This is a genomic window from Ruegeria sp. D7 (genome assembly GCF_056534355.1).
In genome coordinates, this window is the sequence record NZ_JBQFPG010000001.1 from 168950 (window position 1) to 280649 (window position 111700).

118 protein-coding genes, 1 tRNA gene, 1 other RNA gene and 1 pseudogene (2 of these 121 cut by a window edge) are annotated in these 111700 nt (G+C 55.7%); 77 read left to right on the plus strand and 44 right to left on the minus strand.

Going from position 1 to position 111700, the window contains the following annotated elements:
• On the plus strand, positions 1-210 hold the 3' portion of the coding sequence (locus ACRZ9U_RS00820; protein WP_170393183.1) for a cell division protein ZapA. The gene continues 183 nt to the left of window position 1, outside the view; 210 of the gene's 393 nt are visible here — the last part of the coding sequence; the start codon falls outside the window, past its left edge; its stop codon occupies positions 208-210.
• Positions 210-560: an MliC family protein gene (locus ACRZ9U_RS00825; RefSeq protein WP_170405544.1), complete on the plus strand. Its 351-nt coding sequence runs from the start codon at positions 210-212 to the stop codon at positions 558-560. The genes ACRZ9U_RS00820 and ACRZ9U_RS00825 overlap by 1 nt, the downstream gene beginning before the upstream one ends.
• Before the next feature lies 1 nt (position 561).
• On the opposite strand, the gene grxD is transcribed toward ACRZ9U_RS00825, so the two are convergent.
• From grxD to ACRZ9U_RS00855, 6 genes are all read right to left on the minus strand, one after another.
• The gene (grxD, locus tag ACRZ9U_RS00830) at positions 562-924 is read right to left on the minus strand and encodes a Grx4 family monothiol glutaredoxin (protein ID WP_170393181.1); all 363 of its coding nucleotides are present in this window, start codon (positions 922-924) and stop codon (positions 562-564) included.
• On the minus strand, positions 911-1201 hold the full coding sequence (locus tag ACRZ9U_RS00835) for a hypothetical protein (protein WP_170393180.1): 291 nt from the start codon (positions 1199-1201) through the stop codon (positions 911-913). Before ACRZ9U_RS00835 ends, grxD begins: the two co-directional genes overlap by 14 nt.
• A 43-nt stretch (positions 1202-1244) precedes the next feature.
• Positions 1245-1481, minus strand: a complete 237-nt coding sequence (locus ACRZ9U_RS00840) for a BolA/IbaG family iron-sulfur metabolism protein (protein WP_170393179.1) — start codon at positions 1479-1481, stop codon at positions 1245-1247.
• A 138-nt stretch (positions 1482-1619) separates the two neighbouring features.
• The gene (gene purL / locus ACRZ9U_RS00845; RefSeq protein WP_170405547.1) at positions 1620-3779 is read right to left on the minus strand and encodes a phosphoribosylformylglycinamidine synthase subunit PurL; all 2160 of its coding nucleotides are present in this window, start codon (positions 3777-3779) and stop codon (positions 1620-1622) included.
• Between the two features lie 189 nt (positions 3780-3968).
• Positions 3969-6215, minus strand: a complete 2247-nt coding sequence (locus tag ACRZ9U_RS00850) for a mechanosensitive ion channel family protein (RefSeq protein ID WP_170393177.1) — start codon at positions 6213-6215, stop codon at positions 3969-3971.
• 269 nt (positions 6216-6484) lie between these two features.
• The gene (locus ACRZ9U_RS00855) at positions 6485-7393 is read right to left on the minus strand and encodes a LysR family transcriptional regulator (RefSeq protein WP_170393176.1); all 909 of its coding nucleotides are present in this window, start codon (positions 7391-7393) and stop codon (positions 6485-6487) included.
• A 169-nt stretch (positions 7394-7562) separates the two neighbouring features.
• On the opposite strand from ACRZ9U_RS00855, the gene ACRZ9U_RS00860 reads away from it, so the two are divergent.
• The 10 genes from ACRZ9U_RS00860 to ACRZ9U_RS00905 all read left to right on the plus strand — a co-directional run bounded on the left by ACRZ9U_RS00860 (position 7563) and on the right by ACRZ9U_RS00905 (position 19003).
• Positions 7563-10982: an indolepyruvate ferredoxin oxidoreductase family protein gene (locus ACRZ9U_RS00860; RefSeq protein WP_170405550.1), complete on the plus strand. Its 3420-nt coding sequence runs from the start codon at positions 7563-7565 to the stop codon at positions 10980-10982.
• 78 nt (positions 10983-11060) lie between these two features.
• Positions 11061-11939: a lysophospholipid acyltransferase family protein gene (locus tag ACRZ9U_RS00865; RefSeq protein WP_170405553.1), complete on the plus strand. Its 879-nt coding sequence runs from the start codon at positions 11061-11063 to the stop codon at positions 11937-11939.
• Positions 11940-11947: 8 nt separating this feature from the next.
• The gene (gene murI, locus ACRZ9U_RS00870; protein WP_170405556.1) at positions 11948-12757 is read left to right on the plus strand and encodes a glutamate racemase; all 810 of its coding nucleotides are present in this window, start codon (positions 11948-11950) and stop codon (positions 12755-12757) included.
• A 94-nt stretch (positions 12758-12851) separates the two neighbouring features.
• Complete coding sequence (gene argC / locus ACRZ9U_RS00875) at positions 12852-13880, plus strand: N-acetyl-gamma-glutamyl-phosphate reductase (RefSeq protein WP_170405559.1); 1029 nt, start codon at positions 12852-12854, stop codon at positions 13878-13880.
• Between the two features lie 7 nt (positions 13881-13887).
• Positions 13888-14334, plus strand: a complete 447-nt coding sequence (gene ccmE / locus ACRZ9U_RS00880; RefSeq protein WP_170405562.1) for a cytochrome c maturation protein CcmE — start codon at positions 13888-13890, stop codon at positions 14332-14334.
• A gap of 147 nt (positions 14335-14481) precedes the next feature.
• Positions 14482-15093: a holin-associated N-acetylmuramidase gene (locus ACRZ9U_RS00885; protein WP_170405565.1), complete on the plus strand. Its 612-nt coding sequence runs from the start codon at positions 14482-14484 to the stop codon at positions 15091-15093.
• A complete protein-coding gene (locus tag ACRZ9U_RS00890; protein ID WP_170405568.1) occupies positions 15084-15662 on the plus strand; it encodes a holin family protein in 579 nt (192 codons plus the stop codon). The genes ACRZ9U_RS00885 and ACRZ9U_RS00890 overlap by 10 nt, the downstream gene beginning before the upstream one ends.
• Positions 15663-15736: 74 nt before the next feature.
• Positions 15737-17701, plus strand: coding sequence for a heme lyase CcmF/NrfE family subunit (locus ACRZ9U_RS00895; RefSeq protein WP_170406431.1), 1965 nt, complete (start codon positions 15737-15739; stop codon positions 17699-17701).
• The gene (locus ACRZ9U_RS00900) at positions 17698-18153 is read left to right on the plus strand and encodes a cytochrome c-type biogenesis protein (RefSeq protein WP_170405571.1); all 456 of its coding nucleotides are present in this window, start codon (positions 17698-17700) and stop codon (positions 18151-18153) included. Before ACRZ9U_RS00895 ends, ACRZ9U_RS00900 begins: the two co-directional genes overlap by 4 nt.
• 73 nt (positions 18154-18226) lie before the next feature.
• Positions 18227-19003 (plus strand): enoyl-CoA hydratase-related protein, encoded by a 777-nt coding sequence (locus ACRZ9U_RS00905; RefSeq protein WP_170393167.1) that lies wholly within the window; start codon positions 18227-18229, stop codon positions 19001-19003.
• An 8-nt stretch (positions 19004-19011) separates the two neighbouring features.
• On the opposite strand, the gene bmt is transcribed toward ACRZ9U_RS00905, so the two are convergent.
• Positions 19012-20025, minus strand: coding sequence for a betaine--homocysteine S-methyltransferase (gene bmt / locus ACRZ9U_RS00910; RefSeq protein ID WP_170405574.1), 1014 nt, complete (start codon positions 20023-20025; stop codon positions 19012-19014).
• Between the two features lie 121 nt (positions 20026-20146).
• The gene (locus ACRZ9U_RS00915; protein WP_170393165.1) at positions 20147-20467 is read right to left on the minus strand and encodes a DUF1476 domain-containing protein; all 321 of its coding nucleotides are present in this window, start codon (positions 20465-20467) and stop codon (positions 20147-20149) included.
• A gap of 187 nt (positions 20468-20654) precedes the next feature.
• On the opposite strand from ACRZ9U_RS00915, the gene purC reads away from it, so the two are divergent.
• The 6 genes from purC (at position 20655) to ACRZ9U_RS00945 (ending at position 28924) form a co-directional block, all read left to right on the plus strand.
• Positions 20655-21410, plus strand: a complete 756-nt coding sequence (purC, locus tag ACRZ9U_RS00920) for a phosphoribosylaminoimidazolesuccinocarboxamide synthase (RefSeq protein WP_170405577.1) — start codon at positions 20655-20657, stop codon at positions 21408-21410.
• A gap of 100 nt (positions 21411-21510) precedes the next feature.
• On the plus strand, positions 21511-21741 hold the full coding sequence (purS, locus tag ACRZ9U_RS00925; RefSeq protein WP_170405579.1) for a phosphoribosylformylglycinamidine synthase subunit PurS: 231 nt from the start codon (positions 21511-21513) through the stop codon (positions 21739-21741).
• A 26-nt stretch (positions 21742-21767) separates the two neighbouring features.
• Positions 21768-22436, plus strand: coding sequence for a phosphoribosylformylglycinamidine synthase subunit PurQ (purQ, locus tag ACRZ9U_RS00930; protein WP_170393163.1), 669 nt, complete (start codon positions 21768-21770; stop codon positions 22434-22436).
• Between the two features lie 36 nt (positions 22437-22472).
• Entirely contained in the window at positions 22473-24251 is a 1779-nt protein-coding gene (locus ACRZ9U_RS00935; RefSeq protein WP_480438519.1) for a sensor histidine kinase, read from the plus strand.
• An 11-nt stretch (positions 24252-24262) separates the two neighbouring features.
• Positions 24263-25597, plus strand: a complete 1335-nt coding sequence (locus ACRZ9U_RS00940) for a sigma-54-dependent transcriptional regulator (RefSeq protein WP_170393162.1) — start codon at positions 24263-24265, stop codon at positions 25595-25597.
• Positions 25598-26104: 507 nt separating this feature from the next.
• A complete protein-coding gene (locus ACRZ9U_RS00945) occupies positions 26105-28924 on the plus strand; it encodes an Rne/Rng family ribonuclease (protein WP_170405581.1) in 2820 nt (939 codons plus the stop codon).
• Positions 28925-28980: 56 nt separating this feature from the next.
• On the opposite strand, the gene ACRZ9U_RS00950 is transcribed toward ACRZ9U_RS00945, so the two are convergent.
• Positions 28981-29214 carry a sulfurtransferase TusA family protein gene (locus tag ACRZ9U_RS00950; protein WP_170393161.1) on the minus strand — a complete coding sequence of 78 codons (234 nt, stop codon included), beginning with the start codon at positions 29212-29214 and terminating at the stop codon, positions 28981-28983.
• A gap of 105 nt (positions 29215-29319) precedes the next feature.
• Between ACRZ9U_RS00950 and ACRZ9U_RS00955 the strand changes: the two genes are divergently transcribed.
• The 4 genes from ACRZ9U_RS00955 to ACRZ9U_RS00970 all read left to right on the plus strand — a co-directional run bounded on the left by ACRZ9U_RS00955 (position 29320) and on the right by ACRZ9U_RS00970 (position 33674).
• Positions 29320-30072, plus strand: coding sequence for a cytochrome c biogenesis CcdA family protein (locus ACRZ9U_RS00955; protein ID WP_170393160.1), 753 nt, complete (start codon positions 29320-29322; stop codon positions 30070-30072).
• An 87-nt stretch (positions 30073-30159) separates the two neighbouring features.
• Positions 30160-31374, plus strand: a complete 1215-nt coding sequence (locus tag ACRZ9U_RS00960; protein WP_170405583.1) for a hypothetical protein — start codon at positions 30160-30162, stop codon at positions 31372-31374.
• On the plus strand, positions 31371-32720 hold the full coding sequence (locus ACRZ9U_RS00965; RefSeq protein ID WP_170405585.1) for a cytochrome P450: 1350 nt from the start codon (positions 31371-31373) through the stop codon (positions 32718-32720). The genes ACRZ9U_RS00960 and ACRZ9U_RS00965 overlap by 4 nt, the downstream gene beginning before the upstream one ends.
• A gap of 72 nt (positions 32721-32792) precedes the next feature.
• The gene (locus tag ACRZ9U_RS00970) at positions 32793-33674 is read left to right on the plus strand and encodes a fructose bisphosphate aldolase (protein ID WP_170405587.1); all 882 of its coding nucleotides are present in this window, start codon (positions 32793-32795) and stop codon (positions 33672-33674) included.
• Between the two features lie 12 nt (positions 33675-33686).
• On the opposite strand, the gene ACRZ9U_RS00975 is transcribed toward ACRZ9U_RS00970, so the two are convergent.
• From ACRZ9U_RS00975 to fumC, 4 genes are read right to left on the minus strand one after another with little or no spacing between them, the layout of a single operon-like run.
• A complete protein-coding gene (locus ACRZ9U_RS00975) occupies positions 33687-34289 on the minus strand; it encodes a DNA-3-methyladenine glycosylase I (RefSeq protein ID WP_170405589.1) in 603 nt (200 codons plus the stop codon).
• Positions 34290-34348: 59 nt separating this feature from the next.
• Positions 34349-34570, minus strand: a complete 222-nt coding sequence (locus ACRZ9U_RS00980; RefSeq protein WP_170405591.1) for a ribbon-helix-helix domain-containing protein — start codon at positions 34568-34570, stop codon at positions 34349-34351.
• A complete protein-coding gene (locus ACRZ9U_RS00985; protein WP_170393154.1) occupies positions 34567-34743 on the minus strand; it encodes a DUF4169 family protein in 177 nt (58 codons plus the stop codon). Before ACRZ9U_RS00985 ends, ACRZ9U_RS00980 begins: the two co-directional genes overlap by 4 nt.
• The gene (fumC, locus tag ACRZ9U_RS00990; RefSeq protein ID WP_170405593.1) at positions 34743-36137 is read right to left on the minus strand and encodes a class II fumarate hydratase; all 1395 of its coding nucleotides are present in this window, start codon (positions 36135-36137) and stop codon (positions 34743-34745) included. The genes ACRZ9U_RS00985 and fumC overlap by 1 nt, the downstream gene beginning before the upstream one ends.
• A 207-nt stretch (positions 36138-36344) precedes the next feature.
• Between fumC and ACRZ9U_RS00995 the strand changes: the two genes are divergently transcribed.
• Positions 36345-36908, plus strand: coding sequence for a hypothetical protein (locus tag ACRZ9U_RS00995; RefSeq protein ID WP_170405595.1), 564 nt, complete (start codon positions 36345-36347; stop codon positions 36906-36908).
• A 27-nt stretch (positions 36909-36935) separates the two neighbouring features.
• Here ACRZ9U_RS00995 and ACRZ9U_RS01000 read toward each other — a convergent pair whose 3' ends face one another.
• The 9 genes from ACRZ9U_RS01000 to ACRZ9U_RS01040 form a co-directional block, all read right to left on the minus strand.
• On the minus strand, positions 36936-37403 hold the full coding sequence (locus ACRZ9U_RS01000; protein ID WP_170405597.1) for a ClpXP protease specificity-enhancing factor SspB: 468 nt from the start codon (positions 37401-37403) through the stop codon (positions 36936-36938).
• Between the two features lie 76 nt (positions 37404-37479).
• Entirely contained in the window at positions 37480-38730 is a 1251-nt protein-coding gene (gene chrA, locus ACRZ9U_RS01005; RefSeq protein WP_170405600.1) for a chromate efflux transporter, read from the minus strand.
• The gene (locus tag ACRZ9U_RS01010; RefSeq protein ID WP_170405601.1) at positions 38727-39542 is read right to left on the minus strand and encodes a sulfurtransferase/chromate resistance protein; all 816 of its coding nucleotides are present in this window, start codon (positions 39540-39542) and stop codon (positions 38727-38729) included. The genes chrA and ACRZ9U_RS01010 overlap by 4 nt, the downstream gene beginning before the upstream one ends.
• A 129-nt stretch (positions 39543-39671) precedes the next feature.
• Positions 39672-40103: an ester cyclase gene (locus ACRZ9U_RS01015; protein ID WP_170393148.1), complete on the minus strand. Its 432-nt coding sequence runs from the start codon at positions 40101-40103 to the stop codon at positions 39672-39674.
• Positions 40104-40202: 99 nt separating this feature from the next.
• Positions 40203-40549: a transfer-messenger RNA gene (ssrA, locus tag ACRZ9U_RS01020) on the minus strand.
• 36 nt (positions 40550-40585) lie between these two features.
• Complete coding sequence (locus ACRZ9U_RS01025) at positions 40586-40948, minus strand: DUF4345 family protein (RefSeq protein ID WP_170405603.1); 363 nt, start codon at positions 40946-40948, stop codon at positions 40586-40588.
• A 62-nt stretch (positions 40949-41010) separates the two neighbouring features.
• Entirely contained in the window at positions 41011-41661 is a 651-nt protein-coding gene (locus ACRZ9U_RS01030; RefSeq protein WP_170405605.1) for a hypothetical protein, read from the minus strand.
• Between the two features lie 13 nt (positions 41662-41674).
• Positions 41675-43075: a selenium-binding protein SBP56-related protein gene (locus tag ACRZ9U_RS01035; RefSeq protein WP_170393145.1), complete on the minus strand. Its 1401-nt coding sequence runs from the start codon at positions 43073-43075 to the stop codon at positions 41675-41677.
• A 116-nt stretch (positions 43076-43191) separates the two neighbouring features.
• The gene (locus tag ACRZ9U_RS01040; protein ID WP_170405607.1) at positions 43192-43923 is read right to left on the minus strand and encodes a FadR/GntR family transcriptional regulator; all 732 of its coding nucleotides are present in this window, start codon (positions 43921-43923) and stop codon (positions 43192-43194) included.
• Positions 43924-44012: 89 nt separating this feature from the next.
• Here ACRZ9U_RS01040 and ACRZ9U_RS01045 point away from each other — a divergent pair, with 89 nt between their 5' ends.
• The 18 genes from ACRZ9U_RS01045 (at position 44013) to ACRZ9U_RS01130 (ending at position 60124) form a co-directional block, all read left to right on the plus strand.
• Positions 44013-44804: a DUF2182 domain-containing protein gene (locus ACRZ9U_RS01045; RefSeq protein WP_170405611.1), complete on the plus strand. Its 792-nt coding sequence runs from the start codon at positions 44013-44015 to the stop codon at positions 44802-44804.
• Positions 44805-44808: 4 nt separating this feature from the next.
• Entirely contained in the window at positions 44809-45513 is a 705-nt protein-coding gene (locus ACRZ9U_RS01050) for a DUF1326 domain-containing protein (RefSeq protein ID WP_170393142.1), read from the plus strand.
• Positions 45513-46019, plus strand: a complete 507-nt coding sequence (locus ACRZ9U_RS01055) for a DinB family protein (protein WP_170393141.1) — start codon at positions 45513-45515, stop codon at positions 46017-46019. The genes ACRZ9U_RS01050 and ACRZ9U_RS01055 overlap by 1 nt, the downstream gene beginning before the upstream one ends.
• Position 46020: 1 nt before the next feature.
• Positions 46021-47115: a dimethylsulfoniopropionate demethylase gene (locus ACRZ9U_RS01060; protein ID WP_170405614.1), complete on the plus strand. Its 1095-nt coding sequence runs from the start codon at positions 46021-46023 to the stop codon at positions 47113-47115.
• Positions 47116-47165: 50 nt separating this feature from the next.
• Positions 47166-48161 carry an acryloyl-CoA reductase gene (gene acuI, locus ACRZ9U_RS01065; protein WP_170405618.1) on the plus strand — a complete coding sequence of 332 codons (996 nt, stop codon included), beginning with the start codon at positions 47166-47168 and terminating at the stop codon, positions 48159-48161.
• A gap of 184 nt (positions 48162-48345) precedes the next feature.
• Positions 48346-48909: a ribosome recycling factor gene (gene frr / locus ACRZ9U_RS01070; protein WP_170393138.1), complete on the plus strand. Its 564-nt coding sequence runs from the start codon at positions 48346-48348 to the stop codon at positions 48907-48909.
• Between the two features lie 9 nt (positions 48910-48918).
• Positions 48919-49650 (plus strand): isoprenyl transferase, encoded by a 732-nt coding sequence (locus tag ACRZ9U_RS01075; protein ID WP_170405621.1) that lies wholly within the window; start codon positions 48919-48921, stop codon positions 49648-49650.
• On the plus strand, positions 49647-50429 hold the full coding sequence (locus tag ACRZ9U_RS01080; RefSeq protein ID WP_170405624.1) for a phosphatidate cytidylyltransferase: 783 nt from the start codon (positions 49647-49649) through the stop codon (positions 50427-50429). The genes ACRZ9U_RS01075 and ACRZ9U_RS01080 overlap by 4 nt, the downstream gene beginning before the upstream one ends.
• On the plus strand, positions 50429-51601 hold the full coding sequence (gene dxr / locus ACRZ9U_RS01085) for a 1-deoxy-D-xylulose-5-phosphate reductoisomerase (protein WP_170405627.1): 1173 nt from the start codon (positions 50429-50431) through the stop codon (positions 51599-51601). Before ACRZ9U_RS01080 ends, dxr begins: the two co-directional genes overlap by 1 nt.
• A 5-nt stretch (positions 51602-51606) precedes the next feature.
• Positions 51607-52959, plus strand: coding sequence for an RIP metalloprotease RseP (rseP, locus tag ACRZ9U_RS01090; protein WP_170510023.1), 1353 nt, complete (start codon positions 51607-51609; stop codon positions 52957-52959).
• A gap of 91 nt (positions 52960-53050) precedes the next feature.
• Positions 53051-53179, plus strand: a complete 129-nt coding sequence (locus ACRZ9U_RS01095; RefSeq protein ID WP_255612105.1) for a hypothetical protein — start codon at positions 53051-53053, stop codon at positions 53177-53179.
• A 128-nt stretch (positions 53180-53307) separates the two neighbouring features.
• On the plus strand, positions 53308-55668 hold the full coding sequence (gene bamA, locus ACRZ9U_RS01100; protein WP_170393133.1) for an outer membrane protein assembly factor BamA: 2361 nt from the start codon (positions 53308-53310) through the stop codon (positions 55666-55668).
• A 6-nt stretch (positions 55669-55674) separates the two neighbouring features.
• The gene (locus ACRZ9U_RS01105) at positions 55675-56259 is read left to right on the plus strand and encodes an OmpH family outer membrane protein (protein WP_170405633.1); all 585 of its coding nucleotides are present in this window, start codon (positions 55675-55677) and stop codon (positions 56257-56259) included.
• Between the two features lie 72 nt (positions 56260-56331).
• Positions 56332-56805, plus strand: a complete 474-nt coding sequence (gene fabZ, locus ACRZ9U_RS01110) for a 3-hydroxyacyl-ACP dehydratase FabZ (RefSeq protein WP_170393131.1) — start codon at positions 56332-56334, stop codon at positions 56803-56805.
• Positions 56802-57587 (plus strand): acyl-ACP--UDP-N-acetylglucosamine O-acyltransferase, encoded by a 786-nt coding sequence (lpxA, locus tag ACRZ9U_RS01115; protein ID WP_170405636.1) that lies wholly within the window; start codon positions 56802-56804, stop codon positions 57585-57587. Before fabZ ends, lpxA begins: the two co-directional genes overlap by 4 nt.
• A 4-nt stretch (positions 57588-57591) precedes the next feature.
• Positions 57592-58386, plus strand: coding sequence for a UDP-2,3-diacylglucosamine diphosphatase LpxI domain-containing protein (locus ACRZ9U_RS01120; RefSeq protein WP_170405641.1), 795 nt, complete (start codon positions 57592-57594; stop codon positions 58384-58386).
• Positions 58386-59543 carry a lipid-A-disaccharide synthase gene (lpxB, locus tag ACRZ9U_RS01125; protein ID WP_170405643.1) on the plus strand — a complete coding sequence of 386 codons (1158 nt, stop codon included), beginning with the start codon at positions 58386-58388 and terminating at the stop codon, positions 59541-59543. Before ACRZ9U_RS01120 ends, lpxB begins: the two co-directional genes overlap by 1 nt.
• On the plus strand, positions 59543-60124 hold the full coding sequence (locus tag ACRZ9U_RS01130) for a cadmium resistance transporter (RefSeq protein WP_170405646.1): 582 nt from the start codon (positions 59543-59545) through the stop codon (positions 60122-60124). The genes lpxB and ACRZ9U_RS01130 overlap by 1 nt, the downstream gene beginning before the upstream one ends.
• Here ACRZ9U_RS01130 and mnmA read toward each other — a convergent pair.
• The gene (gene mnmA / locus ACRZ9U_RS01135; RefSeq protein ID WP_170405650.1) at positions 60121-61266 is read right to left on the minus strand and encodes a tRNA 2-thiouridine(34) synthase MnmA; all 1146 of its coding nucleotides are present in this window, start codon (positions 61264-61266) and stop codon (positions 60121-60123) included. The genes ACRZ9U_RS01130 and mnmA overlap by 4 nt on opposite strands.
• A gap of 130 nt (positions 61267-61396) precedes the next feature.
• Here mnmA and sciP point away from each other — a divergent pair, with 130 nt between their 5' ends.
• The 5 genes from sciP to ACRZ9U_RS01160 all read left to right on the plus strand — a co-directional run bounded on the left by sciP (position 61397) and on the right by ACRZ9U_RS01160 (position 67189).
• Positions 61397-61690, plus strand: a complete 294-nt coding sequence (sciP, locus tag ACRZ9U_RS01140) for a CtrA inhibitor SciP (RefSeq protein ID WP_170405653.1) — start codon at positions 61397-61399, stop codon at positions 61688-61690.
• 84 nt (positions 61691-61774) lie between these two features.
• The gene (ctrA, locus tag ACRZ9U_RS01145; protein WP_170393124.1) at positions 61775-62491 is read left to right on the plus strand and encodes a response regulator transcription factor CtrA; all 717 of its coding nucleotides are present in this window, start codon (positions 61775-61777) and stop codon (positions 62489-62491) included.
• Positions 62492-62616: 125 nt separating this feature from the next.
• Positions 62617-64869, plus strand: coding sequence for an NAD-dependent DNA ligase LigA (ligA, locus tag ACRZ9U_RS01150; RefSeq protein ID WP_170405656.1), 2253 nt, complete (start codon positions 62617-62619; stop codon positions 64867-64869).
• Positions 64866-66956, plus strand: a complete 2091-nt coding sequence (gene recG / locus ACRZ9U_RS01155; RefSeq protein ID WP_170405659.1) for an ATP-dependent DNA helicase RecG — start codon at positions 64866-64868, stop codon at positions 66954-66956. The genes ligA and recG overlap by 4 nt, the downstream gene beginning before the upstream one ends.
• Before the next feature lie 110 nt (positions 66957-67066).
• A complete protein-coding gene (locus ACRZ9U_RS01160; RefSeq protein WP_255612104.1) occupies positions 67067-67189 on the plus strand; it encodes a hypothetical protein in 123 nt (40 codons plus the stop codon).
• Positions 67190-67374: 185 nt separating this feature from the next.
• Here the strand turns inward: ACRZ9U_RS01160 and ACRZ9U_RS01165 are convergent, their stop codons facing one another.
• Entirely contained in the window at positions 67375-68013 is a 639-nt protein-coding gene (locus ACRZ9U_RS01165; protein WP_170393121.1) for a MarC family protein, read from the minus strand.
• 55 nt (positions 68014-68068) lie between these two features.
• The gene (locus tag ACRZ9U_RS01170) at positions 68069-68521 is read right to left on the minus strand and encodes an iron-sulfur cluster assembly scaffold protein (RefSeq protein ID WP_170405662.1); all 453 of its coding nucleotides are present in this window, start codon (positions 68519-68521) and stop codon (positions 68069-68071) included.
• Positions 68522-68569: 48 nt separating this feature from the next.
• On the opposite strand from ACRZ9U_RS01170, the gene hisI reads away from it, so the two are divergent.
• Complete coding sequence (hisI, locus tag ACRZ9U_RS01175; protein ID WP_170405665.1) at positions 68570-68959, plus strand: phosphoribosyl-AMP cyclohydrolase; 390 nt, start codon at positions 68570-68572, stop codon at positions 68957-68959.
• A gap of 23 nt (positions 68960-68982) precedes the next feature.
• Here hisI and gluQRS read toward each other — a convergent pair whose 3' ends face one another.
• From gluQRS to ACRZ9U_RS01195, 4 genes and pseudogenes are all read right to left on the minus strand, one after another.
• Positions 68983-69828: a tRNA glutamyl-Q(34) synthetase GluQRS gene (gene gluQRS, locus ACRZ9U_RS01180; protein ID WP_170405668.1), complete on the minus strand. Its 846-nt coding sequence runs from the start codon at positions 69826-69828 to the stop codon at positions 68983-68985.
• Complete coding sequence (locus ACRZ9U_RS01185; protein WP_170405671.1) at positions 69825-70439, minus strand: class I SAM-dependent methyltransferase; 615 nt, start codon at positions 70437-70439, stop codon at positions 69825-69827. Before ACRZ9U_RS01185 ends, gluQRS begins: the two co-directional genes overlap by 4 nt.
• A 38-nt stretch (positions 70440-70477) precedes the next feature.
• Positions 70478-71818, minus strand: coding sequence for a methylenetetrahydrofolate--tRNA-(uracil(54)-C(5))-methyltransferase (FADH(2)-oxidizing) TrmFO (gene trmFO, locus ACRZ9U_RS01190; protein ID WP_170405674.1), 1341 nt, complete (start codon positions 71816-71818; stop codon positions 70478-70480).
• Positions 71819-72069: 251 nt separating this feature from the next.
• A pseudogene (locus ACRZ9U_RS01195) lies at positions 72070-72864 on the minus strand (enoyl-CoA hydratase); the annotation flags it as partial.
• A gap of 49 nt (positions 72865-72913) precedes the next feature.
• Here ACRZ9U_RS01195 and ACRZ9U_RS01200 point away from each other — a divergent pair.
• Positions 72914-73357: a PaaI family thioesterase gene (locus ACRZ9U_RS01200; protein ID WP_170405681.1), complete on the plus strand. Its 444-nt coding sequence runs from the start codon at positions 72914-72916 to the stop codon at positions 73355-73357.
• A 58-nt stretch (positions 73358-73415) separates the two neighbouring features.
• Here ACRZ9U_RS01200 and ACRZ9U_RS01205 read toward each other — a convergent pair whose 3' ends face one another.
• Positions 73416-73643: a YjiS-like domain-containing protein gene (locus tag ACRZ9U_RS01205; protein WP_170393113.1), complete on the minus strand. Its 228-nt coding sequence runs from the start codon at positions 73641-73643 to the stop codon at positions 73416-73418.
• A gap of 99 nt (positions 73644-73742) precedes the next feature.
• On the opposite strand from ACRZ9U_RS01205, the gene ACRZ9U_RS01210 reads away from it, so the two are divergent.
• Positions 73743-75146 (plus strand): aminotransferase-like domain-containing protein, encoded by a 1404-nt coding sequence (locus ACRZ9U_RS01210; RefSeq protein WP_170405684.1) that lies wholly within the window; start codon positions 73743-73745, stop codon positions 75144-75146.
• A gap of 3 nt (positions 75147-75149) precedes the next feature.
• Here ACRZ9U_RS01210 and ACRZ9U_RS01215 read toward each other — a convergent pair whose 3' ends face one another.
• A complete protein-coding gene (locus ACRZ9U_RS01215) occupies positions 75150-75515 on the minus strand; it encodes a nuclear transport factor 2 family protein (protein WP_170405688.1) in 366 nt (121 codons plus the stop codon).
• A gap of 239 nt (positions 75516-75754) precedes the next feature.
• Between ACRZ9U_RS01215 and rplM the strand changes: the two genes are divergently transcribed.
• On the plus strand, positions 75755-76213 hold the full coding sequence (rplM, locus tag ACRZ9U_RS01220; protein ID WP_039536983.1) for a 50S ribosomal protein L13: 459 nt from the start codon (positions 75755-75757) through the stop codon (positions 76211-76213).
• Between the two features lie 6 nt (positions 76214-76219).
• A complete protein-coding gene (rpsI, locus tag ACRZ9U_RS01225) occupies positions 76220-76705 on the plus strand; it encodes a 30S ribosomal protein S9 (protein ID WP_039535473.1) in 486 nt (161 codons plus the stop codon).
• A gap of 60 nt (positions 76706-76765) precedes the next feature.
• Here rpsI and ACRZ9U_RS01230 read toward each other — a convergent pair whose 3' ends face one another.
• The 8 genes from ACRZ9U_RS01230 to ACRZ9U_RS01265 form a co-directional block, all read right to left on the minus strand.
• The gene (locus ACRZ9U_RS01230) at positions 76766-77926 is read right to left on the minus strand and encodes an ABC transporter substrate-binding protein (RefSeq protein ID WP_170393109.1); all 1161 of its coding nucleotides are present in this window, start codon (positions 77924-77926) and stop codon (positions 76766-76768) included.
• 30 nt (positions 77927-77956) lie between these two features.
• Positions 77957-79843, minus strand: coding sequence for an AMP-dependent synthetase/ligase (locus ACRZ9U_RS01235; protein WP_170405691.1), 1887 nt, complete (start codon positions 79841-79843; stop codon positions 77957-77959).
• 5 nt (positions 79844-79848) lie between these two features.
• Positions 79849-80622, minus strand: coding sequence for an ABC transporter ATP-binding protein (locus ACRZ9U_RS01240; RefSeq protein ID WP_170405694.1), 774 nt, complete (start codon positions 80620-80622; stop codon positions 79849-79851).
• Positions 80619-81383 (minus strand): ABC transporter ATP-binding protein, encoded by a 765-nt coding sequence (locus ACRZ9U_RS01245; protein WP_170405697.1) that lies wholly within the window; start codon positions 81381-81383, stop codon positions 80619-80621. The genes ACRZ9U_RS01240 and ACRZ9U_RS01245 overlap by 4 nt, the downstream gene beginning before the upstream one ends.
• Positions 81380-82477 (minus strand): branched-chain amino acid ABC transporter permease, encoded by a 1098-nt coding sequence (locus ACRZ9U_RS01250; RefSeq protein ID WP_170405701.1) that lies wholly within the window; start codon positions 82475-82477, stop codon positions 81380-81382. The genes ACRZ9U_RS01245 and ACRZ9U_RS01250 overlap by 4 nt, the downstream gene beginning before the upstream one ends.
• A gap of 4 nt (positions 82478-82481) precedes the next feature.
• Positions 82482-83357 carry a branched-chain amino acid ABC transporter permease gene (locus ACRZ9U_RS01255; protein WP_170393104.1) on the minus strand — a complete coding sequence of 292 codons (876 nt, stop codon included), beginning with the start codon at positions 83355-83357 and terminating at the stop codon, positions 82482-82484.
• Between the two features lie 42 nt (positions 83358-83399).
• Positions 83400-84428: an alcohol dehydrogenase catalytic domain-containing protein gene (locus ACRZ9U_RS01260; protein WP_480901228.1), complete on the minus strand. Its 1029-nt coding sequence runs from the start codon at positions 84426-84428 to the stop codon at positions 83400-83402.
• A 210-nt stretch (positions 84429-84638) separates the two neighbouring features.
• Positions 84639-85193: a hypothetical protein gene (locus tag ACRZ9U_RS01265; RefSeq protein ID WP_170393102.1), complete on the minus strand. Its 555-nt coding sequence runs from the start codon at positions 85191-85193 to the stop codon at positions 84639-84641.
• 182 nt (positions 85194-85375) lie between these two features.
• Between ACRZ9U_RS01265 and ACRZ9U_RS01270 the strand changes: the two genes are divergently transcribed.
• The 12 genes from ACRZ9U_RS01270 (at position 85376) to ACRZ9U_RS01325 (ending at position 96890) form a co-directional block, all read left to right on the plus strand.
• Positions 85376-85609, plus strand: a complete 234-nt coding sequence (locus tag ACRZ9U_RS01270; protein ID WP_170405706.1) for a hypothetical protein — start codon at positions 85376-85378, stop codon at positions 85607-85609.
• A 217-nt stretch (positions 85610-85826) separates the two neighbouring features.
• On the plus strand, positions 85827-86408 hold the full coding sequence (locus ACRZ9U_RS01275; protein ID WP_170405709.1) for a L,D-transpeptidase: 582 nt from the start codon (positions 85827-85829) through the stop codon (positions 86406-86408).
• A gap of 69 nt (positions 86409-86477) precedes the next feature.
• Positions 86478-86927 carry a c-type cytochrome gene (locus ACRZ9U_RS01280; protein WP_170405712.1) on the plus strand — a complete coding sequence of 150 codons (450 nt, stop codon included), beginning with the start codon at positions 86478-86480 and terminating at the stop codon, positions 86925-86927.
• Positions 86928-87323: 396 nt separating this feature from the next.
• Positions 87324-87911 carry a c-type cytochrome gene (locus ACRZ9U_RS01285; RefSeq protein ID WP_480901230.1) on the plus strand — a complete coding sequence of 196 codons (588 nt, stop codon included), beginning with the start codon at positions 87324-87326 and terminating at the stop codon, positions 87909-87911.
• A gap of 9 nt (positions 87912-87920) precedes the next feature.
• Positions 87921-88820, plus strand: a complete 900-nt coding sequence (locus tag ACRZ9U_RS01290; protein WP_170405718.1) for a c-type cytochrome — start codon at positions 87921-87923, stop codon at positions 88818-88820.
• A 147-nt stretch (positions 88821-88967) separates the two neighbouring features.
• Positions 88968-90230, plus strand: coding sequence for a multicopper oxidase family protein (locus tag ACRZ9U_RS01295; RefSeq protein WP_480885919.1), 1263 nt, complete (start codon positions 88968-88970; stop codon positions 90228-90230).
• Positions 90230-90703 carry a c-type cytochrome gene (locus ACRZ9U_RS01300; RefSeq protein ID WP_170406434.1) on the plus strand — a complete coding sequence of 158 codons (474 nt, stop codon included), beginning with the start codon at positions 90230-90232 and terminating at the stop codon, positions 90701-90703. The genes ACRZ9U_RS01295 and ACRZ9U_RS01300 overlap by 1 nt, the downstream gene beginning before the upstream one ends.
• 1 nt (position 90704) lies before the next feature.
• On the plus strand, positions 90705-91439 hold the full coding sequence (locus ACRZ9U_RS01305) for a DsbA family protein (protein ID WP_480901232.1): 735 nt from the start codon (positions 90705-90707) through the stop codon (positions 91437-91439).
• 319 nt (positions 91440-91758) lie between these two features.
• Entirely contained in the window at positions 91759-94269 is a 2511-nt protein-coding gene (locus ACRZ9U_RS01310; protein WP_170405724.1) for a heavy metal translocating P-type ATPase, read from the plus strand.
• 15 nt (positions 94270-94284) lie between these two features.
• Entirely contained in the window at positions 94285-94671 is a 387-nt protein-coding gene (cueR, locus tag ACRZ9U_RS01315; RefSeq protein ID WP_170405727.1) for a Cu(I)-responsive transcriptional regulator, read from the plus strand.
• Between the two features lie 825 nt (positions 94672-95496).
• The gene (locus ACRZ9U_RS01320; RefSeq protein WP_170405730.1) at positions 95497-95973 is read left to right on the plus strand and encodes a DUF411 domain-containing protein; all 477 of its coding nucleotides are present in this window, start codon (positions 95497-95499) and stop codon (positions 95971-95973) included.
• Positions 95974-96269: 296 nt separating this feature from the next.
• Entirely contained in the window at positions 96270-96890 is a 621-nt protein-coding gene (locus ACRZ9U_RS01325; RefSeq protein WP_170405733.1) for a class I SAM-dependent methyltransferase, read from the plus strand.
• A gap of 363 nt (positions 96891-97253) precedes the next feature.
• Here ACRZ9U_RS01325 and ACRZ9U_RS01330 read toward each other — a convergent pair.
• Positions 97254-97343, minus strand: a tRNA-Ser gene (locus ACRZ9U_RS01330).
• A gap of 123 nt (positions 97344-97466) precedes the next feature.
• Between ACRZ9U_RS01330 and ACRZ9U_RS01335 the strand changes: the two genes are divergently transcribed.
• The 9 genes from ACRZ9U_RS01335 (at position 97467) to ACRZ9U_RS01375 (ending at position 104952) form a co-directional block, all read left to right on the plus strand.
• The gene (locus tag ACRZ9U_RS01335; protein WP_170405736.1) at positions 97467-98309 is read left to right on the plus strand and encodes a DUF2059 domain-containing protein; all 843 of its coding nucleotides are present in this window, start codon (positions 97467-97469) and stop codon (positions 98307-98309) included.
• Positions 98310-98335: 26 nt separating this feature from the next.
• Positions 98336-99115, plus strand: a complete 780-nt coding sequence (locus ACRZ9U_RS01340) for a DUF2059 domain-containing protein (protein ID WP_480901233.1) — start codon at positions 98336-98338, stop codon at positions 99113-99115.
• 233 nt (positions 99116-99348) lie between these two features.
• Positions 99349-99966 carry a 50S ribosomal protein L21 gene (locus tag ACRZ9U_RS01345; protein ID WP_170405742.1) on the plus strand — a complete coding sequence of 206 codons (618 nt, stop codon included), beginning with the start codon at positions 99349-99351 and terminating at the stop codon, positions 99964-99966.
• 11 nt (positions 99967-99977) lie between these two features.
• Positions 99978-100247 (plus strand): 50S ribosomal protein L27, encoded by a 270-nt coding sequence (rpmA, locus tag ACRZ9U_RS01350; protein WP_010440093.1) that lies wholly within the window; start codon positions 99978-99980, stop codon positions 100245-100247.
• Positions 100248-100342: 95 nt separating this feature from the next.
• A complete protein-coding gene (locus ACRZ9U_RS01355; protein WP_170405745.1) occupies positions 100343-100951 on the plus strand; it encodes a LysE family translocator in 609 nt (202 codons plus the stop codon).
• Positions 100948-101484, plus strand: a complete 537-nt coding sequence (locus ACRZ9U_RS01360) for a GNAT family N-acetyltransferase (protein WP_170393085.1) — start codon at positions 100948-100950, stop codon at positions 101482-101484. The genes ACRZ9U_RS01355 and ACRZ9U_RS01360 overlap by 4 nt, the downstream gene beginning before the upstream one ends.
• Before the next feature lie 37 nt (positions 101485-101521).
• The gene (gene obgE / locus ACRZ9U_RS01365) at positions 101522-102556 is read left to right on the plus strand and encodes a GTPase ObgE (RefSeq protein WP_170405748.1); all 1035 of its coding nucleotides are present in this window, start codon (positions 101522-101524) and stop codon (positions 102554-102556) included.
• Positions 102544-103650, plus strand: a complete 1107-nt coding sequence (proB, locus tag ACRZ9U_RS01370; RefSeq protein ID WP_170393083.1) for a glutamate 5-kinase — start codon at positions 102544-102546, stop codon at positions 103648-103650. Before obgE ends, proB begins: the two co-directional genes overlap by 13 nt.
• 39 nt (positions 103651-103689) lie before the next feature.
• Positions 103690-104952, plus strand: a complete 1263-nt coding sequence (locus ACRZ9U_RS01375; protein ID WP_170405751.1) for a glutamate-5-semialdehyde dehydrogenase — start codon at positions 103690-103692, stop codon at positions 104950-104952.
• On the opposite strand, the gene ACRZ9U_RS01380 is transcribed toward ACRZ9U_RS01375, so the two are convergent.
• Positions 104949-105545 (minus strand): histidine phosphotransferase family protein, encoded by a 597-nt coding sequence (locus tag ACRZ9U_RS01380; RefSeq protein ID WP_170405755.1) that lies wholly within the window; start codon positions 105543-105545, stop codon positions 104949-104951. The genes ACRZ9U_RS01375 and ACRZ9U_RS01380 overlap by 4 nt on opposite strands.
• A gap of 42 nt (positions 105546-105587) precedes the next feature.
• Between ACRZ9U_RS01380 and ACRZ9U_RS01385 the strand changes: the two genes are divergently transcribed.
• The 5 genes from ACRZ9U_RS01385 to tsf all read left to right on the plus strand — a co-directional run bounded on the left by ACRZ9U_RS01385 (position 105588) and on the right by tsf (position 109393).
• Positions 105588-105770: a DUF3553 domain-containing protein gene (locus tag ACRZ9U_RS01385; protein WP_010440107.1), complete on the plus strand. Its 183-nt coding sequence runs from the start codon at positions 105588-105590 to the stop codon at positions 105768-105770.
• A gap of 105 nt (positions 105771-105875) precedes the next feature.
• Entirely contained in the window at positions 105876-106631 is a 756-nt protein-coding gene (olsB, locus tag ACRZ9U_RS01390) for an L-ornithine N(alpha)-acyltransferase (RefSeq protein WP_170405758.1), read from the plus strand.
• Entirely contained in the window at positions 106618-107472 is an 855-nt protein-coding gene (olsA, locus tag ACRZ9U_RS01395) for a lyso-ornithine lipid O-acyltransferase (protein ID WP_170406440.1), read from the plus strand. The genes olsB and olsA overlap by 14 nt, the downstream gene beginning before the upstream one ends.
• A gap of 168 nt (positions 107473-107640) precedes the next feature.
• Entirely contained in the window at positions 107641-108441 is an 801-nt protein-coding gene (gene rpsB / locus ACRZ9U_RS01400; protein WP_170405761.1) for a 30S ribosomal protein S2, read from the plus strand.
• Between the two features lie 76 nt (positions 108442-108517).
• Complete coding sequence (gene tsf, locus ACRZ9U_RS01405) at positions 108518-109393, plus strand: translation elongation factor Ts (RefSeq protein WP_480901234.1); 876 nt, start codon at positions 108518-108520, stop codon at positions 109391-109393.
• 363 nt (positions 109394-109756) lie between these two features.
• Here tsf and ACRZ9U_RS01410 read toward each other — a convergent pair whose 3' ends face one another.
• From ACRZ9U_RS01410 to ACRZ9U_RS01420, 3 genes are all read right to left on the minus strand, one after another.
• Entirely contained in the window at positions 109757-110509 is a 753-nt protein-coding gene (locus ACRZ9U_RS01410; RefSeq protein ID WP_170393076.1) for an autoinducer binding domain-containing protein, read from the minus strand.
• Positions 110506-110955: a type II 3-dehydroquinate dehydratase gene (gene aroQ / locus ACRZ9U_RS01415; RefSeq protein WP_170405767.1), complete on the minus strand. Its 450-nt coding sequence runs from the start codon at positions 110953-110955 to the stop codon at positions 110506-110508. Before aroQ ends, ACRZ9U_RS01410 begins: the two co-directional genes overlap by 4 nt.
• A 129-nt stretch (positions 110956-111084) precedes the next feature.
• A protein-coding gene (locus tag ACRZ9U_RS01420) for an NADPH:quinone oxidoreductase family protein (protein ID WP_480901235.1) crosses the window boundary here: on the minus strand, positions 111085-111700 show its 3' portion. Its footprint extends 386 nt past the window's final position; the window shows 616 of its 1002 coding nt (coding positions 387-1002); its start codon lies off the right edge, out of view — the gene reads right to left on this strand; its stop codon occupies positions 111085-111087.

Below are 111700 nucleotides of genomic sequence, written 5' to 3' on the forward strand. Positions count from 1 at the left end.
AAGGCAGCCGCGCATGAAGATCGCATGAAACTGGCCGAGGCCAAGCTGGTTGAATTGGAGACCGAATTGAAGCGGCTCCGCAGCCAACCGCAGCCGGAACCTGAACGGATCGAGGTCGCGGTAGTGCCGCCATCTGTCACGGATACGCTGGCTGAAATGGCGGCGCGCGCCGAAGCCCTGGCGGCAGTCATTGAAGAAAGGACGGCCTAATGCCGATCGCCCGAATGGCCTTTTGCGCGGCCGTCGTCTCGCTGACTGGCACGATGGCAAAGGCCGATATCGACATTCTGTCCGTGACGTTTACCTGTGAAAACAACACGCAAGTGCCGGTGTCCTACTTTAACGCCTCAAATGGCGATGGGGCGGCTGCGATGATGATCGATGATCAGTTGATCCCCATGAAACAGGTTCCAAGCGGCTCGGGCATCCGGTATGAATCCGTCGGAGGGGCAGGGACATACACCCTGCGCTCCAAGGGGTGGGATGCCACGATCAGCCATCAGGCCGAAGGCGACACAGCCCCGGAACTCGTATTGTTCAAGGACTGTAGCAGCCGATAGCTTACGCGTTTGCTTCGCGGATTTTGTCCGCAGCGTCTTTGTTGTAGCCCACACTGTTTTCATCGAACAGTGTGTCTAGCTCACCCGAAAGCGTCATTTCAGTGATAATGTCGCAACCGCCGACAAACTCGCCTTTGACATAAAGCTGAGGCACGGTTGGCCAGTCGGAGTAGTCCTTGATGCCCTGGCGCACAGCTTCGTCAGCCAGAACGTTCACATCGGTGTATTCGACACCCATGTAATTCAGAACACCGGCCACCCGGGATGAGAACCCGCACTGCGGCATCTCTTTGGTGCCTTTCATGTAAAGCACCACATCGTTGGCTTTGACGGTTTCGTCGATCTGGGTCTTAACGTCGCTCATCTTGCTTTTCCTTTTCATCCGCTTGCGCGGCGGTCGTTCGGTTATCGGGCAGTTCAGGTGCCCATCCTTCTTCTTCAAGCCGCCGGTGTTCTGCTTGTGCAAGCGTCACCGGATCAAGCCCGTATCGTTCAATTCCCCCAACCTTGCTAAGCGTATCGGGGTCAGGGCGCATATCCGACAGTTTTCGTTTTCTGTTGCGTTTGACATAGGCTTCGATGAGGGCGGCGACAACTATCAATGCACCAAGAAGAGATATCCAAAAGGGCCAGCCACTCATCTTTTCAAAGCCACTTAGGCGCTTTTTTGAAAGTAGTTCTGTGTCATTCAGGTACCTTCGTCGTCAACGCCAGCGCGTGCAATTCCCCATCAGATCCATCCATCTTGCCTTTCAGCGCAGCGTAAACCGCACGCTGTTGCTGAACGCGGTTTTTGCCGCGAAAGCTTTCGTCCACGACCATGGCGGACATGTGCACGCCATCGCTGCCACCAACCTGAATTTCCGCATTGGGAAAGCTTTCGCGCAGCAGGGTTTCAATCTCGTGGGCGCTCATCGGCATGTAGGTTCACTCCTGTAGGTCTTTCCCAAGATGTAGAGTGATGGGAGCGGGCGTGCAAGATGTCGAGCATTTTTCAGATACGCGAATCCCGCGCCTATGGAAGACGCGGGAATTCTGGAATTCGGAAGAGACGATTTATCAGGCGACCGCGGCGGCAAAGCTCTGACGGAAGGTCTCGGTCAGTTCTGCCAAAGGAGCTTCGGAATTGCCGATCTTCACGCTGTCACCGGTAAATCGACCAACCGAGACCAGCGGGACACCGGCCTGACCGGCAGCGATCATCAGCGCCTCGGCTTGATCGAAGTTGCACGCCACAAGATAACGGGCCTGGTCTTCGCCGAATAGGAACTCGGATGATGCATCATCCAGGCAAACGCCGACGCCTGCAGCTTCAGCAAGTTCAAACGCAGCCACGGCAAGGCCGCCATCGCTAAGATCAGTACATGCTTTGATCATCTCGCGATTGGCACGGATGAATTCCCCGTTGCGCGCCTCTGCAGCCAGATCAACATGCGGCGCGTCTCCGTCCTCGCGGTTGAATACCTCGGCCAGCAGGGCGGACTGACCCATATGGCCGTTGGTTTCGCCGATGACCAGCGCAACATGGCCATCCCGAACTTCGTTTCCGATTATCTCGTCGCTATGAGCAAGAAGACCAACCGCGCCGATGGTGGGGGTTGGCAGGATCGCCTGGCCGTCAGTCTCGTTATAAAGCGAGACGTTGCCCGACACGATGGGCATATCCAGCGCACCAACGGCGGCACCGATACCTTGGATCGCGCCGACGAACTGACCCATGATCTCGGGCTTTTCGGGGTTCCCGAAGTTCAGGTTGTCTGTGGCGGCAAGTGGTTTGGCCCCCACGGCGGTCAGGTTGCGATAGGCCTCGGCCACCGCTTGTTTGCCGCCTTCCACCGGGTTTGCACGGACATAGCGTGGGGTTACGTCGCTGGTAAAGGCTAGCACCTTGTCGGTGCCATGTACGCGGACCATGCCAGCGCCCAGACCCGGCGTGCGAGTTGAATCCGCCATGACCATGGTGTCGTATTGCTCATAGACCCATTGTTTGCCTGCGTAATTGGGTGAAGAGAGCAGGGCGCGCAGACCGTCGATCGGATCGATCTGTGGTACGTCTTCCAGTGGCGCGGACTCAGGGGTCGGTTCCCACGGGCGGTCGTATTCAGGCGCGGTCGAGGACAGTTTAGACAGGACCAGATCGGCTTTGATCTCACCATTGTGCATGATCAGGAAACGGTCTTCGGCAATGGTTTCGCCTACGATGGCAAAATCGAGGTCCCATTTTTCGAACACGGCGCGGGCCTCGGCCTCAAGCTCAGGTTTGAGGACCATCAGCATCCGTTCCTGAGATTCCGACAGCATCATTTCATAGGCTGTCATGTTCTCTTCGCGCTGCGGGACATTCTCGAGGTCCAAACGCACGCCCAGACCACCTTTGTCGCCCATCTCTACAGCCGAGCAGGTCAAGCCCGCTGCGCCCATGTCCTGGATCGAGATCACGGCACCGGTCTGCATCAGTTCCAGCGTTGCTTCCATCAGGCGCTTTTCGGTGAAGGGGTCGCCGACCTGAACGGTGGGGCGTTTTTCTTCGATGGTGTCATCGAATTCGGCCGATGCCATGGTTGCTCCGCCCACACCGTCACGACCGGTTTTTGCGCCCAGATAGACGACGGGCATCCCAACGCCCGAAGCGGCCGAGTAGAAAATCTTGTCACTGTCAGCCAGACCAGCGGCAAACGCGTTCACAAGGCAGTTGCCGTTATAGGCCGGGTGGAACCGAACTTCGCCACCCACGCAAGGCACACCGAAGCAGTTGCCGTAGCCGCCAATCCCCTCGACCACTCCGTTCACCAATTGGCGCGTCTTATGGTGGCCTGGCTCGCCAAAGGACAGTGCGTTCATCGAGGCGATGGGCCGTGCGCCCATGGTAAAAACATCCCGCAGGATGCCGCCCACGCCGGTCGCCGCGCCCTGATAAGGTTCGATATACGAAGGGTGGTTGTGGCTTTCCATCTTGAACACCACGGCCTGGCCGTCGCCGATATCGACGACACCCGCATTCTCGCCTGGGCCGCAGATGACCTGAGGGCCAGAGGTCGGAAGGGTGCGCAACCATTTCTTGGACGACTTATAAGAACAATGCTCGTTCCACATCGCTGAAAAGATGCCAAGCTCGGTAAAGGTCGGCTCACGCCCGATGATCTCAAGGATCATGTCGTATTCCTCGGGCTTGAGCCCATGTGCGGCAATCAGATCGGGTGTGATGGCGGGCTCTTGCATCTTCTGTCCTGTGTCCATGTGGGCCGAGATTGCGGGCCTTTTAGGGCAATGGGCCGCTTGAGGAAAGGGCCAAACCCGCACAGGGGACATCGGGCAATAAAAAACGGAACCGGCCATAAGACCGGTTCCGATTTCAGAGGCGTGCTGATTTGGTTCAGCGAGCGGCTGAAACGTGTCGAAGCCTAAGTGTCAGGCGGGGTTTTGCCCTTTGTTGACCGCATCTGCGGCGGCTGCGCCGGCGGCAGCTTTTTGTTCCTCAGTTATGTTCTCAGCCTCATCCAACCCCGGGATGGCGACGCGCACCTCGCGGCGGGCGAAATCGATACCATTTGCGTTGAATTCGGCCTTCACACGGTTAAAGATTTCCTTACGCAGTGTGAATTGCTTGCCGGGCTTGGCCATGAACTTGCCTCGGATGATCATACCGACATCGTCGAAGTCGAACACACCCTGAGATTTGAAGGGCTGCAGGAAGCCATCTTTGTGAACCTCGTCCTGCATCATCTCGGCACCGATCTTCTTGAAGATCTTCTTGACCTTGTTGGGGTCGGTGTCGAACGGCACAGTAAATTTCAACTTCATGATCACCCAGTCACGGCTGAAGTTGGTGAGCTTTTGAATCTCCCCGTAAGGTATAGTGTGCACCGGACCACGATGGTGGCGAAGCTGCATTGAGCGGATCGAAATTTTCTCGACCGTTCCCATGGTCCCGCCGACATCGACATATTCGCCGACGCGGAATGCGTCATCGATCAGGAAGAAGATGCCGCCAACGATATCGGCCACCAGTTTCTGCGCACCAAAGCCGATGGCCAGACCCAAAACACCAGCACCAGCCAGCAGCGGCGTGATGTTGATGCCCAAGGCGCTCAGGGCTAGTAGGCCGAAGATCACCGAGATGGTGACTTGTGCGGTAATCCGCAACAAGGGCAGGACGGTCGCCAGACGCGAACCACCTGCGCCGCCACCTTCTCCGCCGGCTTCTTCATCCAGCTCCTCGGCCGCTGTCTGTTCCTTGGCCAGACGACGGTTAATCCACAGCGAGACGATCTCGTTCAGGATGTAGCCGACAGCGATGATCAGCAGGAACTCGATGATTGCGCCGCCAACTTCGGCACCGATTCCTGCGGACGCAACATGGCGCAGATCTAGCTGCCAAACACGGGAAATCATGAAGACGACGAAGAGGCCAGCAATCACCCGACCGATGCGAATATAGCTGCGCTTGGCCGATCGATAGGCGCGTTCTGCTAATGGCCCTTCGCCCGACATTGGCGGCTGCAGGTGACGCACCAAACCACGTATCAATGTATCAAGTGCAGGTGCAATCAACAGCCAGAACATGGTTGTGAAATGCGCTCCACCGGACAGCACGCGGATCAGCGCCGGGTTGCGTTGTGCCACCAGGAATTCGACCAGCAGCCAAATCACGACAGAAACGCCGATTGCAAAATACGGGTAATACCGCGCGACTTCTTCGTCGAACTTGGTGTGGTCCGGGTCGGTACCCAGCATCATCTGTGACAAACCTTCGCGCGCTGTCCAGGCGATTATGCCAATATAGACGTGGATTGCTGCGTTCAGCCAGAAACCGATGCGCGTCTGATCGCCGGTAACCCCGTTCAGCGCATTGAACCTTAGTACGAACAAGGTAAAGCCGATCAGGATCAGCAGACCGATCAGGTTGCGATGCAGGTATTTTGCCCAGTGGTCGTCAATGTTTACCAATCGGAATTGTGGCTTTTGCGGCGCAAGAACAAAGCGCGAGACTGCTGCCCCCAGACGCGGCACCCAGATTAGGTAGAATACAAATGGGGCTGCATAGATGATCTGCTCGGGGCTCAGCAATCCTCGGCCAATCGCCCGAATGACGACGTAGAATACGATAAGCCCTGCAATTTCGCGGCAAAATCGGCGGAACAGGTAGTTCACAGCGCCTCTGAGATCAGCGTCACCCGAGGGCTCGGTTGCCTCATGCCAGCGGCGGGTCAGGAAAATGAATAGCTTCTCAGCAATGAAGCCGACTATCAGGACCGAGAGCACCAGCCCCATTAGCGTCAGAACACCAGCGCCCCCCAATTTGTCAGAGAAATTGCTAAATGCAGTGATTTGCGCACTGATGATATTGGGAACTGTGGTCAGAACATGTGTCCAGGATGCAACCATTTCTGCCCAGATCTCATTGAGCTCGGTCAGCGGGTCTTCCTGACCTTCCTTTTCCGCCGCTTGCTTTTCGGCAACAGCGTCAAGGCGTTCCAGAAGGATTGCCCGTACCTGGTCGTCAGACATGCGCGCAACCAGATCATCAACCTGTTCTGGCGTCAGATCTTCGGGAATTTCAACTGTAGCGGTTGTGCTTGTGTCTTGTGCATGAAGTGGCACGGCCAGGAACAAGACTGAAATCATCGCCAACAATAGGCGGAATGAGTGGAACATGAATTAGCCCTCGAACACGAAATTTAGGTGTTTTTTCGGGATCATAGGCCTACGAATTGGATTTTCCCAGTGCTTTCCACTGAATTGCATCAGCCTCGCGCAAAAAAAAGGCCGAGCACTAAGCTCGGCCGTAGTCCAACAGGGAGGTATGAAGATGATGAGCGTTTCAGCATCACCGCCTTCATGTGCTCATTTAGGGATCAGTTTATTAACGATCAAGGTCTATTAGCAGACCCCGGCGTCATGCCCGCTATGCTCTGAGTGCATGGCTATAGCTTGCCCAATTGCCTTAGCTGTTTGCGATGGGCGATTATCTCATCCTGCACAAAGTCCCGAAATGCCGCTATCCGTTTGGAATGACGCAATTCTTCGGGGTAGGCGAGGTAAACCGGGACATCAGCACTTTCGATGTCTGACATGACGGGGACCAGATCCGGGAAGTCCTCAGTCACATAATCAGGAAGTACTCCGATACCCAGATCATGCAGTACGCCCTGAAGAACGCCGAAATAGTTGTTTACGGTTAGCAACGAGCCGGGATTGTATGTCATAAGGTGACGAACCATCGACGCACTTGCCCCAACCTGAGGGGCTGCAGGCGTTTGGCAGATCAATCGGTGCTTGGAAATGTCTTCAAGCGTTTCAGGCGCCCCACCATGAGCATCCAAATAGCTGCGCGTTGCATAGAGCAGCATCTGCACAGTCATCAGACGTTTGCGCACGAGATCGGCCTGGCTGGGCTCTTTCATGCGGATGGCCACATCGGCTTCACGCATTGGCAGATCCAACACCCGCTCTTCAAGCATGAGGTCGATATTAAGGTCGGGATACTGTTCATAGAGCTTCGGTAGGCGCGGGGCGAGCCACAGCGTGCCGAACCCGAAGGTGGTGGTCACCCTCAGTACGCCAAAGACCTCATCTTCACTATCCCGGATACGCGCCGCAGCGGCATCCAGACGTTTCAGCATGGCCGTCGTGGCATCGAACAGCAATTCGCCTTGTTCTGTCAGAATCAGGCCGCGTGCATGACGGTGGAACAAGGTTGCATCGAGTGATTCTTCAAGCGCGCGGATCTGACGGCTCACCGCGGATTGAGATAAATTGAGCTTGTCTCCCGCGTGTGTGAGGCTGCCAGCGTCTGCAACCGCGTGAAATATTCTGAGCTTGTCCCAATCCATCGCCGCAACTTTCGTTATCCTCGCGCAGCCCTATATGAAACAGGTAACAAATTCCACAATGAAACCCGGAAATCGTTACGGAATAGAGTAAAATCACTATACAGGTCAGTAATTATGACCTAATATGCACGAGAATAAAGCACACTAATCCGACGAGGGGAGACGTCAGATGAGTCAGCCGAAAATTTCACTCAACGACCGGTTCGACCTGTCCAAAAGCCCGGTTCTTCTGAACGGCACGCAGGCACTGGTGCGTTTGATGCTGATGCAAAAAGTACGAGACACTGCGGCGGGATTGAACACAGCAGGTCTGGTCACTGGCTATCGGGGGTCTCCGCTTGGTGCTGTAGACCTTCAGATGTCTCGTGCAGAAAAGCAACTTGCCGAAAAGGATGTCACCTTTCAATTCGGATTGAACGAAGATCTGGCCGCAACCGCATTATGGGGCAGCCAACAGGCGGGGCTGCGTGGCGACGGAAAATTCGATGGTGTTTTTGGGCTCTGGTATGGCAAGGGGCCGGGCGTAGATCGATCCGGTGATGTGATGCGCCATGCCAATATGGCGGGCACGGCACAACATGGCGGTGTATTGATGGCCATGGGCGATGATCACACGGGTGAAAGCTCCACCGTTTTACATCAGTCGGAATGGTCACTGGTGGACATGTATATGCCCGTGGTCAGCCCGGCAGGTGTGCAAGAAATTCTGGACTATGGCATTTACGGATTCGCGCTCAGCCGGTTCGCCGGGGTTTGGGTCGGGCTGAAAACGATGAAAGACACGATCGAAGTGACTTCCGTCGTAGATGGCCGCCCTGACCGGATGCAGCTGGTCACCCCTCAATTCGATATGCCAGAGGGTGGGCTGAATATTCGGCTAGGTGATACACCGCATCTGCAGGAAGCGCGCGTAATCGACCACAAGCGCTTTGCGGCAGAGGTCTTTTCGCACGCCAACAAGTTGGACAAGCGGGTCTGGGGAAAACCGGGCGCCAAGATTGGGTTTGTGGCGGCGGGTAAGAACTGGCTTGATTTGACTCATGCCATGTCGCTGCTGAACATCAACGCGGATGAGGCCGAACGGCTAGGCATTACCACCTATAAGATCGGTCAGACTTTCCCTTTGGATATGAAGGGCTTCCACGATTGGGCTGAGGGGCTGGATCTGATCGTGATCGTCGAAGAAAAGCGCAAGCTGATCGAAGTTCAGGTTAAAGAAGCGATCTTTGACGACCGTCGTGGGCGCCGTGTTTATGGCTGGTACAAAGGCGGCGCGGGGACGCTGCACCGCGAAGAACTGTTCCCGACCCGAGGGGCGCTTGACCCGATCATGATTGCCGAGAAGCTGGGTGAGATCCTGATCGAAGAGGGGCGCGATACAGATGGCGTTCGTGCCGGACTGGAGGCGCTGTCCGAAGCGCGCCGGGCTGACAATGCGCAGGAAATCGCGGCGCGTTTACCATACTTCTGTTCAGGATGTCCGCATAACAGTTCAACCAAGCTGCCTGATGGCAGCCGAGCCTATGCCGGGATTGGCTGTCACTACATGGTGCAGTGGATGGATCGCGAAACCACCGGTTTCACCCAGATGGGCGGCGAAGGGGCAAACTGGATCGGCGAGGCTCCGTTTTCGACCACACAACATGTTTTCCAAAACCTCGGCGATGGCACCTATAACCATTCCGGCGTGCAGGCGATCCGGGCGGCACTGGCTGCGGGCACAAATATCACCTTTAAGATCCTCTATAACGACGCCGTTGCGATGACAGGAGGTCAGGAGAACGAAGGTGGGCTAAGTGCCGAACGCATCGTCGCCGAGGTCCGTGCGATGGGTGTCAGCAACGTCGCTGTCGTTTACGACGAAAAAGAAGATGTGAATTTTGGTGCGTTGCCTTCGGGTGTTGAGACGTTCGAGCGTTCAAAACTGATGCAGGTTCAGGAAAAATTCCGCGAAATCGAGGGTGTATCGGTCATTGTTTATGTCCAGACCTGCGCAGCTGAAAAGCGCAGGAGACGCAAGCGCGGCACGTTCCCCGACCCCGATAAGCGAGTGTTCATAAATACCGATATCTGTGAGGGTTGCGGAGATTGCGGCGTTCAGTCGAACTGCGTTTCCATCGTACCGAAAGAGACCGAACTTGGCCGCAAGCGCGCGATTGATCAGTCAAGCTGCAACAAGGATTTTTCCTGCTTGAACGGGTTCTGCCCGTCTTTTGTAACCGTTGAAGGGGCGAAAATCCGCAAAGAGGCGACGACCGACCTCGACTTGCCCGACCTACCGGACCCCGTTTTGCCACAGATCAACGGCACCCATAATGTCGTGATCACCGGCGTTGGTGGCACAGGCGTTGTCACCATCGGGGCGGTTCTGGCGCAAGCCGCACAAATCGACGGCAAGGGTGCCGGTATGATGGAAATGGCCGGCCTCGCACAGAAGGGTGGCGCCGTACATATCCATTGCCGTCTGGCCAACCGGCCCGAAGATATCAGCGCGATCCGTGTTGCCACTGGCGAGGCGCATGCGCTGATCGGCGGTGATCTGGTGGTATCGGCCGGGGCCAAGACGCTTGGCCTCACGCTAACCGGCCAGACCGGCGCTGTTGTGAACAGTCATGAGATTATCACCGGTGACTTCACGCGCGATACAGAATTCACAATCCCCAGCGATCAATTGCAGCTTGCGCTGCAGGCGCGGTTGAAAGACGGGGTGGCCCTTTTCGATGCCACCGATCTGGCGCGAGCCGTGATGGGCGACTCGATCTATTCCAATATGATGGTCTTTGGCGCAGCCTGGCAGCGTGGTCTGCTACCGATCAGTCACCAAGCGATAATGGGTGCTATTGAGTTGAATGGTGCGGCGGTCGAGCGCAACAAACGCGCCTTTGAAGTTGGTCGCTGGGCGGTGACCCACCCCGACGACGTGGCCAATATTTTGCGCCCCAACGTAGCAGAGTTACCAAAGACCCTCGATCAAGTGATCGATTTCCGCGCTGCGCACCTGATCGACTATCAGAACAAGCGGTTGGCGAAACGTTATCGCAAGCTGGTCGACAGCGTTGCAGATCAACACGTTCGTGAGGCTATTGCCAAAGGCTACCATAAGCTTTTGTCATATAAGGATGAATATGAAGTCGCCCGATTGCTGCTCGACAGTCGCCAGAAGGCGGAGGCCGAGTTTGATGGTGACTTTAAGATGACCTTCCATCTTGCGCCGCCAACCCTGGGAACGAAGGGCGACAATGGACGCCCGGCCAAGAAAGCGTTCGGAGAGTGGTTTCTTGGTCCGTTGAAGGTTCTAGCCAAGCTGAAAGGTTTGCGCGGCACTCCGCTGGATATCTTTGGCTACACGATAGAGCGCAAAATGGAGCGTGCTCTGATCCGCCAGTATGAAAAGGACATGAAAGAGGTTTTGCCCAGCCTGACACCCGAAACCAGTGATGCGATCGCGGCCCTTGCGGCTCTGCCATTGGACATTCGTGGTTTCGGTCCGGTTTTGGTCGCGAATGAAGCCAAGGCTGCGAAACGTCGCGAGGAATTGTTGGCTGTTATTCGCGATGGCGGGCCTCAGATGAAAGCTGCGGCAGAGTGAGGCTTTACAAGCTTGTCATCAAACCTATGCAAAATGGCTACCCGGCCTTATCTAAGCGGCAGCAAACCGGAGTAGCCAATGCCCTCGCGCCATCACGTCGCTCGTGACATCTCTTACGCCCATTCCGCAGAAACGCGGAGCGGGCGTATAGTGATTAAGCTGATGGAAAACACGACCGGTCGTCTGCGTCTTATCCGCCGCGCTGAGGGGTATGAGCAGGAGGTCGCACAGGGGCGTGATTTTTGGTCCGTAATGGTGGATCGATATGGGCTGACATTAGACGTGGTGGGCGGTGCGTTGTCGAACATCCCAAAAGATGGGCCATTGATCCTGATTGCGAACCATCCTTATGGCATTCTAGACGGGCTAATGATGGGAAACATCCTGTCTCAGACTCGGACAGACTTTCGCATTCTCGCCAATCATGTTTTTCGCAAAGCTGAAGACCTGAACAGCATCGTGCTGCCAATTTCGTTTGATGCCACAAAAGATGCGATGAAGCTGAATCTTGCGACCCGCAAAACCGCTCTGAACTACCTAAGCGATGGTGGTGCAATCGGGATCTTCCCGGGTGGCACAGTCAGCACTGCGGCCAAGCCATTTTCTCATCCGATGGATCCAGGGTGGCGCGGATTTACAGCGCGGATGGTTGCCAAATCCAATGCGACCGTTGTGCCGGTTTTCTTCGATGGTCACACCTCGCGTTTGTTCCAGATTGCCAGCCATCTGCACAACACTCTGCGGATGGGGTTGCTGATCAAAGAGTTCAAGAAACGTGTCGATACCCCCGTCCGCGTGGTTGTAGGAGACCCCATTGGGCGCGACATTCTGGACCCGCTGGGCAAGGATACGCGCAAGATGATGGATTTCCTGCGCAAAGCCACGTATGAGCTGTCTCCAGAGCCATTGAAGTCTTATGACTATGGCTATGAATTCGAGGAACGGCATCGCGCCTGAAGGGGCAAATGGCAGTAGGTATCTTTGATTCCGGATTGGGTGGTTTGACCGTCCTGAACGCCGCGCAGAAACGTCTGCCCGACGTTGATTTCCTTTATTTCGCGGACAGCGCGCATGCGCCTTATGGTGTGCGCGATGCCGAGGATATCTTTAACCTGACACGAAACGCTGTGCAGGACCTTTGGGATCGCGGTTGCAATCTGGTGATTCTGGCCTGCAATACCGCAAGCGCCGCCGCCCTGCGTCGGATGCAAGAAGCGGGCGTGCCAGAAGGAAAGCGTGTACTGGGCGTATTTGTGCCTTTGATTGAGGCGCTGACTGAACGGCAATGGGGCGACAACTCTCCACCGCGTGAGGTTCAGGTGCAGCATGTTGCGCTGTTTGCGACGCCCGCGACAGTGTCGAGCCGTGCGTTTCAGCGGGAGCTGGCGTTTCGGGCGATAGGGGTTGATGTCGAGGCGCAAGCCTGCGGCGGGGTTGTGGACGCCATCGAAGAGGGCGACATGATCTTGGCCGAGGCTTTGGTACGCAGCCATGTGGATGCGCTGAAGCGCAAGATGCCAGAACCGCAAGCAGCCATTCTGGGCTGTACGCATTACCCGTTGATGGCAGAGACGTTTCAGCAGGCGCTCGGACCGGATGTGAAAGTCTATAGCCAGGGTGATTTGGTTGCGGAAAGCCTTGCAGACTACTTGCAACGGCATCCGAATATGCTGGGTGAGGGCACCGATGGCTTCCTGACAACGGGTAAGCCGGGCGTTGTCACGGATCGCGCGACTCAGTTCCTCCGACGACAAATCACCTTTGAAGCCGCCTGACCTAGGTCAAGGACGGCGCTTTTCCGATTCCGTAATTCGTTGACCGTCACAGCGGCGGTCACCCCATGTGACACATGAATGAAAGAGGTCTGACATGACCCACAAAATCGCAATTCTTGGCGCTTCTGGTTACACCGGCGCGGAACTCGTGCGGCTGATCGCCGGGCATCCGAATATGGAAATCAAAGCTCTGGCCGCCGAGCGGAAGGCTGGACAGACAATGGCGCAGGTATTTCCGCATCTGCGCCATATGGATTTGCCGGTGCTTTGCAAGATTTCCGAGATCGACTTTAACCAAATCGACCTGTGTTTCTGCGCTTTGCCGCACAAGACCAGTCAGGAAGTCATTCGTGAACTGCCCAACACCTTGAAAATTGTTGACCTGTCGGCAGATTTCCGGCTTCGCGATGGCGACGAATACGAGAAGTGGTATGGTAATTCACATGCCGCGCTTGGGCATCAGGAAGAGGCGGTTTATGGTCTGACCGAGTTCTACCGTGACGAAATCCGCGGCGCTCGGCTGGTTGCCGGGACCGGATGCAATGCCGCGACGGGCCAGTATGTGCTGCGCCCGCTGATTTCGGCGGGTGTGATTGATCTGGATGACATCATTCTGGACCTGAAATGCGCGGTCTCGGGCGCAGGTCGGGCGCTGAAAGAGAATCTATTGCACGCAGAACTCAGTGAAGGGGCTAACGCATATGCCGTTGGCGGGACGCACCGGCATCTGGGCGAGTTTGATCAGGAGTTTTCGGAACTGGCTGGACGGACGGTGCATGTGCAGTTCACACCGCACCTGATCCCGGCCAACCGGGGTATTCTGGCCACAACCTATGTAAAGGGCGACCCGCAGAGCGTGTATGAGACACTTCAATCGGCCTATGAAGCCGAGCCCTTCATTGAGATGCTGCCATTTGGCGAGACGCCCTCGACCCACCATGTGCGGGGGTCGAACTTCTGCCATATCGGTGTCGTTGGAGATCGGATCGAACGCCGTGCAATCGTGGTGGCAGCATTGGATAACCTGACAAAAGGTAGCAGTGGGCAAGCCTTGCAGAACGCCAACCTGATGTTAGGTGAGGATGAAACCCTGGGTCTGATGATGGCCCCCTTGTTCCCGTGAGGACGGTATGAAAACGCTTAAGAAACGTCGTCGTGTTCAAGTGATTCTAGTGGCAGTTGCGGCCCTGATACTGGCGACGGGTCTGATCGGATATGCGATGCGTGATGGCATCAACTTTTTCCGCTCACCCAGTCAGGTGATTGCAGAACCGCCGAAACCGACCGAGGTGTTCCGTATAGGTGGATTGGTCGAAGAAGGTTCGATCATTCGCGGGCAGGGTGAGACTGTGCATTTCGTCGTGACCGACGGCGGTGAAAGCGTAAAGGTCGCTTTTACCGGTGTTCTGCCTGATCTGTTCTCGGAAAATCAGGGTATGGTGGGCACCGGAAGTTATGTGAACGGAGTCTTTGAAGCCACTGAAATCCTTGCGAAACACGATGAAACCTACATGCCAAAAGAGGTTGTGGACGCATTAAAAGAGCAAGGCGTTTATCAGGAATCAGGCGATAGCTGAATGCAGCATCGCTGAATGCCATCGGCGTCAAATTTCTAAACAGAAGAAGCGGGGCGTTGCGTGCGAGAGGTGGGCAGCGCCCTTTGTTTTGCAGTGGTGTTAACGAAATTGTCCGACCGTTTGCCAAAATTTGGCATAGGGGTGACGATGTTGACGGTACGACAGATTGCAAAAGGGATCGTGGCGCGGGAAGGTGGTTTTGTGGATGACCCCGATGATCCCGGCGGTGCCACGAAATACGGGGTGACGATCCATACCATGCGCCGATTGGGTCTCGATCTGGACCGAGATGGTTCGGTGACGCAACAAGACGTGCGCATGCTTAGCAAAGCGCAGGCCGTCGATATTTTTCTGGAACACTATTTTGAGAAACCACGCCTTCAGGTGCTGCCGAAAGCCGTACAGGCATCCGTGTTCGACATGTACGTCAATGCAGGAGCTCAAGCGGTGAAAATCCTGCAGAACCTGCTGCGGCAGATGGAGTATGACGTTACGGTTGACGGGGTCATCGGCCCTCAGACTGCAGAGGCAAGCCGCGAGGCGGCCAGTCCAAAGCCTCTGGTGTTTCGCGATGCCTATGGGGTCGCAAGACGAAACTATTATTTCCGTTTGGCAGACCGGCGGATGGCTCTTCGTAAATATGCCAGAACACGCGCGGGCGGCAAAGGCGGATGGATCAAGCGTGCCGAAGAGTTTTTATCGCCCAAGTATCATCTGAGCGAAGACGCGTTTCAGAAAAGGGTTTCAGGATGGGCTTGATCTCGGGTTTGTTGGCGCTCTTGTTTGGCGGAGGTCGCAATGTGGTTCGCGAAACTGCGGAAGTGTTTCGCGAAAATGTAGAAAGCGGTGCCGAGCGTTCTGTCGAACTGCGCGGTGCGGCGATGGCGCAATTCGGCACTGAATTCCAAGCTCCAAGCAAAACCAGGTTTGATCGGTTCATGGATGGGCTGAATCGCCTTCCGCGACCGGCGCTGGCTTTGGGAACATTGGGTTTGTTTCTGGCCGCCATGATCGATCCGTTGTGGTTCGCAGCACGAATGCAGGGAATTGCGCTGGTGCCAGAGCCACTGTGGTGGCTGTTAGGGGTGATCGTGTCGTTTTACTTTGGCGCGCGGCATCAGATCAAAGCGCAGGATTTTCAAAGGGAAATCAGCGCGACAATGCTGAGGGCGCCTGAGGTGATCGCCAATCTTGAAACGATCCGCGGGTTGCGCGATGACAGTCCGGGTGTCGCCGATACTGGCTCGGACGCATCGTTGGCCGAAGCAGTCAACCGGCCGGAATCGAATCCTGCATTGGAGGACTGGAAGCGGCTACGAAAGACCTGAGGCGCGACATTATGTGCGGTGATCCGAGGCGAATGTGAATGGCACTTGCACCGGTGCCGCAGTATAAGCAGGCCATGATTACAGAACTCGGCCATTTCGCACTTATCTTAGCCTTCCTCGTTGCCATCGTCCAAACTGTGGTGCCGTTGATCGGGGCTGCCAACCGTTGGAACGGGTGGATGGTTTTCGCTGAACCGGCCGCCATCACGCAGTTCATTTTGGCCGCCTTTTCCTTCGGTGCACTGGTCTGGGCGTTTACCACGTCTGACTTCTCGTTACGGATCGTGGTGGAGAATAGCCATTCGGCAAAACCGATGCTCTACAAGATTACCGGGACCTGGGGAAACCATGAAGGTTCGATGCTGTTATGGGTCCTGATTGTAGCGATATTCGGCGCGATGGCCGCCATATTCGGCGCTGGCTTGCCTCCGACCTTAAAGGCGCGGGTGCTGGCCGTTCAGGCCGCGATCGGAGTGGCTTTCTATGCCTTTATCCTCTTCACATCGAACCCGTTTGACCGACTGCCTGTTCCTCCGTTCGATGGACGGGACCTGAACCCGCTGCTGCAGGACCCCGGTTTGGCCTTCCATCCGCCATTCCTGTATCTGGGCTATGTCGGCCTCAGCATGGCGTTCAGTTTTGCCGTTGCTGCATTGATCGAGGGCCGGGTGGACGCGGCTTGGGGGCGTTGGGTTCGGCCTTGGACATTGGCGGCTTGGGTCTTCCTGACGATCGGTATCGCGCTTGGATCCTGGTGGGCCTACTACGAATTGGGCTGGGGCGGGTTCTGGTTCTGGGATCCTGTTGAGAACGCCAGCTTTATGCCTTGGCTACTGGCGGCCGCTCTATTGCATTCCTCCATCGTGGTGGAAAAACGCGAGGCGTTGAAAAGCTGGACGATCTTGCTTGCGATTATCGCGTTTGGGTTTTCTCTGATCGGGACCTTTATCGTGAGATCGGGGCTGCTGACTTCGGTCCATGCTTTTGCCAATGATCCTGAGCGTGGCGTATTTATCCTGTTCATCCTGATCATCTTTACCGGCGGTGCGTTGACCCTGTTTGCTGCACGCGCGCAGGCGATGGAGGCGAAGGGTGTCTTCGGAATGGTCAGCCGCGAAAGTGCATTGGTTCTGAACAACATCTTGTTGGCAGTTAGCTGCTTTGTCGTGTTTTTTGGCACAATGTGGCCAATGGTGGCCGAGATGGCGTTCGATAGAAAACTCTCGGTGGGCGCGCCGTTCTTCAATGCGGCATTTACCCCATTCATGGTCGCCCTCGGAATCGTTCTTCCCGTTGGCGCAATGCTGCCGTGGAAGCGGGGCAAGCTAAGCCGGGCGGCATGGTCTTTGCGCTATGCATTTGTGCTGGCGGTCACGATCGCGATACTGGTCTGGGTGATGCAGACCGGACGCAGCGCATTGGGACCCGTGGGCTTGTTCCTGGGGGCGTGGATCACCTTCGGCGCCATCGTCGATCTTTCGAGCCGCACTGGCCGCAAAGGCAGTTTTGGACGCCTGTTTCGACTGCCCGGCGCAGACTGGGGTAAGGCGGTGGCCCATAGTGGTTTGGGCGTCACCATGTTTGCCATCGCAGGCCTAACCGCTTGGGAAGTCGAGGATATTCGTGTCGCTCAACCGGGTCAGCCTTTTGATGTGGGGCAGTTTACGTTGACGTTGCAAGATGTGCGTCAGGTACAGGGGCCGAACTATTTCTCAACCATGGCGGATGTGCTTGTTGAGAAGGACGGGCGCTATATCGCGACTCTTAACCCGGAAAAGCGCGACTACCCTGTGGCACGGATGCCGACAACTGAGGCTGCAATCGACTACCGCTTTCTGCGCGATCTATATGTTGTGATCGGGGATCAACAAGCTGATGGCGGCTGGGTGATGCGAACCTATATCAAACCTCTGGCCAACTGGATTTGGGGCGGATGTATCCTCATGGCTCTGGGCGGTGTGCTCAGCCTGTCGGATCGCCGTTTCCGTGTTGCAGCCGGTGCACGGAAAACGCCTGCAAGCGGGGTTCCTGCCGAATGAAGCGCCTGCTTGTTATCCTTCTGCTGATTGCATCCCCCATCATGGCTATTCAGCCGGATGAAGTGCTTGACGACCCGGCTCTCGAGACACGAGCACGGGATATCAGTACCGGTCTGCGCTGCTTGGTGTGCCGGAACGAAAGCATTGACGAAAGCAATGCTGAACTTGCGCGTGATCTGCGTATCTTGGTGCGAGAACGTCTGGTTGCGGGGGATACTGATCAAGAAGTTGTGGACTTCATCGTTGATCGCTATGGCGAATATGTGCTGCTGAAACCTACCGCGACCGGCGCCAATCTGTTGTTATGGCTGTCGGCTCCTGTCATGCTGCTGATAGCGGCCGGCATGGGGTGGAACTTTTTGCGGAAGCGTGCGCAGCATCAGGAAGTAGCGCATTCAGAAGGCCTTAGTGAGGAAGAACAAGAGCGTCTGCGCCGAATTCTGGAAGACTGACGCGCGGTTCTTCTTTTCCTTTTTCCGCATTTGCGTCAGTGTTTTGCAGAACGCTGCGCAGCTGAGGTTTTGCATGGAATACGAAGCGGTCCTTCTGGACATTACTGATAATTTGGCGGTTTTGACATTGAACCGGCCGGATAAGATGAATGCGTTGACGACGCAGATGCGGGCCGAGATCACCTACGCAATGAAAGATGCCGCGCAACACGCTCGCGCGATCGTCTTGACCGGTGCTGGACCTGCCTTTTGTTCAGGTCAGGATTTGGGTGACGCGTCGAGCACAGGAAAGATCGACCTCGAACGCGCGCTTCGCGACGAATATGAACCGATGCTTGAGGCGGTCTATGATTGCCCCGTGCCAACAATAGCGGCTGTTAACGGGCCTGCGGCGGGGGCGGGGGCTAACCTGGCACTTTGTGCCGATGTGGTGATAGCAACCGAGAGTGCCTATTTCCTGCAAGCTTTCGCTCGGATCGGTCTGCTGCCCGATGCAGGCGGCACCTGGTTCATGCCGCGTCAGATGGGGTTTGCCAAAGCGATGGGTGCAGCGTTGTTTGCAGACAAGATCAGCGCGCGCCAGGCGGATGAATGGGGATTGATCTGGGAAGCGGTTGCAGATGATGAGTTCGACGCTCATTGGCGCAAGAGAGCTGCGTATTTGGCGAATGGCCCAACCTCTGGGTTTCGCGCGATCAAACAAGCGATCCGGGGAACTTACGATAGAACGTTACCTCAGCAACTTGCGGCCGAAGCCCACCTGCAGGGCGAATGCGGACGTACCCGAGACTTTGCCGAAGGCGTCGTAGCCTTTCTTGAAAAGCGCCCTGCGAAATTCGAAGGGCGCTGATCATTCAATCAGGCCCGGCGGCGGCGACGAGTGCGCCGTTCGGGAACGGCCTCGTCCCCAGTGCCATCTGAGGCTGAGGTAAACGGACCAAGCGCCGATACGATCTGATCCAGGGTCGGGCGCTCGCCGCGCGGACCGTTATCTAACGCCTCGCGCATTTTGCGCAAATGCGCAGGCATAGTGCCACAGCAACCGCCAATGATCGTTGCACCTGCATCGCGCGCCATGGCGGCGTACTGGCCCATCAGTTCAGGCGTTCCATCATAATGGATATGACCGTCCACATATTTCGGGATCCCTGCGTTGCCCTTGGAAATCAGTGGACGTTCGTTTCCTTGGGCAGCGAACCCAAGTACCGTCCGCAGTATATCCGAGGCACCAGTGCCGCAATTCGCCCCGAACGCAACCGGAGGATTGGGCAGAGTTTCCACGATCATTGCGAGATCAGAAGATGTAACACCCATCATTGTGCGGCCAGCCGTGTCAAAACTCATGGTGCCGCACCACGGCATATCTGCCAGAGCGAACGCTTCTGCTGCAGCCCGGAATTCTTCCGGCGCGCTTATGGTCTCAAGCCACAGAACATCTGCGCCTCCAGCCTTTAGCGCTTCAGCCTGTTCATGAAACATCTCGACGGCTTCGGCGTGCGAAAGGCTGCCGACAGGTTCCATGATCTCGCCGGTCGGGCCAACAGAGCCGGCCACGATGATCGGGCGACCTGCCTTGTCAGCGACTTCGCGACCCAGTTCAGCACCAATACGGTTCAGTTCGGCCACGCGGTTCTGGGCGTCGTGTAACTTCAAACGCGCGGCTGTTCCACCAAATGTGTTTGTCAAAAACAGATCACTTCCGGCATCGACCGAGCCCTGATACAGAGCACGAATCTTGTCAGGCGCATCGACGTTCCACAATTCCGGCGCATCGCCTGATTGCAGACCCATGTTGAACAGGTTCGTCCCGGTCGCGCCATCCGCCAGAATGACGTCTACGGTTTCCAGAAGGTTGCTGAGCGCGTTTGTCATTGGAGTATTCCAAAATTGGGGCCACAGCCCGTCAAAATATGAGACGCCCCGTGTCTCACGACCGGGGCGTCAAATCAAATTCATAAAACTCATGAAGATCATGAGTTTTGCAGCTCAGGCATCAGGACTCGGCTTCTGCCATCACCTGCTCTTTGGCTTCGACCAGAAGTTCGACCATCTTCTCGCGGATTTTAGCCTCATCCGCGAGATCACCGAGGTACCCTTTGACCGCCTCGACAACATCGTCTTCGCTGACATTTTGCAGGTCGGTGTGGACAAGTTCCTGCCCGTATTTACGCGCCTGTTCCACAGTCTCGCCTTTCAGCGCCGAGGCCCATACAGCCATAAATCGATTGCGGCGCATCCGGGCGATGAACTGCATCTTTTCGTCATGAGCGAATTTGTTTTCAAACGCGGCTTCACGTTCGTCGAATGTGGTCATTGGTTGGGGACCTCTTGGGTTACATGTTCTTTTCTGATGATATGACTATACGACGCCCTGTGCGCAAGGTATTTGCGTTGCGTCAAAGCCTCTCGGGGTTGCGAACTTGCGGGAAAGCGGGGCTTGCACTATGAGGGCGCCAACGTGAAGGGACTCATTCCCTTTCCCCAGACTGGAAAGGTCGCTCATGGCGCGTCGCAAGAAGATTTACGAAGGTAAAGCCAAGATCCTGTATGAAGGTCCCGAGCCGGGCACCATCGTGCAGTACTTCAAGGATGACGCCACAGCTTTCAACGCCGAGAAGAAAGACGTGATCGATGGAAAGGGCGTTCTGAACAACCGGTTGAGTGAATTCTTCATGACCGGTCTGGCCCAGATCGGAGTTCCGACGCACTTCATTCGCCGTCTGAACATGCGGGAGCAACTTGTGCGGAATTGTGAGATCATTCCACTGGAAGTGATCGTCCGCAACTATGCCGCCGGATCGATGTCCAAACGCCTCGGTATCGCCGAGGGTACTCAACTGCCGCGCCCGATTATTGAATACTGCTACAAGGACGATGCGCTGGGTGATCCGTTGGTGACCGAAGAGCACATTGCGGCATTCGGCTGGGCGAGCCAGCAGGATATGGACGATATCCTGAGCCTTGCACTGCGCGTTAATGATTTCATGAGCGGCGTGATGCTGGCGGTTGGTATTCGTCTGGTCGATTTCAAAATCGAGATCGGGCGCGTGTTCGAAGGCGATTTCCAACGACTGATCATTGCGGACGAAATCAGCCCCGATAGCTGCCGTCTATGGGATATCGAAACCGGTCAGAAGCTGGACAAGGATGTGTTCCGCCGTGATCTGGGTAGTCTGACTGATGCATATTCTGAGGTCGCCCGCCGTCTTGGTGTTCTGCCCAAGAGCAATGTCACAAAGCCAACGCTGATCAACTGATCCTGTCTCATATCGACAGGGTTGTCCGACAAGCCCAAGCGGGGTATCCCGCGCCCAACGAAACGGATCGATGCGCGGTCCATCAGTGGAGTTCTCGAAAATGAAAGCACGTGTGCATGTGATGCTCAAGAACGGGGTTCTGGACCCGCAGGGCGAGGCTGTGCGTCACGCATTGGGTGCGATGGGCTTTGATCAGGTCGAAGGTGTCCGTCAGGGCAAGGTGATCGATCTGGAACTGGCCGACGGCTCGACCGAAGCGGACGTAACAAAGATGTGCGAAAAGCTATTGGCCAATACGGTCATCGAACGCTTCGAGATCGAACTGCTCTAAGTTTTTCTGACCTAGGAGGGTCCGCCATGCGCGCAGCCGTCATTGTTTTCCCCGGTTCCAACTGCGATCGTGATCTTGCCGTTGCTTTCGAGCAGGCCGGTTTTTCCGTCGATATGGTCTGGCACAAGGATGCCGCGCTGCCCGAGGGTATAGATATCGTCGGTGTGCCGGGTGGGTTTTCTTATGGTGACTATCTGCGCTGCGGCGCGATTGCGGCCCAGTCGCCCATTTGCAAAGCGCTGGCCGCGCATACCGAGCGTGGTGGCTATGCCGTCGGCATCTGCAACGGTTTTCAGGTTCTGACCGAAACCGGAATTCTACCTGGCGCGCTGTTGCGCAATGCCGGTCTGAAATACATCTGCAAAACGATCGGACTCAAGGTCGAAACCAGCGATAGCGCCTTTACTGAAGGATACAATGCCGGGGATGTGATCGATATCCCGATTGCGCATCACGATGGCAATTATTTCGCAGACGATGAGACCTTGGCCGAGTTGAAGGATCAGGATCGCATTGCCTTCACATATGCCGAAAATCCCAATGGTTCGCGCGACGATATTGCAGGGATTTTATCGCACAACCGGCGCGTGTTAGGCATGATGCCCCACCCAGAACGAGCGGCGGATTCAGGCCACGGAGGCACTGACGGGACGGCGCTCTTCCGCGCATTGGCCGGGGTGCTGACGCCCGCGTGACTTGAGGTCATCAGTCGGGACGCGTAGCGTCAGTACATGAGCGCGGAAGATCAAGCAAACAGCAAAGGGTTTCTGAACCGGTTTCGCGGCGCGCCTATGGGCTGGCGGCTGCGTCTTGCCGTGTTTTTGTTGCTGCTTGCTACCGTCGCCACAGTGTGGATCACCAACAGTCTGCTAACAAGTCGCTTCACCGAATCGACCAGAAACCGCGCCGAACTGCGGTTAGCCTTGTATTCCGGCAACCTGCTGAGTGAGTTGCGGCGCAACGCCATCGTGCCGCAGTTGCTTGCCCGTGACCCCACCCTGATTTCGGCCCTGCAATCCAGCGATTACACGCTGTCGAGCCAGCGCCTGATCTCTTTCGTTGAAGAAATCGGGGCGGCCTCGCTGGTTTTGCTGGATGGGGATGGCCTGACACGTGCTGCAACCGACCGGAACCGGTTGCAGGAAAGCCACCGGAACTCGCCTTACTTCATCGATGCTATCCGGTCGAATGCCACAATATTCTCGGTCATTCCACGTGAATCCGGCGGTTACAGCTTTGTCTACTCGCGGCGAATCGAGGCGAATGCAGAAATCCTTGGCGTGATCGTAGTTGAAGTTGATTTGCAGAAATTTGAGCGCGCTTGGGCTGGTATTTCTGACGCGGTGATGGTCACAGACAGCACTGGTACGATCATCCTCTCGACCGAGCCTCAGTGGAGGGGTCTGGATGAAAGCGGCGCCATGTTGCGCCAACCCCCTCAGAACGCGATTCAGCGCGCAATCCGGGCCACAACCGATTGGAGCGCTTTGCCCCCCGATGCCTATCTTCAGGGCGAGGCTGTGATGCGTATGGAGACCCGCATTCCGTTCCGGGGCTGGCAAATGACCTCGTTCACCACCTATTCGTCGATCCGCGAGCGGGTGAACAGCGTTCTGGCGCTTGAGATCATGGCCTTTGCGATTCTTCTGGCGCTGACCTTCTATGCGCTCAGCCGCAGGGCGACGTTGCGCATGACCTTGTTCCAGCGCGAGTCGGCGGAGCTTCGCGCATTGAATGTAAGGCTGCAGCGGGAAATCGCTGAGCGTGAACGTGTTGAAAAGACGCTGGAAGTTGCCGAACAAACCCTTGCCCAGAGCTCAAAACTGGCAGCACTTGGAGAGATGTCTGCGGCAGTCAGTCACGAGTTAAATCAACCTCTGGCTGCGATGAAAACTTATCTGGCCGGCGCGCGTCTGCTTTTGCGTCGAAACCGGCCCGAAGAGGCGTTGGCCAGCTTTGGGCGGATCGACGGATTGATTGAGCGGATGGGGGCGATCACGCGCCAACTCAAATCCTATGCGCGCAAAGGTGCAGATGCGTTTTCGCCAGTAAATCTTGGCGAAGCGCTGGCCTCGTCCCTATCGATGATGGAGCCGCAGCTGCGTCAGCGGCATGTGAAGATAACCCAGATTTTGCCCGAAGAACCTGTTATAGTGATGGGTGATCGGATGCGGATCGAGCAGGTTATGGTCAATCTCTTGCGCAATGCGCTGGATGCGACCAAGTCTGTGGATGAGCCGGATGTCGAGATCATTCTCGCTGCAGGTGAAACTGCGGTACTGACCGTGCGGGACAATGGCCACGGGATCGAGGATATCGAAAACCTGTTCGAGCCGTTTTATACGACCAAACGCCCGGGGGACGGCGTTGGTCTGGGGCTTGCCATCTCGTCCGGGATCGTGAACGACCATGGCGGACGGCTGACCGCGCGCAACGGCCAACAGGGTGGCGCGGTGTTTGAGATGCAATTGCCCATATTGGGAAGCGACGGCCTTGAGGCCGCGGAATAGAGGAAGTGACTATGGCACAGGCCATGAAAATCGCCATCGTGGATGATGAACAGGACATGCGCCAGTCGATCAGCCAGTGGCTGGCTTTGTCGGGGTACGACACCGAAACCTTTTCAAGCGCCGAGGATGCGCTCAAGGTCTTGGGGCCAGAATATCCCGGGATCGTGATCTCTGACATCAAGATGCCTGGAATGGATGGCATTCAACTGCTGAAAAAGCTGATGGGGGCCGATAGCACGCTTCCGGTGATCATGATCACGGGACATGGCGACGTGCCAATGGCCGTAGAGGCGATGCGTGTCGGGGCGTTCGATTTCCTTGAAAAGCCGTTTAACCCCGATCGCATGTCCGAACTGGCCAAACGCGCCAGCAATGCACGACGCCTGACGCTGGACAATCGGGCCCTGCGGCGTGAGCTGTCTGGCGGTACGCAGATTATGAACAAGCTGATCGGTGCCAGCCCCGTCATGGAGCGGTTGCGTGAAGATATTCTGGATCTAGGGCAGGCGGATGGTCATGTCCTGATCGATGGGGAAACCGGAACCGGAAAGACTTTGGTGGCGCATGCATTGCACGCGGTTGGTAGCCGGGCGGGTAAGAAATTCGTCCTGGTTTCTTGCGCAGCACTTGAGGAAGAAGCGCTGTCGAAACGCCTGTTTGGCCCGATGCTCCCCGAAGACACGCAGTTGCCCGCCATCGAAGAGGCCCGCGGCGGTACGCTGGTTCTTGAGGATGTCGAAGCGCTGAGCGACACGCTGCAGGCCCGTCTGCTGAGCGTTATGAATGAGCAGGGCACCCCTGCGGAAACGCGGATCGTAGCGATTTCGAACCTGCAGGAAGCGGGCAAAACCTCAGAAGATGTATTGCGTCCCGATCTGTTCTATCGGTTGGCGGCGCTGCGCATCACCATGCCTCCGCTGCGACAGCGGGGTGAGGACATCCTGACGCTGTTCACCCGTCTGAGCGAACAGTTCGCAGAGGAATATGGCTGCGACGCGCCTCAGGTCAGTGCGCAGGAAGCGGCTCAGCTGCTTCAGGCCCCGTGGCCCGGGAATGTGAGGCAGTTGATCAACATTGCTGAGCGTGCGGTGCTGCAGTCGCGGCGCGGGTCGGGGACAATTGCTTCGCTGCTGATGTCGGATCACGAAGAGATGCAGCCAGTGATGACAACTGAAGGCAAGCCGCTGAAGGAATATGTTGAAGCCTTCGAGCGGATGCTGATCGACAATACGATGCGCCGTCACAAGGGATCGATCGCCTCGGTGATGGAAGAACTCTGCCTGCCACGCCGGACACTGAACGAAAAGATGGCGAAGTACGGGTTGCAGCGTTCGGATTACCTGTGAAAGCGGAGGAGGGGGCCAGCCCCCTCTTGAGCTTGCGGTTCAATTCAACCCCTGGATATTTCTGAACAGATGAAGGGACTCTTCGGCGCGTTCTTGGGTCGCGATGCAGTTTGCCCATTGTCTTTTCCACAGGACTGCTTTTATTGTGATCGAACGGGCCGGGTATTTTGTGCCTGCAAGCCCCGTGTTTTGAGTTTCGCTGCTGAGCTGATGGTGAGGATAGATCCCGCGCGGCGCGGCAGACCGATTATGCCCCAATGGGGCAGATGAACGCCTGAACCCGTCTATGCGGGTGAAAGGAATAAATGGGCGGGCCGCATATAGACGCGCCTGTCGGAGAAGAACCGCGATGACGCGCGCGCAACGATTGAGTATACGGGCAGGGGGCCAAAGCGCCAGACCCTGCCGCGCGCCGTCCGATATCGCCCGTACAAGACACCTCCCCAAAAGCGCCTGTCCGCCTGGACGGGTCAGGACAACGCGTTTGGCGCGGTGCACCAAGGACACATGGCTAAGAAAATGCTTATCGATGCCACCCACGCGGAGGAAACCCGCGTTGTGGTGGTCGACGGAAACAAGGTTGAGGAATTTGACTTTGAATCCGAAAACAAACGCCAGCTTGCTGGCAACATCTATCTTGCAAAAGTAACACGGGTTGAGCCGTCGCTACAGGCGGCATTTGTGGACTACGGCGGGAACCGGCACGGGTTTCTGGCCTTCTCCGAAATCCATCCCGACTATTACCAGATCCCCGTCGCTGACCGCGAGGCGCTGATGGAGGAAGAGCGCGCCTATGCCGAGGCGATGAAGGCGCGGGATGAGGCCGAGGAAACAAAGCCCAAGAAGCGCCGGTCGCGTTCGCGCTCGAAGGCCGCTGACGTCAAGACGGACGATCCGGTTGAGACGCTGGAGGTTTCCTCAGAGCCGACCGGAATGGAAACCATCGATCTGGATGACGGTGAAGAGACGGAGGTGCCCGAAGGGACGTCTCCGATGGAAATCGTTGCCGAGACGCCGGTGGAAGAGCCTGAGGATGCCGCCGAGCCTGTCGCTGAAGAAGCTCCGACCGAAGAAGCCAAGTCCGAAGATGTAGATCAGCAGGCGGAAGCGCCAGAAGAGACTGCTGAGGTAGCGGAAGACGCGCCTGTCGAAGCAACTGATACCGACCAAGAAGAACCTTCGGATGAGGTCGAAGCCAAGTCTGACGAAGAAGAGGCGGAAGCTTCTGGCGATGAGCCCGAGGCGGATGGCGAGACAGAAAGCAAAAGCGCTGACGCGGCTTCGAAAGACGATACCATCGAGTCGGTCGCAGACGAAGACGATAGCGAGGATATCCGTCCTCCGCGCAAGCCACGCCCGCGCCGCTACAAGATTCAGGAAGTTATCAAGGTGCGTCAGGTCCTGCTGGTGCAGGTGGTCAAGGAAGAGCGCGGCAACAAGGGTGCGGCACTTACCACGTATCTGTCTTTGGCGGGTCGGTACTGCGTACTGATGCCCAATACCGCACGGGGCGGCGGAATTAGCCGCAAGATCACCAATGCCGCTGACCGGAAGAAACTGAAAGACATTGCCGCTGAAATCGACGTGCCCACGGGCGCGGGTCTGATCGTGCGCACGGCCGGAGCCAAACGGACAAAATCAGAGATCAAGCGCGACTATGAATACCTGCAACGACTGTGGGAGCAGATCCGCGAGCTGACGTTGCAATCCATTGCGCCTGCGAAAATTTATGAAGAAGGCGACCTAATCAAACGCTCGATCCGCGACTTGTATAATCGCGACATCGATGAGGTTCTGGTTGAAGGCGAGGGCGGGTATCGCATCGCCAAAGACTTCATGAAGATGATCATGCCGTCGCACGCCAAGAACGTGAAGCGATACGAAGACGCGCTGCCGCTATTCGCGCGATATCAGGTGGAAAGCTATCTGGCCGGGATGTTCAACCCGACGGTTCAGCTGAAATCCGGTGGCTATATCGTGATCGGGGTGACCGAAGCGCTGGTGGCGATCGATGTGAACTCGGGTCGGGCGACCAAAGAAGGTTCGATCGAGGAAACCGCGTTGAAGACCAATCTGGAGGCCGCCGAAGAAGTGGCGCGCCAATTGCGTCTGCGCGATCTGGCCGGTCTGATCGTGATCGATTTCATCGATATGGACGAGCGCAAAAATAACTCGGCCGTTGAGAAACGATTGAAAGACAAGCTGAAAACGGATCGTGCCCGTATTCAGGTGGGCCGGATTTCGGGCTTTGGACTGCTCGAAATGAGCCGTCAGCGTCTGCGTCCTGGAATGCTTGAGGCGACGACCCAGCCATGCCCGTCTTGCCATGGTACCGGCCTGATCCGGTCGGACGACAATATGGCACTGTCAATCCTTCGCCAGATTGAAGAGGAAGGCACTCGCCGCCGTTCGCGTGAGGTATTGGTGCGTTGCCCGGTTAGCATCGCCAACTTCCTGATGAACCAGAAACGCGAACACATCGCGCAGATCGAAGCGCGGTATGGTTTGTCGGTTCGGATCGAAGGGGACGTTCATTTGGTCAGCCCCGACTTCTCGATGGAGAAGTTCAAGACCGCGAGCCGCGTTGTTCCTGAAGCAACTGCGCCGGTGGTATCGGTTGATGCGTCGCTGATGGATATGGTCGACGCCACGGATGAGGACGAAAACGAAGAAGAAACTGCGGTTCAGACCGAGGAAGAGACTAAGCCCAAGCGTAAACGGCGTCGGCGCCGGCGCAAGAAGAGTTCGGGCAATGGTGACGCGCCGGATGGCAATGCAGACGAGTCTGACGCAGACAGTGTAACCGACTCGAGCAACGAAGCTGAGAGCGTCGATACCAAGCAGACCGAGGCTGAGGAAGATGCTGAGAAAGCGGCCAAACCGAAAAAGCGCCGGGCACCGCGTCGACGCAAAAAGGATACTGAGGCCACAGTCGAAGCAAGCGAGACGCAGACCGAAGCGGATAATGCGAACTCCGATTCGCAGAAAGAGCCGGTCAATGCTGAGGCCGCCGAGGCTGAACAGCAAGAGCCAGCCGATGAGTCTGAAAGCATCGAACCAGCCGCTGAGCCCGATAGTGCTGATGCACCATCAGAACTTGAGATCGCCGAAGCAACGTCGGCTTCTGAAGTCGATGAAGAAGTGCCAGAGGAACCTGCTGAAGCGCCTGAACCGGTTGCCGAAGAAGCCGAAGAATCGACCGTGGCAGCAGAACCCGAAGTCATTGAAGCAGCCACCCCAGAGCCGGTCTTGGAGGCAGTGGCGGACGAACCCGAGCCCGCGCCGGCCAAGCCAAAGCGCCGAGGGTGGTGGTCATTGGGACAGTAAGAAAAAGGCGGGCCAACTGGCCCGCCTTTTTCATTAGGGTGCGTTCCAAAGAATCCTCAGGCCGATTTTTGGATCACATATATCTGATGACCATCCACTGTATCTTGCGAGACAAGTGTATGGCCAGATTCGGTACAGAAATGCGGTACGTCGATAATCGCGGCAGGATCATCGGCCAGCACGCGCAGCATACCCCCCGCAGGCAAGGATTTCAGGCGCTTCCGAGCCTTCAAAACAGGCAAGGGGCACAACAATCCCAACGCATCCAGTGTTTCAATCTCATTGGTCATGGGGCTGAGATATTTCTAACGAGCGATACTGTCCAGCGCGCAACCACGAGGATGTGACCGAATGGCCTCGTGACGAAACCCGCGCGATACCATATGTGCTGAGTCATGTTCGGAATTGAGATCATAGACGCGGGCCTTCTGCCTGCCATGTTTATCGCCATGCTGGGCGGGTTGATAAGTTTTCTGTCTCCCTGCGTGCTGCCGATTGTGCCACCGTACCTCGCGTATATGAGCGGTGTGACTATCAACGAGATGCAGGATGAAGCGCGCGCGCGGCGCAAGGCGACCCTGGCGGCACTGTTTTTTGTTCTGGGTTTGTCGACCGTGTTCCTGCTGCTAGGCTTTACAGCCTCGGTCTTTGGGGCGTTTGTTCTTCAGAATCAGGTGCTTTTCGCCAAACTCTCGGGCGCTGTCGTCATTGTCTTTGGCCTGCACTTTCTGAACGTGTTCCGTATTCCTTTGTTGGATCGTGAGGCACGCGTTGATACGGGTGACTCCAGCGGATCTGTGTTCGGGGCATATATTCTGGGACTGGCCTTCGCCTTCGGTTGGACGCCGTGTATCGGCCCACAATTAGGTGCAATCTTGTCGCTGGCCGCCTCCGAAGCATCAGTCACGCGTGGCACCGTATTGCTTGGCGTATATGCGGCAGGCCTGGGCATTCCATTCTTGCTGGCTGCGATGTTCCTGAACCGCTCGATGGCGGTTATGAACCGCATCAAACCGCATATGGGCACAATCGAGAAGGTGATGGGCGGGCTGCTGCTTTTTGTTGGCATCATGCTTGTCACCGGTTTGTTCACCGAATTCAGCTGGTGGCTGCTGGAAACATTTCCGGCTTTGGCAAACCTCGGTTAACCCTCTGGCTTTAAACGCGGATGGATAGACGCCAGGTCTTACCTTGGCGTCAACGCTGCGCTAATCTTTGGCGCAGAGGGCCGGGTAATGAGCAGTCAGCAATCCAATCCGCAGGTGCGCAAACGCCGGGTGTTTTACATTCCCGGCTACGACCCGATTCATCCGCGCCGATATCGAGAGCTCTACCGCAAAGAGGGGGGCGCCCAGGCTGAGATATCGGGATACCAGATCGATATTAGCGCTAGGACGGGCGAAGGTCCCTACGGCTGGCAGGTGACTTCTCAGCAGGACGGCAGTCCTGTTGATGCAGATGTTCAGGTTCTGGTCTGGTCGGATATCGTGCGTGACAGCATGGCTCAATCGATACCGGCAACCTATCTGCAACTGGCGAGAACCGCCTGGATATATATCTCGACCGGTACGCTTTGGCGGCTGATGCAGCTGCGCAAGGGGCCCGTAATTGCGGCGCTATACCCGGTGGCAATGCTGCTGCTGCAGCTATTTGCATCGTTGTTGATTGCTTGGGGTTTAGTCTCTGTATTGAAACCACTCGTTGAGTGGTGGTCTTTGGTACCTGCTGCCGGGGTAATCTATGCTCTGATGCAATGGTTCCGAAAGATCGATAATCGACTGTTCGCTTATTACCTTATGCATGACTATGCCCACTCGGCGAAGCTATACGGCGCGTATTCGCAAGATCTGCAATCGAGGCTGCGGGAGTTTTCTGACCTGATCACCGAGACGCTGGACACAGACACGGATGAGGTGCTGGTCGTAGGTCACAGCTCTGGCGCCCATCTTGGTGTGTCAGTGTTGGCAGATGTTTTACGACGACGGGGCGGTATACAGGATAAGCCAGTCTTATCCTTTCTGACCTTGGGGCAGGTGGTGCCAATGGTTTCGTTTCTTCCGCAGGCACACACGCTTCGCGCTGATCTTAAATATCTGTCCGAACGCGCGGATATGACTTGGATCGATGTCTCTGCACCAGGGGATGGCTGCGCGTTTGCGTTGTGCGATCCGGTCGCGGTCAGCGGCGTCGCTGGCCCCAAAAAATGCGGGCCGCTGGTTCTTTCTGCGGCCTTCACCCAAACACTGTCCCACGCGCGATGGCAGCAATTGCGTTGGCGCTTTTTTCGCCTGCACTTTCAATATCTTTGTGCGTTCGATCAACCTGGACTTTATGACTATTTCCGCATCACCGCAGGTCCTGAAACATTGAAACAGCGGTTTGAAAGGCGCGCCCCATCACGATCGCGCATTGAGCGGGCTGTTTCGAAATACATCGCGGTGGAAGCATGACGCCCCCAAAGCCCGAAGCACGACCAGATAAGGTCTCGCTGTGGCGGTATCTACGTCTGTTTCGGCAAGACTTGCTGTCTGCTCAGCCCCAGCGTCTATATCGAGCGTGGATGGCTGAATTCCGAACGCCGTTCTTTCGCTCGTATTTAGTCAACCAACCCGATCTGATCCGCGCAGTTCTGAAAGAGCGCCCGGATGCGTTTCCAAAATCAAATCGCATCAGCGAAGGCTTACGCCCCTTATTGGGCCGGTCCGTGTTCCTGACCAATGGCGAAGTCTGGAAACGGCAGCGCAGGATCATTGATCCCGCCTTTGAAGGCGGACGTTTGAAAGATACGTTTCCCGCAATGTTAAATGCGGCGCAGGCTTGTGCGGATCGGCTTTCTGGCAGGGTTGGGCAGAAGGTGGAATGTGAAGAAATCACAAGCCATGTCGCGGCGGATGTGATTTTCCGCACTCTGTTTTCGGTTCCTATCGAACATGAGGTTGCCGCGCAGGTCTTCGATAAATTCAGAATCTATCAGCGCGAACAGCCCTTGCTGAACCTGGCCGCCTTCTTGCCCGTTCCAAGCTGGATGCCCCGTTTTCATTCTCGCAAAACCCGCCAAACGGCCCGCGAGATCCGGGATCTGATCAGCCGATTGACGGATGAACGCGCCAAGGCGATAGCAAACGGGTCAGCCCCCGATGATCTGGCCACCAAGATCATGACGACAACAGACCCGGAAACCGGAGACCGGTTCGATGCGCAGGAAATGGTTGATCAGGTCGCCATCTTCTTTTTGGCGGGGCACGAGACCAGCGCATCGGCACTGGCCTGGACGCTCTATTTGATGGCACTGTATCCGGACTGGCAGGATAAACTGGCTGAAGAAGCGCAGGCCCTGGACACGCCTGATTTTTCCACCATGTCCCAATTGAAACTCAGCCGCGATGTATTTCGCGAAGCTCTACGTCTGTATCCACCAGTTCCGATGATGGTGCGCGAGGCGACATGCCCAAAACGCTTCCGTGATCGGGATGTTCCGCAGGGCTCTCAGATCGTTGTGAGCCCCTGGCATTTGCATCGACATGAGCGGCTTTGGGACAGGCCGGACGATTTCGATCCCACACGATGGACGACGGAGAACGGAAAGAAATGCCAGCGCGAGGCCTATATTCCGTTTTCGGCTGGCCCCCGTGTCTGCACGGGTGCGGGGTTTGCGATGGTCGAAGGGCCTTTGATCTTGTCAATGCTGTTGCGCCGTTATCGATTCGAAACAATTCACGGCGAAACGCCGGTACCGGTCGCGCATTTGACCGTCAGATCGAAAGACGGAATTTGGTTGCGCTTGGTTGAGCGCTAACAAACTACCATCGCTCTTCGGCATGCTGTATGCGGATTGAAAATGCGGAATCATATTGAACGGGATTGAGTTATGTCGAAAGCAGAACAGCGCGCGCAGATGTCCGAAGGCGCAGGATTTATCGCAGCACTGGACCAAAGCGGCGGTTCAACCCCCAAAGCGCTGGCTTTGTATGGCGTTGAAGCATCGGATTACGGATCAGACGAAGAGATGTTCGGCGAGATTCAGAAGATGCGCGCGCGGATCATACTGGCTGACGATTTCACCAAGGATAAAGTGATTGGCGCGATCCTGTTCGAACGGACCTTGGGCGAAGAAATCGACGGCAAGAAGGTCGCGGATTATCTGTGGTCCGAAAAAGGCATCGTGCCGTTTCTGAAAATCGACAAAGGACTTGAGGATCAGGCCAACGGTGTTCAGATGATGAAGCCAATTCCGGGGCTGGCTGAAACGCTGTCCAAGGCGGATGGGGTTTTTGGCACCAAGGAACGTTCAGTTATCCACGAAGCCAATGCTCAGGGCATTGCCGACGTTGTCGCGCAGCAGTTCCAGGTCGCACGCGTGGTCACTGATGCGGGAATGGTCCCAATTGTCGAGCCTGAGGTAAACATCCACTCGGAAACCAAGGCCGAGGCTGAGGACATTCTGAAATCAGAAATTCTGAAGAATCTGGATCAATTGGTCGAGGGTCAGGAAGTGATGCTGAAGCTGACCATCCCCAGCCAGGCCAACCTTTATGATGAGGTGGCGGATCACCCGCGCGTCCTGCGTGTTGTGGCGCTGTCCGGCGGATACTCGACCGAGCAGGCCTGCGACCTGCTTGGCCAAAACAGCAAGATGATCGCCTCGTTTTCGCGCGCACTGACCGAAGGGCTGTCCAAACAGCAATCTGACGCAGAATTCAACGCAGCGCTCGGCGGGAATATCGACAATATCTTCCGCGCCTCGATCTGATCGTGGGGTAATCTATTCGGGCTTGATGAAATCGCGGCGCATCTGCGCCGCTTTTTCGCGCATGACACATCCGTTGGCGTGATCATTGATCAACCCCATGGCCTGCATAAAGGCAAAGATCGTGGTGGGGCCTACGAATTTCCAACCACGTTTTTTCAGATCTTTCGACATCGCAATGGATTCTGCCGATGTGGAAGCGCTTTGCGGGGCGGGTGGCGCCGTAGGCTCGTACCTCCAGACATAAGCGGCCAATGATCCTTCGGATGCGATTAGGTCCTGCACGCGGCAGGCATTGTTGATAACGGCTTCAATCTTGCCGCGGTGTCGCACGATGCCTTTGTCGTTCAGAAGTCGATTGATATCTGCATCAGAAAATTCTGCTATCTTGTTGAAATCAAAGTTTCTAAACGCTGCCCTGAAATTCTCGCGTTTTGACAGAATGGTGCGCCAACTCAGGCCCGACTGAAAGCTCTCGAGGCAAAGTTTCTCAAACAATCGTCTGTCATCGGAAACCGGATATCCCCATTCGTTATCATGATAGTCAAAGAATTCGGGGGCGGCGTTGCACCACGAACACCGAGGTTTTCCATCTGGGCCCGTTGCCAAATCGTTCATGAATGTACCCTTTTTGTTCTCCGCGAGAATAAGCGACGCGATTGTTTGAAATCAAGTACTCAATCGGTTTGACGATACCAATTCAGAATGAAGACACGAATGGCCGAAGCCAGTCCGGTTTCCGGGTCGCGCTCTGCATCAATATTTGCCGCCAGGACATTGATTGGGATATCTTTTTTCCGCGCGATGTCACGGAAGGCTTGCCAGAACTCATCCTCAAGCGAAACGGATGTTCGATGACCTTGCAAGGTCAGGGAGCGTTTGACAGGACGTCCACTCATTCGTCGACCTTGTGACCGTCAAGGTCCCGGCGCTGCCGGTCTTGCTGCAGCTTTACAACGGTCCTGTCGGCTTTGGATTGCCCGTGTTTCGCAGCGTTTGCATCCGCGCGGGCCTTTTTTTCAGCCCGCGCTTTTTCTTTTCGAAACCGGTTCAGGTTAACCGGTTTACCCATCAGTCCTTGGGTCCAATCATATGCTCGGGCCGCACAACCGCATCAAACGTCGCCTCATCCACAAAGCCCAACGCAATCGCTTCTTCCTTAAGTGTTGTGCCGTTCTTGTGTGCTGTTTTGGCGACGGTCGTGGCGTTGTCATACCCGATTGTCGGTGCCAGAGCAGTCACCAGCATCAGGGATTCCTTCATCAGCTTGTCGATGCGTGGCTCGTTGGCTTTGATGCCCAACAGCATCCGCTCGGTAAAGCTGTCGGCTGCATCGCCGAGCAGCTGGATCGACTGCAGCAGGTTATAGGACATCATCGGGTTGTAGACGTTCAACTGGAAATGGCCCTGCGAGCCTGCAAACTTCATTGCTGCGTCGTTGCCCATCACATGTGCGGCCACCTGAGTCAGCGCCTCGGCCTGTGTCGGGTTCACCTTTCCGGGCATGATGGAGGAACCGGGCTCGTTTTCGGGCAGGATAAGCTCACCCAATCCTGAGCGGGGCCCCGAACCCAACAGACGGATATCGTTGGCAATCTTGTAGCAGGAACCGGCGATCGTGGCCAACGCGCCCGACAGGAAGACCATGGCATCATGTGCAGCCAGAGCTTCGAATTTGTTCGGCGCGGTCACAAAGGGCAGGCTGGTGATATCGGCCATATTCTTGGCGACAGCCTCATCCCAGCCGCCATGCGTGTTCAAACCGGTACCCACAGCAGTACCGCCTTGAGCCAGTTCATAGATACCGGGCATTGCAGCTTCTACACGCGCAATGCCCTGACGAATTTGATGCGCATACCCGCCGAATTCCTGTTCCAACGTCAACGGCGTGGCATCCTGCGTATGGGTGCGGCCGATCTTGATGATACCGGCAAACTCTTTTGCCTTGGCTTCCAGCGCCGAGGCGAACTTCTCAAGCCCGGGCATCAACACATCGCGCACACTCATCGCTGTGGCGATGTGCATCGCGGTGGGGAAAGTATCGTTCGAGGATTGACCCATATTGCAGTGATCATTCGGGTGAACGGGATCTTTCGAGCCAATCTCGCCACCCATAATCTCAATCGCGCGGTTCGCAATGACCTCGTTCGAGTTCATGTTGGATTGCGTGCCCGAGCCGGTTTGCCATACGACCAGAGGAAAGTTGTCGTCAAACTTGCCTTCGAACACTTCACCGGCCGCTTGTATGATCGCGTCGGCGATCTTGGCGTCCAGCTTGCCGATGGCCTTGTTTTCAATTGCACAGGCCTTTTTGATCACACCCAGCGCGCGCACGATGGCGACGGGCTGCTTTTCCCAGCCGATGGGGAAGTTCATGATCGAACGCTGCGTTTGCGCGCCCCAGTACTTATCGGCAGGCACCTCAAGCGGGCCAAAGCTGTCGGATTCAGTGCGGGTTTGAGACATCGGTCGCTCCGGTCTGGTATGCAGTCGTATGCCGTTTACCCGCAGCAAGGCTGTGGCGCAATCGGCCAGTTGAGCGCACCTTAAACTTGGGCCGCGCAAAGGTATAGACGCGGCACAGCTACAAATAATTTCTGTTAGCGAAAACAGTGCCATTGTACGTCGGCGGGCTAAAGTTAAGATGGGACAATAACCCTGACGGAGGCAACCATGCGCGTGTCACTTCTCAAAAGCCCTTTGTATACGCTTGCGTTATTGTTTGCCGCGAGTTTTTGGCTGGCAGTATTTGTGCAACACGCTCAGGCGACGGGAATCGAGCCGTTCGTGGGCGACTATACCGGTTCGGCCGACGTTGTTGATGCGGATGGTACGGCGACCCCTCGGGATATGAGCGTTTCGATACAGGAAATTAAAGGGGGCTTCAACGTGAGTTGGACCACCACGACTTACAAAGCCGACGGTCGCATCAAGGATGAGAAATACTCGGTTGATTTTCAAAGCTCGGATCGGCCCGATGTTTATTCTGCGGCCATGAAGCGTAATGTGTTTGGCCATGAGGTGCCGCTTGACCCGATGAAAGGGGAACCCTTTGTTTGGGGGCGGATCGAAGGAGATACTCTGACGGTGTTTTCGTTGTTCATAGCCGAAAACGGTGGCTATGAGCTTCAGCAATTTGACCGGACACTAGCTGATGGTGGGCTCGACCTGTCATTTTCCCGGTTTCGCGATGGGATTAAGTCGCGCTCGGTCGAGACATTCCTTCGAAAAGAATAAACCCCGCATCAAGCGGGGTTTTCTGGGTCATTTCCGGAAGCTGTCCAGCGAGACCACATCCGCATCATGCTGAGGTTCCGTCTCTTCGGCCTCAAGCTCAATCGGGGCTTCTTCCGTCACATGGATCTCTTCGTCCTCGTCTTCTGGGCTTTCAAAGCGCAAGCCAAACTCAACCGAAGGATCCACGAAGGTCTTGATCGCCAGATAGGGGATGTAAAGGGGTTCCGGCGCATCCCCGAAATTCAGCGTAATCGAAAAGCCATCGTCACCGACTTCGAGGTTTTCGAACCAGTGCTGCATGACAATCGTCATCTCGCCTGGATAGCGCTCACGCAGCCAATCGGCCAACTCAACGCCCTCATGCCGTGTATCAAAAGTGATAAAGAAATGATGCGAACCGGGCAGGCCGGTTTCGGACACGTCGGTCAGGACGGTCTTGATCAGGCCTCGCATGGCCGTGTGCATCAGATTCCCGTAGTCGATGTCTTGCGACATGGTTGATCCTCGAAAGTGGTTAATCCCAGCATAGTTCATTCGGACGGAAACGAAAGGCTGTGCTGGGCTGTATTGATTACAAAATCTGCATGCCTAGTCCGGCCAGAACCATGATACCAAGTGTGGTTGCTAAACCGGATTTCATACGGAAAATCAACAGGCCAGCCAGAACGGTCAGCACAAGTGCGCTGAATTCAAGCGACGAAAGATCGGGTAGGGGGAGAGAAACTGGTCCCCAATGCCACCCCGGAATTGAGGTGAACAAGACGTTTAGCCCGAACCACACGGAGAGGTTGAGAATCACTCCGACGACCGCAGCTGTGATTCCGTGCATCGCGGCCTCAAGACGCGGACGCTCGGCGATTCTATCCAGATGCGGGGCTACAAGAAAAATCCACAGAAAACACGGTACAAACGTCGCCCATAAAGCGACAATGCCCGCCGCAAACGCCAGCGAGGCGCCTCCGGCAATCTGACCGCTAAGCATGGCCACAAACTGAGTCACCAGAATCAGCGGCCCGGGCGTCGTTTCGGCCAGCCCCAGCGCGTCGATCATCTGGTCCGTGCTGATCCATTGGTAGGTCTCGACCACAGTCTGGGTCATATAGGCCAGCACCGCATAGGCCCCGCCAAAGGTAACAACCGCGAGCCGGGCAAAGAACCAACCCAGATCGCTGAGCAGTTCCTGACCCGTCAGAGACAGCACGAACAACGGCCCCAGCCAAAGAACAAGCCAGAAAACCGCAGTGCGAACGGGATTGGCAAGCGTTGGGCTGGTTTGAACGGCGGCTGGTGCATGGTCCTTCGAAGTGGCGAACCCCCAAACGGCGGCGCACAGGATGATCAGCGGGAAGGGCAGGTTGAAGACAAAAATCCCTAAAAAGGCGAGGCCCGCGATCATCCGATGCTCAACATCTGTCAGCGCTTTTTTCGATAGGTTCCGTAGCGCCTGAAGGACGATGATGATCACGGTGGCCTTGATGCCCAGAAACCCGGCCTGAACCAAAGGCAATGTGCCATAGGCCGCATAGAGCAAAACCAACAGCGCGATCACCAGAGCCCCCGGCAGCACAAACAAGCTGCCCGCGATCAACCCTCCGGCTACGCCGCGCAGCCGCCAGCCAGCATAAGTGGCAAGCTGCATGGCTTCGGGACCCGGCAACAGCATGCACAGCGAAAGCGCGCGTAGATAGGTCTGTTCGTCCAACCAGGGGCGCTTTTCGACCAGTTCCTGATGCATGAGTGAGATTTGGGCGGCGGGGCCGCCAAATGACAAAAGCCCGATGCGCCCAAACACCCTGATCAACTCTTGATATGAAGGGGTCATCTGCCGTGACCCGCGGGCCAATCATGCGTCTCGCTAGAGCCATCGCGCGCCCAGCGATAGAGTGCATCATAGATGTGCATTCCAGCCTGCAATTGTTGTTGGTCATCCCGATACTGGCGCGACAAGCCGACCGAAAGGGCCAGCACCCCGGCGGCCTCAGGCGCCAGATCGTGCCTGTTTGTATCGGCGGCACGTATGATCGTCGCCATGCGGTCCAGAGGCTCAGATCGAAGCTTGAAGTCATCCAGCATCGTATCAAAGGTGCAATTGTCGCCGCGATGGCTCCAATCAGTTCCTTCAACATCAAAGGGTGTGGCACCGAAGTGCTCGGCAACCCCCTGAATTTCATCCGGTGCTACAAACAGGAACCGAGCGCGCCTGTCGACAAACCTGCGGATCAGCCAGGGGCACGCGATGCGATCAATCTTGGGGCGGTGCCGCGTCACCCAGACCGTGTTGCCTTTTGCAACTGCAGGAAGGGCAGGCACAGGCACGACCATTGCGCCCGGCATAGCGCGCCAGGCGAACATTCCACCTTCCAGAAATTCTGCCACCACCCCCTTAGCCTGCAGCCATGAAACAACGCCCTGACTCAGCTTTTTGCCTTTCTGGCAAATTACAACGCAAGAATGATCGCCGGTATGATTTCTTATGCCATCAACATTTTGATATGGCATTCGGAATGCGCCGGGTATGAGGGAGGGATCATCGTCGAAATCCCCATCTGTGCGCACATCAAACAGGATAGGAGCCTGAGGCGTACCGATCAGGCGCAAGAGTTGTCGGGGTGTAATTGCATTGGGGGCAGCCATTGCATGTTTCCTTATTGCTTTGGATACATGCGAACTTGGGCTGCCGCCTCACGGGGTGTTCGCAAGCTTACCCCTTGATCCTCTGCTAGCGCGCAAATGCGGGATGGGTCAAGCTTGCGGTCAAGTTTATCAGGCCCAGTCCAACCTTTGCCCGGTCATGCAAACCGGAAGGGTATCCTGTGGGAACTGCCCCAGTTGTTCAAAAAGTGTAATGAAATCAAACTGATTATAGGCCTCGACCATCTTGTCCCCTTTGAAGCGCGCCATGACTTGTCCGGTAACTTCAAGCGGGGCACCGTTATCGGCCCGGAAGGTGCGGACATGCAGAATACCAGAGACCCAATCACCATTTTCGATGATCTTCGGCAGTTCGACTGTGATCTCGCCCAGAACATGACGAAACGCCATGACCAGATCGCGAAAGTCGTCCGCGCCAACCTGCATTTCGGGTATCAACCCTTCGGCCATCGTATCCGGGGCAAAAAACTGATCGATTGCATCGGTATTGCCTTGTTCCCAGACCTCTGAATACCACGCCCTAAGCCTGTCAGAATTCGTCATCTCAGCCCTCCTGTCGCTTGTTCAGGAAGATGGATCAGAGAAATGAATAAACCCTGAATCCCAGGTGAGTTATGGGCATGGAGCAGACATAATCGGTAAAATGCAGGTTTCTGTTGCCAGGTACCTGCGAACCCCGCCTTACGCGGCTAGGCGCAAGGGCTTAAGTTTCGGTCTTGCTACTGCTTACGCAGCAACTGCAACCGGAGCACGATTGTCGTTTGCAATTGTACTAGTTTCGCCGGTAACGGTGGCAGACAGCCGAGACAAAGCTAACCCCTTTAGACGTTCGTCGATCCTATTTCGGCCCCATGATCCTCAAACGAAGGATGTTGGTGGAGCCGCCGGGTACCGCCCCCGGGTCCGATCCGCTTATTACGAGCGCGTTTATGTCCATAGTCCCGAAGGACCCCTCATATATAGGTTAGGACGTGGTCGGATGCAAACCCGGAATGCTAAGGTTGACTTGTATCAAATTCAATAAGTTAAGCAGCTCTGTTCAAGTTGGCGAGAATAAGCCAAAGGGCCAGAACAAGCTCGATTCCACCAAAAGTCAGCGCCTTGACGAACGGGGGATTATCCAGCGCCAAAGACACAAACCGGCCCAACGCCGCCCCTGCATAAACAACGCCCAGCATGGCATATGCCATCGGTGTGTTGAGCCAGAGAACCACGGCACCTGTCACCACGAACAACCCGCCAACCGAGGCTCGCATCTCACTAAGTCCCATGGTGCTTTTGGTGGGGGCTAGGTCCAGCGCGTTGGCTGTGTAGGCCGGGGCCAGAAATCCGAACAAACCAAAGCCGACGGTCAGCAAGGCGGCAATCACGTTAAGGGTTGTGATCATGGACTTTTTCCCTTTCTGCTCTGCCCGCAGAGTCTAGCGCAGCACTATGTAAAGAAAAGCATCTAAATCGCTGACCACAAGCCTATAACTCCGACCGCGATCAGGCTGAGAGCCCAGACAAGTTCCAGATTGAACCAGCTGCGTGACAGAAATTGAAGGCCCAGCCAGCGATAGACGGCGAAGGCCAGAATGCCTCCGCCAAGGATCATGGCGGCTGTGTGAAGTGCAGCGACCGTCAGTACGAGCAGGCCATTGCTCGCCATGATCTGAGAGACTGCGATCTGGCCCGTTTCCAGCTCGTCTGATCCACACAATCCAAGATAAATCGGAACCAACATCAACGCCGCGCCGTGTGCCAGCGCAACGAGGAACGACCAAAGTGCCAATTTGCTTGGCGGTACGCGCGACAACATCCGGGGATGCCGGCGTGTTATGGCGATGTAAACACCCATTGTGATCACAATCAGCGCAGCGCCGATACGAATTTCGCGTTGATATTCAACCAGAACTGCCATCATAGCAAATGGCAGTAGGACCGCCAGCATGGCGACGAAATGACCACCAGCCAGGGCGGTCAATGCGCGCCACAAAGCTGATGGCCGTTGTTCCATCAGCGCCGAAGATACCGCAAGCGGCCAGCCCATTCCGGGATTCAGGCCATGATAAGCGCCGCTAAGCACAACGGCCAGCCAGAGACCAGCCGTTGATGTCATCAGAGTCTCCAACTCAGACCGATGGGTAGCAGAAACTATCGGTTGAACAGTCTCCACCCTCAAGCCGGATTTGGTGGGCCCGATATCCGTCGGGGAAGTCGACCCAGAACTTCGGATCCAATGTCAGGCCTCCGTTTTCGCCAACATCCGCCTTGACCATCGCAGCCCCGCGTTCACCGGGATAGAACTGATCATCCCAAGTGGAATAAAGCGAATTGGTCCAATATACCCGCTTTCCGTCGCGGCTGATTTCAACCATCTGCGGCCCGTAACCAAAGTCTTGCCCGTTGGGATGTTTTGTTTTCTTGACGATCCCCCCGATCTCGACTTTGCCCGCAAGGGTCGGGTTCATCGGATCAGAGACATCGTATTGATGCATCTCACCCGTGCCCCAACAGGCCACATAAAGGTATTTATCGTCTAAGCTGAGATCGATATCCGTGACCAGTGGCGGAACGGCAGAGAAGCCTTTCAGCAATTCAGGCAAGTCATCAGGATCAGCGGGCTGCGGATCGATCGTGATGGTCTTCTTGGCCTCGAACGTGCCATCATCATTACGCCACCAAGTAAAGATCGCGCCCTGCAGGTTGGTCGTGTCAACCACCACACCACAGAACCCATATTGTTTGACCGGATCGTGAGCGGGCCGGATTTCCAGGGCCATCTGGTGATTTTCACCCAGATCAATGGTCTGAATATTGGTCCGGCTGCGTAGGTTCCAGAAATGGATGCTGTGCCCGTATTTGTTCGAAAGCAGATCCTCGGCCACGATGCCATTTTCGAATTGCGGAGGCAGCCCCCATTCCGAACTGACCATATAGTCACGTGGCAGGTTCCACCAGAAATCGTAGTGTTTGTCTTGGATACCTCGCTCGATCTCGTAGCGCCCGATGATCTCGAAGCTCTCGCAATCCATGATGAAAATGCCCGGAGGGCCGTCCGTGCCGTCTTCGCCACCGCCTCCAAGCGTGCTCACGTAGATCCCCTCCGGTCCGCAATGGATTGTGTGCGGGCGGGAATATCCAGTTTTTGCAAAGACTTCTTCGGGTTCGATGATCTTGTGTATCTTGGCCTCAAGCGGGTTCTTTACGTCGATAATGTAGATCCGGCTGGATCGTATACCAGGAACAATGAGGTAGCGGCGTTCCAGAAACGCATGACCACTAAGCGGTGACAGCGCAGAGGAACAAGCGTTCCACCCGAAATGGTGAAACTCATCGCCTTTCTCTGGCATGATCACTTGATGGACAATTTTTCCGTAATCATCCGAAGTCGGATCCACGTTCACGACGGCCAAACCGTCTGGTTGGGAAAAATCAGGGCTTAGCATCAAAGTGAATGCAAGCGTCTCAGTGGGGCCCTCCATCGCCAGTTTGGCTGATGGGTAAAAGGTTGGGTCCGGTCTTTGGTTCATAACGTCCTCCCGTAAGTCATTGATCTTCAATTCATGTTGGAAGTTCCGGTCTTAACGCCGGATGTCATGCTGCCTGCTCGGGCACCTCGCCGTCCTTCGTTCCTTTTTGCCTGTGGTCAGGCGGGTTTGCGTCGTCTTTCGGCCACGTCCTGCGCCAGTTGCCGTGTGTAGGCCTCAAGTTTGATCAATGCTGCATCGACCGAGCCGGCATCACGCGCTTCTAGTGCGTCTGTGATGTCACTGTGGAGGGCGATGATCTCTTCGCGGGATCGGGCCGTGAACGTAATCATGTTCATCAGAGGTTGCATAGCCTCGACCGCACCGGCCAATTGGTAGGACAGAACGGGGTTGCCCGCGCCATCCACAAGCGCGCGATGAAAGGCGACGTCGGACGCGCAGAAAGCCTCATCTGTGAGACCTGGTTGCGCCTGACGAAATATCTCGGCCCGCATGGTGGCGAGTTGATCTGCGGTGCGGCGTTGTGACGACAAAGCAGCGCATGCACGTTCGAGCGCATAACGCGCTTCGCATGCGGTGTCGAAACTGACAGCGTTCATCGACAGCAGCAGTGTCGAGGTTGTGACTTGTTGGGAATAGGCATCCTCAAAACTCAGTCGGTTCACAAACGCACCACCCGATGCCCCGCGTTGCGTGCGGATAAGGGACTGCGCTGCCAGGCGTTTCAGTGCTTCGCGAACCGTAGGCCGCGATACTTTGAACTGATCGGCCAACTCAGATTCTGAGGGCAGACGCTCATCTACGATTAGCCGACCCGAAATAATGGCGTCGCGGATTGCCTGAGCAATTTGAGCGGACAGATCTGCAGTACTCTGAGGGTCGATTTTCATGGTTGTTTTCGGCGATGCGTAATTTTTATTTGTCTGACATTTAAAAGTCTGACATTTGAAAAGCAAGAGAGTTGAGTCGGGAGGAGCAAGTGAGTCGCTCAATTTTCCGCAGCGCGCTTTGGTTGGGCTTCTACATCACGATCCTTTGGTCGTGGTGGATGATGGTCTCGATGAGCCGCGATATGGACGTGGACTGGATCGGTCGACCCGGACCGATGGGTCAGGCGATGGCGGCCATGGATCCGCGTATGGACATGTATATGCCCATGGCCGAGTTCGGCCCACTTTTCTGGATGTGGGCGATCATGATGGCGGCCATGATGCTGCCGACTTTGGTGCCCACGTTGCGCAGTTATGATGATCTGATCCGCAGCGCGAACGGTACGCGGGTAGGGTGGCTGGGGGTTCTATCCGGATACTTCATAGTTTGGGTGGGCTTCGCTGCGCTGATCACTGGCCTGCAATTGGCGCTGCTGTTTGGCGGCGCGGTTGATATGTTGGGAATCGCTAAATCGCCATATCTGGCCGCCGGCCTGTTGATCGCCGTGGGTGCCTTTCAGTTTTCTCGGGTGAAAGAAGTCTGCCACGGTGTTTGCCATGCACCGATGACGTATTTTCTGGGCCACTGGAAAACCGGATTCGGCGGCGGTGTACGCATGGGCGTCGGACTGGGTGCGTTCTGTGTCGGTTGCTGCTGGGGCTTCATGGCGTTGGGCTTTGTCGGCGGCGTCATGAGCCTGCTCTGGATGGGGCTGGCGACCCTGTTCATGGTATTGGAAAAGCTTCCCCAGATCGGGCACGCCGTGACCCGTCCTATGGGATTCGTCTTGATTGCGGGTGGTTTTGCCCTGCTCGCTCATCACATTGTTTACGGAGGATAAGTCGATGGCTAAAAACAGAAAACCGGATGCAGACAAGCTGCCGGTCAGTCAAAGAATTGACAGCCGGATGCCAAATCCCAAGCGGCGTGAGATGAGCCCGACCGATTGGGCGGTTAAGGGTGAACTGATCCTGAACTGTTCATGTGACGTATTCTGCCCATGCGTGGTTTCGCTGGGTGCACACCCTCCGACCGAAGGGCATTGCCACGCGTGGATGGGTATCGCGATCGACGAAGGCCATTACGAAGGCGAAGATTTGTCCGGTCTGAATGTAGGTCTGCTGGTTGATATCCCCGGACGCATGGGCGAAGGCCAGTGGAAAGTCGCGGCTTATGTGGATGAACGTGCCAGCGGCAAGGCTTATAATGGACTGTTGCAGATATTCAGCGGTCAGGCAGGTGGCACAACCGGGCTGTTCACTATGTTGGTCAGCGAGATCATAGGGGCTGAACGTGCACCGGTTCAGATCGAAAGGGACGGCACCAAACGCCGGATCATGATAGGGCGCAAGATTCAGGGTGAGATCGAAATGCTTGCGGGCAAAGACCCAGAGCACCCAGTGATGGTTTCAAATTCGAAATACTGGATGGGGCCGGACATCATTGTAGCAAAAGGTACGAAATCCAAGGTGCGCGACTATGGTCGCGTATGGGACTTCGGCGGCAAGTCAGCCGAGATCTGCCCGATTGACTGGCACGGGCCTAAGTAATGATAACCGGTGCCTATGCCCGTGAAATGGCGCGATATAACCACTGGCAAAACAACCAGTTAAAGAGCTTTCTCAAAGCTCTTTCAGACGAAGAATTGGCACGGGATCGCGGCGCTTTTTTCGGGTCGATCATGGGAACTGCCAATCATCTGCTTTGGGGGGATTGGATCTGGATTTCCCGGTTTGACAAGGGACCGGGGCCAGGTGGTGGCATTCCTGAGAGTGTCTCGATCTGCACTGGCATGGCCGACTGGCTGCCGCTGCGCGATACGATTGACGCCCGTATTGCCAGATGGGCCAATACGTTGGGGGATGATGTCCTGAGCGGTTCGTTCACGTGGTACTCGGCTGCAAAAGAGAACGACGTAACAAAGCCTTACGGGCAATGCGTCATTCATATGTTCAATCATCAGACACATCATCGCGGACAATTGCACCAAATGCTAACCGAGGCTGGTTCGCAGGCACCTGTCAGCGATCTTGTCTTTCTGCCAGAGGATTTCTGACATGGCAGTCATCTCACCGAACCGGCGCGTGCGCAAAACCCCATTCACTCCGGGCGTCGAGGCCGAAGGCGTCAAAGGGTATACAGTTTATAATCACATGCTGCTTGCGACGGTTTTTGAAAGCGTCGAAGCTGATGCGGCGCATCTGAAACAGCATGTTCAGGTCTGGGATGTCTCGTGTGAGCGGCAGGTACAGATCAAAGGCCCGGATGCGTTGCGGCTGATGAAGATGCTCAGCCCGCGCGATATGGACAAAATGCAGGCGAACCAGTGCTATTATGTGCCGATAGTAGATCACAATGGCGGCATGCTGAATGATCCTGTTGCGATCAAGCTGGCGGATGATCACTATTGGTTGTCGGTTGCCGATGGTGACCTTTGGCAATTTGCTCTGGGAATCGTGATTGCGCTGGGGCTGGATGTCGATATTTCTGAGCCGGATGTGTCGCCCTTGGCGGTACAGGGCCCCAAGGCGGACGAGCTGATGACGCGCGTCTTTGGTGATGAAGTTAGGGATATAAAGTTCTTTCGATATAAACGGTTAGCGTTTGAAGATACATCTTTCGTCGTCGCCCGGTCTGGCTGGTCAAAACAAGGCGGGTTCGAGATATACGTCGAAGGGACGGATTATGGCATGCCACTATGGGACACGCTGTTTTCTAATGGCCGAGACCTGAACGTGCGGGCAGGTTGCCCAAACGGGATTGAGCGTGTTGAAAGCGGTCTGTTGAGTTTCGGGTCGGACATGCGGCGCGAGAATACGCCCTATGAATGCGGGCTAGCACGGTTCTGCAATTCTCCGCTGGATTACATCGGTAAAGCCGCTTTGGCGGATCAGGCAAAAAACGGTCCACCCCGACAGATCCGTCCGCTTGTCATTGAAGGTGAGATCGGACCGTGCACCGAATCTTGGCCGCTGATGGCCGGGGGCCGGCAGGTCGGGCAGGTGGCTTCGGCTGCGTATTCACCCGAGTTTGGAGTGAATGTAGCCATTGGAATGGTCGACCGGTCCCATTGGGCGCCAGGTACGCGGATTGAATTGATGACCGAACATGGAATGCGATGGGCCGAGGTGCAGGAAAAATTCTGGCGCTAAGCCCTTGTTTCAGGAACACAGCCGATTGAGGCAATAGAAGGAGTAAGTTCATGTTTAATGCACTTGTCGTTGAAAAAGATGAAGAAAGTGGCCTCGCAAGCGCTTCGGTGAAGCAGATTTCTCTGGATGCGCTGCCGGATGGAGAAGTGACGATCGCCGTTGAATATTCAACGGTGAACTACAAGGACGGTCTGTGCATGTCGCCCAAAGGCGGTGGTCTGGTGCGTAGCTATCCTCATATTCCGGGCATCGATTATGCGGGCACGGTCGAGCAGTCCTCGGATGCACGCTACAAACCTGGCGACAAGGTCGTGCTGACGGGCTGGCGCGTAGGTGAAGCGCATTGGGGCGGCTATTCACAAAAAGCAAACGCGCGGGCAGATTGGCTGGTGCCGTTGCCGGATGGGTTGGATACACGGCAGGCGATGGCAGTTGGCACTGCCGGGTTCACCGCTATGCTGGCCGTCATGGCGCTGGAGGATCAAGGTTTGCAGCCGGGTCATGGCCCGGTGTTGGTCACAGGTGCCGCAGGAGGTGTCGGCTCGGTCGCGACGGCCATTTTGGCCCATCTGGGCTATGAGGTTGCAGCTGTGACCGGGCGTCCTGAAACCGAAGAATACCTGAAATCACTGGGTGCAACCACAATTGTCCCGCGTGACGAGTTGAACGAGACCACCAAGCGTCCGCTGGAAAGTGAAACTTGGTCCGGATGTGTTGATGCGGTGGGCGGAGCGATGCTTGCCCGCGTGCTGGGGCAGATGAAGTATGGGGCCTCGATCGCTGCGGTTGGCCTTGCCGGTGGTGCGGCGCTGCCCGCGACCGTGATCCCATTCCTGCTGCGCGGTGTTAATCTGTTGGGCATCGACAGCGTGATGCAGCCATACGACAACCGGGTCCGTGCCTGGAAGCGTATCGCAACCGATCTGCCCATGGATAAGCTTGAGGCGATGGTCCATGCAGCAACCCTTTCTGATCTGCCCCAGTTGGGAGCGGACATCCTGCAAGGTCAGGTAAAAGGGCGCGTCGTGGTAAACGTGAACGCTTGATAGACAAAACAGACAACGGATCGGCCGGAGCATGCATCCGACCGACCCAATTGTCGGGAATGAGGCCGAAATGCCGGAAACAGTTCTGGCCATTGCCACATTTCGTGACCATGATTGCTATACATCCCATTTGTGATGGCTTAAGACCCATCCGAACATCACCTGAAGACGGGGAGTGAGCAGCATGTCTGATGATTTCGAACTCGATACCGATGATCTGAAACGCCGCATGGACGGTGCCATGGCCAACCTCAGAACCGAATTCGCTTCGCTGCGGACCGGTCGTGCATCGGCTTCAATGCTTGAGCCCGTCATGGTCGATGCTTACGGCGCGATGACTCCGATCAATCAGGTTGGTACCGTGAACGTCCCTGAACCGCGCATGGTAACCGTGAATGTTTGGGACAAGGGCCTCGTAGGCAAAGTTGAAAAGGCCATTCGGGAAAGCGGTTTGGGTATAAACCCGCAACTGAATGGTACCATCATCATGCTGCCGATTCCCGAACTGAACGAAGAACGCCGTCGCGAGCTCGGCAAGGTCGCGGGTCAATATGCAGAAAGCGCACGGGTTTCGATCAGGAATGTGCGCCGTGATGGCATGGACCAGATCAAAAAGGCCAAGGCAGACGGCATGTCCGAGGACGATCAGAAATTCTGGGAAACCGAGGTTCAGGAGCTGACGGATACCATGATCAAATCCGTCGATGATGCGCTCGAGACCAAACAAGCCGAGATCATGCAGGTCTGAGCCTCGGATATGCCAAAGGATCCCGATACCTCTCCGATTGCAGGGCCGCGCCACGTTGCTATCATCATGGACGGCAACGGTCGCTGGGCACAGTCACGCGGGCGGCCTCGATTGTTTGGCCATCATGCAGGTGCGCGCCGCGTCCGTGAGGTGGTCGAGGCCTGCCCAGGTTTAGGGATCAAGTATCTGACAGTATTTGCGTTTTCGACTGAAAACTGGAAACGCACTCAGGTCGAAGTTGCAGGCCTGATGAGCTTGTTTCGCCGTTACATCGCCAAAGAGACCAAGACCTTGAAAGATAACGGCATTCGGGTCCGTTTCATTGGGGATAGAGTTCGGCTGGATGCCAAGCTGACCGAGCTGATGGATACGCTTGAACGCGAAACACAGAACAATGACCTGGTTCATCTAACCGTTGCCTTGAACTATGGCGGTCGTGACGAGGTGGCGCGCGCGACCAGACGTTTGGCACGTGACGTTGCCGATGGCATTCTGCGCCCCGAGGACGTGGACGAGGAAACTCTGCCTAAATATCTGGACACGCGCGTTCTGCCAGACCCCGATTTGGTGATCCGTACCAGTGGTGAAGCGCGGATTTCGAATTTCCTGCTGTGGCAGTCTGCCTATTCCGAATACGAATTCATCGATACTTTGTGGCCTGATTTCACAGCTGCAGAACTGGAACGGCTGTGCCGCAACTATGGATCGCGTGAACGGCGGTTTGGAGCGGTCCCGGCATGAGTGATGGCCGATGGTCTGATCTGACTGCCCGGGTTTTGTCGGCTTCGGTTCTTGTGACTATTGCGGCAGTCGAAGTTTGGCTAGGCGGCCTGTGGTTTGAGATATTTATCGGCACCGTCTGCGGTCTGATGATATGGGAACTGATCCGGATGATCGACCCAGAACGTCAGGGTGTCGCGTTTCAGCTGGCGATACTGACCGGGTTCGCCGTGGTCCTAAGCTATCATCTACCACCGCTATACAAGCTTCCATGTTTGGTGGCCCCGGCATTGGTAGGAGCAGGACAGATCAACCGTGCGCGCGGGATATACGTCCTGTTTGCCCTTTGGATCGCGATGTCGGGGCTGGGATTCATATCGATCCGAGAAAACCTGGGATTTGGATGGATGGTTTGGCTGATCCTTGTGGTCGTGGCCACGGATGTCGCCGGGTATTTTGTGGGCAAAACGCTTGGCGGACCTAAGTTCTGGCCCAGAGTTAGCCCCAAGAAGACATGGACCGGTACGGTTGGAGGCTGGGTTGCTGCCGCGCTGGTCGGAACAGTTTTTGCGCACTATGCCGGTTTCGGCATTGCTTTTATCGTTGTCTCGGTTCTTGCCTCTATGGCCAGCCAGATCGGTGATATTGTTGAAAGCGCGACAAAACGTGGCTTTGGCGTTAAGGACAGCTCAAACCTTATACCCGGCCATGGCGGGTTTCTGGATCGGTTTGATGGGATGATGGGCGCGTCAGTCTTTGTGTTGCTCGCAGGGCTGTTTTACGCGCCCGGAGGTATGTGATGCGAAGGGTATCCATATTTGGTGCGACTGGTTCCATTGGCCAGAATACGATTGATCTGATCGCAAGAAATCCGAATGCCTATGACGTGGTCGCGTTGACCGGTGGACGCAACGTCGCGCAGCTTGCACGCGATGCAGTGCGCCTGGATGCAGACGTGGCGGTGACTGCGTTTGATGACAAACTCGATGATCTGCGTGACGCATTGGCCGGCAGCAGAGTGCGAGCGGCTGCGGGGCAGGCCGCTCTGATCGAGGCCGGGGCGCGACCGGCGGATTGGGTGATGTCTGCAATTGTCGGTTCCGCAGGACTGGCTCCGGGGATCGAAGCGTTGAAACAAGGGGCGACACTCGCGCTTGCCAACAAGGAAACGCTGGTTTGTGCCGGGCCGCTGGTTCTGGAAACGGCTCGGGCGCATGGCGCCACGCTATTACCCGTGGATAGCGAACATTCGGCAGTTTTTCAGGCGCTTGTGGGCGAGGATATGACAAGCGTCGAACGGATCATTATCACCGCAAGCGGTGGAGCGTTCCGGGATTGGCCGCTTGGCGATCTGGCCAAAGCAACTGTTGAACAGGCATCGAGTCATCCGAACTGGAACATGGGACAGCGGATTACGATCGACAGCGCATCTATGTTCAACAAGGCATTGGAAGTTATAGAAACCAAAGAATATTTTGGCGTTAACCCATCGAATATCGAAGTCCTCGTGCACCCCGAATCCATCGTTCACGCACTGGTCGGATTTCAGGACGGCGCCTTGATGGCGCATCTGGGGGCTCCGGATATGCGCCATGCCATCGGGTACGCGCTGCATTGGCCCGAACGGCGCGATTTACCTGTTGCGCGCCTGGATCTCGCGCAACTGGGTCAGTTGCGATTTCATGCACCGGATGAAGCGCGTTACCCGGCTTTGCGTCTTGCCCGCGAAGTGATGCAGCGCGGCGGCTTGTCCGGTGCGATCTTCAACGCCGCCAAAGAGCGCGCATTGGACCACTTTATAGAAAACCGGATACGTTTTTTGGATATGGCAGACACGGTGTCGGCCGTGTTGGAGCGCTTTGAGGCCTCAGACAGCCTGATTGATGCACCATTGACCCTTGATAATGTACAGCAAACGGACCATCTCGCACGTCAGTGGGTCGATGAAACCGTATTGGAACGAGCAGGATAGAACTTTTGGATATACTCTCTTTGATCCCGCAATTTGGCAATCTGCTCTACACGATAATAGCCTTTGTTATTGCGCTTTCCGTGATTGTCGCGGTGCACGAATACGGCCACTACATCGTTGGTCGGTGGTCTGGCATTCATGCCGAAGTGTTCTCGATCGGTTTCGGCCCGGTTCTATGGAGCCGCATAGATAAGCGCGGCACTCGCTGGCAGGTCGCGCTGCTGCCATTTGGCGGTTATGTCAAATTCCTCGGGGATGCCAATGCCGCGTCCGGCAAAGACGTAGACGCGATGAGTGAGATCTCCGCGCAAAGCCCGGAAGAGCTGCGCCGCACCATGCACGGCGCCCCGCTTTGGGCGCGTGCGGCTACTGTTGCGGCAGGGCCGGTCTTTAATTTCGTGATGTCGATATTGGTGTTTGGCCTGATTTTCTGGTCGCAGGGTGTTTCCCGTGAACCTTTGACTGTTGGCGCACTGCAGCCGTTGCCTGGTACAATTCAGGGTCTGCAGGAGGGCGATGAGATTATCGCCATCGCAGGCATTCCAACACCGGATTTCGATGACGCAAGCAACTGGTCCGATTTCATCAATTCGCTGCCTGTAGAACCAGAGCTGGACTATACGGTTATCCGAGATGGAGAGACCACTGATGTCGTGGCACCTTGGCTCTTTCCACCGCTAATCCAACAGGTTACGCCGCGCAGTGCAGCGATGGACATACAGTTGCAGCAGGGCGACGTAATCACGGCGGTAGACGGTGATCCGATCTTTGCGTTCGAGCAGCTTAAGGAACATGTCGAAGGATCGAACGGGCGCGTATTGCTGCTGGATGTATGGCGCGACGGGGCGGATTTGGAATTTGCACTTGCGCCCCGACGCACGGACGAGCCGACGTCGGATGGTGGTTTCATCACCCATTGGCGCATCGGTATCGTAGGCGGCATGATGATCGATCCCGAAACCGTTCCAGCGGGCATTTGGGATTCGATCGAAGGTGGCGTGGTCCAAACCGGGCGCATCATCGAAGGCTCACTGTCGGGAATGTGGCACATGATCACCGGAGCGATCAGCACCTGCAACATTTCCGGGCCGATCGGTATTGCCGAAACCTCGGGTGCTATGGCCAGCCAGGGGGCACAGAACTTCATCTTCTTCATCGCCGTATTGTCAACGGCGGTCGGGTTGCTGAACCTGTTCCCGATCCCAGCCTTGGATGGGGGGCATTTGCTATTCTACGCTTATGAAGCTGTGTCTGGTAGACCACCCAGTGATAAAGCGCTGAGGGTACTGATGGGGGTCGGTGTCACACTGATCCTGTCATTGATGCTTTTCTCGGTCAGTAATGATCTGTTCTGCTGATTAAGGCGATCTTGGCACCGTTCCGACGCAAAATTGCCGCAATTCAAGCCTATCTTATTGGGGTGCATCGATAAGTGTAGGCTTGAGTTCAATGACCAAGGCGTTTCAAAAATCCTATCAGAGTGTCAGCGTCCTGTTCCAGTTGAACTGGGATATGCTGCTCAGCTTTGCCGTGACCGCACTGGCCCTAGCTGTTGGTGGTTATCTGCTCGGTTTGTGATTCTCCTGAACATGTCTGACTTACGTGCAACGGCCTTATGGGCCGTTTTTGCTTTTTCGTCTTTTGACATGGCCCCACAATCGGGCTACTCAGCAGCTAAAGGCTGAAAATTCTGGGTAGTGATAAAAATGACTGACAGCAGGCGCACGGGCACATACTGCGGCTCGCGGGGGCGGAAAAGCAACATTTTGTGGCAGGCACTAACGTTCTTTTTCCTTTTTGCTACACCGGGTTTACTGGTTCTGACGCAGCCCGCACAGGCGCAATCTTACACCATCAACAGCTTCGAAGTTGAGGGCAATCGACGGATCGAGACTTCGACGATTATCGCCCGCACCGGAATCGAACCGGGGCAGACTGTTACGGCAGGACAATTGAATGATGCCTTCCAGCGTTTGCTTGACAGTGGTGTTTTTGAAACAGTCGAACTTACACCACGTGGCAGTACGTTGGTCATCGCGGTCGAGGAATACCCGACCATCAACCAGATTAGCATCGAGGGCAATCGCCGCGTAAAAGATGATCTCCTGCTCGAAGCGATATCGTCCCAAACCCGCCGCGTATTCACGCCTCAACAGGCCGAAGCGGACGCTGACCTGATTGCCGAAGTATATTCGGCGCAGGGCCGCGTATCCGCGACGGTTATCCCGCGCATCATTCGTCGCAGCGATAACCGTGTCGATCTGGTGTTCGAAGTCGCCGAGGGAACGACAATTGAGGTTGAGCGAGTCAGTTTTGTAGGAAACCGCGCGTTTTCGGACCGTCGACTGCGCCGCGTGCTTGAAACAAAGCAGGCGAACATTCTGCGGACCTTCCTTCGCGGCGACACCTTCATTGCCGACAGAATCGAATTCGACAAACAGGTGATCCGTGATTTCTACCTGTCACGCGGTTATATCGATTTTCGCGTCAATAGTGCCAATGTCGAATTCACCCGCGAACGGGATGCATTCTTTCTGGTTATGAACGTCACAGAAGGACAGCGGTTCTCGTTCGGTCAGATTACGACCGTCAGTGAGATCCCGGGTGTGGACCCGGCGCCTTATCAGGCGGCTCTGAAAGTCAAACCAGGTGTAATTTACTCTCCGACGGTGCTTGAGAACTCGATCGCGCGGATGGAGCGTCTGGGGCTGAAAAACGGCGTTGATTTTCTGCGGGTCGAGCCCCGGGTAACGCGTAATCCCCGCGATCTGACATTGGATGTCCAGTTCGTGCTGACCCGTGGCCCGCGTATCTTTGTGGAACGCATCGATATCGAGGGGAACACAACCACGCTAGACCGTGTGATCCGCCGTCAATTCGATACCGTTGAAGGCGACCCCTTCAATCCCCGCGAAATCCGCCAGAGCGCCGAACGTATTCGCGCCTTGGGTTTCTTCTCGGTCGCTGATGTGGAAACCCGCGAGGGATCGTCGCCAAGCCAGGTTATCGTGGACGTGGATGTCGAAGAACAACCAACCGGTTCGTTGAGCCTGGGTGGTAGCTACTCGGTCTCGGACGGTTTCGGGATCGCAATCGGATTGAATGAATCGAACTTCCTCGGCCGCGGGCAAAACCTGGGTATCACGTTGTCGACAGCTCAGGATTCTGAACAGTACGTTATCAACTTTACCGAGCCTTATCTGCTGGGCCGTAAGCTACGCTTTGATCTTGGGCTTGGCCTGGCCAGCACCAATTCGAGCTTTGCCAGCTACGATACAAAAACAGTGTTCTTCCGCCCACAGCTGAGCTACGCGATCGGTGAATTGTCGGCGTTGCGTCTTCGCTATGGTTGGGATCGCAGCGAAATGACCCAGCAGAGCAATGAGCGGAACGGCGCTGTCATCTCATCAGAGATCGATCAGGGGAAACGAACCAGCAGTTCTCTGGGTGTGTCCTACGTATACGATAGCCGTATTGGTGGCCTGAACCCCACAGCGGGCGTCCTGTTCGAAGTCGGCGTGGATGCTGCTGGTCTTGGCGGGGACAATGAATTCTTCAAAACCACGGCACGGGCGATAGCCCAAAAACGCGTCCTCAACGAAGAAGTCGTATTGCGCGCGACGCTTGAATTGGGTGCACTGAACTGGACCGGGGACGATTTCAGCCGCACGCTCGACCGGTTTGTTCTAGGTCCTAGCACATTCCGCGGGTTTGAGCCTGCTGGTATCGGGCCGCGTGACCTTTCGAACGGGCAGGACGATGCCATCGGCGGCAACTACTACTGGGTTGCTCGTTTCGAATCGGACTTCCCGCTGGGGCTGCCCGAAGAACTGGGGCTGCGTGGCGGCGTCTTCTACGATGTTGGCAACCTCTACAATCTCAACAACGTCAACACCGCTGGCGCTGATATTGTTGGTGAAAGCGGTTCGATCCGGCATGTTGTAGGGGTATCCGTACTGTGGGAAACACCGTTTGGTCCGCTTCGCTTCAACTTCTCGCAAGCCCTCAAGAAAGAGGACTTCGATAAAGAGCAAAGCTTTGACCTGACCGTTCAAGCCAGGTTCTGATCGCGAATGATCACCGAAGTTAAGAACATCCTGCAGGGCCCGCTAAGGGCCCTGTGCGTTTTGGTACTGCTAGCTGTAGCAATGCCGCTGGGTGCGCAGCAATTGGGCGTGCCACAAACAGACGTTCTGACAATCTCCAGTGAGCGTTTGTTTGCAGATTCCGCCTTTGGGCAGCGCGTCTTTCGCGAGATTGAAGCCGAAAGCACCCTTTTGGCTGAAGAAAACGAACGGATTGTGGCGCAGTTGAGCAAGGAAGAAAAAGATCTGACCGAAAAGAGGTCAGATCTTTCGGCGGACGAGTTTCGCCCGCTTGCCGAAGCTTTTGACGAGAAAGTTCAATCACACCGTGACGGCCAGCGCGCCAAACTGGACGCATTAGCGCGGCGCGGCGAAGAGGCGCGTGGTCAGTTTTTTGAAATGGCGCAACCGGTGCTGATCGAACTGCTGCGCGAATTTGGCGCCTCGATTGTGATCGAGCGGTCCAATGTGGTTCTAAGCACGGACGCCTCAGATATTACCAACGCTGCGATCGCCAGGATCGATGCCGCAATCGGCGACGGCGCTACACTTGAAAACAATAACAACGAATAGGCTGGCTTGCCCTTAGGTACGGGTATTGCTAACCACGCTTGAAAGAGACATCCAGAACAGGACATCCGCACCATGACCACGGAAACCAAGAGCGCCGACATTCAGCTGATTCAGCGTATATTGCCGCATCGCTATCCGTTTTTGTTGGTCGACAAGGTTGTGGATATCGATGGCTATCAATCAGCGGTGGGCATCAAGAATGTCACCATGAACGAGCCGCACTTTCAGGGCCATTTCCCCGGAACTCCGATCATGCCTGGCGTGACCATTGTCGAGGCGATGGCGCAGACTGCAGGAGTTATGCTGGGTGTCGGCATGGATGTAATCGACAGCGAGTTGCTGATCTATTTCATGAATATCGACAAATGCAAATTCCGCCGCAAGGTCGTACCTGGCGATGTTCTCGAAATGCATGTCGAAACTGTACGCGGTAAGAAAGGTGGCAAGATCTTCAAGTTCAGCGGCCGCGCTACAGTCGAGGGCGAGGTTGCTGCCGAAGCTGAATTTTCGGCCTATGTCGACTGGGACATGGAAAAAACAACATGAGCGGTATTCATCCCAGCGCCATTATCGAAGACGGTGCGCAGATCGGGCAGGGTTGTACGATTGGTCCATTCTGCCATATCGGTCCGCAGGTCCGTCTGGGCGATCGGGTCGAACTGAAATCCCATGTCGTAGTCACCGGCGATACGTCAATTGGTGATGACACAGTGATTTTCAGCTTTGCTGTTGTCGGGGAAATTCCGCAAGACAAGAAATTCGGTGGTGAGAACACGCGCCTTGAAATCGGTGAGCGCAACCGTATCCGCGAACACGTCACTATCAACACCGGCACGGATGGCGGCGGTGGTATCACCCGGATTGGCGATGACTGCTTACTGATGGCCGGTGTCCACGTGGCGCATGATGTACAAATCGGCAACCGGGTCATTCTGGTGAATCACGCTGGCGCGGCTGGTCACTGTATTATCGAGGATGACGTCATCGTTGGCGGAATTTCGGGCTTACATCAGTTCGTGCGCGTAGGTCGCGGTGCCATCATTGGCGCGCTTACGATGGTCCCGAATGATGTGATTCCATATGGGCTTGTTCAGGCGCCTCGGGGCGAACTGGATGGCTTGAATCTGGTCGGTTTGAAACGGCGTGGTGTAACGCGTGAGGATATCTCGGCATTGCGCGCGGCCTTCAAGGAACTGTCAGAAGGAGACGGCACCTTCATGGATCGCGCCACCCGGCTGGGCGAGGATGCAGACAACGAATATGTGCGCCAGATCGTCGAATTTGTGACGGGGCAAACAGACCGTTCGTTCCTGACCCCGAGGAAGTAGGCCAATGCTGGCATTGATCGCAGGAACTGGCGCTTTACCAGACGAGGTGGTCACTTGTCTGCCAAACCGCCCGCTAATCTGCGCTCTGGAAGGGTTTGAGCCCGATACACTGACCACCGACTTGGTTTTTCCATTGGAGCAACTGGGTAGCTTCATCGCCGATCTCAAAGCCCGCGGCGTGACCGAGATTTGCATGGCAGGGGCAGTGCGTCGTCCGACTGTCAATCCAGCTCGCATTGATGCGGCGACGATGCCGCTGGTGCCGATCCTGCAAAAGGCCATCATGGCCGGTGACGACGGCGCATTGCGCGCGGTCATTGGAATATTTGAGGATGCCGGTTTGACGGTCCGTGCGGCGCATGAGATCGCGCCGGATTTGCTGCCGCCTCTTGGCTCATCGACCGAAGCCCAGCCTTCTGAAACTGATCACGCCGACGCAGATCGAGCGGCAGGAATCCTGCGCAACATGGGGACGGCGGATATCGGTCAGGCTTGCGTAGTACTGAAATCTCAAGCGTTGGCGATCGAGGGCATCTATGGCACCGCATGGATGCTGCAATCCTTGACTCAGCGCCCCGACGCGGGCGGTGGCATTCTGTACAAGGGTCCAAAACCAGATCAGGATCGCCGCGCAGATATGCCTGCCATCGGACCCGACACCGTTTCGGCGGCTGTCGCGGCGGGCCTGTCGGGCATTGTCATCGAAAAGGGCGGCGTCATCGTTTTGCAACGCGATCGCGTGATTGAAGAATGCAATCGCCTTGGTCTGTTTCTTTATGTCCGCGAGCGCACGGTCTGATGCGCGTATTTCTGGTCGCCGGTGAACCTTCGGGCGACCGTTTAGGGGCCGCGTTGATGGAAGGTCTGCGTACCCTTTTGCCAGAGGTGCAGTTTGATGGGGTTGGCGGGCCGCTAATGCAGGCGCAGGGGCTGACCAGCCGATTTCCCATGTCTGAACTCAGCATTATGGGGTTGGTCGAGGTTCTGCCCAAGTTCTTTCACCTAAAACGCCGTATCGCTGAGACTGCTCAGGCAGTTCTAGACACGAAGCCTGATGTACTGATCACTATCGACAGCCCGGATTTCTCGTTGCGTGTGGCTAAGCTGGTAAAGGCCTCCAGCGAGATTCGCACTGTCCACTACGTTGCCCCCAGCGTCTGGGCCTGGAGGCCGGGGCGCGCAGACAAGATGGCGAAAGTAATCGATCACGTACTTGCGCTGTTACCCTTTGAACCGCCTTATATGGAGCGGGCAGGGATGGAGTGTGACTTTGTCGGCCATCCGGTTGTGAACGAACCCATTGCGTCCGATCAGGATATCCAGCGATTCCGCGCGGCTCACGATCTGGGCGACGCGCCGATCGTGCTGGCTTTGCCCGGCTCTCGGCGGGGTGAGGTCGAACGGCTGGCTCCGATCTTTGGCGCTGCTTTGCAGGAATTTCTGAAAGACCGTCCCGATATGCGCGTGGTCGTGCCCGCAGTTGCACATATGGTTGATGCGGTCGTCGAACAGGTTCGGGACTGGCCGGGGAATCCGATAGTTGTCGATCCGCGGGAATTGCCCTCGGACGACGCGCAATCGCAGAAAAGGGCAGCGTTTGCCGCTGCTGATCTTGCATTGGCTGCATCCGGCACGGTCTCATTGGAACTGGCCGCGCAGGCAACACCGATGGTGATCGCCTATAACCTCAACTGGCTGACCACGCTGATCGCAAAACGAATGGTTAAGCTGGACACCGTCACACTGGTCAATCTGGTCTCGGAGACACACGCAGTACCCGAATGTCTGCTGGATGAATGCCAACCGGACAAGATCGCTTCGGCGTTGGAACAGGTGGCCGCCACCCCCGACGCCCAACATCAAACCATGGCGACGACGATGGAGCGTCTTGGTCGCGGTGGCGAAGCACCGGGTTTGCGTGCGGCAAGGTCCGTTTTGGACAGAATGAAATCGTGATGCTGGATCATGTGATCTTTGCTGCTTCTGCCTTCATGGCGCAGGTTTTGACCAATCTCGACAACCTTGCAGCTCTTGTAGCGTTGATGATGGTGTCTGGTCCGCGCCGGACCGTTGCGGGGTTCCTGCTGGCGCAGATGTTAATCATCGCTGCCGCCTTATTGTTGGCCTTGGGCGTCGATGATGTGGTGCCACATTGGGCTGGATATCTGGGCGTGATACCACTTGGCCTCGGGCTGATCGGAGTTATCCGTCAGTTCCGCGGATCGGAGACCGAGGAGGCCCCTCAAATATCCACGGGTGCTTCGACATTCGTCACCATGCTGCTGTTCATAAGTCTGTCGATGGACACGTTCGCTGTGCTTGCGCCGCTATTGGCCGAATCAGCCCCCAGCTATCGGATTGCGGGTGTCACCGGCGCGGTGGCCGCAGCGCTGACGCTGACCATGCTGGGGCTTTGGGGTGCACAATCCCCAATCATGACCGGCGGTTTCGCACGTCGGCTTGAGAAACTGGTGCCTTACGTGATGATTTGTGCCGGGATCTATATCCTCAGCAACTCGTGGACTGACGCGATTTAGTAACCGCGCCAGATCCAGCCGCCGCCAAAGATACGGCTGCTATCGGTTTCGTAGAACACACAAGCCTGACCCGGAGAGATACCTTCCTCGGGCGTCAGCAATTCAACCTCGGCTGTTGTGTCCGAAAGGGGGCGAATAATCGCCTCACGCGGGGGGCGGGTCGAGCGGACTTTGACCGAAACATGCCATTCGTTCTTTGACGTGAACGGTTCGTCTCCCAGCCAATTGATCTCGCGCACGGGAACGGTTCTTGTGGCCAACATCTCTTTGGGGCCGACAACAACCTGTTTCTTGTCCACATCCAGCTTGACCACATACAAAGGTTCGCTGAGACCACCGATACCGAGCCCACGACGCTGACCGATCGTATAGTGAATCACCCCGTTATGCTGCGCCAGAACGCGGCCATCGGCGTGTACGATCTCACCGGGTTCTGCGGCTCCGGGGCGCAGTTTTTCGATCACGCTGGCATAGTTTCCGTTGGGCACAAAACAGATGTCCTGACTATCCGGCTTGTCCGCAACGGCCAGCCCATATTGTGCCGCCATCTCGCGCGTGGCGTCTTTGGAGGGCAGGTGGCCAAGCGGGAAACGCAGGAAATCCAACTGTTCCGGTGTGGTCGAAAATAGGAAATAGGACTGATCGCGATTTGCATCCTCAGCGCTATGAAGCTCGGCGCCGTTGGGGCCCATCTTGCGCTGAATATAGTGGCCCGTGGCCATGCAGTCGGCCTCAAGGTCCTTGGCGGTCTCAAGCAAGTCCTTGAACTTCACCCGTTCATTGCAACGGATGCAGGGCACCGGAGTCGCGCCGGCAAGATAGCTGTCGGCGAATTCGTCGATTACGGCGTCCTTGAAGATATTTTCATAGTCCAAGACGTAGTGAGGGAACCCGCGTTCTTCCGCCACGCGACGCGCATCGTGGATGTCGATCCCCGCACAGCACGCGCCTTTCTTGGCCAACGCCGCACCGTGATCGTAAAGCTGCAAAGTAACACCTACGACATCATAGCCTTGATCAGCGAGATGGGCCGCCACAACAGAGCTGTCCACACCGCCGGACATGGCCACGACAACCCGCGTTTCCGAGGGTGGTTTGGCAAAGCCAAGCGAGTTCAGCGGGGTCTCGGTATCGAGGGCCATAGGCGGTTCCTGTCCGGGTTAAGAAAGACCGGCAGAATATAAGAAAATTCTAGACACTCTCAAGGGGCGGTTTCACGCCCTTTTAAGTAGGCTGGGTGCAGCTTTGTCGCAGCAGCAGAAGGTATGAGAGATGTATTTGCACAAAGTGGAAGGTCCAAGGTCGGTCACCCTGCCTGACGGGAGCGTGCTGACACGCGCCGATTTGCCTCCTGCGGATACGCGGCGCTGGGTGGCGTCGCGCAAGGTGATCGTTGTGCGTGGTGTACTTTATGGGTTGATTTCGTTGTCCGAAGCCAAAAAGCGCTATGGCATCAGCGATGAAGAGTTCAACTCGTGGGTCTCAGCAGTTGCTGAGCACGGGATCGATGCATTGAAGGTGACGGCCTTAAAAAAATATCGACAACTTAAAGATGAAAGTGAATAAATGATTCAAGGGTAACGTCAGATTAACCATTTTTATTCAGGCTCAAATCAGTTGAAGAATTTGACCTAAATTGGAGCAGTGAACATGCGCATACTTCTTGTCGAGGATGATCCAACCACGTCCAAAAGCATCGAACTGATGCTGACACACGCCAATCTCAACGTGTATGCGACGGACCTTGGCGAAGAAGGCATCGATCTGGCCAAGCTATATGATTACGACCTCATCCTGTTGGACTTGAACCTGCCGGATATGAACGGCCATGAAGTATTGCGCCAACTGCGCATAGCACGGGTAGAGACACCGATTCTGATCCTGTCGGGCGCTGATGACACCGAAAGCAAGATCAAGGGATTTGGATTTGGAGCAGACGATTATCTGACCAAACCTTTCCATCGCGAAGAGCTGGTGGCGCGCATTCATGCGATTATCCGCCGCTCTAAGGGGCATTCTCAATCCGTGATACACACCGGGCAGGTCGCCGTAAATCTGGATGCCAAAACCGTAGAGGTGAACGGAAAAACCGTACACCTGACAGGCAAGGAATATCAGATGCTGGAACTTCTGAGCCTGCGGAAAGGAACAACACTGACCAAAGAAATGTTCCTGAACCATCTCTACGGCGGCATGGATGAGCCCGAGCTCAAGATTATCGACGTCTTCATCTGCAAGTTACGCAAGAAACTCAGCAATGCGACCGGTGGTGAGAATTATATCGAGACGGTCTGGGGCCGTGGATATGTCCTGCGTGATCCGCAAGCCAACAACATGGGTGAAACCCGCATGGCCGTGGGTGCCTAATCTGATCTGATTGCTACCGTCGATGGTCCGGGGCGGTAAATCCACTCGCGTGTCAGCACAACACTGGACCTGACCATGGCCTCGTCCTATCACTGGTTTTCAAGACGACGTGACAGGGCGGGGCCATGAGCGATACCACAGAAATCGCAGATCTGACAGAAGATGAAGCACGGGAAGAATTGGCCCGGCTCGCCAAGGAATTGCTGCGGGCAAACCAGCTTTATCACACTGAAGATGCTCCAGAAATTTCGGATGCCGACTATGATGCTCTCAAGCGTCGCAATGCCGAGATCGAGGCGCGATTCCCCGAACTGAAACGCTCCGACAGCCCTACTGAACAAGTGGGCGCACGCGTTTCAGATGGGTTTGCAAAAGTGACCCACGCCGTGCGTATGATGTCACTGGGCAATGCGTTTGATGACACGGATGTTGCCGATTTTGACCGCTCGATCCGCAAATATCTGGGACTGGGAGATGAGGCACCGCTCGCCTATACAGCTGAGCCCAAAATCGACGGCCTGTCATTATCCCTACGGTATGAGCAGGGTGAACTGATGCAGGCTGCAACACGTGGTGATGGTGAGACCGGTGAAAACGTTACCGCAAATGCGCGTACGCTTTCCGATATTCCACACCGAATTGAGGGTGCACCAGACGTTCTTGAGGTTCGCGGCGAGGTATACATGTCTCACCATGATTTCGAGGCTTTGAACGCACGTCAGGTCGAAACAGGTGGAAAGACCTTTGCAAATCCGCGCAACGCTGCGGCTGGTTCCCTCCGTCAACTGGATTCCGAAATAACACGATCTCGCCCGCTGAAATTCTTTGCCTACGCCTGGGGTGAACTGTCTGCACCGCTAGCTGAGACTCAGATGGGCGCAATTGATCGCCTCAAAACCTTGGGGTTCCAGGTAAATGCGCTGACAAGGCGTTGCTCAACGACTAATGAGATGTTGGAACATTACCGTCAGATTGAAGCTCAGCGCGCGACCTTGGGCTATGACATTGATGGGGTCGTATACAAGGTCGATGATCTGAGTCTGCAGGCCCGGCTGGGTTTCCGATCTACCACGCCCCGCTGGGCGATTGCGCACAAGTTTCCTGCCGAACTGGCTTGGACGCGGCTTGAAGCCATCGACATTCAGGTGGGCCGTACCGGCGCGCTTAGCCCGGTAGCGCGGCTGCATCCGGTAACCGTTGGCGGGGTAGTTGTTTCGAACGCGACCCTACACAATGAAGATTATATTGCAGGGCGGGACGCCAAAGGCGGAGTCATTCGTGAGGGCAAGGATATTCGCGTTGGAGATTGGGTTCAGGTCTATCGGGCCGGGGATGTGATCCCGAAAATCTCGGATGTTGATCTGTCGAAACGACCCGATGATGCGCGGCCCTTTGCTTTCCCGACGAAATGCCCGGAATGTGACAGCGACGCGATCCGGGAAGAGGGGGATGCGGTCCGCCGCTGCACAGGGGGGCTGATATGTCCCGCGCAGGCGGTTGAAAAACTCAAACATTTCGTATCGCGCAAGGCGTTCGATATCGAAGGGCTTGGCGCAAAACAAATCGAGATGTTTTATGGCGATCCGCTTCTGCCAATAAACACACCCGCTGATATATTTACATTGAAAGATCGCGACACCGAAAACCTGGCCCGGTTGAAGAACCGCGACGGCTGGGGCGAGACATCGGCAAGCAACCTGTTTGCAGCGATCGATGACAAGCGAACCATACCGTTTGCCCGTCTGTTGTTCGCTCTGGGGATTCGTCATGTGGGCGAAGTTGGTGCACGAGATTTGGCGTTGTTTTATCGGGAATGGGATGTAATGGCGGCCTCCATTGATACGGCCCGGCCTGCCGCGCTTGCGCAGCGTGCAGCCGATGAAGCGGAAGACGCCGAGAGGATCGCGGCTACTGCAGAAGCGAGGCGTGCGAAAGTTAAAGAAGTTCGGGACGCGGCTTTCGCGCGAATGAATGTTTCGACAGATGCCGCCAGCGCCTGGGCAGATCTGATTGGTATCGACGGAATCGGCGCCACGCTCGGGTTGTCACTATCTGATGCGTTTGCCAATTCGGAGGAACGCCAAGCATTTGATGATCTGCGTAAACATCTGACGGTTGTTCCACCAGAGGCTCCTGCGTCGGACAGTCCGGTCGCAGGAAAAACCGTCGTGTTTACGGGAACGCTTAAAAAGATGACACGCGCCGAGGCCAAGGCCCGCGCCGAAGCGTTGGGAGCCAAAGTGTCCGGCTCAGTCAGCCAGAAAACTGATTTGCTCGTGGCGGGCCCGGGTGCAGGGTCCAAGGCGAAAAAAGCGGCTGATCTGGGCATCGAAACCTTGGATGAAGATAGCTGGCTTCAACTGATTGGCGATCTATGAGCGGTAGGCCTGAACAGCTCTTTCCGCTGTTTGCGGGTCTTGAAACACTAGATGGTGTAGGGCCGAAGACCGCGCAGCTTCTGGGCCAATTGGGGATCGATTCACCGCGCGATGTATTGTTTTCGCTACCCTATGCGGTGATTGACCGGCGGCGACGCGATACGATTCAGGGCGCCGACCTTCCGACGACTCTGACTGTTGAGGTGACGATCGGCGCGCATCGACCACCGCGGAACAAAGGGGGCGCATATCGCATTCATGTTGAAGACAGTCAGGCGGATTTCCAACTGGTGTTTTTTCATGCCCGAGGGGACTATCTGAAGAAGCTGTTGCCGGAGGGCGCACGCCGGGTGGTATCGGGAAAGCTTGAGCTGTTCGATGGCATGGCTCAGATGGTACACCCCGATCATATGGTCGCGCCTGAAAACGCAGGCGAATTGCCCGAGTTTGAACCGGTTTATCATCTGACGCAGGGTGTGACGCAAAAAACTGCCTATAAAGCTGCTCAAAGTGCGTTGGCGCGAGTACCTGCATTGGCCGAATGGGCCGACCCCGCTCAGGTGGCACAACAGAATTGGCCAGATTGGACAACTGCTATTCACGCGGCGCATTACCCACAAGGGGCGGACGACGTAGCACCTTTTGCGCCTGCGCGGGAACGTCTGGCTTACGATGAGCTGCTCGCACATCAACTGACGCTGGCCCTGGCACGACAGCGTGAGCGTAAAGCGCGGGGGATCGTCAGTCTCGGCACCGGTGCTTTGCAATCCAAGGTGCTTGCAAGCCTTCCATATCGGCCAACCGGAGCGCAGACACGCGCGATCGAGGAAATCTCGGCAGATATGGCCGCTGAGACGCGGATGAACCGGTTGCTTCAGGGCGATGTGGGGGCAGGAAAAACTCTAGTAGCATTTGTTTCGCTGCTCATAGCCGTTGAAGCTGGCGGGCAGGGGGTAATGATGGCCCCTACCGAAATCCTTGCCCGGCAGCATCTTGAAGGGCTGCGTCCATTGGCAGAAGAAGCCGGAGTTGTACTGGAAATCCTGACCGGGCGCGACAAGGGGGCTGAGCGTCGAGCGAAGCTGGCCGCGCTGAAGCAGGGAGATATTCAGATATTGGTCGGTACCCACGCGGTGTTTCAGGACGATGTTGAATTCAAAGCCCTAAGGCTGGCCATCGTTGATGAGCAGCACCGTTTTGGCGTCCGCCAACGCATGGAGCTGTCCGAAAAGGGCCAACGCGCTGATGTGCTGGTGATGACCGCTACGCCCATCCCGCGCAGTTTGGCGCTTGCGCAGTACGGCGATATGGACGTCTCGGTGCTGGATGAAAAGCCGCCGGGTCGTAAACCGATCAAGACCGCAGTCGTCAGCACGCAACGCATGGACGAAGTTGTGGCCCATCTGCGCGGTGCGATTGATGCAGGCAAACAATGCTATTGGGTGTGCCCATTAGTCGATGAATCCGAGGTCTCGGATCTGACTGCGGCTGAGGAGCGTTTCAAAAGGTTGCGCGCGATCTTGGGGGACGATGTGGTGGGCCTGGTACACGGCCAAATGCCGCCCGCCGATAAAGACGCGGCAATGGCGGCGTTTCAGAGTGGTAAGACCAAAGTCCTTGTCGCTACTACGGTGATCGAGGTTGGGGTGAACGTGCCGAACGCCACGATCATGGTGATTGAGCGGGCAGAGATTTTTGGTCTGGCGCAGTTGCATCAGCTTAGGGGCCGAGTTGGACGTGGTGAAGATGCCTCAACCTGTTTGTTGATGTATCAGACACCGCTTAGCGAGGGTGGTCGCAAACGGCTGGAGGTACTCCGAGAAACTGAAGACGGCTTCCGCATTGCCGAGACCGATCTGCAGATGCGCGGTGCGGGTGACTTGATCGGAACCGCACAATCTGGCCTGCCAAAGTTCCGGATAGCTGATCTTGAAAGGCAAGCTGGGCTGATGGCGGTGGCGCAATCAGATGCGCGCGCTTTGCTGTCCGCAGACCCCAAATTGACCTCGGATCGGGGGCAGGCTGCGCGTGTTCTTCTGTGGCTTATGAAGCAGGATCAGGCGATCCGTTTGATATCAGTGGGTTAGACCGAAAATCCCACTAAGTTCACAAATGTTCTCAAAAAGTTCTTTACCGACTCGTTAAAATATGAGAACAAAAGGTCAACAAAGGATTAAACCTGACCGGAGGTGAGACCATGCTGAGCCAGATCAAAACTGCCTTTACCCGTTCACAATCCACGATTTTGCAGGATGCAGCGGGCGCGGTTTCACTGGTTGTGATGCTGGTGGTTGCCCTTCACCTGCCAACCGGGTTCTGAGCCTTTCTGCCTGCGATCTCGTGCCGATCACACCGCGCTTGTCTCCCCGTCATAGTCAAGGGTGACCTGCCTGTCCCATTTCCCTTGAAGGGGCCTGCCTCGGCCCCGTGCGGTGATCCGGACCCTACATGAGAAACGCATGACTTGCCGCCGCCCTTTCCGCCCGGAAGGTGCGGCGGTTCTTTTTACAGCTGTCCGGTTTTGATGATTTCGATCGTGGCGGATAGAACTGAATTTACGGCGACGGATGCAAGGATCATCCCCATCACGCGGCTGATGATCGCCGCGCCGGAATGCCCGATCAACCGGATGATCGGCTCGGCCAGCAGCATCAGCACAAACGCTATGGCAATAACGACCAACATAACCAGTGCAGTGATGCTCTGATCGGCGACGCTGTATCGGTTGTTGTCCGTTAGAACCACTATCGCCAGCATCGCGCCCGGTGACGCAAGCGAAGGGACGGCCAAAGGGAATATGGCCGGATTGGTCTTGTGCATTTTGTCGTCCAAGTCTTCTTCGGCCTGGCGCTGCTCGATCACCTGTTTGCTTTCGCCAAAGATCATGGTCAGAGCGAAGAGAAACAGAATAATTCCGCCTGCAACCTGAAACGAGTTTAGGCCGATATCCAAAGCCTCGATCACAAGTTGCCCGAAGATCAGAAAGAACAGCAGAATGCCTGCGCTGACCAACGCGGCCAGTAAAGCAGTTTTACGACGCGCACCCGTCGCGATCCCAGCAGTGACAGCGATAAAGACGGGGATGGTGCCGATCGGGTCGATCACGACCCAGAGCGTCACAAAATGTTCCAGCAAATTGTTCACGTTAGCCCCCCCAATCATTGGGGGCACCCTATACGGCTTTGTATGGAAAAGCCAATCAGGCGCAGTTGGCTTGTTCGGCCTGCTCCATCGCCTCGGCGGTCGCGTCAAGCGCCAGCAGGATTGACGCGTGGCGGTTCTTGTAGTCCCGCGCGGGCATCAGAACTTCGAGCCCGTCAAAGGGCGCCTCGGGGGCAGGGCCGTCTTTCTTCAGCATTGCGGAAAGCTGATCACGTGCGGTTTCGACCTGCGACCGCGTCGCCCCGATCACGGCGCTGCCTACGACCGAAGCCGAGGCCTGACCCAACGCACAGGCCTTGACGTCTTGCCCAAAGTCCACGATCCGCCCATCTTCAAGCTTGACGTCTACAGTCACGGTCGATCCACACAAAGGGGCTCGTTTCTTTACCGTCGCATCGGGATTATCCAAGCGATCCAGATGCGGAATATCCGCAGCTAGCGCCAAGATGCGTCCGGAATAGAGCTTGATCAGATCGGTTTCGCCGCTCATGGCTTTCCCTCGTTGTCCATTCCCCATACATAATGGCGGGATTCTGGGATGCAAAAGGTTTTTGCGATGGCTGACGCAGTCTTGTTCGATCCGTCGACACTGAAATTCAACGAGGCGGGTTTGATCCCCGCGATCGCACAGGACGAAGCGACGGGCGAGGTTCTGATGATGGCCTGGATGAATGTCCAATCCATCGAGCGCACGTTGGGAACCGGACGGGTTACGTATTGGTCGCGGTCGCGACAGGCGTTCTGGATCAAGGGCGAAAGCTCAGGCCACTTTCAGGCCCTGGTGGATTTTCGCGTCGATTGCGACAGGGATTGCCTGCTGATTGTGGTGAACCAAACGGGGCCAGCCTGTCACACCAATCGGCGAAGTTGTTTCTACACGGCCGTCCGCGATGGGACCGAAGTCGAGCTCATGAAGCCGATGGAATAGTTGGGCCTCTGATGGTGGTCAGGTCAAATGCCCACCATCTCTCTGATTTCAGCGGGAGATGCTCCTTGTTCGCGATAAAGCGAGATGGCGCGTGCGTCGTCACGTTTCGCGAGGCGTTTGCCGTTGTTGTCCCGGATCAGACGGTGATGATGATAAACAGGTGTCGGCAACCCAAGCAGCCCTTGTAAAAGGACATGTATCTGCGTGGCATCGAACAAATCCTCGCCCCGGACCACATGGGAGATGTTCTGATCCGCATCATCAACCACGACGGACAGGTGATACGAACTGCCCATATTGCGCCGAACGAGAATGATATCGCCAACCGCGTTCATGAGGTTGTGCGCATCAAGCTCATGCGTTCCCAAATACTTCGCACCAGTTTCACAAAATCCACGAAGTTCGGATGCCTTGATTGCCTTGTGCATGTTCAGGCGCAGAACATCACCAGCTGAAGCATCCGACAAAGGGCGGTCGCGGCACGTGCCTGGATAGATGCGCCCGTCAGGTCCGAACTGGGGTACACCTTCCTGCGGAGCACCGGCCGCGGTCTCGATATCGGCACGATTGCAGCTGCAAGGGTAGACCAGGCCCGTGTTTTTGAGAATCTCCAATGCCTCTCTGTATCGCGGCAGCCTGTCCGACTGGCGCATCACCGGGTGCGGCCAGCGCATTCCAAGCCAGTGCAGGTCGTCGTAGATCTGGGTTTCCCAACGGGACCTGGATCGCGATTGATCAATATCTTCGATCCGCAAAAGAAATGATCCACCCGCAGCCCGTGCCTGATCAAACGCAAGAAGCGCGGAATAGGCATGCCCTAGATGCAGCGGACCTGTTGGAGATGGTGCGAAACGCGTTGTGAATGTCACGTTTTTTCAACAACATAAACGTCTGATTTCATGTCCATACCCGGTAGATGCGGACCGTATTCGCGGAATAACAGCCTTGCGTGACCCATGTCCAGCCAGTCGTTCAGCCGCCCGGTGTAAGTGCGGTCAGCCAAAGTGTGATCGTTGAAGGAAAACGCCAGATATCCGCCACGTGGCAGCGCGTTCATAAGTAGATCAAAGGTTTCAGGCGGCGCGGCACCAACGCCGATGACGCCAATGCATGTTATGGCTGAGTAAGCCTCGGCCTCAATGGGGTTGGGATCAGTAACTTCGAAGTTTATCAAGTTGCGATAAACCCCCTTGGCAGCGGCACCTTCCAGCATCTTTGGTGTTGGATCCATCCCATCGATGACACGAAAACCCGCCTTGCGAAGTGCTAAACCCGACAACCCGGTACCGCATCCGTAGTCCAGCACCGGCACAGCAGCATCTGAGACAAAGGATTTCAATGCTGCCGCAACACGGTCCGGGGTGACATATCCGTGCTCACCGACTTCATCATCGTATGAGGCCGCCCATTTTTGGTAGTGATCGTGCGTTTCCTGGGCAGAATTCAGATTGTATGTGTCTTTCAGAAACTTATCGCTCATACCTTACATGTTAGGCGCAGGCTGGGGGCGACGTCCAGTCAACACTGCTTTACCCAATCGCTCCAGACTTCTTTTGCGCGATCGGTATAGGCCTTGTAGCGGTCCTTGCGGCCTCGGCGCCCCCCTTTCAGGCCGTCGACCGGGCGAAACAGACCAAAATTCACGTTCATCGGCTGGAAGGTCTTGGCTTCGGCGCCGCCCGTGATGTGGTGGATCAATGCGCCCATCGCACTGTCTTGCGGTACGTCAGGAAGGGATCGGCCTAGTATTTCGGCAGCGGCCAAACGGCCTGCCAAAAGGCCCATCGCTGCGCTTTCCACATAGCCTTCCACCCCCGTGATTTGCCCCGCAAAACGAATATTTGGCCTAGACTTGAGCCGCATCTGCGCGTCCAGCAAAGTCGGAGAGTTGATGAAAGTATTGCGGTGAATGCCACCCAATCGCGCAAAGCTGGCATTTTCCAGACCCGGTATCATACGAAATACCTCGGTCTGCGCTCCGTATTTCATCTTGGTTTGAAAACCGACGATATTGAACAACGTGCCCAAGGCATTGTCGCGCCGCAATTGGACGACGGCATAAGGTTTTACGTCCGGTTGATGCGGATTTGTCAGGCCAACAGGTTTCATCGGGCCATGGCGTAAAGTTTCACGACCGCGCTCGGCCATAACCTCGATCGGCAGACAGCCGTCGAAATAACCAGCGGTCTCTCCCTCGTGGAATTCGGTCTTATCTGCAGCCAGCAGCGCATCAATGAAGGCTTCGTGTTGGTCACGATCCATCGGACAGTTGAGGTAGGCGGTGCGCTCTTCCTCAGTCTCGCCCTTATCGTAGCGTGACTGCATCCAGGCTTTGCTCATATCAATGCTGTCTGCATAGACGATGGGGGCGATCGCGTCGAAAAAGGCCAGCGCCTCGGCACCAGTTTCTGCGCGAATGGCTTCCCCCAATGCGGGCGAGGTCAACGGCCCGGTTGCAAAGATCCACTTTCCGTCTTGGGGTAGACTGGTAACTTCTTCCGCTGAGACCGAGACCCGTGGATGGGCCTTCAGCTTGGCAGTTACGGCTTCGGCAAAAGGATCACGGTCAACCGCAAGCGCGCCACCCGCAGGCAGGCGATGGCTATCTGCGGTCGTCATGATCAACCCGTTTGCCGCGCGCATTTCCCAATGCAGCAAGCCGACTGCGTTCTGTTCATCATCATCCGATCGGAATGAGTTCGAACACACCATCTCGGCCAGATTGCCGGTCTGGTGTGCAAACGTGCCCACATTAGGACGCATTTCGTGGATCACAACATCCACGCCCATTTCCGCTGCCTGCCAGGCGGCCTCGGACCCGGCCATGCCGCCGCCCACGATATGCAATGTCTCTGTCATGTGCTGCCAAATAGGGCAGAGCAGCGCCATGCGCAATGCGCAGTAATCGCTTTAGTTCTGAGGGGGATTCTTGGGGTCGCCGCTGCGGGAATGTCAACGCCGGTGAGAGAAACCAGCTTGGAGGGACCTTCCGCCCACGGCGACCCAAAAGTATGGTCAGGCCTTGGCCTTGACCCAGCTTTGCCACAGTGTCGCCCTTTTGAAAAGTGAAAAAATGCGAACAGTCGGCAAAAATGTATTAAATAATTGCGTTACTGGTGCCAATCAGGCGGGCGCTTTTCGATAAAGGCACTAATCCCTTCCTCAGTATTCCGGTCCATCATATTCTGTGCCATTACCTCGGCGGTATAATCGTATGCCTGATCAGTCCGCATTGTAATCTGTTGATAAAAAGCGGTTTTACCGATTTTCACGGCACTGCTGAGCTTGCCTGCCAACTTCTCGGCCAACGCATTGGTTTCATCTTCCAACAAGTTCTCGGGAACCGCTCGATTGATCAGACCCAGCTCAGCCGCGCGTTCGGCGGTGATAAAATCACCGGTCGTGAGCATTTCAAACGCCTGTTTCCGCGGTATATTCCGGCTGAGAGCCACCATCGGAGTGGAGCAGAACAAGCCGATATTGACACCATTTACGCCGAACCGTGTGCCCTCGGCCGCGATTGCCAGGTCACAGGTTGCTACAAGCTGACACCCTGCGGCAGTGGCGATCCCGTGCGCTTGGGCGATCACGGGTTGGGGCAAGGACTGAATGGACATCATCATCTTGGCACATCGGTCGAACAGATCCTGAAAATAGGAAAGCCCACCATCGGGTGCCTGCCGCCCTTGGGTCATCTGTTTCAGATCGTGCCCCGCGCAAAACGCTTTCCCCGCACCGGAAAGAACAACAACACGAATCGACTTGTCTTCGCGCAGCGCATCGAACTCTGCCTGCAGGGCCGCCAGCATTTCATCGCTGAGGGCGTTCAACCGCTCAGGCGCGTTCATTCGAAGCCGTGCAATCGCACCTGTGTCGTGACGTTCCAGAATTGCCATCTTGCCCTCCCGCTGGCGTTCAGGCCAACTCTAGGCGGGCAGAGCGACGAGGGGAAGCATGTCATTAGCACTGAATAAACAAGAATTGACGGAATACCTGGCGCAGGTGTTTCCACAGGTTCATAACGACTTTGTCGTCGAGGATCTGACAGAAGCAAACATCACCATGCGCCTGAGGGTCGAAGACCGTCACCTGCGCCCCGGAGGCACAGTATCTGGTCCGTCCATGTTCGGGCTGGCCGATGTCAGTGTATATGCAATGGTATTGGCGCGGAAAGGTCGGCAATCTCTGGCTGTCACGACCAACAGTTCTCTGGATTTCTTGCGCAAGCCGGAAGGCGGGGCGGACCTGATTGCTGAGTGTAAGTTGTTGAAATTAGGTCGAACACTGGCTGTCGGGGATGTGCTGATTTACTCGGAAGGCTCTGACAAACCCGTCGCGCGGGCCAGCATGACCTATTCGCTTCCTCCAGAAGGCTCAGCCGCAGCTGCCTTTGGGTAAAAAAGGCCGGGGATAAACCCGGCCAGGAAGAGGTCCCTTAGATGGGACTGGGGATAGTCTATTTCATCCAGAAATAGCGGCTGACTTCTGCATCTGCCCGATGGCGGGTCAGCCCGACATCGCGGAGCAGCCTGTCATCCAGCTTACCTAAGTTTACCCGGCTGCGGCGGCGTTGTTCCCATTGTGTGACCGACGCCGCAAACCGCACGGCCAGCGCGGCGATCAGCGGCAGCCGGGGGCTGTCGTTCAGCAGCAAGAGGGCGGGGTTGTGCATTGCGCGTGTCATCTTGGGTATCCTTTCAAATTGTATTGACACAAAGTAAAAATGTTCGGTACACTACTTTGATACATTCAGCATTGTGTCGAAATCAAAGGAAGAATTGTAATGGATACAATTTGGCCAGAGGCGTTACCGAAATCCAAAGGTCCAAAATATACTCTGGTCGCTGACACGATCCGAAAAGCGATAGAAAACAAAACACTGGAGGTTGGAAAGAAACTACCTCCGGTGCGTGAGTTAGCGTATCGATTAAAGATTACACCAGGCACTGTCGCGCGCGCCTATACGATCCTGACCGATGAAGGTTTGCTACAAGCCGTGGTCGGGCGTGGTACATTTGTAGCCCCGCCGAGATCGCCCATTCTGGATGATGTCTGGTCGCGGCAGCTACATCTGAGGGACGACAAATATGAATCCAATGTCAGCCTGTTCAGCCCACGCTTGCCAGATGTGGGGCAGGTGACATTAATCCGCGAATGCCTTGAAAAGGTTGCAAAAGGCGATCCGCGGATGTTTATGAACTATCCGACCCGAGATGCCTACCTACCCGTGCGCCAGGTTGTGGCCGACTGGTTGTCAGATCTTCCTCTGGGCTCATTGAATGCAGATGACATTGTACTGACACACGGTGGGCAAAGTGGCATTTGCGTCGTGTTCCAGACCGTTCTGAAAGATCCGAAACCCATCGTGTTGGTTGAGGACTTGTCTTATGCCGGGTTCAGACGGGCAGGTGAGTTGATGCGCGCCGAGGTTGTCGGGGTAAAAATGGACAAATGGGGCATAAGCCCCGATGCGCTGGACCACATCCTCAGGCAAACGAAGGCACAGGCGATCTGCGTCTCACCCGAAGTGCAGAACCCAACGGGCGGGCATTCGCCGTTGGAACGGCGCAAAGAAGTTGTCGAGATTGCGCGAAAGCATGAATTACAGATCATCGAAGACGATTGCTATCGCATGGGCGAGGCCCGCGCGCCCAGCTATCGTGCTTTGGCACCCGAACGGGGATGGCATGTTTCGTCAATTTCGAAAACCCTTACACCAGCGTTGCGGGTCGGCTTCGCCATTGCACCGAAAGAGCAGAGCGTCGATCTGCGGCGTTCTGCAGAATACGGGTATTTCGGGCTCGCCCAGCCTTTGGCTGAGTTGACGCGGTTGCTGTTGGGACATCCAGAGGCGAGGCAACTTGCAAAAAACGTTCGCTCCAAGATGGGCGAATATGTACGTGTGGCGGTAAACGCCCTGGGTGGCTTCGATCTAAACTGGGATTCTGAGATTCCCTTCGTCTGGCTTCATCTGCCTTCCGGTTGGCGGTCTGCTGCGTTCAGCCGGGCGGCCGAGCGGGAAGGTATTCAGCTGCGATCGGCCGATGAATTCGCGCTGCGGGATGGTCGCGCGCCAAATGCCGTTCGTATAGCGGTGAATGGGCATGTCTCGCTTGAGAAGTTCGAAGACGCCATGCTGCGTCTGCGCGCATTGCTGGACAACCCGCCCGAGCAAATAAGCGTCTAGTACCTATTGCAATGGGGCAGGGTCGCCAAAAAAGCCCGCCAAATGTGCAATCTTGCCATCGGCATCGAGACGAATGAAATCATGCCCGGTAACCATAATGGACCCATCGGAAGCAATCATATGCCAGGTGAAGTGGACCACATCATGGTGTGAATTCGGCTCACTGGTCAGCTCAACTCGGCCCTTTGTATCACTCAGAACCGCTCCGATATGGGCATTGAGTTGATCTCTGCCGGAAACTTCTGCAGTTGGATCGACGTAACGACCAGTTTGTGCAAAACACTGCTCAAGAAGGCTCAGTCGCCTTTCGGGATCGGTCGACTGCCATGCCGCACCATAGGCAGCGATAACCTGTTCCAATTCTTGCATAGCCACCTCCGACATTGGATGATCTTGGTTGAGTCTAGCTTAACTAAGCTACGCAAAATTGGATATGCCGAAGAAATTTTGGGGTAAAATAATACCTATTTTATAAGTTATTGTTATTGATAGATATATTATACTTTGCCTGTATTGACCTGCATAACTAGTAGGTCTAAACCCCCTCCATCGAATTCGGGCCGCTCCGCCAAGGGGCGGTCTTTCACATCAAACAGGACTATCCTGCCATGAAAACCTTTTCTGCAACACCTGCAGACATCGACAAGAAATGGATCCTGATCGACGCCGAGGGCGTTGTTCTGGGCCGTCTTGCCTCGATCGTCGCCATGCGCCTGCGTGGCAAGCACAAAGCGTCGTTCACACCCAACATGGACATGGGCGACAATGTCATCGTGATCAACGCTGACAAAATCCAGATGACCGGCAAGAAGCGCGAAGAGAACTTCTACTGGCACACTGGCCACCCGGGCGGCATCAAGTCGCGCACCAAGCAGCAGATCCTGGAAGGTGCACACCCCGAGCGCGTCGTGACCCAAGCGGTCAAGCGCATGCTGCCGGGCAACCGTCTGGCGCGTCAGCAGATGACCAACCTGCGCGTTTATGCTGGTGCCGAGCATCCTCATGAGGCGCAAGCGCCCGAAGTTCTGGACGTAAAGTCCATGAACAAGAAAAACACCCGGAGCTAATGACCGATGGCTGATCAGATCAATACTCTCGAAGAGCTGAGCGCCGTCGCAGGCGTTGAAACCGTGGCCGAAGAAGTTATCGTACGTGAACCCGTACGTGACGAGCTGGGTCGTTCCTACGCCACCGGCAAGCGTAAAGACGCTGTTGCCCGCGTCTGGATCAAGCCGGGTTCCGGCAAGGTCACCGTAAACGGCAAGGATCAGGACAAGTATTTTGCGCGTCCCGTTCTCCAGCTGATCCTGCGCCAGCCGTTCCAGGTTGCTGGTGTGGAAGGTGAGTTCGACGTTGTTGCAACCGTCAAAGGCGGTGGCCTGACCGGTCAGGCCGGTGCGGTCAAGCACGGCATCTCGAAAGCGCTGCAACTGTACGATCCGTCGCTGCGTGGCGCTCTGAAAGCCGCTGGCTTCCTGACCCGCGACAGTCGCGTTGTGGAACGTAAGAAATACGGTAAGCGCAAAGCGCGTCGTTCGTTCCAGTTCTCGAAGCGTTAATCGCTACGGATACCGAATTGGAAAGGGCTCGCAACTGCGAGCCCTTTTTCTTTGGTCGGTTTATTCTTCGTAAACCAGTTTCCACGCACCATTTTCGACGACGCTGACAAATACAGAGTCAGCACCCTGATGATCATCGGGCCCATATGTGATCTGATTGCCGACCAACTCATCCATGTAATCCAGAGATTCCATCGCGGCAATGAAGCTATCATGCGTCAGATCAGGACCTGCAGCTTCAAGTGCTTTGACCATCATCTCGGCCGCTGAATAGCCCAGCATTGAAAATCCGACCGGGTCTTCCCCCGTAGCCTCTTTGTATTCAGCAATAAATGCTGCCGGGGCGGGCTCTTCGGCGCGCGCCCAGAGATCCAGCCACGAGGCCGCCGCATAGAAACCGTCGGTCACACCACCGGGCACCTGTGCGACCACGGTTAGGAAGCTGGCCGAGGTGCCGAGAAACTTCATGTCGGTCAGGCCCATTTTCTTGGCCGTTCCAACAACAGTGATTGCCTGACGCACGCCGAGCGCCATCGTGACGATGTCACAACCTTCTTCTTTAAGCTTGCTCAAGGACCCCACGAAATCCGTCTCGTCCGGTTTATGGGTGGTCTCAGCGCCGAAAGTGATGCCAGCCTCTTCGGCTCCCGCTTTGCTGCCTTCCAGAATTTCCTCACCGAAATCAGTAGGCAGGTACATGGTGCAAACGGTTTGCGATCCAAATTCACCGTTCAGATACTTCACCCCAATCCGAGCTTGATCGTAATAGGTCGAGAACGAGGTGAACTTGTTCTTCATCGGCTCTTGCAGCATTTGCCGCGCGGCGGTCAGAGGGGCGACGTTGGGAATACCTTTCGGGTCCAGCAGCTTGAACCCAGCAACATTCATCGGCGTACCCAGCGACTGCAACATCGCGAAAACCTTGTCACGGTTCAGCAGCTTGTTATAGCCCTGCATCGCGCGTGGCATCTGATAGCCGTTATCCTCGACGACAAAGCGGATCTTGCGGCCATGCACGCCACCCTCGGCGTTGACGCGATCAAAGACCACATTTGCGCCTTTGGTGGCCGGAACGCCCACGGCAGCGAAGATGCCGCTGAGGTCGTTGACTGAGCCAATGACGATCTCGTCATCTGTCACGCCTTGTGTTTGCGCCCAGCTGATCGTGGCGGATGCAGTCAATGCCGTCGCTGCGGCAAGGCCCTTAAATAAGTGTTTCATACTTCTCCTCCCTGTTGGGTCGCCCCTTAACTAATTGTACATATCTTCAATGAGATGTGCGTGTTTCTTTTCCACCAGACCACGTTTGAGTTTCATCGTCGCAGTCAGCTCCTCATCTTCGGCAGTGAGCAACACGTCGATCAGCCGGAAATCCTTGATCTGTTCAACCCGCGCAAAGTCCTTATTAACCGCTGCGATTTCCTCGCCGATCAGCTCCGTCACTTCGGAAGCAGCACAAAGGGAAGAAAAGTTCGAAAAGGGGATCTTGCGCTCTTGTGCGAATTTCTCGACATTTTCCTGATCGATCATGATTAGCGCCGTTAGATACTTGCGCCGATCCCCGATGATCACCGCGTCCGAGATATACTGGCTGAACTTCAACCCGCTCTCGATCTCTGCGGGCGTGACGTTCTTACCGCCCGCAGTGATGATGATGTCCTTGAGGCGCCCTGTGATGGTGACAAAACCTTCCTCGTCGATATGCCCCATATCCCCAGTGAGCAGCCAGCCGTCGCAGGTGAAGCTTTCGGCTGTTTTGGCATTGTTGCGCCAGTAGCCCTGAAAGACGTTCAGGCCTTTGACCTGAATTTCTCCGTCATCCGAGATGCGCAGGTCGTTGCCAGGAACAGGTTTCCCAATGGTGCCGATCTTGTTGGCCTCAAGCGTGTTCAGCGCTGCTATGCCGGCGGTTTCGGTCATACCGAAGCCCTCTACTATGGGCACACCAATTGCCCAATACCACCTGAGCAAATCGGGAGAGATCGGCGCTGCACCAGAGCCGCCTCGGCGGAGACGATCTAAGCCCAGCATCCGGCGCAGGTTGCGCAGAACAAGCCGATCCCAAAGCCAGAACTGCATAGCGATCGGTGCTGGAACAGGTTTGCCTGCAAGGATAAATTCAGCCCGCGCCATTCCAGACTTAAGCGCTTGTGCAAAGGCGAAACGCCCTGTGGGCGTTGCTTCTTTCGCCATGAACATGACCTGCGAGTAGATCTTCTCCCACACGCGCGGGACGGCAGTGAAGGTGGCGGGAGAGACCTCTTGCAGGTTGGAGAACACTGTCTCGGGGCTTTCAGCGAAATTCACAGTAGTCTTCATCGCAAGCGGGTAGTAAATCGACACGTCGCGTTCGAGGATATGACAGAGCGGTAGAAAACATAGCTGTTCGTCGGTTGATTGGGAGGGCAGGGAATGCGCCCCTGCCTCTATCGCGGCCATAATGTTCTCATGGCTCAGCATGGCGCCTTTGGGATTACCGGTGGTACCTGACGTATATATGAGCAGGGCGGTGTCTTGTGACGTGGTTTCAGCGATTTCTGCTTCGAATGCGCCGGGTTCATCGACCTGAGCCTGCTGCCCCAGAGCATACAAGTCCTCGATCATCATGCATCGCGGATGATCCAGGTCGTGCAGGCCTTCATCCTCAAGGATAATGACCCTGAGCAGATCGGGCAGATCCGCCTCGACTTCGAAGAACTTGTCCAACTGCTCTTCATCTTCAACGATCAGAAACCGGCTGCCACTGTCATTGATCAGGTGTTTTAACTGGCTCGCCGAATCTGTGGTGTAGACGCCCGAAGCAATCCCTCCGACACACTGGATGCCCATGTCGAACCACGCCCATTCCTTGCGGTCTTCGGACAGGATCGAGACAACCTCGCCACGTTGCAGACCCAGCTTGCGCAGGGCCAGCCCGATCCATTTGGCGTGTTGCCAGTAGTCGGCCCATGAGTAGGATTTCCAGATGCCGAAGTCCTTCTCGCGATGCGCCGTACGCGGTCCCAGTTCGGCACAGCGTTTCTGGAATAACTCGCATATCGTGACACAGCCATCGACTCGCAGGGGTCTCTGACCTGGCGCAGCGTTGAACTGCACACCGTTGATACTGGTCTGAGGGGGCAGGGGGCTTGCGTCCATCCAGCTCACCTCCACGTCTTTTTGCGTTTCCAGCGGCGGTTTTCTCGCGCGCCTTCTTCCTGAACGCCCAGATAGAAGTTCTGAATGTCCTCGGATTGCAGCAAGGTTTCAGCCGCACCATCCATAACGATCCGTCCGATCTCCATTACATAGCCATGATGGGCGAGTTCCAGTGCCGCATTGGCGTTCTGCTCGACCAGCATCATTGTCATGCTCTGTTCGTCATTCAGGCGTTTGAGAATGCCAAAAATCTCTTGCACCAGCAGCGGTGATAGGCCCAGCGAGGGCTCATCCAGCAGCATGATACGCGGGTTAGCCATCAGGCCGCGCCCAATCGCCAGCATCTGCTGTTGCCCGCCGGACAGAGTGCCAGCTTCCTGATTGCGGCGGTCTTTCAACACAGGAAAGTAGGAAAACACCAGATCGCGGTCATGATCGATCTGTCCTTTATCCGACAGGGTATAAGCCCCAAGGTTCAGGTTCTCGTCGACTGTCAAAAGTGGAAAGACCTCGCGTCCCTCGGGCACATGGACGATGCCTTTTTGCACGACCTTGTGAGGTTCCGATCCCTGTATTTGCTGACCGTCAAATGTGATTGAACCTTTTTCGGGATCCATCACGCCTGAGATTGTTTTCATCAGCGTTGTCTTGCCCGCGCCATTTGCGCCCAGGATTGAAACGACCTGCCCTCGATGCACGTCCAATGACACGCCACGAATGGCCATGATCGGGCCATAAAAGCTTTCAACATTGCGAATGCTAAGGATCGGTTGGTTCATGAAGCTTTGCCCAAATAGGCCTCTACCACAGCAGGATGAGATTGAACTTCGGCTGGGGTTCCAAGGGCAAGCTTCGCTCCGTCGGCCATGGCAAGAACCCGGTCGGACACGCCCGAGACCAGACCCATATCGTGCTCTACCATAAGCACGGTAATGCCCATCTGACGCCGGATGTCATCGATCCACCAACGCATATCTGTGGTCTCTTCCACCGATAGGCCCGAGGCGGGTTCATCCAACAGCAGGAGTTTTGGATCGGTGGCCAACGCTCGAGCGACTTCGACCACCTTACGCACGCCATAGGGTAAGCCCGAGATCATCTTGTCACGAAAGGCCTGGAGGTCGAGGAAGTCGATGATCACTTCAACCTTTTCTCGGTTGTCGATCTCCTGCCTGCGAGCTGAGGGCGAGAACAGAATTTCCGAGATCAGATTGGTTTTGCGGTGCCGGTGGCGCCCGACCAGGAGGTTCTGCAAAACGGTCGCATGTTCGAACAGTTCAATGTTCTGGAATGTCCGCGCGACGCCATAGGCCGCGACACCCGAGGGCTTGATACGCAGCAGATCATGCCCGTCAAAGTGGATCGCCCCTGCATAAGGATCATAGAAGCGCGAAATCAGGTTGAAGACCGTTGATTTGCCGGCGCCGTTGGGACCGACGATGGCGAACACCTCACCTTCTTGCACGTTGAAGGACAGATCATCCACAGCAGTCAGACCGCCGAATTTCAGGGTAACGTTTTCAAACTCCAGCAAGCTCATCTCAGACGCTCCGTCTTGAGATAGGACTTTTGTCTTTTGAACATGTCCTTGCGGTAGAAGGGGAACAGTTCGAACCACGTCCGGATTTTTAGCCATCGACCATACAAACCCATCGGTTCGAACAGGATGAAGGCGATCAGAATCATGCCAAAGATGCCGAATTCGAGCCCCGGAATGGCGACCGTATTGCCGCCAAACAGGGCTGCTGCGTATTCCTTTGAAATCGACAGAAACTGCGGCAGGAAACCGATCACGATTGCGCCCAAAAACGCGCCATGGATTGAGCCCAGACCTCCGATAACGATCATCATCAGCAATTGGATGGAAATTACGACACTGAAGGTCTCGTTATTGAACGCCCCAGAGAACATACCCATCAATGCGCCTGCTAGTCCGGTGACCGCGCAGGAGAGGGCGAAAGAGATCGTCTTGGTACGCGCGATATCCACACCCATCGCCTGCGCTGAGACCTCAGAGTCTCGTACAGCGATGAAGCTACGGCCTAAGGGCGCGCGCAATAGGTTGATATAGCCCAGTGTCACGACAACGGCGACGGCCAGCACCAGCCAGAAAAACGGGACCGGGGTGGCCCAACGATCGACCAGATATCCGAAGATTTCGACACCACCCAGATATTTACCCGCGACACCTCCGGTGACGGGTTCGGCCAGAACGATGATGTCGTCCATGAGCACAGACAGAGCCAGGGTGAAGATCGCAAGATAGATGCCATGCAGGCGCAGGGCAGGGATGGCGACGGTTGCTCCGACGATGCCGGTCAACAGGCCCGCCAACGGGAACGCCAGCAGAAAGGGCACCCCAGCCTCAATCAGGATGACATTGGCATAGCACCCAACGGCCAGAAAGGCGGCATGGCCAAGGCTGGCCTGCCCGGTGTGGCCGGTTAGGATCATCAAGCCCAAACCCGCGATGGCCCAGATCAGAACATTGGTCAGTTCCCCAAGATAGAAATCATCCAGCCACCACGGCGCAGCGGCTACGACCGCCAACAGGATCAGATAGAGGCTAAGCTGATAGCCATCCTTCCACGGGCGAATGTCCTGCATATAGTTTGTTTTGAAAACAATCCGCATGCGATCAGACCTTCTTGACCCGCACCTGGCTGAACAGCCCATGCGGTCGAAAGATCAGAACTGCCAGCAACAGCGCATAAGGCGCGATCTGACTGTACCCGGCTGCGATATAGCGGCTGGCAAAGGGCTCGATTACGCCGACGATTAGCCCGCCGGCCAAAGCGCCGGGCAGGCTGCCGAATCCGCCTATCACAGCTGCTGCAAATGCCTTGATCCCCAGAAGCCCAGTTGTGGGATCGACCGAGCCTTTGGCCGCGAACAAAATTCCGGCAATCCCAGCGACAACCCCGGCCAATGCCCAGATTAAGCCCTGAACCCGCTTGACCGGGATCCCCATGTAATATGCCGCCAACTGGTTTTGAGACGCACCTTGCATGGCAAGCCCCAGCTTGGTCTTGCTGAAGAACACATAAAGACCCCAGGTCAGTAGGACGGTGACAACAATCACGGCCACGTCCTCCATCCCCAGCACAAGACCACCGAACCGGATTTCTTTACCAGCCAATGGGTTCTGCAGCGTTTGCGGCTCGTGCCCCCAGATCAGACCAGCTGCAAACCTGATCACAAAGCCCAAGGCGATGGTTAGGATCACCACGGCAGTCTGACTTTCGCCAAAGACGCGGCGGATGATCAGCCGATCGATCAGATACCCAAGTGCGCCCATAATCCCCAGTGAAATCGGTAGCGCCAGCCAGAAGGGCAGCCCCATATATTCCGTATTCGTAAGGCCAATGGTGACAAACGCACCCAGCATCATGAAATCGCCCTGCGCAAAATTCACTGCCTCGGTGGCTTTGTAAATCAGTACAAAGCCAAGGGCGATCAGGCCGTAGACACAACCATTCGCCAGCCCGCTAATCAGCAGCTGTGCGTTATCCAATCTCACCCTCCCTAAGCCGGTTAAGTCCGGCGCTTTGTTCTACTATGGAGTGATTATCACCTTCCCGTCACTCTTTTTCAGAGCATCCGCCAGATTTGGCAGCACTTCTCGTAGCGAAAGCCGTGCGGAAACATCTGTGCGCCAGCGCCCATCTGCAAATCGCGCCTGCACTTCGCTGACAACTCGCATTTGATCAGCCGGGGGGGTGTCCATCATCCAGCGGGTCAGCCAGAAGCCCTCGATCCGTTTGCTCATGAAGATCAACTGGCCCATCTGAGTCAACTTCGGCATTTCCGTACTGAGTTTCCCATAGCAAACCCACCGCGCGCCATTGGGCATCGCGCAGAACACCTGCTCTGACAGTTGGTCGGCAACCGCGTCGAGAAAAACACGAGGTTTCAGATCTGCACTGATCGTGGCAAACCGCGTCGGCGCATCCGTATCGCTGGTCACGACCACCTCTGCCGCACCCAGGCCTTTTAACATCTCGATCGTTTCGGCGCGCCGCACCAGAGCGATCGGTTTCAACCCAAGATCCCGTCCAAGGCTGCACATCAACTTACCAAGCTGGCTGGTGGCGGCAGAGACCACAAAAGCCTCGCCCTCAGCCCGTGCGATATCCACCATCGCCATTGCGGTTAGCGGGTTTACGATCTGCGCCGCCCCGTCCTCATCCGAGATTTCGGGGCGCAAGGGGATACACATCTGGGCCTGCGTCACAACATACTCGGCCCAGGCACCAGAGCCTGCTGCCACAAAGGCCGCGCGCTGATCCAGCAGGGCGTCAGCCCCGGTACCGGTGGCAACAACATCTCCGCACCCCTCGAACCCTGCTGCGGCGCCTTTGACCCGCGGCTGACCATATTCTCCTTTGATAAAATGGATATCTGAAGGATTCACCGAGGCAGTGCGCACTTTGATCAACACTTGTCCCGCCTTTGGGACAGGTACAGGCAGTTCAGCCTCCGCTAACCAGTCCGAGGCATTCTCCAGCGTCGGTCCCGTGGCTGTGCCGGAATATCCGTCCTGCGTCTGAACAACGGCAAACATGGTGTCGGGCAGGGTGGTCATCGTTCGATCCTTCTTTGATGCGAGTTCAGCACGAGGCCTTCATCGTCACAATGTAACACACTGACAAAAGGTTTTATTTTTTCAAAACAATCTCAAGAAAGCAATCAAACACGGTGAGCTATGTCAATTGGGTAATGCCGTAATGTGACGCAAATTAAGTCGCATCCCGACCGGGTGAACCAGCCCTCTTAGGGCTGGTTCTGGAATTGATCACTGCTGCGTCATCAGATTGCGCAGATCCTGTATCTTCGCGACAACCAGCTCAGGCGACGCTTTGATCTCGTCGAGGATCTTCATAACCTGTGTTTTGATGTCCTGAGACAAGGCGCTTTCCTGAACCGACGTGACGATTGCGTCATAGTCGAAATTCTGCGCGGTCAGCATGCCGTCCTGAACCCACGAGTTGAACAGTTCCTGCCCCTGACCGGCAAGCGCTGCGACCTGATCGCCAGCTGCTGAGGCTGCATCATTGGCCTGCTCGGTCAAAGAAGTAGCAGCGTCGCTGGCCTGTTCCGATACCGAAGATGCAGCTTCCGAGGCCTGATCAGCAATCGAGGACGCAGCCTCGGATGCTTGTTCAGTCGCCGCCTCAACGGCATCAGCAGCGCCCTCTTGTATTGCCGAGGCTGCTTCACCAACCGCCTCTGAGGCATCTTCAGCCGCCGATTGCAACTGCTCGGCAGGGGTTGGTTCAGGTTTTGTGGCGAAATAGTAAGCGCCTCCGCCGATAACGGCGATGGCTACGATAAGTAAAAGACGCGACATTGGATGTCTCCTTCAAATGATGTGTCGCTCAGATGGGGTTAAGGTACGTTAAAGCAAAGGGGAAAACACGTGAGTTTGCAGCATATTGCGGGTTTGAGCCACACTGCGCTGATTGACACTGCAGGCAGTGGCAACATCATGCCATCCATTGCAGGAATCGCAACACAAGCAAAGAAACAGCCTTGAAGGATGAATTGATTGATGACGAAGTAAAAGGGATTCGAACCCTGGGTGGGCTTGCACTCACAACGATTTCCGAGACCGTGTTCTACATCAAAACAGAAGTCCTTGCATTAAGAGACAAGAGCTTTGTGGCGGCAAGATGGGCAGGTTCGGCACAGAAAGCGGGCAGCAATCTGAACAAAGGCGATAGGAGCTCGGGAAAACGCTTCATTCTTGCTATCTACCTGTACTGACGTTGTTTCGGTGTGAGTACCCAAGAATAGTTTCTTCTTCACAATGGCTTGACGATATGAAGCCACCTTTGAAACCGCCCCATGTGCCGACGGCAGCAGTATTCCAGACGAAATTTCGCTTACGCAAAACCTGTTGTTTGTTGACCTTCCAGCGCGGGAACCGGGCATACAGCCCAAATGAGTCGTAAAGCAAGAATACACGTTTGGGGTGGCAGGCATGAAACCGAACAGGGATAGAAAGGCTGTTACGCGACGCGGAGTGATTGCCGCGTTTGCTGCGACAACTCTTTTTCCAGCACCGGCCGTTTGGGCCCAATCGATGACAACCGAGGGGACGCGCCGGAATGTTTCCTCATTCCGCGTTGCTAAATGGCAGGATCACTTTGATACGCTTAAGAATGGTGTGATCCTGTCCGATACACAGTCCAAGGTCCTGCAATATTGGTCAGAAGACGAGAGCGTCTATCGGATGTATTCAACCAGCGTGCCGCTGACGGAAGACCTTACAAGGCTGGGCTACACCACAGTAACTCGCAAGGTTGAGGGGCCATCTTGGCGACCGACACCAGCAATGAAAAAGCGCAACCCCGCTTGGCCCGACTATGTGGGCCCGGGTCCGGAGAATCCTCTGGGGACACATGCACTTTATTTGAGCTGGCAATACTACCGGATCCACGGCACCAACGACACACGCAAGATCGGAAGAAGATCCTCCAATGGCTGCATCGGCTTGTACAATGAGCAGATCGCGGACTTGTTCGAACTGGCCACCGTGGGCACGCAGGTAAAATTGATCTGACCATGGTCAAGATGGCTTTTCTGGACAGGTGCTTAAGCTCGGTAACTGACAACGACGTGAAATAGTAAAATGGATAAACTTACACTCATGATAGGCGGTGTGGCGATCGCAGGTGCCGTCGCAATCGTCTACAATCTAAATCAGCAACCAGCTGGCCATTCGATGACGACACCTGATACGTCGACGCTGGCGTCAGGAGACCCAATCCAAAACGTCAATCTACCGGACCAGCTAAGCGAATTTGCGGCCGTCGGCAAAGTGGCATTCGACGCAAAATGCTCGGCGTGCCATGGCGGGAATGCAACAGGTCTGGAGGGCCTTGCACCACCTTTGGTGCATAAAATCTATGAACCTGGCCACCATTCGGACGAGGCATTTTACGTGGCCGTCCAGAATGGTGTTCGGGCACACCATTGGAAGTTCGGTAACATGCCGCCGGTCGATGGTTTAACTCGCGCGGATGTGAAAGGCATCGTGACGTACATAAGAGAGTTGCAACAAGAAAACGGGATTTTCTGAAGGTGACGAGTCTAGTGAGCACAGCAATTCGTTACTCCATCCTGTCAATTGCGCTGGCTATTGGCGGGCTACTTGTGACGGCCGATTCTGCTCATGCACATGGCGGTGATTCACAGCATGTGATTGACCAAACCGACTCTGCGGACGTCGAACATGTCAAGCAGGGTCATCCCGGGCATTGTCATGGCGGAGCGATCTGCAACGCTGTTGGACTATTTTTGATGGGTCCAACACCGCCGGGTCCCCAAGGCACGGAACGAAGATACTCGATCCCGCGAGCTCAATACCGGGTTCTTGGTATTATCGCGTTTGACCCACCACCGCCGCGTGTCCTGATCTGACGAGTCGAATTGCGCTCAAGATGGGCGCGTCGAAGCAGACGAAAAGGACAAGGAAATGAACTTTCTAAAAATGACTACAGGCGTGGCCCTGGTTTTTCTATTTGCGGCGGCCGCCTTGGCGCATGGTGGCGCAACCGGCGTCGTCAAAGAACGCATGGACGGTATGTCCGCGATGAAGGACAGCATGAAGGTCCTTACACCGATGATGCAGGGGAAAACGCCCTACAATGCGCAAACGGTACGAAGCGAAGCCAAGAAAATCGGAAGCCACGCCGGTGAAAGCATGACAAAGCTGTTTCCAGAGGGATCTGATGGCAAACCCTCGGAGGCCAAATCGCAAATCTGGCAGGATTGGGGTTCCTTTACAGAAATAGCCAGACAGTTGGAAATCTACTCAGAAGGCCTTGCGCTTTCGGCAGACAACGGGCTGATGGCGTCCGGATCGGGTCATGGTTCCGGCATGATGGGCGGCAAATCCATGATGGGAGGTCGTTCCATGATGGGAGGTGGCTCCATGATGGGCAGCGGGATGATGGCTGGCAGTCCAAACTTAGCACAGCTATCTGAAATGCCGGCAGATGGTGTGTTCATGATGCTGAGCCAGACATGCTCGGCGTGTCACACGCGATTTCGGTCGGAATAGGAATGCATCATGAAGCCGATAATACGGTTGGGTCTTGCTACCGCCGTTACGGCGTCAGCAGGGTTTGTTGCTGTGATGGCTTGGCCGATTGGCCAGCCCTTACAAGCTCTCGACATTCAAGGTGACGTTAACCGCGGGGCGTATCTGGCAAGGGCAAGCGGCTGTATCGCCTGCCACACAGACTTTGCCAAAGGAGGTGCGCCCTTGGCCGGTGGGGTGGAGTTGGATACCCCGTTCGGCACGCTCTTTTCGCCGAACCTGACCACAGATCCCGATCACGGGATCGGTGATTGGACCATCGAGGAATTTGCCCGCGCTGTGCGTCAGGGTGTGTCGCCCGACGGACAACCCTACTACCCGGCCTTTCCTTATCCGTTCTATGCCAACTTCACGGATCAGGACATCGCCGATCTTTGGGCCGCCTGGCAAACGGTTCCGCCAGTAGCGGAACCGTCAAAAGAGCAGGAAATGGTGTTCCCCTTCAATCAGAGATGGGGCCTGAAGCTGTGGCGGGCGGCATTTTTGGAACCGCCGCGGACCGATCCCGTGCCGGGCAATGATGATGTATGGAACCGGGGCCGGTTACTCGTTGAAGGTGCCACGCATTGTGCCGCCTGTCACACCGGGAGAAACCTGGCTGGCGCAAGAAATTCTGACACGGAACACTTCAAGGGAAGTGACTCACTGCCGGGCGGTGACAAGGCACCGGCCATCGACTTTGAGACCCTGCAAATGCGTGGGTGGACAGTTGATGATCTGGCCTACGCGTTGCGCACCGGCGTCATGCCTGATGGCGATGTCTTCGGCGGCGCCATGGGAGAGGTCGTAAACTATGGCACCAGCTTTCTGACAGACGAAGACCTGAAGGCAATGGCGACCTATCTGCTGGATGTGCACGACGGGGGATAATCCAGTGAGAGATCAAGTATTCTTTGGAAGGAAGTCCTAATGAAGCTTAATCGCAGGCAATTTGTTGTAGGCACGTCGGCACTAATCGCAGTGCCGACTATTGGGAGGTCGGCTACCGCCCCCCGAATAATCGAGGCGCGTTCAGGATTGGCGCGTGTTGCCCCCAACAACTATCCGGAAACCGAGATATGGGGATATGATGGCGGTGTTCCAGGCCCTGAAATTCGTGCCCGGCAAGGCGAAACGGTTCGCCGGACACTCCTGAACTCGCTACCTCAGCCTACAGCAATCCATTGGCACGGATTGCGGGTTCCGAACAATATGGACGGGGTGCCGGGCCTTACGCAGGAGGCTGTACCAACCGGCGGCAAATTTCAGTATGACTTGCCTCTGAAGGACGCGGGGACCTTCTGGTATCACTCTCACAACCAGTCAACGGTACAAGTGGCCAAGGGCCTTTACGGCGCGTTCATCGTCGACGAAACGGACCCGCCGGACACGGACCATGACATCACGATCCTTCTGGATGATTGGCGGTTGGGTAAGGACGCTCAAATAGTAGATGATTTTGGTGCAATGCATGATTGGACCCATGCAGGTCGCATGGGAAACTACGTTCACGCGCGCATATCGCCAATGACCGAAGTTTTGACGAACCAGCGATTGCGAATTCGAATGGTCAACGTGGCAACTGATCGGATCATGTATGTGTCAGTAGGTGGCGCAAACGGGAAACTGGTCGCTTATGATGGCATGCCTGTAAGGCAGCCAGAAGATTTCGAAACACTTGTTTTCGGACCTGCGCAGCGAGCAGATTTGATCGTCGACGTCACAGCGGAATCGAACGAAGCCGTTCAAATAACTCTTCACGAACGCGATGAATCATTTGTTATCGCTGAGATCCCGGTTTCGGGAAGCGGTACATCTGCCAGCCGCGGTGAGATTGAAGCTCTGCCACCCAACCCTGTTTCTTTTCTTGAAGATGTTTCTGACGCCTTAAAGGTTCAATTGGTGATGGAAGGCGGGGCGATGGGCGGACTGCGTCAAGGTACTTACAACGGCCAAGTCATGAGCGCTAATGAGTTGGTTCAGGAAGGACAGATCTGGACATTCAACGGAGTCGCAGGGTTACCCGAAGACCCGCTCGCTTCTGTTTCGCGTGGCGACATAGTCCGTATTCAGATGCAGAACGACACTGTCTTTGCGCACGCCATGCACTTGCACGGGACGCACTTTCAGGAAGTACTGTCGAACGGGAGCCTGGGACCGCTGCGAGACACGATACTGGTTGACCGGATGGAAACGCGGGAGATTGCGTTCGTTGCGGATAACCCGGGGGACTGGCTGTTTCATTGCCATATGCTGTCGCATCAGGCCGCTGGAATGAAGACCTGGCTGAGCGTGGCGTGATGAACAAGAGCGCGGCGAAATGGGTGTCACTAGCTGCTGTGGTGATCATTGTCGCGGTCGCTGGCTGGGGCCTGAGCGGGCGTGCACAAAACAGTGCATCAGCGGATTCGGCACGTGGTGCAGTTTTGTATGCCGAAAACTGCGCGTCATGCCACGGGGCAAATTTGGAGGGTCAACCAGATTGGCAGACACCTGATCCAGATGGCGTCTTGCGAGCTCCCCCGCATGACCGAACAGGGCACACCTGGCATCACGGCGACAAGCTGTTGTTCGATTATACAAAGCTTGGCGGGTACCAAACACTAAAACAGATGGGCGTCGCTGATGTCAAAAGCGGTATGCCAGGTTTCGAGGACACTCTGTCGGATCAGGAAATCTGGGACATCCTTGCCTTCATCAAGGAGAGTTGGCCGGATCGGGAACGCAAGCTGCAAGAGCAGCGCACCGAGGCAGAACAAACGGAAGGAAACTGACGTGAAACGATTTTTTGCAGGCTTAATTGCCATCACTATGTCGATTGGTGCTGCTATGGCGAGTGCTGACGAATTGTCTGACTCCGATGTAAAACGGCTGGCTCTGGAAGCCATTATGGAAAACCCTGAAATCATCATGCAGGCGATTCAATTGCTTCAACAGCGCGAGGATCAGGCAAAAGCCGAAGCCATTGGAAACGTCTTGGAAAATCAGCGTGAATTGCTGGAACAGGATCCGAATGCGCCTGTCATCGGAAACCCGGAAGGTGATGTAACCGTAGTCGAGTTTTTTGACTATAACTGCCCATATTGCAAACGCGCGGCCCCGGTCGTGAAAAACGTAATCGCAGGCGATTCCGATGTCCGAGTTGTTTACCGAGAATGGCCCATACTCGGAGAAGGTTCCGACTTTGCGGCACGCGCCGCGCTTGCCTCACGAAACCAGGGAAAATATGAAGAATTCCATTGGGCGCTTATGGCGCTGAACGGTCGTGCGACTGAGGCCAGCGTCCTGAAAGTTGTTCGGGAACTCGGCCTGGACGAGGATCAATTGCGCGCAGACATGGAGGCGCCGGAAGTCGACGCGCATATTCAAGTGTCCATGGAATTGGCCCGGCAGCTTGGCTTCAGTGGCACCCCTTCGTTTGTGATTGGAGATGCGCTTGCCCCGGGGCTGATCGCCGAAGATGAAATGACCCGGCTAATCGAGGCAGTCAGAGACGCAAGACAGAACTAAGGGACGACAGCATGTGCGCTCCTAAACTTCTGTTGCGACCGTGGCTTCGCATCCCTCGGACTCAGAGCTGCAAGGATATGATCAAGTTGATTAGCGCTTAAGACACGTACCCTGCGGTTTTTCATGTCAAAGTTCAACTGTGCGGAGGAACTTACTGTGTCAATGGCTTTGTCTATAACTAACTTGCGGAGCCCGCAGCTCATATCCGGGATACTTAGAGTCGTCATGGATGATGAGAAAGAAAGTCAGCCTCATCCCTTGACCTTCCACTTGCTGGAACCCTTATGTTGCCCGTCAGCAGAACATACGTGGTGACAATATGACTGAAAATTCACATGCGCGGTTCCAGGTTCAGGGTATGAGCTGTGCTTCCTGCGTTGGGCGCGTCGAGCGCGCTTTGAAAGATGTTCCAGGGGTAGATACCGCTTCGGTTAATCTCGCCAGTGAAAGCGTTCAGGTCGATTTCCGCGATCCAGCCGATAAAGCGGCCATTGCTGATGCGTTAAACCGCGCCGGATATCCGGCGCGGACGGCAGAGGTCACTCTGGATATTCAGAACATGTCCTGCGCATCCTGTGTAGGGCGCGTTGAACGAGCCCTGGAAGCCGATGGCGGCGTTTTGTCCGCGTCGGTCAATCTGGCCACTGAAAGTGCAACTGTGCGTTATGCTGAGGGAGTCACAACACCCGAAGCCATAGCGGCGCATGCGGCGTCTGCTGGCTATCCGGCGAGCCTGCGATCCGCAACGCAGACCGAACCACACGACCGTAAAGCGGCAGAGATCAGCCATTTGGCGCGGCGAACAAGCTTCGCCGCCTTGCTCGCATTGCCGGTATTCATTCTCGAAATGGGCTCGCATGTTATTCCGGGCATGCACCACCTGATAGCGAGCACCATCGGCATCCAGAACAGCTATTACCTGCAATTCCTTCTGACCACGATCGTTCTTTTTGGGCCAGGCTTGCAGTTCTACACCAAGGGATTCCCTTCCTTGGTCAAAGGCGCGCCGGACATGAACTCTCTGGTGGCCCTGGGCACTTCGGCGGCATATGGGTTCTCACTGATCTCGACCTTTGCGCCGCATATTCTTCCTGCCGGAACCGCAAATGTCTACTACGAGGCCGCAGCGGTAATCGTGGTTCTTATATTGCTTGGGCGGTTCCTCGAGGCGCGCGCCAAGGGCCGAACGGGTGAAGCGATCCGAAAACTGGTCGGTCTGCAGGCAAAAACAGCACGAGTTGAGCGCGACGGATCGGTTGTCGAGCTACCGATTGAGCAGATCGTTGTAGGGGATATTGTGCACGTTCGACCGGGCGAAAAAATCGCGGTGGATGGTGCCGTAATGACCGGCGCGTCATATGTCGATGAAAGCATGATCACCGGAGAGCCGGTTCCCGTCGAAAAAACCGAGGGCGCAATTGTGGTCGGGGGGACCGTAAATGGCGCGGGTGCATTGACGTACCGTGCTGAAAAGATCGGCGCAGACACTATGTTGGCCCAGATCATTCAGATGGTCGAACAAGCACAGGGTGCCAAGCTTCCGATTCAAGGCCTGGTCGACCGCATCACGCTGTGGTTTGTGCCGGTAGTGATCGCAGTGGCCGTTGTGACAGTGCTGGTATGGATGTTGTTCGGACCCGATCCCGCGCTTAGCCTGGCGTTGGTGGCCGGGGTTGCGGTACTGATCATTGCTTGCCCCTGCGCCATGGGGTTGGCCACACCTACTTCCATCATGGTCGGCACTGGCCGCGCTGCCGAGATGGGCGTCCTGTTCCGAAAGGGCGATGCCTTGCAAATGCTGCAGGAAACCACCGTTGTTGCGGTGGACAAGACGGGCACCCTGACCGAAGGGCGTCCGGAGCTGACCGACCTGATTGTGGCCGAAGGAATGACCGAAGACGAGGTTCTGCACCTTGTTGCTGCCGTTGAGGTCACTTCCGAACATCCAATCGCCACAGCCATCGTGCGCGCGGCAGAAACCCGTGGTCTGGAGCTTTCCAAGCCAGAAGACTTCACGTCGATCACCGGTTACGGGGTAAGCGCCTCAGTCGAAGGCCATAAAATCCTGATCGGGGCCGACCGCCTGATGAGTCGCGAAGGGGTAGAAATGGGCGCGTTGTCTGATCGGGGCGCTGAACTCGCAATCAACGGAAAGACTCCACTTTATGCTGCCGTAGACGGGGCTATCGCGGCCGTAATCGCTGTGGCGGACCCAATCAAAACCACCACGCCGGACGCAATCGAAGCTCTGCACGGGCTGGGCCTGAAAGTAGCGATGATCACCGGTGACAATGCCGCTACTGCCAAATCCATTGCGGCGCAGCTTGGCATCGATCATGTCGTGGCTGAAGTTCTGCCCGAGGGTAAAGTATCCGCGCTACAGGATTTGCGTTCAAATGGCGGAAAACTGGCCTTTGTGGGTGATGGCATCAATGATGCGCCTGCTTTGGCGGCAGCTGAGGTAGGAATTGCGATCGGGACAGGCACTGACATTGCCATCGAAGCGGCTGACGTCGTTCTGATGTCAGGCGACCTGACGGGCGTGGTCAATGCCTTCGATATTAGTCAGCGCACCATGCATAACATCCGCCAAAACCTGTTCTGGGCGTTCGGCTACAACACACTGCTCATACCGGTTGCGGCAGGGGTGCTTTATCCGTTTGGCGGCCCGCTGCTGTCGCCGGTTTTGGCCGCAGGTGCCATGGCGCTGTCCAGCGTATTTGTCCTGACCAATGCGCTGCGGTTGCGCTGGGTAAAGCCGATCAAAGTTTGGCGAGAACAGATCTCGCAGAACACCGAGCAAACGCTGCGTTCAGTGCATGCTGGATAGTATAGGAGAACCGCTGTGAATATCGGAGATGTAGCAGAACGTTCGGGTCTGCCTGCCAAAACCATCCGCTATTACGAGGATATCGGGTTCATCAAACCCAAGCGGAGCCTCAATGGGTATCGCCATTTCGACGAAAAGGAACTGCACAAGCTGGCTTTCATCGGGCGAGCCCGCTCATTGGGCTTTACCATTGAGGATTGTCGTTCACTACTGGCGTTGTACGAGGACAAAGAACGTGCCAGCGCGGACGTGAAAGAAATTGCAAAACAGAATCTGAAAGAGATCGACGATAAGATTGCCGATCTGAAGGCGATGCATGAAACACTGTCTCATCTGATCGAAGAATGCGCTGGCGACCACCGCCCAGACTGTCCAATTCTAAAAAACTTGGGCCAAGCGTAGTTAACCTTGTTGTTTGATCTGCCTCCAAGTTTGGCAATCTTTTTCTTCAGACGTGGCAATCCGCTCTTCTCTAGTGCGCGCCGCACTATCAATTGTAGTTTTGTTGGCTTCGGGTCAGCACGTTGCCACGATCACACTACGTCCGCAGTACGGTGAATGAGTTGATCCCTGTTTTAAGAGAAACGCTTTTAGTGTGCGTCTGTCTTACGGTGACAATCATCGGCTCTGTTGCTTTTGCAAACAACGACTTTGAGATCGCAGACAGCCACAGACAGTATGGCGTTTCGATCGCGTCAAAAGCATCTGAATTCAAACACAACAATCGCCGTTCGCATTCTACCACCGATCAAGATTGCGCGGACGACTGCGTGAGTTGTGGCGGGGCATGCCACACCGGAACCTGTTGCGTTGGTGAAAACCCGACCCAATTAGGACTTGCGGTTTTGGTGGAAGCTTATGGCCAGAGAAACCGTAACATGGACACGGATAACCATAATTCTCAAGCGCCTCGGACGCCCAATCTTCCTCCACAAGTATCCTAACACCCAAAGTCCCGAAAGTGCGGGTTTTCAAATTGTTTCTGTTCGAGCATGCACTGCGGTCGTAAGGAGATTATTATGTGTGGAAGAGAGGCTAAACTATCAGTATTTGCCTTGGCGCTCATCGTATCCAAGCGGTTGCGACATGCGTGCGCTATGCACCGAAAGCGAACAGAAACAGGGCTGGTCATGATCGCGTGCTTGACACAAATCATAGCACTTGCCTGCGATTTCGGTCACAAGACCGAATATCACAGCGCAGGCGTAAACCCGGAAAGGAAATGACATGACCACCACGAAACTTGACCGACGCCTTTTCCTGGCTGGCCTCAGCGCCTCCGGCATCGCCCTGGCTTCACCTACATTTGCAACGACCAAACCGCTGGTGCAGGTTCTCAAGGACCCCGCATGCGGGTGTTGTGGCGCGTGGATTGATATTATGCAACGCGAAGGATTCGAGATGGAAGTGCAGAATGCCTCCTGGGAGACTTTGTCCGAATACAAAGCTAACAAGGGTATTCCAGAAGAGATGGCGTCCTGTCACACGGGCTTGCTCGAGGGCTATGTCATAGAAGGTCATGTGCCCCCGGCGGACATCCGGCGCTTGTTGGCCGAACGCCCTGATGCGGTCGGGCTGACAGTGCCAGGTATGCCCTATGGCTCACCTGGTATGGGGCCGGAGAGTGAGCGGGAAGCCTATTCGGTTTTCCTGATCGGTAAGGATGGCACCACGGAAGTGTTCAACCATTACGAGGCAGCTTGATCGGCAACCTAAACGTATACCGCAAACGAAACCGCCGTGCGTTTGAATCTCTTTACGGTTGCTGTGAATGGCGGCGATTGAAGCGTAACTCGAGATGTACAGTTGGTTGAGAATAGTTCGGTAAGTCACCAGCAAAAAAGAAAGCCAAGCCGCTAAAATGTGTTGGTCGCCTTCTTTTTTCGTGATTTCAGCCAATACTGCCTTCCGCGGACTAAAAGGAAGGCAGATAGGCAAACCCGGCAGAGCAGTCTTTCGAAGAGTGCTTTCGCTACTTTAAGTTGGTGGAGCGTGGAGATATGACGGTCGAAAGAAAGGAACACTGGGACGTCGTCTATGGCGAGAAGTCCGAGGCCCAGTTGAGTTGGTATCAAGATGATCCACGTCTCTCTCTCGAACTGATCGAGATGTCTGGCGCAACTGCGAATTCATCAGTCATCGACATTGGCGGAGGAACATCCCGCCTTGCGAGCTCTATACTCGCTATGGGGCTCCACGATATTACAGTCCTCGATCTATCGCAGGTCGCTCTGGATATAGCGCGGAACCGGCTTGGACAAGCCTGTGAAACAGTGAAATGGATTTCGGCAGACATCACTTCTTGGGTGCCTGATCGCCATTACGATCTGTGGCACGATAGGGCGGTGTTCCATTTCCTCGTCGATCCAGCAGAGCAGGCGGCCTATTTGAAAAGTCTCCGGCGTGGGGTGAGTGTCGGCGGACATGTGATCATTGCCACCTTTGCGCCAGATGGACCAGAGAAATGCAGCGGCCTCCAAGTCGCCCGATATAGTCCAAGCGACCTCTCCAGGCTAATGCAAGAAAGCTTCGAACTCATCGCACATCGCCATCATCTGCATCAAACTCCCTTGGGCAAAAGACAGTCATTTCAGTTCAGTCTTTTTCGCCGCTTCCGGTGAAGCCGCAGATGAAACTGGTCGTTAGCCGACCTGCCCATCACGCTTCTGAGGATTGGCTAAGAAAAAAACTTGCCTGATATCTAATCGGCAAATCGCTTTTGTTCTATCTCCAAATTTGAATGAACGGAGGAAAAGCCGCAAAGATCTAAAGGGATCCTGCAGGCGTAGGCCCCTTTTTCGATTGCCTGAACGAATTTGGAATGGCCCAAAGGTGACGTAGTGTGCACCAATAGGAGCATAGCTGGCATAATCAGAAGGCCTGAGAATGGGCATAGTATTACACTTTTGGCCTCCTGAAACGCCAATCCTAAAGCTGTACCAAGTCCTGAGACCAGACAATTTTCACTGTTTTTTAGGGCATAGTGGCGGAGAGACAGGGATTCGAACCCTGGGTGGGCTTGCACCCACAACGGTTTTCGAGACCGCCCCGTTCGACCACTCCGGCACCTCTCCGCGGGGGTCTGTGAGGGGGGGATTTAGTGGTGAACGGGCAGGGGTGCAAGCAGAAAATACCGGATTTTGACGATAGTGGGATTTTCCATTGCCAGAGGTAAGAAAACACCTAGGCTGATATGTATGACTTACTTTATACGCCAGTTCGCAATCAGCCTCATCCTTCCAATTTTCTCGCTTGGTGTCATGGCCTCGCCATCCCAGGCCGCTAGTCAGGATCAGATTGAGGCGTTTCTGACCACGACAGGTTTTGACGTTGCCTTGGAAAGCATAGCGCAGGCCTCTGCTTCGGCCCCGCAGATGCTGGGTATCGACCCTGACGGCTTCGGATCGGATTGGGCGCGTCTGACCGAAGAGGTGTTTGATACCGCTTTGATGCACGAAACGGCCGTCTTGATCCTTGAACAGACGCTTAGCGAAGAGGCGCTGGTCCACGCGGTCTCGTTTTATGCCTCGGAGTTGGGGCAAAGACTGGTCGTTGCTGAAAACGCCGCTCATATGGATGACGATGATGATGCCAAACAACTGGCCGGGCAGGAAATCGTCTCGAAGTTGATAAAAGAAGGCTCATCGCGCGTTGAAAGCCTGAAGCGCATGAACCGTGCGGTGGACGCCAGCGGAACCTCGCTGCGCGCGCTGCAAGAGATTCAGGTGCGGTTTTTACTGGCCGCAAGTGCGTCTGGCATTATCGACATGCAACTGAGCGGAGATGAACTGCGCGCGATGATCCAACGCAATGAAGGTGAGTTGCGTCGATCTCTGCAACTGTCAGCTTTGGCAGGGGCGGCTTACACCTACCAGGATTTCTCGGATGAGGATGTCGACGCCTATGTTGACGCTCTGGAACAGCCTCTGATGCAGGAGGTCTATGAGCTGTTGAATGCGATCCAATATGAAATCATGGCGATGCGGTTTGAAGTATTAGCCGCCCGCATGGCCGAATTGCGCCCGGCGCAGGATATCTGATGCGAGTTTTAGCTACGGCACTCTGTTTGACGATCTGGGCGCTGCCTCTGGCCGCAAGCGAGCGTGCTGAAAGACTGATGCAGGCGATGCATATTTTGGATTTTATGAAAATTCTTAGTGAAGAAGGCGTGGCGCAAGGGCATGCAATCAACGAGTCGATGCTGGGCAGCTCAGCAGGAGCCTATTTTTTGGCGCAAGTTGAGGATTTGTACGATCCGAGCACGATGCACCAACAACTTTCGCTGTCGGTTGGCGAGATGATGTCCGATGCGCAGCTAGAACAAGCTTCGATCTTTTTTGAAAGCGAACTGGGGCAAAGCATCGTTTCTCTGGAAAACTCGGCGCGCCGGGCCATTGCAGATGACGCGATCGAAGAGATGGCACGCAGCGCTTACGAACAGGCTGATCGCGAGGGCATGTTTTTTCGTCTTGTAGATGAATATGTGCAGGTCAACGACCTGATCGAGAAAAATGTGCAAGGCACCATCAGCGCTGATTATAGTTTTTACCAAGGACTTGCCTCTGGGCAAAGCGCCCTGTTTGACGATGCATCCGTGTTGCAGGAACTGCTATCTCAGCATGAGAACACCAGGGCTGAGACAACTGAATGGATGTACTCGTTCCTTTTATTGGCCTATCAGCCGTTGAACGAGTCTCAGATGCGAGAGAACATCGCCTTTTCCCGCACCGATGCGGGTCGGGCCTTGAATTCCGCCTTGTTCATGGGTTTTGATGAGATGCTAAACGGCATCTCTTACCAGCTTGGGCAATCCGTCGCGCAAGCCATGAAAGCTTCGGATCTCTGAGCCGCAGATTTTCGGATCTCAAAGCTGCGGATTTTTGGTTGACTTTCTTCATGAATGCTTCGATAAGCGCGCATCCCGGCCGGCTTTCCGCGCCGGGTATCGTTATTCTTTGACCTGATGGCATGTGCCAAAGGTCATTCACACAGCCCGAAAAGGGCGCGCTGTTTGAGGTGGCGAAAGCCAGTAACACCCAATCGGGGACCACAGAACGCGGTTAGACAAAGGAAAGACGCATGTTTGCGGTCCTCAAGACTGGCGGCAAGCAGTACAAGGTTCATGCGGGCGATGTGCTCCGTGTTGAAAAGCTGGCTGCCGACGCAGGTGAAAAAGTTCAATTCAACGATGTTCTGATGCTGGGCGGCGACGCACCGGTTGTTGGTGCACCTTTCGTTGAAGGCGCAGGTGTACAGGCCGAAGTGATCGAACAGATCAAAGGTGACAAGGTCATCAAGTTCGTCAAGCGCCGTCGTAAGCACAGCTCGAAGCGTACTGTTGGTCACCGTCAGAAACTGACTCTGGTCAAAATCACCGACATCCTGTCGTCGGGCGCTGACAAGTCGGGCATCAAAGCTGCAACCGGTTCGGCACCGGCTGGCGAAGCTGCTCCGGTAGCGAAAAAGCCTGCCAAGAAAGCTGAAGCCAAAGCAGAGGCACCCGCCGCAGCTGCTGCCGCTGACGATCTGACAGCCCTTAACGGTGTCGGCCCTGCCGCTGCCAAAAAGCTGGTTGAAGCCGGTATCGAAAGCTTTGCCGCTCTGGCCGCCTTGTCGGACGAGCAGATTGCTGCTATCGACACTATCAAAGTGAAACCCGAATGGGTTGAGCAAGCCAAAGAGCTGGCTCAGGGCTAAGGAGAGAGAGAATGGCACATAAGAAAGCTGGCGGTTCCTCCCGTAACGGTCGCGACTCAGCTGGTCGTCGCCTTGGCGTGAAACTGTATGGTGGCCAGGCCGCCATCGCAGGCAACATCATCGTGCGTCAGCGCGGCACCAAGTTCTGGCCGGGCGAAGGCGTAGGCATGGGCAAAGACCATACCATCTTTGCAACTGTCGATGGCGCCGTGAAGTTCCATAAGGGACTTAAAAACCGCACCTTTATTTCGGTCCTGCCAGTGGCGGAGGCCGCAGAGTAAGCCGAAACCCAGAAGGTTTAAGAAAAATTCATGGGGGACCGGCACAAAGTGCCGGTCCCTTTTTCGTTTTAACGCAGTCGTGATCACCAGAACCGATGACAGTCGCAACCACCAGTTTCCTGATTTTTGCCGCTTCGCAGGTCGGCACGCCGGGACCGGCCAATATGGTCCTGCTGGGAACAGGTGCGCGTTATGGCTTTCGGTCGGCTCTACCCTTTGTGGGCGGGGTCATTCTGGGCAAACAGCTGATCATCTGGCCGGTTGGTTTTGGCCTGATGCAACTGGCCGATCAGGTGCCGTTGGTGTTCGAGACACTCAAATATGCTTCTGCTGCATATATTTTCTGGCTCGCGTGGAAAATTGCCAATCTGCGGCTTTCCCGAGGTCAATCGGATAAGCAAGTGCCCGGTTTTCTGGCGGGGTTAATAGTGCATCCGCTTAACCCTAAGGCTTGGGCAATGATTATCGCAGGTTTCACCGGGTTTGTGGCAACAGGAACACCCAGTTTTGAGGCGACCCTCACGATCGCTCTCTGTTTGTTAATCTGCCAGATCGTATTGCACCCGATCTGGACATTTGCAGGAGATCGGATCGCCCATGCGGTTGAAGGTCGGCCTGCAGAAAAATATCTGATGTGGACGTTAGCCAGTTTGACAGTTGCGTCCGTACTTTTTGTGTTGTTCGGAGGAGGAACGCACTCATGAAGATTGAGGCAATAATAAATCAGCCGGTCATTGAAACCGAGCGGTTCGACCTTCGCCCTCTGCGTCGGTCGGATTTGGGTCTCATTGAGCATTACGCAGGCGATGAGCGTGTGGCGCGCATGACGACATCGATCCCGCATCCATTGCCACCCGGCTCGATTGAGGCGTTTGTGATGCGCGCGATGGCCGAAGACCGGGACGAGGATGTCTGGGCAATGGATGCCACAAAGGATGGTGGCCCGGAGCTGATCGGACTGATTTCATTGACTCGGCTGGATCGCAACCAGTCCGAGGTCGGCTATTGGGTCGCCCCGGTGTATTGGAACACCGGCATTGCATCGCTGGCCGTTGAAACGCTGGTCAACGCCAATCCGCTGGAAAACGCGACCATGTTCGCCAGCGTGTTCCAGGACAACCCGGCCTCGGCCCGGGTTCTGACCCATTGCGGATTCCAGTATCTTGGCGATGCGGAAACCTATTCGGTGGCGCGCGATGCGAATGTGCCCACCTGGACCTATACAAAGAAACTCTGACTTGTGGCCGATGGGGCCTTTGCAGTAGGGGACAGCTATGAAATTTCTCGATCTTGCAAAGGTCTACATCCGGTCCGGGGCCGGAGGTGGCGGCTGCGTCAGCTTTAGACGTGAAAAGTACATCGAATACGGCGGACCCGATGGTGGGGACGGCGGTAAGGGTGGGTCTGTTTGGGCCGAGGTTGTGGACGGGCTGAACACCCTGATCGACTTTCGCTATCAACAGCATTTCTTCGCCAAGAACGGCCAACCCGGTCGCGGTCAGCAACGCACCGGTAAGGATGGTGACGACATCATCCTGCGCGTTCCCGTCGGAACCGAGATTCTGGACGAAGACGAAGAGACCGTGATTTGTGACCTGACCGAGGTTGGCCAGAGGTTTTTGCTGGCAAAAGGCGGCAACGGCGGCTTTGGCAACCTGCATTTCAAATCCGCGACCAATCAGGCCCCGCGCCGCGCCAATCCTGGGCAGGCGGGGATCGACCGCACCATCTGGCTGCGGCTGAAGCTGATTGCGGATGTGGGTCTTTTGGGCATGCCCAACGCCGGGAAATCAACTTTCTTGGCTGCCACATCCAATGCACGGCCCAAAATCGCCGACTATCCCTTTACTACGCTGCACCCCAATCTGGGCGTTGTCGGTGTCGATAACGTGGAGTTCGTCGTTGCCGACATTCCAGGTCTGATCGAAGGCGCGCATGAGGGGCGTGGAATCGGTGACCGGTTTCTTGGCCACGTGGAACGCTGCGCGGTACTGTTGCATCTGGTCGACGGCACCTCGGAAACTGTGGTCGATGACTATCGCACAATCATCACCGAGCTTGAGGCCTATGGCGGAGAGCTGGCGGATAAGCCGCGTATCACCGTATTGAACAAGATCGACGCTCTGGACGATGAGGAACGCGAACTGATCAAGGCCGAACTGGAAGAAGCCGTTCGCGGCCCGGTCATAACCATGTCAGGCGTTGCGCATTTGGGCGTGACCGAGGTGCTGCGGTCCTTGCGGGCTCAGATCGATGAAAACCGCCTGCGCCAGAAACCCGCCGAGGAGGCCACGCCTTGGCAACCCTGACCCATGCCCGCCGCCTGGTGGTCAAGATCGGATCGGCCTTGTTGGTCGACCGGGATACGGGATTGCTCAGGTCGGATTGGCTGAAATCGCTGGCGCAGGACGTGGCTTGGCTGAAAGGGCAGGGGACGGATGTTGTTCTGGTTTCGTCCGGGTCAATCGCGTTGGGTCGAGGTGTACTTGGCCTGCCGATGCAGAATCTGCCGCTGGAACAGTCACAGGCCGCTGCGGCGGTTGGACAAATTCGGCTGGCCCGTGCGTATGAAGAAGCGTTGACGCCGCATGAGATCAAAACCGCTCAGGTGCTGGTCACGTTGGAAGACAGCGCGGATCGGCGGCGTTATCTGAATTCCCGTGCAACGCTGGAAACGCTGCTGAGCCTGGGTGTTGTTCCGATTGTCAACGAAAACGATACAGTCGCCACGGATGAGATCCGGTATGGCGACAATGACCGGCTGGCAGCGCAAATCGCCGTGACCATCGGCGCGGATCAGTTGATCCTGCTTTCAGATGTCGACGGGTTCTATTCGGGCAATCCCAACGAGGACACGACAGCCACCCGATATGACGTGATCAAACAGATCACGCCCGAGATCGAGGCCATGGCAGGTGACGCGGGATCGGGGCTGTCAAAGGGCGGCATGAAGACCAAGCTGTTGGCTGCCAAGATGGCAACCGCAGCTGGCTGCGATATGGCGATAACTGAAGGATCACCCCTGAACCCGCTGAAAACGCTCGAAAATGGAGCGAGCTGCACTTGGTTCACGGCCACGCTCGATCCGCATGCAGCCCGGAAACGCTGGATTTCGGCGATGAAACCGCGCGGAGAGATCGTGATCGATGACGGCGCGGCAAGGGCGCTTTCCAATGGCAAAAGCCTGTTGCCCGCTGGCATTGTCGAGGTCACGGGTGATTTCGGTCGCGGCGATCCCGTCGCTGTTCTGGATGCGCAGGCGCGGAGGCTGGCACAGGGGCTAAGTCGCTATACCGCGCAAGAGGCGGATGCGATCAAAGGACGTAAATCGTCTGAAATCGAGGCGACGCTAGGCTATCCAGGCCGCGCGGCCCTGATCCACCGGGACGATCTGGCGCTATAAGGGCGTGATTTGATAAACTGAGACCGAAAGGCGCATGAGATGAAGGATTTCGACAACATTCCCGCAATGATGGCCGACCTTGGTGCGCGCGCCAAAGCAGCCTCGCAAGAGCTTGCCTTTGCCACCGCCGAACGCAAGCACGCCGCGCTGATCGCAGCCGCAGACGCCGTTTGGCACAAACGTGCCGACATTATCGAAGCGAACAAGAAGGATTTGGAGTTCGGGCGAGAAAAGGGTTTGAGCCCCGCGATGATGGACCGCTTGATGCTGGATGAAGCACGCGTTCAGGGCATGGTTGACGGGCTGCGCACCGTTGCCGATCAGACCGATCCTGTGGGTGAGGTGTTGGCCGAATGGGACATGGCCTCGGGCCTCAACATTCAGCGTGTGCGCACGCCTTTGGGTGTGATCGGCGTGATCTACGAAAGCCGTCCCAACGTGACGGCGGATGCGGGTGCATTGTGCCTGAAATCCGGAAACGCCGTGATCTTGCGAGGCGGGTCTGAGAGTTTTCATTCGTCAACCGCGATCCATGCCTGTCTGGTTGAGGGGCTAGCAGCTGCTAGCTTGCCCGAAGACGCCATTCAACTGGTGCCGACTCGCGACCGGGCTGCGGTGCAAGAGCTTTTGACCATGACTGATTATGTCGACGTCATCGTTCCCCGAGGTGGCAAAGGATTGGTGGGTCTTGTGCAACGCGAGGCGCGCGTGCCCGTCTTTGCGCATCTCGAAGGCATCGTTCATATTTATGTTGATAAAGCCGCCGATCCACAGAAGACGCTGGATGTTGTGTTGAACGCCAAAACCCGGCGCACCGGTATCTGTGGCGCGGCAGAATGCTTGCTGATCCATCAAGACGTTGCAGAAACACTGGGCCGTGATCTAATCGCTGCTCTTCAAGCTGCGGGTGTTGAAGTGCATGCCGAAGGCATTTTGGCCAATGAAAACACCATTCCTGCGTCGGATGATGACTGGGGCAAAGAGTACCTAGATAGTATCATCGCTGCACGGCCCGTAGCAGATATCGACACCGCGATTGCGCATATCCGGCAGTTTGGCTCAAGCCACACCGATAGTATCATGACCGAGAATTCCGCGGCCGCCGAGCACTTCTTCGAACGGCTCGACAGCGCTATCCTGATGCATAATGCCTCGACGCAATTCGCGGATGGCGGTGAGTTTGGCATGGGTGCTGAGATTGGTATCGCCACCGGCAAGATGCACGCGCGCGGTCCCGTCGGTGCCGCTCAGTTGACCAGTTTTAAGTATCTGGTACGCGGAAACGGGACCACGCGGCACTAAAACCGCAGTGTCACCTGGGTTGCGGTCGTTTCTACCGTGATTCTGCGACCCATCGTCGAGGCTGTATCCGGCAGCAGGGCAAATTGAACCTGCGCCGGGCTTAGTTTTTCGGTAAATCGCCCCGAGCCAATCCCTTTCCACAGACCCGTATTGAGGTTCAGCTTGTCAGCAACTCCAGTCACCGTCCATGCGTCGCCCTGAGTTTCGATTTCCACTTCGCCGCCGAAGGGCATCGCATTTTCACAGCACATCACAGCCAGAAACGCGAGTTTAACCTGATTGCGCGGGACAGGTTCGGTCAGGTTCCAACTGATCCGCAGACGCCCGGCCTTTTCCACATCTTTAAGAAGCTCGACCACTTCGGTGCGACCCAATGGCTGATCGCTTGCTGATCCAAAGGCAACGCGGAAAAACCGGATGCGGGCGCCTGCACTGCCAACGCTGCCTGAAATCAGCTCCATTTCAGGGCCTTGGACTGCGCCAACCATCTCCAACAGCTCAAGCCCGTTGGTAATTGCCCCAATGGGGCTAATCAGATCATGACAGATCCGAGAGCCGATCAATTCGGCCAGGTTGACGTCTGACGCGCCCATGCGTACCTCCTGCTGCACCTGCCATTGGACCCGGAGCCCAACATGACAGATCTGAATGCCATTCTTGCACCGGGCATGTATGTCCGCCACCCCGATTTCCCCGATTGGGGCGTTGGACAAGTGCAGTCCAATATCGGAGGCAAGATCACCGTTAACTTTCGCGAGCAGGGGAAAGTGGTGATCGACGGGACACGTATAGCCCTGATGCCGGTCTTTGATCCGTGAAACTGGTTTAGGAAAGGTTAACAACTCGGGCAAAACGCGGGCTTGTTGCCTTTGGCCGAGCAATCGCGTTATCAGCGCGCAACAGCGATCGATGGAATTTTCTTGATGCCCGACGAAGGCCCCTCATTCACTGTCAAATTGGCCAATACCGAGGTTGAACTGCGGGCGGCCCAACGACTGCGCTACGACGTATTTGTTCAGGAATTGGGCGGTGGCGGCGAGATGGTGGATCATGAGGCGGGGCTCGAGAAGGATCGGTTCGATCCATACTTCGATCATATGCTCGCCATCGACGATTCATCTGGAGAGGTGATCGGCGTCTATCGACTGCTTCCTGGTGAGCGAGCTGCCGAACTGGGGCAATTCTACTCCGAGGATGAATACGATCTCACCGTCCTGAAACAAAGCGGGCGCAAGCTGTTGGAGCTTGGACGCTCGTGCGTGCATCCGGATTATCGTGGTGGCACGGCGATGTATCATCTGTGGAATGGTCTGGCTGCATACGTCACTGAGCGTGGTATTGAGATCTTGTTCGGGGTCGCGAGTTTCCACGGAACCGACGTGAGCAAATTGGCGCAGCCGCTGTCGATGCTGCATCACAACCATCTTGCCCCGCTGGATTTGCGGGTTCGGGCCCAGCCAGAGGTATTTCAATCAATGGACCTTTTGGCACCCGACGCGCTGGATCGGCGCGCGGCGATGGTTCAAGTGCCGTCTCTCATCAAGGCCTACCTTCGCCTCGGTGGATTCGTGGGCGAGGGGGCATTTATCGATCATGCCTTCAACACAACCGATGTGTGTCTGATCCTTGACACAGCCCGCATGAATGAGCGTCAGCGGCGTATTTATGGTGGAGCATAACCCTGTGAGCGACCCATCGTGGCAAAGTGAAGACGCGCCTGATCCAATTGAGCTTGGTTTCTTAGGTTGGGTCCTGGTGATACTTCGCGGTCTGCCGCTGGCCCTTCTGGTTTTTGGGGGGCTGTTCGTCTTATTGGCCATACGTCTCATCGAACGACCGCTTTATGGCGTTCAACGGCCGGTGACACCGTTCATTTCTCAGTTCGTTTGTCGCAATGCATTTCGAATTCTCGGGATCAGATTTCGCACCTCTGGCGCGCTCATGCAGGAACGCGGCGCTGTGGTTGCAAACCATACGTCGTGGTTGGATATCTTTGCGCTGAATGCCCGTAAGCGCGTGTATTTCGTATCGAAAGCCGAAGTTGCAAAATGGCCCGGCATCGGCTGGCTGGCACGCGCGACGGGTACGGTCTTCATCGAACGTGATCGCAATAAAGCCCGCGAGCAGACCCGGATTTTCGAGGAACGTCTGAAAGCCGGGCACAAGCTGTTGTTCTTTCCAGAAGGCACCTCGACCGACGGACAGCGAGTTTTACCCTTTAAAACAACACTCTTTGCCGCGTTCTTCACTGAAGAGCTGCGGGAATTCATGTATGTTCAACCGGTTTCGGTCATCTTTCACGCTCCCCAAGGTCAGCCCGATAGGTTTTATGGCTGGTGGGGCGACATGGATTTCGGACCGCATTTGCTTAAGACTTTGGGGGCACGTCGACAAGGCACCGTGGAATTGATCTACCACGCGCCAGCCAAGGTTAACGACTTTGAAAACCGCAAAGCTCTGGCAGCCCATTGCGAAGACGCGGTACGTCATGCGCATTCACTGGCGCGGCTTGAAAAATAGGGGCATTTGGCCCTTGCACTGATGCTAAACCTGCCGTATACGCGCGCCATTCAAACCCGCAGGCGGGGTTTGGGCTTTTTGAGGGAGACATCCTTATCTGGCCCGCCGGTTGGAGCATCCGCTTCTTTCACCCCCGCCGAGGCGTAAACCGGAAAAGGAAAGTAAAGCATGGCTCTTCCCGAGTTCACCATGCGTCAGCTGCTAGAAGCTGGCGTTCACTTTGGTCACCAGACACAGCGTTGGAATCCCCGCATGGGCCCGTTCATCTACGGCTCGCGCAATGGCATCCACATCATGGACCTGACTCAGACCGTTCCGATGCTGGATCAGGCTCTGCAGGCTGTTCGTGATACCGTCGCAAAAGGTGGCCGCGTTCTGTTCGTAGGCACCAAGCGTCAGGCAGCTCAGCCGATCGCAGATGCCGCTGAAAAGTCGGCTCAGTACTACATGAACCACCGCTGGCTGGGCGGCACGCTGACCAACTGGAAAACCGTTTCCCAGTCGATCAACCGTCTGAACCAGATCGACGAAGCCATGGAATCGGGTGCCGAAGGCCTGACCAAGAAAGAGCGTCTGGGCATGGAACGTGACCAGGCCAAGCTGCAGGCTTCACTGGGCGGTATCCGCGAGATGGGTGGCGTTCCGGATCTGCTGTTCGTTATCGACGTCAAGAAAGAAGCACTGGCTATCGCCGAAGCCAACAAGCTGGGTATCCCGGTTGTGGCTGTTGTCGACACCAACTGCTCGCCCGATGGCGTTGACTACATCATCCCCGGCAACGACGACGCAGCGCGCGCAATCGCTCTGTATTGCGATCTGGCCGCACGTGCCGCTCTGGACGGTATGACCGCTCAGATGGGTGCTGCTGGCGTTGACCTGGGTGCGTTCGAAGAGGCGCCGGTTGAAGAAGTGGTTGCCGAAGAAGCACCCGCTGAAGAGGCCGCACCGGAAGTCAAAGCCGAAGCGTAAGCTGCCCGTCACGTAAATGACATATGGGGCAGGGTAGACCTGCCCCAATTCCGTTTGAATTGAGGAGAGCCAAAAGATGGCAATCACAGCAGCAATGGTAAAAGAACTGCGCGACTCGACCGGCGCAGGCATGATGGACGCAAAAAAAGCGCTGACCGAAACCGGCGGCAACATGGACGAAGCCGTTGACTGGCTGCGCACCAAAGGCCTGGCCAAGGCGGCCAAGAAATCGGGCCGTACTGCAGCGGAAGGTCTGGTTGCTGTTCACGTCAACGGCGGCAACGGTGTTGCAGTCGAAGTGAACTCGGAAACCGACTTCGTTGCGAAAAACAGCGAATTCCAAGAGATGGTCGGCAAGATCACCTACGCAGCCGAAGGTGTTGATGACGTCGACGCGCTGCTGGCTGCCGATCTGGGCGGCAAGTCTGTTGCAGATACCCTGACCGACAAGATCGCCACCATTGGTGAAAACATGTCGGTCCGCCGTATGTCGAAACTGTCGGGCGATACCGTCGTGTCCTACGTTCACAACGCGGCGACAACCGGCATGGGCAAAATCGGCGTTCTGGTTGCTCTGTCCGGCGGCGATGAAGCCTTCGGCAAGCAGGTTGCAATGCACATTGCAGCGGTGAACCCGGCGGCCCTGTCCGAGGCGGACATGGATCCGGAAGTTGTCGAGAAAGAGAAGCAGGTCCAGATGGACATCGCTCGCGAATCCGGCAAGCCGGAGCAGGTGATCGAAAAGATGATCGTCGGTCGCATGAAGAAATTCATCGCCGAAGCGACCCTGCTGAACCAGGACTTCGTTGTGAATCCTGATCTGACCGTCGAAGCGGCTGCCAAAGAAGCAGGTGCTACCATCACCGGTTTTGTCCGCATGGAAGTAGGCGAGGGCATCGTGGTCGAAAAAGAAGACTTCGCTGCCGAAGTTGCAAAGGCAGCCCAAGGCTAAAATCTTTTGCAGCTTCGGTTGGAGGCTGCAACAAATACCGAGCCCGGTTGCATAGCGCAGCCGGGTTTTTTTCATGTCAAAAGCCTGTGAACCAATGCTTGCGAAGATTAGTGAATTGAGGGGCCCTGCATGATGGGGATGGAAGGGCCCCTCAATAATCCCGACAAAGAGACGTGGACGAATAGACGCCTCGGTGTCAGAGCGATCAGAGAGCTTTGGTATTACAAAGATCCGATCAAAACGTTCCCTGGCTAAAGCCACCACTCACGGAACAATATCAATTTGCAATTTTATCGGGAGATTCGGAAAGTCATGTATTCCTTACCCTAGGTCAATTTGATGCTAATTAGCATCAAAATAGGGTCATGCTTCCATCACAAACATCTGATTCTGCAACGCGGCCTTCAACACGGCCTGTGCCGTTGTTTCAACCGAAAGCGCCTCACGCGCGAGTCTCAGGTGTTTTTCCACCGTTGCCGAAGTCAAACCCATCAATAGCGCGATGTCCTGCGTGGTCTTTCCGTCACCGACCCATTGCAAAGCTTCGCGCTGGCGTTTGGTCAGCGCGCGGTTCGGGGCATGATATGGCAAGGTCAGGATTTTGAGATGGGCAACATTGTTCATCAGAAGGATATCGTCGCCGTGCTCGTTCCAAACCTCGTCCATCTCCTCCTGGCTGTGATTACGTGCCGCAAGCGAAATCGCCCCTTTGGAACGCATCGACACCGAGTTGAAGCTGACCGTATAACCTACTGTAATATCACGCGACTTATTGAACTCAAAAACCCGAAGCTCTTCGTTCGACATGACCCCGCTGGACATCATGTCCTGTATCATGCTCCAACTTGCAGCGCCTTCGTTGTTCAGCGCCCATTTCAGCATGGGGGCGTGAAAATACAGGCCGGATTGAAGGAACCCTTCCAAGTAATCCGAGCAGTGATTGGTCAGGATTACAAAGTCTTCTGGATCGCCCAGCGAAGTCGCAGTTCGGTATTGCGTATACCCATACAACAGCCGGTCGAAGCCATACTTTTCCATCTGGCGGCAATGTGCATCCCAAAGCTCTTCCAGAGTTTTCGTGTAGCTCAGAAAATTCAGATACTCTTTGAGGGTCATCCTGTGTCCCTCTCAGCCAGATGCGCGGCAATCGCGTTCAGTGCAAGAACATAGCTTTGCGCGCCAAAACCACAGATCTGTCCAATCGCGACTGGTGCGATATGTGATTTGTGACGAAACGCCTCGCGCGCGTGGATGTTAGATAAATGAACTTCGACCACGGGTACTTCGGCCGAAGATATCGCATCCATCAGCGCAATCGATGTATGCGTGAATGCGCCTGCATTCAGCACGATACCATCCTGAGCGCCGCGTGCCGCGTGGATCGCATCAATTAGCGCGCCTTCGTGATTGGATTGGAGATGGGTTATGTTTTGACCCAGCGTTTCACCATGCGCAACGCACAGGTCCTCGATCATCTGCAACGTCGTTGCGCCGTAGACCTCGGGTTGCCGTGTACCAAGCAAATTCAGGTTCGGACCATTCAGAACCAGGATATTGTGCATATTCAAACTGTCCCCATCTTCCCTTTTTCATAAACATGAATTTAAAGGTCGTCCAGCGACCTTCGCTCTTATGGGTAGAGCTTCATTGACGCATGCAGGTTGCTGGATCGGCTCAATCCCATCCCCTATTCAATTATCTTCCATCGTGACCACAACTTTACCGAGAGCCTCGCGCCGTTCGAGCATGCCAATTGCCTCTGCCGCCTGGGTTAGCGGAAATCGTGCACTGATACGGGGTGAAATCACTCCCGAACCATATAGGCGGAACAACTCGGCCAGGTTCTGTGCGTGCCCTTTCGGGTCGCGAAATACGGACGCGCCCCAGAACACCCCGACGATCTGACAGCCCTTGAGCAAAGTCAGGTTCAGCGGAATGCTGGGGATGCCGGCAGGAAAGCCAACAACCAGATAACGCCCACCCCATGCCATACTTCGCAAGGCGGGCTCAGCGTAGTCTCCGCCGACCGCGTCGTAGACCACATCCACACCTTCGCCCCGGGCCAGTGCCTTTATCTCGGCGGACAGGGCCTTTTGCGCTTCGCGGTCCAGATCGCGTGGATAGATCAGCGTCTGGTCTGCGCCAATATCTCTGCAAAACAATGCTTTACCTTCAGACGAGACCGCCGCGATCACATGTGCCCCCATCGCTTTGGCTAGCTCGATCGCCGCAGACCCAACGCCACCGGCGGCCCCCAGAACAAGTACTTTTTCGCCGGACTTAAGTAGCGCACGGTCCTTGAGGGCG

Excerpts from the sequence above, each read along its gene's own strand:
- ACRZ9U_RS01285 (WP_480901230.1), top strand. The coding sequence starts at position 87,324 with ATGAACTTTCTAAAAATGACTACAGGCGTGGCCCTGGTTTTTCTATTT.
- ACRZ9U_RS00900 (WP_170405571.1), top strand. The coding sequence starts at position 17,698 with ATGAAGCGCCTGCTTGTTATCCTTCTGCTGATTGCATCCCCCATCATG.
- ACRZ9U_RS00865 (WP_170405553.1), top strand. The coding sequence starts at position 11,061 with ATGCCCTCGCGCCATCACGTCGCTCGTGACATCTCTTACGCCCATTCC.
- ACRZ9U_RS01095 (WP_255612105.1), top strand. The coding sequence starts at position 53,051 with ATGACCAAGGCGTTTCAAAAATCCTATCAGAGTGTCAGCGTCCTGTTC.
- ACRZ9U_RS01240 (WP_170405694.1), bottom strand. The coding sequence starts at position 80,622 with ATGAACCAACCGATCCTTAGCATTCGCAATGTTGAAAGCTTTTATGGC.
- ACRZ9U_RS00850 (WP_170393177.1), bottom strand. The coding sequence starts at position 6,215 with ATGTTCCACTCATTCCGCCTATTGTTGGCGATGATTTCAGTCTTGTTC.
- ACRZ9U_RS00895 (WP_170406431.1), top strand. The coding sequence starts at position 15,737 with ATGATTACAGAACTCGGCCATTTCGCACTTATCTTAGCCTTCCTCGTT.
- ACRZ9U_RS01235 (WP_170405691.1), bottom strand. The coding sequence starts at position 79,843 with ATGGACGCAAGCCCCCTGCCCCCTCAGACCAGTATCAACGGTGTGCAG.
- mnmA (WP_170405650.1), bottom strand. The coding sequence starts at position 61,266 with ATGGCCCTCGATACCGAGACCCCGCTGAACTCGCTTGGCTTTGCCAAA.
- ACRZ9U_RS00985 (WP_170393154.1), bottom strand. The coding sequence starts at position 34,743 with ATGGGTAAACCGGTTAACCTGAACCGGTTTCGAAAAGAAAAAGCGCGG.
- ACRZ9U_RS01275 (WP_170405709.1), top strand. The coding sequence starts at position 85,827 with ATGAAACCGAACAGGGATAGAAAGGCTGTTACGCGACGCGGAGTGATT.
- ACRZ9U_RS01185 (WP_170405671.1), bottom strand. The coding sequence starts at position 70,439 with ATGAGCGATAAGTTTCTGAAAGACACATACAATCTGAATTCTGCCCAG.
- ACRZ9U_RS00935 (WP_480438519.1), top strand. The coding sequence starts at position 22,473 with ATGAGCGCGGAAGATCAAGCAAACAGCAAAGGGTTTCTGAACCGGTTT.
- aroQ (WP_170405767.1), bottom strand. The coding sequence starts at position 110,955 with ATGCACAATATCCTGGTTCTGAATGGTCCGAACCTGAATTTGCTTGGT.
- dxr (WP_170405627.1), top strand. The coding sequence starts at position 50,429 with ATGCGAAGGGTATCCATATTTGGTGCGACTGGTTCCATTGGCCAGAAT.
- ACRZ9U_RS00860 (WP_170405550.1), top strand. The coding sequence starts at position 7,563 with ATGAGTCAGCCGAAAATTTCACTCAACGACCGGTTCGACCTGTCCAAA.
- frr (WP_170393138.1), top strand. The coding sequence starts at position 48,346 with ATGTCTGATGATTTCGAACTCGATACCGATGATCTGAAACGCCGCATG.
- ACRZ9U_RS00835 (WP_170393180.1), bottom strand. The coding sequence starts at position 1,201 with ATGAGTGGCTGGCCCTTTTGGATATCTCTTCTTGGTGCATTGATAGTT.
- acuI (WP_170405618.1), top strand. The coding sequence starts at position 47,166 with ATGTTTAATGCACTTGTCGTTGAAAAAGATGAAGAAAGTGGCCTCGCA.
- ACRZ9U_RS00975 (WP_170405589.1), bottom strand. The coding sequence starts at position 34,289 with ATGAACGATTTGGCAACGGGCCCAGATGGAAAACCTCGGTGTTCGTGG.
- ACRZ9U_RS01080 (WP_170405624.1), top strand. The coding sequence starts at position 49,647 with ATGAGTGATGGCCGATGGTCTGATCTGACTGCCCGGGTTTTGTCGGCT.
- chrA (WP_170405600.1), bottom strand. The coding sequence starts at position 38,730 with ATGACCCCTTCATATCAAGAGTTGATCAGGGTGTTTGGGCGCATCGGG.
- ACRZ9U_RS00825 (WP_170405544.1), top strand. The coding sequence starts at position 210 with ATGCCGATCGCCCGAATGGCCTTTTGCGCGGCCGTCGTCTCGCTGACT.
- bamA (WP_170393133.1), top strand. The coding sequence starts at position 53,308 with ATGACTGACAGCAGGCGCACGGGCACATACTGCGGCTCGCGGGGGCGG.
- purS (WP_170405579.1), top strand. The coding sequence starts at position 21,511 with ATGAAAGCACGTGTGCATGTGATGCTCAAGAACGGGGTTCTGGACCCG.
- ACRZ9U_RS01265 (WP_170393102.1), bottom strand. The coding sequence starts at position 85,193 with ATGTCGCGTCTTTTACTTATCGTAGCCATCGCCGTTATCGGCGGAGGC.
- ACRZ9U_RS01160 (WP_255612104.1), top strand. The coding sequence starts at position 67,067 with ATGCTGAGCCAGATCAAAACTGCCTTTACCCGTTCACAATCCACGATT.
- ACRZ9U_RS00965 (WP_170405585.1), top strand. The coding sequence starts at position 31,371 with ATGACGCCCCCAAAGCCCGAAGCACGACCAGATAAGGTCTCGCTGTGG.
- ACRZ9U_RS00955 (WP_170393160.1), top strand. The coding sequence starts at position 29,320 with ATGTTCGGAATTGAGATCATAGACGCGGGCCTTCTGCCTGCCATGTTT.
- ACRZ9U_RS01300 (WP_170406434.1), top strand. The coding sequence starts at position 90,230 with ATGAACAAGAGCGCGGCGAAATGGGTGTCACTAGCTGCTGTGGTGATC.
- ACRZ9U_RS01130 (WP_170405646.1), top strand. The coding sequence starts at position 59,543 with ATGCTGGATCATGTGATCTTTGCTGCTTCTGCCTTCATGGCGCAGGTT.
- ctrA (WP_170393124.1), top strand. The coding sequence starts at position 61,775 with ATGCGCATACTTCTTGTCGAGGATGATCCAACCACGTCCAAAAGCATC.
- ACRZ9U_RS01360 (WP_170393085.1), top strand. The coding sequence starts at position 100,948 with ATGAAGATTGAGGCAATAATAAATCAGCCGGTCATTGAAACCGAGCGG.
- ACRZ9U_RS00950 (WP_170393161.1), bottom strand. The coding sequence starts at position 29,214 with ATGACCAATGAGATTGAAACACTGGATGCGTTGGGATTGTTGTGCCCC.
- ACRZ9U_RS01075 (WP_170405621.1), top strand. The coding sequence starts at position 48,919 with ATGCCAAAGGATCCCGATACCTCTCCGATTGCAGGGCCGCGCCACGTT.
- tsf (WP_480901234.1), top strand. The coding sequence starts at position 108,518 with ATGGCAATCACAGCAGCAATGGTAAAAGAACTGCGCGACTCGACCGGC.
- ACRZ9U_RS00890 (WP_170405568.1), top strand. The coding sequence starts at position 15,084 with ATGGGCTTGATCTCGGGTTTGTTGGCGCTCTTGTTTGGCGGAGGTCGC.
- grxD (WP_170393181.1), bottom strand. The coding sequence starts at position 924 with ATGAGCGACGTTAAGACCCAGATCGACGAAACCGTCAAAGCCAACGAT.
- ACRZ9U_RS01385 (WP_010440107.1), top strand. The coding sequence starts at position 105,588 with ATGACAGATCTGAATGCCATTCTTGCACCGGGCATGTATGTCCGCCAC.
- fumC (WP_170405593.1), bottom strand. The coding sequence starts at position 36,137 with ATGTCTCAAACCCGCACTGAATCCGACAGCTTTGGCCCGCTTGAGGTG.
- hisI (WP_170405665.1), top strand. The coding sequence starts at position 68,570 with ATGCAAAAGGTTTTTGCGATGGCTGACGCAGTCTTGTTCGATCCGTCG.
- ACRZ9U_RS01210 (WP_170405684.1), top strand. The coding sequence starts at position 73,743 with ATGGATACAATTTGGCCAGAGGCGTTACCGAAATCCAAAGGTCCAAAA.
- purL (WP_170405547.1), bottom strand. The coding sequence starts at position 3,779 with ATGCAAGAGCCCGCCATCACACCCGATCTGATTGCCGCACATGGGCTC.
- sciP (WP_170405653.1), top strand. The coding sequence starts at position 61,397 with ATGTATTTGCACAAAGTGGAAGGTCCAAGGTCGGTCACCCTGCCTGAC.
- ACRZ9U_RS01060 (WP_170405614.1), top strand. The coding sequence starts at position 46,021 with ATGGCAGTCATCTCACCGAACCGGCGCGTGCGCAAAACCCCATTCACT.
- ACRZ9U_RS01245 (WP_170405697.1), bottom strand. The coding sequence starts at position 81,383 with ATGAGCTTGCTGGAGTTTGAAAACGTTACCCTGAAATTCGGCGGTCTG.
- ACRZ9U_RS00945 (WP_170405581.1), top strand. The coding sequence starts at position 26,105 with ATGGCTAAGAAAATGCTTATCGATGCCACCCACGCGGAGGAAACCCGC.
- ACRZ9U_RS01375 (WP_170405751.1), top strand. The coding sequence starts at position 103,690 with ATGAAGGATTTCGACAACATTCCCGCAATGATGGCCGACCTTGGTGCG.
- ACRZ9U_RS01035 (WP_170393145.1), bottom strand. The coding sequence starts at position 43,075 with ATGAACCAAAGACCGGACCCAACCTTTTACCCATCAGCCAAACTGGCG.
- rpmA (WP_010440093.1), top strand. The coding sequence starts at position 99,978 with ATGGCACATAAGAAAGCTGGCGGTTCCTCCCGTAACGGTCGCGACTCA.
- ACRZ9U_RS01000 (WP_170405597.1), bottom strand. The coding sequence starts at position 37,403 with ATGTCGCAAGACATCGACTACGGGAATCTGATGCACACGGCCATGCGA.
- ACRZ9U_RS00960 (WP_170405583.1), top strand. The coding sequence starts at position 30,160 with ATGAGCAGTCAGCAATCCAATCCGCAGGTGCGCAAACGCCGGGTGTTT.
- rplM (WP_039536983.1), top strand. The coding sequence starts at position 75,755 with ATGAAAACCTTTTCTGCAACACCTGCAGACATCGACAAGAAATGGATC.
- ACRZ9U_RS01250 (WP_170405701.1), bottom strand. The coding sequence starts at position 82,477 with ATGCGGATTGTTTTCAAAACAAACTATATGCAGGACATTCGCCCGTGG.
- ACRZ9U_RS01040 (WP_170405607.1), bottom strand. The coding sequence starts at position 43,923 with ATGAAAATCGACCCTCAGAGTACTGCAGATCTGTCCGCTCAAATTGCT.
- rpsB (WP_170405761.1), top strand. The coding sequence starts at position 107,641 with ATGGCTCTTCCCGAGTTCACCATGCGTCAGCTGCTAGAAGCTGGCGTT.
- ACRZ9U_RS01205 (WP_170393113.1), bottom strand. The coding sequence starts at position 73,643 with ATGACACGCGCAATGCACAACCCCGCCCTCTTGCTGCTGAACGACAGC.
- ACRZ9U_RS00980 (WP_170405591.1), bottom strand. The coding sequence starts at position 34,570 with ATGAGTGGACGTCCTGTCAAACGCTCCCTGACCTTGCAAGGTCATCGA.
- rpsI (WP_039535473.1), top strand. The coding sequence starts at position 76,220 with ATGGCTGATCAGATCAATACTCTCGAAGAGCTGAGCGCCGTCGCAGGC.
- ACRZ9U_RS01105 (WP_170405633.1), top strand. The coding sequence starts at position 55,675 with ATGATCACCGAAGTTAAGAACATCCTGCAGGGCCCGCTAAGGGCCCTG.
- ACRZ9U_RS01055 (WP_170393141.1), top strand. The coding sequence starts at position 45,513 with ATGATAACCGGTGCCTATGCCCGTGAAATGGCGCGATATAACCACTGG.
- ACRZ9U_RS01120 (WP_170405641.1), top strand. The coding sequence starts at position 57,592 with ATGCTGGCATTGATCGCAGGAACTGGCGCTTTACCAGACGAGGTGGTC.
- ACRZ9U_RS01025 (WP_170405603.1), bottom strand. The coding sequence starts at position 40,948 with ATGATCACAACCCTTAACGTGATTGCCGCCTTGCTGACCGTCGGCTTT.
- ACRZ9U_RS01050 (WP_170393142.1), top strand. The coding sequence starts at position 44,809 with ATGGCTAAAAACAGAAAACCGGATGCAGACAAGCTGCCGGTCAGTCAA.
- ACRZ9U_RS00840 (WP_170393179.1), bottom strand. The coding sequence starts at position 1,481 with ATGCCGATGAGCGCCCACGAGATTGAAACCCTGCTGCGCGAAAGCTTT.
- olsA (WP_170406440.1), top strand. The coding sequence starts at position 106,618 with ATGGTGGAGCATAACCCTGTGAGCGACCCATCGTGGCAAAGTGAAGAC.
- obgE (WP_170405748.1), top strand. The coding sequence starts at position 101,522 with ATGAAATTTCTCGATCTTGCAAAGGTCTACATCCGGTCCGGGGCCGGA.
- ligA (WP_170405656.1), top strand. The coding sequence starts at position 62,617 with ATGAGCGATACCACAGAAATCGCAGATCTGACAGAAGATGAAGCACGG.
- ACRZ9U_RS00995 (WP_170405595.1), top strand. The coding sequence starts at position 36,345 with ATGCGCGTGTCACTTCTCAAAAGCCCTTTGTATACGCTTGCGTTATTG.
- olsB (WP_170405758.1), top strand. The coding sequence starts at position 105,876 with ATGCCCGACGAAGGCCCCTCATTCACTGTCAAATTGGCCAATACCGAG.
- ACRZ9U_RS00970 (WP_170405587.1), top strand. The coding sequence starts at position 32,793 with ATGTCGAAAGCAGAACAGCGCGCGCAGATGTCCGAAGGCGCAGGATTT.
- ACRZ9U_RS01290 (WP_170405718.1), top strand. The coding sequence starts at position 87,921 with ATGAAGCCGATAATACGGTTGGGTCTTGCTACCGCCGTTACGGCGTCA.
- ACRZ9U_RS01030 (WP_170405605.1), bottom strand. The coding sequence starts at position 41,661 with ATGACATCAACGGCTGGTCTCTGGCTGGCCGTTGTGCTTAGCGGCGCT.
- murI (WP_170405556.1), top strand. The coding sequence starts at position 11,948 with ATGGCAGTAGGTATCTTTGATTCCGGATTGGGTGGTTTGACCGTCCTG.
- ACRZ9U_RS01215 (WP_170405688.1), bottom strand. The coding sequence starts at position 75,515 with ATGCAAGAATTGGAACAGGTTATCGCTGCCTATGGTGCGGCATGGCAG.
- ACRZ9U_RS01200 (WP_170405681.1), top strand. The coding sequence starts at position 72,914 with ATGTCATTAGCACTGAATAAACAAGAATTGACGGAATACCTGGCGCAG.
- ACRZ9U_RS00885 (WP_170405565.1), top strand. The coding sequence starts at position 14,482 with ATGTTGACGGTACGACAGATTGCAAAAGGGATCGTGGCGCGGGAAGGT.
- purQ (WP_170393163.1), top strand. The coding sequence starts at position 21,768 with ATGCGCGCAGCCGTCATTGTTTTCCCCGGTTCCAACTGCGATCGTGAT.
- ACRZ9U_RS01320 (WP_170405730.1), top strand. The coding sequence starts at position 95,497 with ATGACCACCACGAAACTTGACCGACGCCTTTTCCTGGCTGGCCTCAGC.
- ACRZ9U_RS01380 (WP_170405755.1), bottom strand. The coding sequence starts at position 105,545 with ATGGGCGCGTCAGACGTCAACCTGGCCGAATTGATCGGCTCTCGGATC.
- ACRZ9U_RS01355 (WP_170405745.1), top strand. The coding sequence starts at position 100,343 with ATGACAGTCGCAACCACCAGTTTCCTGATTTTTGCCGCTTCGCAGGTC.
- lpxB (WP_170405643.1), top strand. The coding sequence starts at position 58,386 with ATGCGCGTATTTCTGGTCGCCGGTGAACCTTCGGGCGACCGTTTAGGG.
- ACRZ9U_RS00940 (WP_170393162.1), top strand. The coding sequence starts at position 24,263 with ATGGCACAGGCCATGAAAATCGCCATCGTGGATGATGAACAGGACATG.
- trmFO (WP_170405674.1), bottom strand. The coding sequence starts at position 71,818 with ATGACAGAGACATTGCATATCGTGGGCGGCGGCATGGCCGGGTCCGAG.
- ACRZ9U_RS00915 (WP_170393165.1), bottom strand. The coding sequence starts at position 20,467 with ATGACCACATTCGACGAACGTGAAGCCGCGTTTGAAAACAAATTCGCT.
- ACRZ9U_RS01170 (WP_170405662.1), bottom strand. The coding sequence starts at position 68,521 with ATGAGCGGCGAAACCGATCTGATCAAGCTCTATTCCGGACGCATCTTG.
- ACRZ9U_RS01260 (WP_480901228.1), bottom strand. The coding sequence starts at position 84,428 with ATGACCACCCTGCCCGACACCATGTTTGCCGTTGTTCAGACGCAGGAC.
- lpxA (WP_170405636.1), top strand. The coding sequence starts at position 56,802 with ATGAGCGGTATTCATCCCAGCGCCATTATCGAAGACGGTGCGCAGATC.
- ACRZ9U_RS01230 (WP_170393109.1), bottom strand. The coding sequence starts at position 77,926 with ATGAAACACTTATTTAAGGGCCTTGCCGCAGCGACGGCATTGACTGCA.
- fabZ (WP_170393131.1), top strand. The coding sequence starts at position 56,332 with ATGACCACGGAAACCAAGAGCGCCGACATTCAGCTGATTCAGCGTATA.
- ACRZ9U_RS01410 (WP_170393076.1), bottom strand. The coding sequence starts at position 110,509 with ATGACCCTCAAAGAGTATCTGAATTTTCTGAGCTACACGAAAACTCTG.
- ACRZ9U_RS01310 (WP_170405724.1), top strand. The coding sequence starts at position 91,759 with ATGACTGAAAATTCACATGCGCGGTTCCAGGTTCAGGGTATGAGCTGT.
- argC (WP_170405559.1), top strand. The coding sequence starts at position 12,852 with ATGACCCACAAAATCGCAATTCTTGGCGCTTCTGGTTACACCGGCGCG.
- bmt (WP_170405574.1), bottom strand. The coding sequence starts at position 20,025 with ATGACAAACGCGCTCAGCAACCTTCTGGAAACCGTAGACGTCATTCTG.
- ACRZ9U_RS01280 (WP_170405712.1), top strand. The coding sequence starts at position 86,478 with ATGGATAAACTTACACTCATGATAGGCGGTGTGGCGATCGCAGGTGCC.
- ACRZ9U_RS01015 (WP_170393148.1), bottom strand. The coding sequence starts at position 40,103 with ATGACGAATTCTGACAGGCTTAGGGCGTGGTATTCAGAGGTCTGGGAA.
- ACRZ9U_RS01325 (WP_170405733.1), top strand. The coding sequence starts at position 96,270 with ATGACGGTCGAAAGAAAGGAACACTGGGACGTCGTCTATGGCGAGAAG.
- ACRZ9U_RS01010 (WP_170405601.1), bottom strand. The coding sequence starts at position 39,542 with ATGGCTGCCCCCAATGCAATTACACCCCGACAACTCTTGCGCCTGATC.
- ccmE (WP_170405562.1), top strand. The coding sequence starts at position 13,888 with ATGAAAACGCTTAAGAAACGTCGTCGTGTTCAAGTGATTCTAGTGGCA.
- ACRZ9U_RS00855 (WP_170393176.1), bottom strand. The coding sequence starts at position 7,393 with ATGGATTGGGACAAGCTCAGAATATTTCACGCGGTTGCAGACGCTGGC.
- ACRZ9U_RS00905 (WP_170393167.1), top strand. The coding sequence starts at position 18,227 with ATGGAATACGAAGCGGTCCTTCTGGACATTACTGATAATTTGGCGGTT.
- purC (WP_170405577.1), top strand. The coding sequence starts at position 20,655 with ATGGCGCGTCGCAAGAAGATTTACGAAGGTAAAGCCAAGATCCTGTAT.
- ACRZ9U_RS01345 (WP_170405742.1), top strand. The coding sequence starts at position 99,349 with ATGTTTGCGGTCCTCAAGACTGGCGGCAAGCAGTACAAGGTTCATGCG.
- ACRZ9U_RS01335 (WP_170405736.1), top strand. The coding sequence starts at position 97,467 with ATGACTTACTTTATACGCCAGTTCGCAATCAGCCTCATCCTTCCAATT.
- recG (WP_170405659.1), top strand. The coding sequence starts at position 64,866 with ATGAGCGGTAGGCCTGAACAGCTCTTTCCGCTGTTTGCGGGTCTTGAA.